102 protein-coding genes, 1 tRNA gene and 1 riboswitch (1 of these 104 running past the window's edge) are annotated in these 115343 nt (G+C 34.8%); of the genes, 19 read left to right on the forward strand and 84 right to left on the reverse strand.

The genetic code is table 11. The features are described from left to right. From JHK62_RS04315 to JHK62_RS04455, 29 genes are all read right to left on the reverse strand, one after another. Positions 1 to 4060 (reverse strand): GEVED domain-containing protein (locus tag JHK62_RS04315; RefSeq protein ID WP_199575475.1); only part of this gene is annotated, 4060 nt, incomplete at its 3' end. Positions 4061 to 4215: 155 nt separating this feature from the next. Continuing rightward, positions 4216 to 6618: a phenylalanine--tRNA ligase subunit beta gene (gene pheT / locus JHK62_RS04320; RefSeq protein ID WP_199575476.1), complete on the reverse strand. Its 2403-nt coding sequence runs from the start codon at positions 6616 to 6618 to the stop codon at positions 4216 to 4218. Between the two features lie 63 nt (positions 6619 to 6681). Next, complete coding sequence (gene pheS, locus JHK62_RS04325) at positions 6682 to 7725, reverse strand: phenylalanine--tRNA ligase subunit alpha (protein WP_199575757.1); 1044 nt, start codon at positions 7723 to 7725, stop codon at positions 6682 to 6684. Between the two features lie 290 nt (positions 7726 to 8015). Further along, a complete protein-coding gene (smc, locus tag JHK62_RS04330) occupies positions 8016 to 11555 on the reverse strand; it encodes a chromosome segregation protein SMC (RefSeq protein WP_199575477.1) in 3540 nt (1179 codons plus the stop codon). Beyond that, positions 11556 to 12251: a ribonuclease III gene (gene rnc, locus JHK62_RS04335; protein WP_199575478.1), complete on the reverse strand. Its 696-nt coding sequence runs from the start codon at positions 12249 to 12251 to the stop codon at positions 11556 to 11558. It lies immediately after the preceding gene. Positions 12252 to 12356: 105 nt separating this feature from the next. Continuing rightward, positions 12357 to 13163, reverse strand: coding sequence for an MBL fold metallo-hydrolase (locus JHK62_RS04340; RefSeq protein WP_199575479.1), 807 nt, complete (start codon positions 13161 to 13163; stop codon positions 12357 to 12359). After that, on the reverse strand, positions 13164 to 14513 hold the full coding sequence (vicK, locus tag JHK62_RS04345) for a cell wall metabolism sensor histidine kinase VicK (RefSeq protein WP_199575480.1): 1350 nt from the start codon (positions 14511 to 14513) through the stop codon (positions 13164 to 13166). It abuts the gene before it with no gap. After that, positions 14506 to 15216, reverse strand: coding sequence for a response regulator YycF (gene yycF / locus JHK62_RS04350; RefSeq protein ID WP_199575482.1), 711 nt, complete (start codon positions 15214 to 15216; stop codon positions 14506 to 14508). The genes vicK and yycF overlap by 8 nt, the downstream gene beginning before the upstream one ends. A 188-nt stretch (positions 15217 to 15404) precedes the next feature. Then, positions 15405 to 16274, reverse strand: a complete 870-nt coding sequence (locus JHK62_RS04355) for a DNA/RNA non-specific endonuclease (RefSeq protein WP_199575484.1) — start codon at positions 16272 to 16274, stop codon at positions 15405 to 15407. A 28-nt stretch (positions 16275 to 16302) separates the two neighbouring features. Then, a complete protein-coding gene (locus tag JHK62_RS04360; protein WP_199575486.1) occupies positions 16303 to 16491 on the reverse strand; it encodes a DNA-directed RNA polymerase subunit beta in 189 nt (62 codons plus the stop codon). Positions 16492 to 16493: 2 nt separating this feature from the next. Then, positions 16494 to 17765, reverse strand: coding sequence for a UDP-N-acetylglucosamine 1-carboxyvinyltransferase (murA, locus tag JHK62_RS04365; RefSeq protein ID WP_199575488.1), 1272 nt, complete (start codon positions 17763 to 17765; stop codon positions 16494 to 16496). Between the two features lie 55 nt (positions 17766 to 17820). After that, a complete protein-coding gene (locus tag JHK62_RS04370; RefSeq protein ID WP_246447895.1) occupies positions 17821 to 18048 on the reverse strand; it encodes a DUF1146 family protein in 228 nt (75 codons plus the stop codon). A gap of 124 nt (positions 18049 to 18172) precedes the next feature. Beyond that, a complete protein-coding gene (locus JHK62_RS04375; RefSeq protein WP_199575489.1) occupies positions 18173 to 18589 on the reverse strand; it encodes a F0F1 ATP synthase subunit epsilon in 417 nt (138 codons plus the stop codon). A gap of 9 nt (positions 18590 to 18598) precedes the next feature. Beyond that, entirely contained in the window at positions 18599 to 20008 is a 1410-nt protein-coding gene (gene atpD / locus JHK62_RS04380) for a F0F1 ATP synthase subunit beta (protein WP_199575490.1), read from the reverse strand. A gap of 19 nt (positions 20009 to 20027) precedes the next feature. After that, positions 20028 to 20906, reverse strand: coding sequence for a F0F1 ATP synthase subunit gamma (locus tag JHK62_RS04385; protein WP_199575491.1), 879 nt, complete (start codon positions 20904 to 20906; stop codon positions 20028 to 20030). 14 nt (positions 20907 to 20920) lie between these two features. Beyond that, positions 20921 to 22426 (reverse strand): F0F1 ATP synthase subunit alpha, encoded by a 1506-nt coding sequence (atpA, locus tag JHK62_RS04390; RefSeq protein WP_199575492.1) that lies wholly within the window; start codon positions 22424 to 22426, stop codon positions 20921 to 20923. A gap of 15 nt (positions 22427 to 22441) precedes the next feature. After that, positions 22442 to 22978, reverse strand: coding sequence for a F0F1 ATP synthase subunit delta (locus JHK62_RS04395; RefSeq protein ID WP_199575493.1), 537 nt, complete (start codon positions 22976 to 22978; stop codon positions 22442 to 22444). Further along, positions 22978 to 23484, reverse strand: coding sequence for a F0F1 ATP synthase subunit B (gene atpF, locus JHK62_RS04400; RefSeq protein WP_199575494.1), 507 nt, complete (start codon positions 23482 to 23484; stop codon positions 22978 to 22980). The genes JHK62_RS04395 and atpF overlap by 1 nt, the downstream gene beginning before the upstream one ends. A gap of 19 nt (positions 23485 to 23503) precedes the next feature. After that, a complete protein-coding gene (gene atpB / locus JHK62_RS04405; RefSeq protein ID WP_246447897.1) occupies positions 23504 to 24208 on the reverse strand; it encodes a F0F1 ATP synthase subunit A in 705 nt (234 codons plus the stop codon). Positions 24209 to 24247: 39 nt separating this feature from the next. Next, positions 24248 to 24448: an ATP synthase subunit c family protein gene (locus JHK62_RS04410; RefSeq protein WP_199575495.1), complete on the reverse strand. Its 201-nt coding sequence runs from the start codon at positions 24446 to 24448 to the stop codon at positions 24248 to 24250. Positions 24449 to 24590: 142 nt separating this feature from the next. Further along, entirely contained in the window at positions 24591 to 26990 is a 2400-nt protein-coding gene (locus JHK62_RS04415; protein ID WP_199575497.1) for a glycogen/starch/alpha-glucan phosphorylase, read from the reverse strand. A gap of 26 nt (positions 26991 to 27016) precedes the next feature. Next, positions 27017 to 28444: a glycogen synthase GlgA gene (gene glgA / locus JHK62_RS04420; RefSeq protein WP_199575499.1), complete on the reverse strand. Its 1428-nt coding sequence runs from the start codon at positions 28442 to 28444 to the stop codon at positions 27017 to 27019. Further along, a complete protein-coding gene (glgD, locus tag JHK62_RS04425; RefSeq protein ID WP_199575501.1) occupies positions 28441 to 29571 on the reverse strand; it encodes a glucose-1-phosphate adenylyltransferase subunit GlgD in 1131 nt (376 codons plus the stop codon). Before glgD ends, glgA begins: the two co-directional genes overlap by 4 nt. Continuing rightward, the gene (locus JHK62_RS04430) at positions 29561 to 30700 is read right to left on the reverse strand and encodes a glucose-1-phosphate adenylyltransferase (RefSeq protein WP_199575502.1); all 1140 of its coding nucleotides are present in this window, start codon (positions 30698 to 30700) and stop codon (positions 29561 to 29563) included. Before JHK62_RS04430 ends, glgD begins: the two co-directional genes overlap by 11 nt. A 25-nt stretch (positions 30701 to 30725) precedes the next feature. Further along, a complete protein-coding gene (glgB, locus tag JHK62_RS04435; protein ID WP_199575503.1) occupies positions 30726 to 32600 on the reverse strand; it encodes a 1,4-alpha-glucan branching protein GlgB in 1875 nt (624 codons plus the stop codon). Positions 32601 to 32677: 77 nt separating this feature from the next. Further along, positions 32678 to 34990 (reverse strand): type I pullulanase, encoded by a 2313-nt coding sequence (gene pulA, locus JHK62_RS04440; RefSeq protein ID WP_199575760.1) that lies wholly within the window; start codon positions 34988 to 34990, stop codon positions 32678 to 32680. A gap of 1 nt (position 34991) precedes the next feature. Beyond that, positions 34992 to 36032 (reverse strand): diacylglycerol kinase family lipid kinase, encoded by a 1041-nt coding sequence (locus tag JHK62_RS04445; protein ID WP_199575504.1) that lies wholly within the window; start codon positions 36030 to 36032, stop codon positions 34992 to 34994. Positions 36033 to 36043: 11 nt separating this feature from the next. Next, entirely contained in the window at positions 36044 to 37999 is a 1956-nt protein-coding gene (ligA, locus tag JHK62_RS04450) for an NAD-dependent DNA ligase LigA (protein WP_199575505.1), read from the reverse strand. Between the two features lie 48 nt (positions 38000 to 38047). Further along, complete coding sequence (locus tag JHK62_RS04455; protein WP_199575506.1) at positions 38048 to 38557, reverse strand: QueT transporter family protein; 510 nt, start codon at positions 38555 to 38557, stop codon at positions 38048 to 38050. After that, positions 38555 to 38652, reverse strand: a riboswitch (PreQ1 riboswitch). (Overlaps the previous gene by 3 nt.) Before the next feature lie 139 nt (positions 38653 to 38791). Between JHK62_RS04455 and JHK62_RS04460 the strand changes: the two genes are divergently transcribed. Further along, positions 38792 to 39220, forward strand: a complete 429-nt coding sequence (locus JHK62_RS04460) for a GtrA family protein (RefSeq protein WP_425507448.1) — start codon at positions 38792 to 38794, stop codon at positions 39218 to 39220. Between the two features lie 21 nt (positions 39221 to 39241). On the opposite strand, the gene JHK62_RS04465 is transcribed toward JHK62_RS04460, so the two are convergent. The 12 genes from JHK62_RS04465 to JHK62_RS04520 all read right to left on the reverse strand — a co-directional run bounded on the left by JHK62_RS04465 (position 39242) and on the right by JHK62_RS04520 (position 51761). Continuing rightward, on the reverse strand, positions 39242 to 39628 hold the full coding sequence (locus tag JHK62_RS04465; protein ID WP_199575509.1) for a DUF1722 domain-containing protein: 387 nt from the start codon (positions 39626 to 39628) through the stop codon (positions 39242 to 39244). Between the two features lie 29 nt (positions 39629 to 39657). Then, positions 39658 to 40254: a response regulator transcription factor gene (locus JHK62_RS04470; protein WP_199575511.1), complete on the reverse strand. Its 597-nt coding sequence runs from the start codon at positions 40252 to 40254 to the stop codon at positions 39658 to 39660. Further along, positions 40251 to 41339, reverse strand: a complete 1089-nt coding sequence (locus JHK62_RS04475) for a sensor histidine kinase (RefSeq protein ID WP_199575513.1) — start codon at positions 41337 to 41339, stop codon at positions 40251 to 40253. The genes JHK62_RS04470 and JHK62_RS04475 overlap by 4 nt, the downstream gene beginning before the upstream one ends. Then, the gene (locus tag JHK62_RS04480) at positions 41340 to 42080 is read right to left on the reverse strand and encodes an ABC transporter permease (protein WP_199575515.1); all 741 of its coding nucleotides are present in this window, start codon (positions 42078 to 42080) and stop codon (positions 41340 to 41342) included. Beyond that, entirely contained in the window at positions 42067 to 42966 is a 900-nt protein-coding gene (locus JHK62_RS04485; RefSeq protein WP_199575517.1) for an ABC transporter ATP-binding protein, read from the reverse strand. The genes JHK62_RS04480 and JHK62_RS04485 overlap by 14 nt, the downstream gene beginning before the upstream one ends. A gap of 109 nt (positions 42967 to 43075) precedes the next feature. After that, entirely contained in the window at positions 43076 to 43987 is a 912-nt protein-coding gene (locus JHK62_RS04490; protein WP_199575519.1) for a YhjD/YihY/BrkB family envelope integrity protein, read from the reverse strand. An 18-nt stretch (positions 43988 to 44005) separates the two neighbouring features. Continuing rightward, positions 44006 to 44866: a methionyl aminopeptidase gene (locus JHK62_RS04495; protein WP_199575520.1), complete on the reverse strand. Its 861-nt coding sequence runs from the start codon at positions 44864 to 44866 to the stop codon at positions 44006 to 44008. 14 nt (positions 44867 to 44880) lie between these two features. After that, a complete protein-coding gene (gene spxR / locus JHK62_RS04500) occupies positions 44881 to 46164 on the reverse strand; it encodes a CBS-HotDog domain-containing transcription factor SpxR (RefSeq protein ID WP_199575521.1) in 1284 nt (427 codons plus the stop codon). Next, positions 46157 to 46711: a GNAT family N-acetyltransferase gene (locus JHK62_RS04505; protein WP_199575522.1), complete on the reverse strand. Its 555-nt coding sequence runs from the start codon at positions 46709 to 46711 to the stop codon at positions 46157 to 46159. The genes spxR and JHK62_RS04505 overlap by 8 nt, the downstream gene beginning before the upstream one ends. A gap of 170 nt (positions 46712 to 46881) precedes the next feature. Continuing rightward, positions 46882 to 49140, reverse strand: a complete 2259-nt coding sequence (gene glgP, locus JHK62_RS04510; RefSeq protein ID WP_199575523.1) for a glycogen/starch/alpha-glucan family phosphorylase — start codon at positions 49138 to 49140, stop codon at positions 46882 to 46884. Further along, a complete protein-coding gene (malQ, locus tag JHK62_RS04515; RefSeq protein ID WP_199575524.1) occupies positions 49124 to 50641 on the reverse strand; it encodes a 4-alpha-glucanotransferase in 1518 nt (505 codons plus the stop codon). The genes glgP and malQ overlap by 17 nt, the downstream gene beginning before the upstream one ends. A gap of 100 nt (positions 50642 to 50741) precedes the next feature. Beyond that, positions 50742 to 51761, reverse strand: a complete 1020-nt coding sequence (locus tag JHK62_RS04520; RefSeq protein WP_199575526.1) for a LacI family DNA-binding transcriptional regulator — start codon at positions 51759 to 51761, stop codon at positions 50742 to 50744. A gap of 256 nt (positions 51762 to 52017) precedes the next feature. Here JHK62_RS04520 and JHK62_RS04525 point away from each other — a divergent pair, with 256 nt between their 5' ends. The 4 genes from JHK62_RS04525 (at position 52018) to JHK62_RS04540 (ending at position 56771) form a co-directional block, all read left to right on the forward strand. Next, positions 52018 to 53268 (forward strand): extracellular solute-binding protein, encoded by a 1251-nt coding sequence (locus tag JHK62_RS04525; protein ID WP_199575528.1) that lies wholly within the window; start codon positions 52018 to 52020, stop codon positions 53266 to 53268. Positions 53269 to 53403: 135 nt separating this feature from the next. Next, complete coding sequence (locus JHK62_RS04530) at positions 53404 to 54765, forward strand: carbohydrate ABC transporter permease (protein WP_199575530.1); 1362 nt, start codon at positions 53404 to 53406, stop codon at positions 54763 to 54765. Beyond that, the gene (locus tag JHK62_RS04535) at positions 54765 to 55601 is read left to right on the forward strand and encodes a sugar ABC transporter permease (protein WP_199575532.1); all 837 of its coding nucleotides are present in this window, start codon (positions 54765 to 54767) and stop codon (positions 55599 to 55601) included. Before JHK62_RS04530 ends, JHK62_RS04535 begins: the two co-directional genes overlap by 1 nt. 30 nt (positions 55602 to 55631) lie before the next feature. Beyond that, a complete protein-coding gene (locus JHK62_RS04540; protein ID WP_199575534.1) occupies positions 55632 to 56771 on the forward strand; it encodes an ABC transporter ATP-binding protein in 1140 nt (379 codons plus the stop codon). 46 nt (positions 56772 to 56817) lie between these two features. On the opposite strand, the gene JHK62_RS04545 is transcribed toward JHK62_RS04540, so the two are convergent. From JHK62_RS04545 to JHK62_RS04555, 3 genes are all read right to left on the reverse strand, one after another. After that, entirely contained in the window at positions 56818 to 58077 is a 1260-nt protein-coding gene (locus JHK62_RS04545) for a UDP-N-acetylglucosamine 1-carboxyvinyltransferase (protein WP_199575537.1), read from the reverse strand. A 114-nt stretch (positions 58078 to 58191) separates the two neighbouring features. Further along, a complete protein-coding gene (gene metK / locus JHK62_RS04550) occupies positions 58192 to 59382 on the reverse strand; it encodes a methionine adenosyltransferase (protein ID WP_199575538.1) in 1191 nt (396 codons plus the stop codon). 259 nt (positions 59383 to 59641) lie between these two features. Continuing rightward, the gene (locus JHK62_RS04555) at positions 59642 to 60133 is read right to left on the reverse strand and encodes a pneumococcal-type histidine triad protein (RefSeq protein ID WP_199575539.1); all 492 of its coding nucleotides are present in this window, start codon (positions 60131 to 60133) and stop codon (positions 59642 to 59644) included. 112 nt (positions 60134 to 60245) lie between these two features. Between JHK62_RS04555 and birA the strand changes: the two genes are divergently transcribed. Beyond that, positions 60246 to 61178, forward strand: a complete 933-nt coding sequence (birA, locus tag JHK62_RS04560) for a bifunctional biotin--[acetyl-CoA-carboxylase] ligase/biotin operon repressor BirA (protein ID WP_199575540.1) — start codon at positions 60246 to 60248, stop codon at positions 61176 to 61178. Here the strand turns inward: birA and JHK62_RS04565 are convergent. The 6 genes from JHK62_RS04565 to JHK62_RS04590 all read right to left on the reverse strand — a co-directional run bounded on the left by JHK62_RS04565 (position 61159) and on the right by JHK62_RS04590 (position 68994). Continuing rightward, the gene (locus JHK62_RS04565) at positions 61159 to 61353 is read right to left on the reverse strand and encodes a DUF3272 family protein (protein ID WP_199575541.1); all 195 of its coding nucleotides are present in this window, start codon (positions 61351 to 61353) and stop codon (positions 61159 to 61161) included. The two genes, birA and JHK62_RS04565, sit on opposite strands and share 20 nt — an antisense overlap. 195 nt (positions 61354 to 61548) lie before the next feature. Then, entirely contained in the window at positions 61549 to 62613 is a 1065-nt protein-coding gene (gene allD, locus JHK62_RS04570; RefSeq protein WP_199575542.1) for an ureidoglycolate dehydrogenase, read from the reverse strand. 45 nt (positions 62614 to 62658) lie between these two features. After that, positions 62659 to 63855 carry a dicarboxylate/amino acid:cation symporter gene (locus tag JHK62_RS04575; RefSeq protein ID WP_199575543.1) on the reverse strand — a complete coding sequence of 399 codons (1197 nt, stop codon included), beginning with the start codon at positions 63853 to 63855 and terminating at the stop codon, positions 62659 to 62661. 48 nt (positions 63856 to 63903) lie between these two features. Beyond that, the gene (locus JHK62_RS04580; protein WP_199575544.1) at positions 63904 to 65142 is read right to left on the reverse strand and encodes an MFS transporter; all 1239 of its coding nucleotides are present in this window, start codon (positions 65140 to 65142) and stop codon (positions 63904 to 63906) included. Then, a complete protein-coding gene (locus JHK62_RS04585; protein WP_199575545.1) occupies positions 65139 to 65771 on the reverse strand; it encodes an oxamate carbamoyltransferase subunit AllH family protein in 633 nt (210 codons plus the stop codon). The genes JHK62_RS04580 and JHK62_RS04585 overlap by 4 nt, the downstream gene beginning before the upstream one ends. A 208-nt stretch (positions 65772 to 65979) precedes the next feature. Further along, a complete protein-coding gene (locus JHK62_RS04590) occupies positions 65980 to 68994 on the reverse strand; it encodes a bifunctional FdrA/YlbE family protein (RefSeq protein ID WP_199575547.1) in 3015 nt (1004 codons plus the stop codon). A 142-nt stretch (positions 68995 to 69136) separates the two neighbouring features. On the opposite strand from JHK62_RS04590, the gene JHK62_RS04595 reads away from it, so the two are divergent. Continuing rightward, positions 69137 to 70687 (forward strand): PucR family transcriptional regulator, encoded by a 1551-nt coding sequence (locus tag JHK62_RS04595; RefSeq protein WP_199575549.1) that lies wholly within the window; start codon positions 69137 to 69139, stop codon positions 70685 to 70687. A gap of 43 nt (positions 70688 to 70730) precedes the next feature. Here JHK62_RS04595 and dnaX read toward each other — a convergent pair whose 3' ends face one another. From dnaX to udk, 3 genes are all read right to left on the reverse strand, one after another. Next, complete coding sequence (gene dnaX / locus JHK62_RS04600; protein WP_199575551.1) at positions 70731 to 72404, reverse strand: DNA polymerase III subunit gamma/tau; 1674 nt, start codon at positions 72402 to 72404, stop codon at positions 70731 to 70733. Further along, a complete protein-coding gene (locus tag JHK62_RS04605; RefSeq protein ID WP_199575552.1) occupies positions 72404 to 72895 on the reverse strand; it encodes a GAF domain-containing protein in 492 nt (163 codons plus the stop codon). The genes dnaX and JHK62_RS04605 overlap by 1 nt, the downstream gene beginning before the upstream one ends. Positions 72896 to 72959: 64 nt before the next feature. Continuing rightward, a complete protein-coding gene (gene udk, locus JHK62_RS04610; protein WP_199575553.1) occupies positions 72960 to 73592 on the reverse strand; it encodes a uridine kinase in 633 nt (210 codons plus the stop codon). A 133-nt stretch (positions 73593 to 73725) separates the two neighbouring features. Here udk and JHK62_RS04615 point away from each other — a divergent pair, with 133 nt between their 5' ends. Beyond that, a complete protein-coding gene (locus JHK62_RS04615; protein ID WP_199575554.1) occupies positions 73726 to 74820 on the forward strand; it encodes a DEAD/DEAH box helicase in 1095 nt (364 codons plus the stop codon). A gap of 48 nt (positions 74821 to 74868) precedes the next feature. Here JHK62_RS04615 and JHK62_RS04620 read toward each other — a convergent pair whose 3' ends face one another. The 3 genes from JHK62_RS04620 to JHK62_RS04630 form a co-directional block, all read right to left on the reverse strand. Further along, the gene (locus tag JHK62_RS04620) at positions 74869 to 76239 is read right to left on the reverse strand and encodes a polysaccharide deacetylase family protein (RefSeq protein ID WP_199575555.1); all 1371 of its coding nucleotides are present in this window, start codon (positions 76237 to 76239) and stop codon (positions 74869 to 74871) included. Positions 76240 to 76404: 165 nt separating this feature from the next. Further along, positions 76405 to 78138: a phosphoenolpyruvate--protein phosphotransferase gene (gene ptsP / locus JHK62_RS04625; protein WP_199575556.1), complete on the reverse strand. Its 1734-nt coding sequence runs from the start codon at positions 78136 to 78138 to the stop codon at positions 76405 to 76407. Between the two features lie 2 nt (positions 78139 to 78140). Then, positions 78141 to 78404 carry a phosphocarrier protein HPr gene (locus JHK62_RS04630; RefSeq protein ID WP_018370043.1) on the reverse strand — a complete coding sequence of 88 codons (264 nt, stop codon included), beginning with the start codon at positions 78402 to 78404 and terminating at the stop codon, positions 78141 to 78143. Between the two features lie 381 nt (positions 78405 to 78785). Here JHK62_RS04630 and nrdH point away from each other — a divergent pair, with 381 nt between their 5' ends. The 5 genes from nrdH to JHK62_RS04655 all read left to right on the forward strand — a co-directional run bounded on the left by nrdH (position 78786) and on the right by JHK62_RS04655 (position 84714). Then, positions 78786 to 79010, forward strand: coding sequence for a glutaredoxin-like protein NrdH (nrdH, locus tag JHK62_RS04635; protein WP_199575557.1), 225 nt, complete (start codon positions 78786 to 78788; stop codon positions 79008 to 79010). 3 nt (positions 79011 to 79013) lie between these two features. Continuing rightward, positions 79014 to 79376: a class Ib ribonucleoside-diphosphate reductase assembly flavoprotein NrdI gene (gene nrdI, locus JHK62_RS04640; RefSeq protein WP_199575558.1), complete on the forward strand. Its 363-nt coding sequence runs from the start codon at positions 79014 to 79016 to the stop codon at positions 79374 to 79376. Then, entirely contained in the window at positions 79366 to 81525 is a 2160-nt protein-coding gene (nrdE, locus tag JHK62_RS04645) for a class 1b ribonucleoside-diphosphate reductase subunit alpha (RefSeq protein ID WP_199575560.1), read from the forward strand. The genes nrdI and nrdE overlap by 11 nt, the downstream gene beginning before the upstream one ends. 11 nt (positions 81526 to 81536) lie before the next feature. Further along, the gene (gene nrdF / locus JHK62_RS04650; protein ID WP_199575562.1) at positions 81537 to 82499 is read left to right on the forward strand and encodes a class 1b ribonucleoside-diphosphate reductase subunit beta; all 963 of its coding nucleotides are present in this window, start codon (positions 81537 to 81539) and stop codon (positions 82497 to 82499) included. Positions 82500 to 82866: 367 nt separating this feature from the next. Then, positions 82867 to 84714, forward strand: coding sequence for a YSIRK-type signal peptide-containing protein (locus JHK62_RS04655; protein WP_199575564.1), 1848 nt, complete (start codon positions 82867 to 82869; stop codon positions 84712 to 84714). Positions 84715 to 84798: 84 nt separating this feature from the next. On the opposite strand, the gene JHK62_RS04660 is transcribed toward JHK62_RS04655, so the two are convergent. The 5 genes from JHK62_RS04660 to dnaG form a co-directional block, all read right to left on the reverse strand. After that, positions 84799 to 85545: a DUF3169 family protein gene (locus JHK62_RS04660; protein ID WP_199575566.1), complete on the reverse strand. Its 747-nt coding sequence runs from the start codon at positions 85543 to 85545 to the stop codon at positions 84799 to 84801. Continuing rightward, on the reverse strand, positions 85535 to 85750 hold the full coding sequence (locus JHK62_RS04665; RefSeq protein WP_199575567.1) for a helix-turn-helix transcriptional regulator: 216 nt from the start codon (positions 85748 to 85750) through the stop codon (positions 85535 to 85537). The genes JHK62_RS04660 and JHK62_RS04665 overlap by 11 nt, the downstream gene beginning before the upstream one ends. A gap of 133 nt (positions 85751 to 85883) precedes the next feature. Further along, complete coding sequence (locus JHK62_RS04670) at positions 85884 to 86219, reverse strand: metal-sulfur cluster assembly factor (protein WP_199575568.1); 336 nt, start codon at positions 86217 to 86219, stop codon at positions 85884 to 85886. Positions 86220 to 86230: 11 nt separating this feature from the next. Further along, entirely contained in the window at positions 86231 to 87340 is a 1110-nt protein-coding gene (gene rpoD / locus JHK62_RS04675; RefSeq protein WP_199575569.1) for an RNA polymerase sigma factor RpoD, read from the reverse strand. Between the two features lie 9 nt (positions 87341 to 87349). Continuing rightward, a complete protein-coding gene (gene dnaG, locus JHK62_RS04680; RefSeq protein ID WP_281389897.1) occupies positions 87350 to 89155 on the reverse strand; it encodes a DNA primase in 1806 nt (601 codons plus the stop codon). 127 nt (positions 89156 to 89282) lie between these two features. Here dnaG and mscL point away from each other — a divergent pair, with 127 nt between their 5' ends. Then, complete coding sequence (gene mscL, locus JHK62_RS04685) at positions 89283 to 89651, forward strand: large conductance mechanosensitive channel protein MscL (protein ID WP_199575571.1); 369 nt, start codon at positions 89283 to 89285, stop codon at positions 89649 to 89651. 123 nt (positions 89652 to 89774) lie between these two features. Here mscL and JHK62_RS04690 read toward each other — a convergent pair whose 3' ends face one another. Further along, positions 89775 to 91439, reverse strand: a complete 1665-nt coding sequence (locus JHK62_RS04690) for an RNase J family beta-CASP ribonuclease (RefSeq protein WP_199575573.1) — start codon at positions 91437 to 91439, stop codon at positions 89775 to 89777. 217 nt (positions 91440 to 91656) lie between these two features. Between JHK62_RS04690 and JHK62_RS04695 the strand changes: the two genes are divergently transcribed. Then, on the forward strand, positions 91657 to 93309 hold the full coding sequence (locus JHK62_RS04695) for an Rqc2 family fibronectin-binding protein (protein ID WP_199575574.1): 1653 nt from the start codon (positions 91657 to 91659) through the stop codon (positions 93307 to 93309). A 38-nt stretch (positions 93310 to 93347) separates the two neighbouring features. On the opposite strand, the gene JHK62_RS04700 is transcribed toward JHK62_RS04695, so the two are convergent. The 6 genes from JHK62_RS04700 to eno all read right to left on the reverse strand — a co-directional run bounded on the left by JHK62_RS04700 (position 93348) and on the right by eno (position 98769). Beyond that, complete coding sequence (locus tag JHK62_RS04700) at positions 93348 to 94580, reverse strand: tetratricopeptide repeat protein (protein WP_199575575.1); 1233 nt, start codon at positions 94578 to 94580, stop codon at positions 93348 to 93350. Continuing rightward, positions 94570 to 95739 carry an AI-2E family transporter gene (locus JHK62_RS04705; protein ID WP_199575576.1) on the reverse strand — a complete coding sequence of 390 codons (1170 nt, stop codon included), beginning with the start codon at positions 95737 to 95739 and terminating at the stop codon, positions 94570 to 94572. Before JHK62_RS04705 ends, JHK62_RS04700 begins: the two co-directional genes overlap by 11 nt. Positions 95740 to 95776: 37 nt before the next feature. Next, positions 95777 to 96244, reverse strand: a complete 468-nt coding sequence (locus JHK62_RS04710; RefSeq protein WP_199575577.1) for an NUDIX hydrolase — start codon at positions 96242 to 96244, stop codon at positions 95777 to 95779. After that, a complete protein-coding gene (locus tag JHK62_RS04715) occupies positions 96237 to 96707 on the reverse strand; it encodes an NUDIX hydrolase (RefSeq protein ID WP_199575578.1) in 471 nt (156 codons plus the stop codon). Before JHK62_RS04715 ends, JHK62_RS04710 begins: the two co-directional genes overlap by 8 nt. A gap of 111 nt (positions 96708 to 96818) precedes the next feature. Beyond that, positions 96819 to 97253 carry a nucleoside-diphosphate kinase gene (gene ndk, locus JHK62_RS04720; protein WP_199575580.1) on the reverse strand — a complete coding sequence of 145 codons (435 nt, stop codon included), beginning with the start codon at positions 97251 to 97253 and terminating at the stop codon, positions 96819 to 96821. Positions 97254 to 97461: 208 nt separating this feature from the next. Next, the gene (eno, locus tag JHK62_RS04725; protein WP_199567570.1) at positions 97462 to 98769 is read right to left on the reverse strand and encodes a surface-displayed alpha-enolase; all 1308 of its coding nucleotides are present in this window, start codon (positions 98767 to 98769) and stop codon (positions 97462 to 97464) included. A 244-nt stretch (positions 98770 to 99013) separates the two neighbouring features. Here eno and JHK62_RS04730 point away from each other — a divergent pair, with 244 nt between their 5' ends. Continuing rightward, a complete protein-coding gene (locus JHK62_RS04730) occupies positions 99014 to 99475 on the forward strand; it encodes a DUF1694 domain-containing protein (protein WP_199575582.1) in 462 nt (153 codons plus the stop codon). 42 nt (positions 99476 to 99517) lie between these two features. Here the strand turns inward: JHK62_RS04730 and JHK62_RS04735 are convergent, their stop codons facing one another. The 11 genes from JHK62_RS04735 to add all read right to left on the reverse strand — a co-directional run bounded on the left by JHK62_RS04735 (position 99518) and on the right by add (position 110494). Further along, positions 99518 to 100300 carry a TSUP family transporter gene (locus tag JHK62_RS04735; protein ID WP_199575583.1) on the reverse strand — a complete coding sequence of 261 codons (783 nt, stop codon included), beginning with the start codon at positions 100298 to 100300 and terminating at the stop codon, positions 99518 to 99520. Positions 100301 to 100697: 397 nt separating this feature from the next. After that, positions 100698 to 101342, reverse strand: a complete 645-nt coding sequence (gene serB, locus JHK62_RS04740; RefSeq protein WP_199575584.1) for a phosphoserine phosphatase SerB — start codon at positions 101340 to 101342, stop codon at positions 100698 to 100700. Between the two features lie 98 nt (positions 101343 to 101440). Next, positions 101441 to 103165: a septation ring formation regulator EzrA gene (ezrA, locus tag JHK62_RS04745; protein WP_199575585.1), complete on the reverse strand. Its 1725-nt coding sequence runs from the start codon at positions 103163 to 103165 to the stop codon at positions 101441 to 101443. 84 nt (positions 103166 to 103249) lie between these two features. Further along, positions 103250 to 105202, reverse strand: a complete 1953-nt coding sequence (gyrB, locus tag JHK62_RS04750) for a DNA topoisomerase (ATP-hydrolyzing) subunit B (RefSeq protein WP_199575586.1) — start codon at positions 105200 to 105202, stop codon at positions 103250 to 103252. Between the two features lie 224 nt (positions 105203 to 105426). After that, a complete protein-coding gene (locus JHK62_RS04755; protein ID WP_199575587.1) occupies positions 105427 to 106629 on the reverse strand; it encodes an FtsW/RodA/SpoVE family cell cycle protein in 1203 nt (400 codons plus the stop codon). A gap of 141 nt (positions 106630 to 106770) precedes the next feature. Next, positions 106771 to 106842: transfer RNA gene (locus JHK62_RS04760), tRNA-Arg, on the reverse strand. A gap of 43 nt (positions 106843 to 106885) precedes the next feature. Further along, positions 106886 to 107233 carry a 50S ribosomal protein L19 gene (gene rplS, locus JHK62_RS04765; protein WP_199575588.1) on the reverse strand — a complete coding sequence of 116 codons (348 nt, stop codon included), beginning with the start codon at positions 107231 to 107233 and terminating at the stop codon, positions 106886 to 106888. Positions 107234 to 107366: 133 nt separating this feature from the next. Further along, positions 107367 to 108572: a chloride channel protein gene (locus JHK62_RS04770; RefSeq protein WP_199575589.1), complete on the reverse strand. Its 1206-nt coding sequence runs from the start codon at positions 108570 to 108572 to the stop codon at positions 107367 to 107369. After that, positions 108562 to 108837 carry a chorismate mutase gene (locus tag JHK62_RS04775; RefSeq protein ID WP_199575591.1) on the reverse strand — a complete coding sequence of 92 codons (276 nt, stop codon included), beginning with the start codon at positions 108835 to 108837 and terminating at the stop codon, positions 108562 to 108564. The genes JHK62_RS04770 and JHK62_RS04775 overlap by 11 nt, the downstream gene beginning before the upstream one ends. 126 nt (positions 108838 to 108963) lie before the next feature. Then, positions 108964 to 109410, reverse strand: coding sequence for a flavodoxin (locus tag JHK62_RS04780; protein WP_199575593.1), 447 nt, complete (start codon positions 109408 to 109410; stop codon positions 108964 to 108966). A 61-nt stretch (positions 109411 to 109471) separates the two neighbouring features. Beyond that, a complete protein-coding gene (add, locus tag JHK62_RS04785) occupies positions 109472 to 110494 on the reverse strand; it encodes an adenosine deaminase (protein ID WP_199575595.1) in 1023 nt (340 codons plus the stop codon). Between the two features lie 105 nt (positions 110495 to 110599). Between add and JHK62_RS04790 the strand changes: the two genes are divergently transcribed. From JHK62_RS04790 to JHK62_RS04800, 3 genes are all read left to right on the forward strand, one after another. After that, complete coding sequence (locus JHK62_RS04790) at positions 110600 to 111049, forward strand: GNAT family N-acetyltransferase (protein ID WP_199575596.1); 450 nt, start codon at positions 110600 to 110602, stop codon at positions 111047 to 111049. Beyond that, positions 111046 to 111996: a DHH family phosphoesterase gene (locus JHK62_RS04795; RefSeq protein WP_199575597.1), complete on the forward strand. Its 951-nt coding sequence runs from the start codon at positions 111046 to 111048 to the stop codon at positions 111994 to 111996. Before JHK62_RS04790 ends, JHK62_RS04795 begins: the two co-directional genes overlap by 4 nt. Before the next feature lie 110 nt (positions 111997 to 112106). Next, positions 112107 to 112367: a type B 50S ribosomal protein L31 gene (locus JHK62_RS04800; protein ID WP_018370011.1), complete on the forward strand. Its 261-nt coding sequence runs from the start codon at positions 112107 to 112109 to the stop codon at positions 112365 to 112367. 79 nt (positions 112368 to 112446) lie between these two features. Here JHK62_RS04800 and JHK62_RS04805 read toward each other — a convergent pair whose 3' ends face one another. The 5 genes from JHK62_RS04805 to JHK62_RS04825 form a co-directional block, all read right to left on the reverse strand. Beyond that, positions 112447 to 112869, reverse strand: coding sequence for a GNAT family N-acetyltransferase (locus JHK62_RS04805; protein WP_213087404.1), 423 nt, complete (start codon positions 112867 to 112869; stop codon positions 112447 to 112449). 152 nt (positions 112870 to 113021) lie between these two features. Next, on the reverse strand, positions 113022 to 113297 hold the full coding sequence (locus JHK62_RS04810) for an HU family DNA-binding protein (protein WP_199575598.1): 276 nt from the start codon (positions 113295 to 113297) through the stop codon (positions 113022 to 113024). Between the two features lie 88 nt (positions 113298 to 113385). Further along, positions 113386 to 113991 carry a YpmS family protein gene (locus tag JHK62_RS04815; RefSeq protein ID WP_199575599.1) on the reverse strand — a complete coding sequence of 202 codons (606 nt, stop codon included), beginning with the start codon at positions 113989 to 113991 and terminating at the stop codon, positions 113386 to 113388. Then, positions 113969 to 114805, reverse strand: a complete 837-nt coding sequence (locus tag JHK62_RS04820) for an SGNH/GDSL hydrolase family protein (RefSeq protein ID WP_199575600.1) — start codon at positions 114803 to 114805, stop codon at positions 113969 to 113971. Before JHK62_RS04820 ends, JHK62_RS04815 begins: the two co-directional genes overlap by 23 nt. Then, positions 114798 to 115343: the 3' portion of a DegV family protein gene (locus tag JHK62_RS04825; RefSeq protein ID WP_199575601.1), read on the reverse strand. Its footprint extends 291 nt past the window's final position; only the last 546 of its 837 coding nucleotides appear in the window; the start codon falls outside the window, past its right edge; its stop codon occupies positions 114798 to 114800. Before JHK62_RS04825 ends, JHK62_RS04820 begins: the two co-directional genes overlap by 8 nt.

Consider the following 115343-nt stretch of genomic DNA (forward strand, 5'->3'; position numbering starts at 1 on the left):
GAGCTGTCACATCACCTTCGGTGAACAATGCTTTAGCATCTGTTGTCTGTGCTTGACCTTGTTTACCTGTCGTTTCAGCTGTTTGGGCTGTTGGTGTTACTTTCTCTACTGTAGGAGTGTACTTAGCTGTTACTGCTGTGCCATTCTTATCAACACGTTTAACAGTGACACCTGTACCTGTGCCTGTGAAGCTTGGTTCTGGGGTAAAGGTTACTGTACCATCTGGTGCAACAGTATAGGTTCCTTCTCCGTCGATAGTCTTAGTTTTACTTCCATCTTCAAATGTTGCTGCAACATTATCATCCATTGGGACTTGTGGGTCACCTGCTGTGAAGACTGGTTGACCACTTTGAACTTGACCTTGTTTTCCTGTAGAAGTGGCATCTGTTCCCGTTGGAACAACAGGTTTAACCGTTGGTGTGTATGTTCCTTCAACTGTCGTACCATTCTTATCACTAGCTTGAACGATGATAGCTGGTGCAACACCAACAAAGTCTTTCTCTGGTGTAAAGATAATCCTATTATTAGCCTTATCTATGCTATAAGTACCAACCTTCATACCTGCTGAAGTGAACACTTCAACCGGTTGATCAGTATATTGATCGTTCGTGTTTTTCAGCCTAATATTGTCAATTGTAATAACACCCTCAGGTATATTTGCACCTGGTATAAAGTTAAGTGTTTCACCATAATTTGAAGCATTTTCATCATCCTCAAAAACAATATTTGAACTTTGTTCTATTCCTTGAAGACCTGTTGTTTCTGATGAATGAGCTGTTGGAGTAACAGCTGTAACTGTTGGCGTATACTTAGCCGTTACTGCTGTACCGTTCTTGTCAACACGTTTAACCGTGACGCCTTCTGCTGTGCCTGTATAAGTAGGAACTGGAGTGAAAGTGACAGTGCCATTTTCTGATACTTCGTAAGTTCCAACACCATCAACTGTCTTAATGGTTTCACCATCTTCAAAAGTAGCTGGAACCGTATTATCCATTGGAACAAGATCATTACCTGGATTAAAGACTGGCTGACCTGTTTGAACTTGACCTTGAGGGCCTGTTGAGGTAACGTCCATTCCCGTTGGAACAACTGCGGTAACTGTTGGAGTATAGGTCGCTGTCACCACTCTACCATTCTTATCGGCAGCTTGTATAGATACACTAGGAGCTGCCCCTACAAAATCTTTTTCAGGAGTGAAAACGACGGCAGTTGCTGCTTTATCTAAAGTAAATGTACCTATTTTTTTACCAGATGCATCAAAGACAATAACAGGTTGATCCGTAGCTTGACCATTAGAATCCAATAAAGTGATTGATGTGCTATCAATCTGTGCTTTAGGAGTCTCTGCTCCTGGAACAAAATTAATTGTTTGACCAGGGTTAGCATCATTTTCATCAGTAGTCAAAATAATTGGTGATGTCTGTGCTTGGCCTTGTACTCCTGTAGTCTCAGAAGATCTAGATGATGGGATAACAGCTATGACAGTTGGTACATAAACACCATCCATAGTCGTAAATCCATTAATATTTTGATTAATATTATCTAAACCGTTCAATGAAGTATTTGATGTCCAACCAGTGGTTTGACCATTTTTGTCTGTGGCTCTTAAAACAACACCATCAGCAGTGCCTACAAAACTTGAAACAGGTGTAAACGTAACCGTACCATCTGAAGTAACTGTATAAGTTCCTTGCCCTGGTTTCGTAAAACTTGTTACCAGGCTTCCATCTGGGGCAACAATTTTAACAGCTTGAGTTGTATCAATAGTATTTGCCGTGTTGAAGTCAGTTTTTAGTTTCCCATAAGCTGTGAAATTCATGGTAGTACTTTGTGGCTCACCTTGATTTCCTGAAGTTTCTTTTCGTTCACCTTTTGGTGGATGAATAGTTTTTATTAGAAAATCTTCAACTTCACCAGAAGTTGCTAAGTCAACTGGGTATTGAATTTCTTCAGATTTCAAAGCAATTCTGACACGAGCTCCTAAAGCAGAAATTGAGGTGTCAATAATTTGGGGAGCATTTTGAAAAACAAGATCAACAGGACCATCAGAAGTGACTTCAATCATGGCAGATGACTCATTATCATCAAACTTACCATTATTATTAAAGTCAATCCATCCTTTCACAAAGGCTCTTTCATTACCATTTCTATTTGCTTTTATTGAAAGAGTATACTCATGATTTTCTGCTTGATGGATAACAAAGGGTTGACCACTTGCGGAAAGTTGAGTGTCTCCCTCATCAGCATCATCATTGTTATCATCTCTAAACCACTCACTACCAGAACCAGTTGGATCTGATTGATCGACATCATAGTCTGGTTTCTCAGTACCAAGAAACGGCGCTGGTTCCCCATTTAAATCCCTAATAGCATGAGCAACATAACCATAAGAGGCTGGAGCATCACCAATATCAGTTAGTAAAAATCCTATTTGAGTCGTTTGTCCTCCAATAGTATTCATATATATACCGACTTCTGTAGCTCCTGATGTTGCTACTACTGGTACACTATGAGAGTCTTTATTAGTTCTAACACCTCCAAAAACTTTTGAACCAAGCCCACCAGTGACTTGATCAGGATTTGCCCAATATTCTGGTATATATCCTCCATTTGCTATACTAGCTAAATCAGAAGCTGAGTTCACGGTATATCTTACATTGTTTTCATCTTGCTTAATCGTTGCAATTTCTTCCCAATTAGAACCATTTGTAGTAAATATATTGATTTCGTGCGATTTTGCTTCTTCACCATCAGCCATTAAGATAGTGACAGGTACTTCGTCACCTTTATATATCGCAGTGACCTTCAGTCGCATTCCAACATTAAATGCTCCTTGTTCAACACCAAAGTTGGTCAATCGGTCTTCAGTACTGAGACCTGCTAATCTGACATGTGACCATACCGGATCTTGTGGTTTTAATATAATATCAGTTGGTCTTCCACTCCACCAACCTCGTTTATCTGTCCGATATCTATTTACAGCATTTGGATTATAACCTTTAGCAGGATCACCTCCAGTACGCTCTTTATAGAAATCAGTTGCTTCAAAGGGTTTTAACTCTATTACCTCAGCTTTTACAGTAAAACCTGGAGAAATCTCTTTTTGAAATACGGTTCCAACTTTAAGAGCTTTTGTTCCATCGCTTAAAACTTTTACATTTTGAATATCATTATCATCAGTAAAATCTACCCATACAATTTGTTTGCTTAGTTTGGCTAAATCAAGATTTTTTTCTCTAGGGGTTTCAGTATCACCAAGTCTAAAACCTGTACCAGAAGGAATTTCTTTCCCTTCATTATGAGGACGAGGCAATGCAGAACTAACAGGTTTTTCACTTTTTTCAACAGAATAAGCTTTAGTTTGCTTTATTAAAATTTCTTTTATCTCATTTTCATTAACATCTGGTAAAGAATTTAGATTTTCTCTTTCGGTTAATTCTGAATGAAATGACTCTTCTTCAGGATTTAATAAAGAGGTTTCTGTCTCTGTAACAGAATTTTCTTGTGTGTCAGTATGATTATCTTTATTATCTTTATCTACTGGTGTTCCAGAAACCTTTTCAACCAATGAATTTTGTTTATCTTCAGTTTCTTCTGATTTTTTTGTTTCAGCTGATAAAATACTATTTTCATCATCTTGAACCTCTGGAACAGTTTCATTTGTAGGAGATGAAGGTAAGACTTCATTACTGTCAGAAGTGGTTTGAGCTTCTAGTGTTGAATTAATTGCTACATTCTCAGAAGGAACGACTTCCGGATCAACTGATTTTGCATCAACCAACTCTTCTGAATATTCTGAATATTCAACCACCTCTACAGAAATAGGTTCTGGTGATTCAATTATTTCTAAAGGAACTTCTTCAACCTTTTCAACCTCTACAGTATTAGACTGATTAGCAGACTGATCTATGACTACCTCAGTAGTTGAAATAGAGTCATCTGCTTCTACAGTGCCAGCAAATATAGCAAACACAGTACCAATCAGTACTGATGCTGCTCCAATTTTAAATTTCTTTATCGTAAAACGTTGTTTACTCTCTAAATTTTTTCTTTTTGACATGTCATCTCCTTTTTTTAAGACAAAAAGTTGTACTCACTCTCAAGTATAGGCTTTATTACTGTATTTGTCAATGTTTTCAACAACTTTGCTTCTATTCAATCTTATGTTTTATACAAAAAATAGTTAAGAAAAAAGAGAGGAATCTTCCCTCTCTTTTATCTTATTTCCGCATTCAAATCAATGGCAAGTGCTGTGATGATTTTCTCGATATAATTAGTCACTTCTTCATCAGTTAAACTATCCGTTTCTTTTTGGAATGTCAGGCTATAAGCCATTGATTTTTTGCCAGTTTCGATAGTGCTACCGCTATATACATCAAATAGTTTAATGTCTTTAAGATTTTTTACCTTGGCTTTCTCAATGACAGAAATAATATCATCATGTGTCACATTAACATCAACAAGTAAGGCTAAATCTCTTGAAACAGCAGGGTATTTGATAACATCTTTGAAGATGATTTGTGTTTGCCACAACTCTTCCACTTTTTGCAAGTCAATTTCAGCAACATAGGTTTCTGAAAGATCATAGTCTTTAGCTACTTGCGGATGAATCTGACCAACAAAACCAAGTACTTCTTCGTCTTTTAAAATAAGTGCTGTTCTTCCTGGATGCATATTCTCCATCTTTGTTGCTTGATAGTCAACAGAAATATTTAACTGACGAAACAGTGTTTCTAAAACACCTTTGGCATAAAAGAAATCAACTGGTGTCGCTTTTGTTTGAAAATCTTTATCAGCCACTAAACCTGTAATAGCAAAAGCAAGTTTACCAACTTCATTTGGTAGCGGTGCTGTCTCGTCTGTTGCTGGTTTAAAGATTTTTCCAATTTCATAGATGGCAATATTCTTAAGATTACGAGCTGTATTGTAAGCTATAATATCAAGCATTCCAGACAAGATATTTTGTCTTAAAACGGAGCGATCACTAGTCATTGGCCACATCAACTCTGTTAATTCTTGTGGTTCTTGGTTAAAAGCAATTGCTTTTTCAGGTGTTGTTAAAGCATAAGAAATCACTTCTGATAATCCTTGTGCTTCAATAATACTTCTTATTTTTCGACGTAGTTTTTGGGTTCTTGTCAATTCACCAATGGTGCCACCTGTACTAGGTAGAGTAGTTGGTAATTTGTCATAGCCATAAATACGAGCAATCTCTTCGACCAAGTCAGCTTCAATGGCAATGTCCCAACGACGTGGTGGTACAGAGACAGAAAAGCCACTAGCATCCCCACTGACTCCAAAACCAAGTTGAGCCATTATTTTCTCAATATCAGTATAAACAAGTTCAGTTCCAAGACGAGTATTAACGTAATCAAGATTAGTAGAAACCACTTTGTCTGCTAACTGTAATTGACCTACTGAAGCCATCCCTGATAAAACAGAACCTTCTGCTAATTCTGTTAACATGGCAGCTGCATAATCAAGGGCCTCTATCACAGTAGCATGATTGATGCCTTTTTCAAAACGTGATGACGATTCAGATCTAAGATTTAAACGGCTACTTGTTTTTCTAACAAGTTGTCCGTCAAAAACAGCGGCCTCAAGAACAACTGTCTGTGTGTTATCATCAATTTCAGTTGATTGTCCACCCATAACACCTGCCAAGGCAACAGGTTTATCAGCAACAGTAATTACCATGTCCTCAGCAGTTAAGCTTCTTTCTTCACCATCTAAAGTCGTGATCATTTCTTTTTCTTTGGCTAGTCTTGCAACAATAGTTTTTTCTTCAAATTTATCATAATCAAAAGCATGCATCGGTTGACCAAAATAGAGCAAAACATAGTTGGTAATATCAACCACATTATTAATAGGTCTAATGCCTTGATTCATTAAAACATTTTGCAACCATTGAGGACTAGGTTTAATCACAACATTTTCAACCACACGCGCTGCATAAAAAGGTATTTCTTTAGCTGCAACTTCAACAGATAAAACATCTGAAACATTCTTGGCAGTCTCCACTAATGATTTTTTTTCAAAATAAACAGGTTTATCATAAATAGCTGCAACTTCATGAGCCACTCCTCTCATTGATAAAGCATCCGCCCGATTTGGTGTGATTGCTAGCTCAATAATTTCATCATCAAGATCAAGGTATTTAAAAATAGAATCGCCAACTAAAGCATCATCAGGCAGTCGGTAAATATTATCCTGGTAGTCTTTAGGGATCACTGAATCTGGTACACCAATTTCACTCAAGGAACATAGCATACCAAATGACGAAACACCTCTAATTTTTCCTTTTTTAATCTTACGATTACCTACAATTCGAGCACCTGGAATAGCGACAATTGTTTTCATTGCTAAATCAACAACTTTTCCGCCACAAACCACCTGGATAGGTTCTTCTTCGCCTATATCAACTTGGCAGACTGTTAAGTGTGTGTCTGGAATCTTTTCTTTTTCGACAATTTGTCCAACAATTAATTTGGATAGGCCTTCATTTAGTTGTGAAACGCCCTCCACCTCAATTCCAGTAGTTGACATTTTTTCTGATAATTCTGAACTGGGTACATCAATTGCAACGAGTTTTTTTAACCATTTATAACTAACTAACATATTTTTCCTTTCACTTACTGTTTATTCATTAATTTAAATGAAATGAGGTTCTAAAACGACTCATTAGTTGAATTGTTCATTAAAGCGAACATCTCCTTGATAGAAACCTCTGATATCATTGATACCATAACGCAACATTGCAATACGTTCTTGTCCAAGTCCAAAAGCAAAGCCAGAATATTTTTGAGCATCAACGCCACTCATCTCAAGAACATTAGGATGAACCATACCAGCTCCTAATATTTCAATCCAACCGGTCTGTTTACAAACATTACAACCAGTTCCCCCACACTTGAAACAAGAAACATCAACTTCAACAGAAGGTTCAGTAAATGGGAAATAAGAAGGGCGCAAACGAATGTTACGGTCAGCACCAAACATTTTTTGGCTAATGAGCTGAAGAGTCCCTTTTAAGTCACTCATTGAAATATTTTCACCAACTACTAAACCTTCAATTTGATGGAATTGATGACTATGCGTCGCATCATCTGTATCGCGTCTGAAAACACGCCCTGGTGAAATCATTTTGAGAGCACCTTTTGAAAAGTCATGTTTGTCTAGGGTTCTTGCCTGTACAGGACTGGTATGTGTTCTCAATAAAATTTCTTCTGTAATATAAAAGGTATCTTGCATATCTCTTGCTGGGTGGTTTTTAGGTAAATTCATTCTTTCGAAGTTATAATAGTCTGTTTCCACTTCAAATCCGTCAACAACCTGAAAGCCCATGCCTAGAAAAATATCTTCAATTTCTTCGTTGATTTGAGTTAAAACATGACGATTCCCTTGTTTAAGTTGCTTACCTGGAAGGGTCACATCAATTTTTTCTGAAGCTAGTTGTGCTTCGATTTTTGCATTTGACATTTTAATCATCATGTCTTCAAAAGCTTTGGTTAGAGTATCTCTCACCTCATTTGCTTCTTTACCGATAACTGGTCGCATATCATTTGATAAGTCTTTTAGACCTTTTAGGATTTCAGTTAGTTTCCCTTTCTTCCCTAAAACTGAAACACGAAGGTCTTGAAGCTCTTTTGAACCATCTAAGGCCATCTCTTTTAGAGACTCTAGTGTTTCTTTTTTTAATGCTTGTAGTTGCTCTTGTAGTGTCATCATAATCCTTTCTTAATCAATAAAAAAGTGCCAATACTCCATTTATTCGGAGCGTTGACACGCGGTACCATCCGTTTTCATCTAGTTAGACTAGACCTTAATTGACTATCCTTTTTTGAGTGAATTCGCTAAATTAAGACTTTGTGAGCTTTCAGTCACGACCCACATTCCCTGATAAGTTTTCCTTTAGTTACTAGTCTCATAGATAAGTATTTAATTAACGTTATTGTAACAAATTTCATACCAGTTAGCAAGATTTTTCCTGATTAATTGTTAAACAAGTATGACTTTTATTGTACTAGTTGTTCAGCATCTTTTAATTTAACGGAAACGATTTTGGAAACGCCTGATTCTTGCATGGTCACTCCATAAATACTATCAGCAGCAGCCATAGTTCCTTTTCTGTGGGTAACAACAATAAACTGACTCGATTTATCAAAGCGATTTAAATAATCACCAAAACGTTTAACATTAGCTTCGTCAAGTGCTGCTTCAACCTCATCAAGGATAACAAATGGAATTGTTTTAACTCTAATAATAGCAAATAAGAGAGCTAAAGCAGATAAGGCTTTTTCACCACCACTCATCAGATTGAGCGATTGAATCTTTTTACCTGGCGGTTGAACAGATATTTCAACGCCTGAGGTCAACAAATCACCATCAGTCAATTGCAAATCAGCTGTCCCTCCACCAAACATTTGTTTAAAGGTTTGCTTAAAGCTATCTCTAACAGCCTCAAAGGTCGTTTTGAATCTAACTTTCACCTCATCATCCATATCATGAATCGTTGATAATAAAAGTTCTTTGGCGCTAGTCAAGTCAGCTCTTTGACTATTTAAGAAATCAAGACGCTCTTTGACCTCATCATACTGCTCAACAGCATCCAAATTGACTGGACCAAGTTTTTTAATAGCATTAAGATACTCTCTTAATTGTTCTTTTGCTTTTGGCATCTCATCAATCTCATTAGCCACTTCTTGTGCCATAGAAAAACTCATTTGATAGTCTTCTGATAACAGTGTCGCAAATTGACGAAGTTTATTACTGATTTGTTCAATTTGTGATTCTAGTTGTGTTTGTGTTCTGATAAAGCCTTCATTTTGTTGGCTAATTTTTTGAATTTGTTCAGACAAATCATCTAAAGCCCCCTCACTATCTTCCCACTCATATTGTAAACGAACAGCGTGTGACTGATAATCTTCTTTTTCTTTTTTGGCATTATCTAGCTGCAACTTAAGAGTTGGCAATTCATCTTCATTTATGGCACTAAGATGATCATCAAGTAAAGTTTTATTTTTTTCATAATCGTCTTCTAACTGAACGAGTTCTTCTTGTAGTCTACTAAGATTGGTTTGCTCAAATTTCAATTCATTCATCAAGTCTCGTTCAACCAGTCGTTCTTTTGATAACTCTTTCGTTAATGTCTCAACCGTTTGAATAATACTATCTTTGTCCTTCTTAATTTTTTCAATCTCAATGGTAACAGATGACTTTTCTTTAGTGATAGCTTCAAGTTTATTTTCAATTGTCGTTTTTTGGTCTACTAAAGTTTCAAGCCTTTCATTCTTTTGACCATTTTCTAGATGAGCAATAAGAGTTTTTCTATCTTTTAGTTCTTCACTTAAACGGGTTAATTCAATTGAAAGTTTTTGCTCTTCTAATCGAGCCATTTCTCCTTGATTTTTAGTGTTTTCAATAGCCTGTCTAAGTTCACTTATTTCTTGTTTAAGTGTTTCAACTTGTTTTTCGTCAGACACAACAGTTGCCTTTAACTGATTGATTTCAGACTTCAACCCATCCAACTCAGGCTTAATAAATAAACTATTGTTTTGACGGTTAGCACCTCCTGAAAAAGATCCTCCAGGGCGAATTTCTGTGCCGTCTAAAGTGACTAGACGCACCTGGTAGTTTACCAATCGAGCCGCTTCATTAGCTTTATTAGTGTCTTCAAAAATAACAGTTGTTCCCAGTAAATAGTTAAAGATGTTCGCTAAATTACCATCAAATGATACTAAGTCACTTGCAACACCTAAATAGCCGTTTGCTTTTTGCAATTGTCGTTGATTGTGAGCAGATAATTGTCTTGCCTTAATCGTTGTCAAAGGTAAAAAAGTTGCCCGTCCTTGACGTGTTTTTTTAAGAAATTGAATAGCACGTTTAGCAGCCATTTCATCGGCAACAATGACATGTTGACTACTAGCACCCAAAGCAATCTCAATAGCCGTTTGATATTTTTTATCAAAGGAAATTTTCTCACTAACGGCACCAATAATATCTTTAATCTCAGTGGCATTTTGAAGAACTGATTTAACCCCGCTATAAAATTGACTGTGATTTTTTAAAATGGTTTCTAAGCTATTTTTTCGTGCCTCTTTATTCTTCAGACGATCTAGTCGATCAAACAGTTCTGTTTGGCTAGTTTGATATAGATTATCTAATTCATTTAATTGATTCACTTGTGATTGGTGTGCTTTTAAAAGTCTTTCCACTAATTCTTTAGCATCGTTATGAGAAGTTTGAACCGTCGAAAGTGTCTTTTTCAATTGGTCTAACGCATTGACCAAATGCTCTTTTTCTTTTTCTTTATCTTTTAAAGATTCTTCTTGGTTTTCAATCGCAGCCAAAACAGAGGTAAGTTGATTAGATAGATCAGCTTCTTGGTGCATTAAAGCAACAAAATCTTCTCGAAAACCTTCAATAATGTCATCTGGATGAGTTGAAAAACGTTCTAACTCTTTTTCAAGATTATTAATTTTTAATTTTAGCGACTGACTATTTTCTTCTAATGTTGTCAAATAGTCCTTTTTAGCCAAGATTGACTGCTTTAATGTCAGTTGCTGCTTGGCAATCTTATCCAAAGTCTCTTTCGTGAGGGCTTGTTTTTCCTCTTTTTGATGAGATTCTAGGGTGATAATGGCAATTTTTCGCTCTAATTCACTAATAAGTCGCGTTAATTCCATCAAATCCGTTTGAACCTTATCTTTTTCTTCAGATAACTGATGACGTTTTAATTTTAAGGTTTGATTTTCTTTTTCTAAAGCATCCTTTTTAGCATAATAATGCTTTAAATTGTCAGTTGCTTCTTTTAAGCTAGTTTTTTTATCACTTAAGTCTTGCTTATAAGAAATAATATCAGCCACTAAAATATCCAATTGTAACGATTTTCTTTTATCTTCTAAAGTTAAGTATTCTTTGGCTGCTTTGGCTTGTTTTAGTAAAGGTTTAATCTGATTGTCTAATTCATAAATAATGTCATCTAGTCGGTCTAAATTACTTTGTGTTTGATTGAGTTTTGACTCAGTTTCTTTTTTTCTCGTTTTATATTTTAAAACACCAGCAACTTCTTCAAAAATCGCTCGTCTTTCTTCTGGTTTACTGTTAAAAATCGTTTCAACACGACCTTGTGAAATAATCGAAAAAGAATCTCTTCCAAGTCCCGTATCCATAAATAAGCTATGAATATCTTTCAATCGAACCTTTTTACCATCAATCAAATAATCACTATCACCATTTCGATAAACATGGCGTTCAACTTTTATCTCCTTGTTAGCATTTGCAATAAAACCATCACTATTGTCTAATGTCACTGTGACTTGAGCATAGTTAAGAGCCTTGCGACTTTCAGTGCCAGCAAAAATAACATCGGGCATTTTCCCACCACGAAGATTTTTGGCACTGGATTCTCCCAAAGCCCACCTTAAACTCTCTGTAATATTACTTTTTCCTGAACCATTAGGACCAACAACGGCTGTTATCCCTTGATTAAAATCAATTTTTGTTTTATCTGCAAAAGACTTAAAACCATACATTTCAATTTGCTTTAAGTACATTTATGACCTCTTTTTAAAAGCTTCAAGCGCATTTTTAGCTGCATCTTGTTCTGCTAGTTTTTTAGATTTTCCTACTCCAGAGCTTACCTCTTTGTTATCAACCAAAACAACGACCTCAAAAATTTTAGCATGGGCTGGTCCTGATTCTTTTACAACACGGTAATCAATTAAAACATCACCTTGTGACTGGAGTAATTCTTGAAAGTTCGTTTTATAATCCAATACACGTTCAAATTTGCCCTCTTCAACTAGAGGAATCATGACTTTATCTAAAAATGATTCTACAGCTTCAACACCAGAATCCAGTAATAAAGCTCCTAAAAAGGCTTCGAATAAATCACCTAAAATGGTGTCTCGATTTCGTCCCCCAGACTTTTCTTCACCTTTTCCTAGTCTAATATATTTATCAAACTCACAAAACCTAGAAAAGCCAGCTAAACTTTCTTCCCGAACAATCATTGAACGCATTTTTGAAAGATCTCCTTCAGCTTTTTTAGGATATTTTTTAAAAAGGTATTGGGAAATAACCATTTGAAGAACGGCGTCTCCTAAAAATTCCAAACGCTCGTTATGTGAAATCTTTAGGAGGCGATGTTCATTAGCATAACTCGTATGAGTGAATGCTGTCTTTAATATTTTTTTATTGTGAAAAACAATCCCAAAATCATTTTTTAACTTTTTGTCTAATCCTCTCATTGTCTCTCCTTTCAATTCAATTCTTGTTATTATTATAACAAAAAAAACTCAGAATAACTATTCTGAGTTGAAACATCGCTATAATAGATTAATTTAGTTAAATTACTATAATTTTAGTAGTGGTGAGGCAGAGTCGGGAGAAGTATCATAAATTTTAAATTCCTGGCCAACGCCATAGTCTGCTTTCATCAGTTCTGTTTCCATTGTTAATCTGGCTAATTCTTTTAAATTATTTTCTTTACTGAGATGTCCTAGATGAATCTTTTTAGTTTTATTGCCCAGAGTTCTAATCATTGTTTCAGCACTATCATCATTTGATAAGTGTCCTTCATCAGATAAAATACGTTGCTTTAAACGCCAAGGGTACTTGCCAGATCGCAAGATATCAACATCATGATTTGACTCAATTAAATAACCATCAGCATTTTTTATAAGACCTGCCAGTCGATCACTAACATAGCCAGTGTCAGTTAGTAAGACAAAACTTTTATTATCTTTCATAACACGGTAAAACTGAGGGTCTATAGCATCGTGACTGACACCGAAACTTTCAATGTCTAAATCACCAAAAATTTTTGTTGTGCCACGTTCAAAAATATGTTTTTGACCGCTATCTAACTTACCAATTAACTTGTCCATAACAGACCAAGTTTTTTCATTGGCATAAACATCTAAATTGAATTTTCTGGCTAAAACACCTACCCCTTGAATATGATCACTGTGTTCATGCGTCACTAAAATAGCATCCAAATCTTCTGCTTTTCTGTCTATTTCTGATAATAACTGGCTGATTTTCTTTCCTGATAAACCAGCGTCAATCAGTAGCTTTTTTTTGGGTGTTTCAATATAAAAAGAATTCCCAGTAGAGCCTGAAGCTAACACACTGTATTTAAATCCTAAATCTTCTTCCATTTATCCGACTGTATCCTCCCATTCATCAACGGAAATAGCATCTTTTTCATACGGTAAAACAATTGTAAACGTTGAGCCTTGACCGTAATCACTCTTAGCCCAAATAAACCCATGGTGTTGCTTGATGATTTCTTTTGCAATTGCCAATCCTAAACCTGTGCCACCTTGCTGTCTACTTCTAGCCTTATCAACACGGTAAAAACGGTCAAAAATAAGCGGTAAATCTTTTTTGGGAATACCTAGACCCTCATCTGAAATAGAGATAATGAGTTGAGTATCGGTTGTTCTCATATTGACCTTAATTTTACCACCGTCTGGAGAATATTTGATGGCATTATTAAGAATATTATCAATTACCTGTGTCATTTTATCAGTATCAATTTCAATCCAAATAGATTGAAGTGGATAGTCTCTCACGATGGTATATTTTTTTTCTGACGTCTCACGATTTAATTTGATCTGATCAAAACGATTCAAAATAAAAGTCATAAATGAGGTGAAATTGGTTAACTCAACATTAAGTTGAATCGCTTGATTATCAATTCTAGATAAGTTTAAGAGATCATTAATCATTCGCATCATACGATTGGTTTCATCTAGAGAAACCCTAATAAAATTAGGGGCAATTTCATCTTTTAGGGCACCTTCATCAAGGGCTTCTAAATAAGACTTAACCGATGTTAATGGTGTTCTCAACTCATGACTAACGTTAGATACAAATAAACGACGCTCGCGTTCTTCTTTTTCTTGTTCCGTTGTATCATGTAATACAGCAACCAAACCAGATATAAAGCCACTTTCTCGTCTATTTAGGGCAAATCTAATTCTAAGAGTAATAAATTCACCAACATCATTACGACGGTTAAGGACGACTTCTGGTGTTTTTGAGACCAAATCATGATAGGTGTACTCATTATCAGCATCAAAAATATCTAAAATATTAAGCTCAAGGGCCTCTTCTCTTGTTAGGTTCAATTGTTTTTGTGCGGTATCATTAATCATGATAATTTTACCACCACGATCAGTTGCAAGCACCCCATCACTCATATAAGCAAGGATACTTGATAGCCGATTAGTTTCTTGAGACAACTTATCATGAGTCAAGTGAAAAACTCTTGATAAATCGTTAATATTTTCAGCTAATTCAACAAGGTCCTGACTTGATTTGACATCAAGAATTTCTGAATAGTCGCCAGCCATCAAGGAATAGATTTTTTCAGTCATTTGTTTAATGGTCTTAGCTTGACGATAATCCTTTAAAGCTGAATAAACAAAATAAATCGCCGCAATCGTTAGTAAGACTAAAAGTGATAACTCAAAAAGTGTTAAATCATCCGATAAATTATTCATAATTTTTCATATAATAACCAACACCACGACGGGTCAGAATATATTCTGGACGACTTGGTTGGTCTTCAATTTTCTCACGAAGTCTACGAATAGTGACATCGACAGTTCTAACATCGCCAAAGTAATCATAACCCCAAACGGTTTCTAATAAGTGCTCACGTGTCATCACTTGTCCCATATGAGTGGCTAAATGATGAAGCAACTCAAATTCACGATGGGTTAAATCAATTTCAGACCCATGTTTTTGAGCAACAAAGGCATCCGGAAGGATTTCTAAATCACCTACGACAATAGTTGGTTTCAACCCTTTTTTATTATCTTCTGAGGCAGCTGTTTCAATATTTTCAGTTCGACGTAAATGCGCTTTAATACGTGCAAGTAATTCTCTATTTGAAAATGGTTTTGTGACATAGTCATCTGCGCCTATTTCCAAGCCAATGACTTTGTCAAACTCACTATCTTTTGCTGAAAGCATGATAATAGGAAGATGACTTGTTTTTCTAACTTCTTTTGCAACCTCTAAGCCATCAAGTTCCGGTAACATTAAATCTAAAATCAATAAATCCGGATTTTCTTCATGGAATTTTTCTAAGGCTTCTTTGCCGTCAAAAGCAGTTACAACATCGTAACCTTCTTTGGATAAATTAAATTTAATAATGTCCGAAATTGGCTTTTCATCATCGACAACAAGTATTTTTTTCATAATGGCCTCTCTCTCGTTTTTCACGGATTTTTTTGGTATCCATTTTATGCTACTACTCTTTAAAAGTAGTTATTGACAATTATTTCCTAAATTATAACAAATTTATAAAAAAATAGAAACTTTCAGTATCTAAACACCCCCATAAAAGCTATAAAAACAATAAAAACTTTCTCTAAAAAGAGAAAGTATCACTCTGTTAATGTCATTTGACCAGTTTCGTAATTAATCGTTAATCCTTTTTGAACATTAGGAATAAAAACATTAAATTCTATAGAACCATCTGAAGATTTGGCTTCAATCTGTCTTCCTCTTGCTACAATATCATTTTTGTCATAGATTAAGGTCACTCGGTAACGGATAATTTTATTATTATCTAATCCTTTACGAACAATTGTTTCATAATAATTTTGACCGGTAGAAAACTCACTATTTGCTTGATTAGACCAAGCTGTCTGAGTAGCAATATTTAAAGGATTACTAGCCGATGGATCAAATCCTCTTAAATTCCCAATTAAAGAATAGGCAACAAGATGGCCTCTATCAACGGCATGATCAAAATCACCCGATAAGTCATAAAGTTGATGCCAACCAGGTGGTGTCCAAGACGTAGAACCGTTTCCTGTTTCTTCTCTATTTTTGTATTGTCGTGTATTTTTAGTTAATAAGGCATTGGCTACTGTTGGAACAACTTCTCCACTTACTTCTTTGGTTTTAATATCAATATAAGGAGCACTTGAAACTTTAGGATTTAAGTTGGTTTGATTATGGTTAACAATAAATGCTCCGGCTTGATTCCATTCAAGTTTCTGACCGATTTGTTTGATGACTGTAGTGGTTAAAACAGATCTGGCTAATGTTTCATCAGGAGTGCTATCTTGAAGAGGAGATTGTTTTGAGTCTTGTCTTCCTTCATCTTCACTAAAGATGTGAACCAACTGTTTGATAGGATGGTTATTTGAAATAGCATCATTTGAAGCAATATATGATAGCCCTAAGATGATAATAACAGAAAGCAAAGAGATAATTGCTTTTTGTTCTTTCTTTGATTTTCTAGCCATAATTTCCTTTCTGTGGAAATAGTATTAACTAGTTTCCAGTAAATTTACTAACAATTGCCTTCCAGTGATCTATTGATAAAATGGATAGAGGATCTTCTCCCCCGCCAAAAAAACTGTAACCTATCATTAAGCCAACTGCTAAAAAACAAAGACTTAAAATAGCAAGTAATGCGACTAAGCCAAATTTCTTAGCAACATTAAGAAATCTTTCTTTCATAGTTATTCTCCACTAACTCTTTTAATGTGAGCACCAAGTTTAGCTAATTTTTCATGAAATTGATAATAGCCACGATCAAGATGGATTAATTTACCGACCGTTGTAGTCCCTTCTACTGCCATTCCCGCTAAAATAAGTGCTGCACTAGCTCTTAAATCAGTTGACATAACAGGCGCTCCTTGGAGTTTTCTGCCACCATGAATGATGGCAGTATCACGTAAAATCTCAATGGTTAGTCCCATACGACGCATCTCTTCTAAATGTTGAAAACGATTCTCAAATACCGTTTCAATCATAGTAGATTCGCCTTTTACCATGGCCATTAAAGCAGTGAATTGTGCTTGCATATCAGTAGGAAAACCTGGGTGAGGCATTGTTTTAACTGTCACTGGTTTTAATTTCTCAAGATCAGCTTTGACACGAATACCACCTTCTTCTTCGGTCACCTCAACGCCCATTTCTTTTAGTTTAGAGATTAAGGGGCGATTATGCTCCCAAATGGCATCCTTTACTAGAACATCACCACTAGTGATGGCAGCCGCAACCATAAACGTTCCCGCTTCAATGCGGTCTTGAACCACACCATGTTCTGCACCATGTAAACTGTCTACGCCAATAATAGTAATAGTTTCTGTACCAGCTCCCTTAACATTAGCTCCCATTTTATTTAAAAGAAGAGATAAATCTACAATTTCAGGTTCTCTTGCAGCATTTTCAATTACAGTTTTACCTTCAGCTAATGTTGCTGCCATCATCAAATTCTGTGTCGCACCGACACTTGGAAAATCCATATAAAAATGGGCACCCTTTAGACGTTTTGCCGTTGCGGTGATATCACCACCTTCTTGATGAATCTCAGCCCCCATTGCCTCTAAGCCTTTTAAATGTAAATCAATAGGACGACTACCAATTGTACAGCCACCTGGCATCGAAACCTTTGCATAACCATTTCTAGCTAAAATTGGGCCTAAAACAACAATTGAAGCCCTCATTTTATTAATAAATTCATAAGGTGCTGTCGCTAAAATATCACCAGTTGCATCGACTAAAATCTCCTTTTTAGCTTCATCAAAATCAACTGAAATATTAAGACCTCGAACAACGTGATTCATTGTATAGACATCAGATAAAATGGGAACATTCTTTAATAATGTTTTCCCCTTTGAAGGTAAAATAGTAGCTGCTAAGAGAGGAAGAACGGCATTTTTTGCACCCTCAATAGTTACCTCCCCTTTTAAACTAGTATTTCCGCCTTCAATAATAATTTTATCCATAATAAGTCTCCATTCTATAGCTAAAATAATGCTAATCTCTAATCATTTTTTGATGTTAAAAGAACAAAAATAGTCTTTCTGATATTTCTATTATTGTCATAATAAAGTTACTAACCATAAAACCAATGGTAATACTGAGAAATAATATTAGTAACTTAATTTTGCCAACATTCAAGGTTGGTTGTTTTACGATTTTTCCCCAGTCAAATAGGGTGATGAGCAATTGATAAGTCATTCCTATCAATATTAGGTGAGTTGTAAAACGAAGTATTAAATCAATCATTTCCATCCTTCTATTATAACAAAAAAAAGCAGAGATGACAGTAAATTGTTTATCCGCTTTGTTTTCAGATTTTTTCCCATTTTTAAAACTAAAAAGACTTGGTATTCCCAAGTCTTTTTGAATGTTATTTATTTCCGACTGTAATACGGTTAATGGCTCTTTCTAGAGCGACTTTAGCTCGCTTCATTTCATCAACCTTTTGTTCTTTTTGTGCTTCTTCAAGGGCCTGCTCAGCTCGCATTTTAGCACGTTCAGCACGACTAACGTCAATATCTCTTTTACGTTCTGCCGAGTCTGCAACAATCGTAATCAGATTGTTTTTGATTTCTAAAATTCCACCATTAACGGCAACCCAGTCAACGTGAGAAACATCATCAACACGCCTTATTTTAACTTCATGAACCTCTAACGGTGCAATCATGTTGATATGTTTAGGTAAAATCCCAATTTCACCTGCTTTAGTATGTGCTAAAACAAAAGCAGCATGGTGATTATACTTGAGACCGTCTGGTGTCACAATTTGTACCGTCATATGTTGCATTTAATTACCTCACTCAAAGCCCATTTTCTTGGCTTTCTCAATCACATCTTCAATGCGTCCAACGCTTCTAAAAGCATCTTCAGGTAACTCATCATATTTACCTGCTAAAATTTCCTTAAAGCCACGAACAGTTTCTGAAACAGGGACATAAGATCCTGGCTGTCCAGTGAATTGTTCAGCAACATTAAAGTTTTGTGATAGGAAAAATTGGATACGACGCGCTCTACCAACTAATGTTTTTTCTTTATCAGATAGTTCATCCATACCCAAAATAGCAATAATGTCTTGTAATTCACGGTAACGCTGAAGAACTCTTTGAACTTCTGTTGCCACTTCATAGTGCTCACGACCAACAATTTCTGGAGATAGGGCACGAGAACTTGAAGCTAGAGGATCAACAGCTGGGTAGATACCCATTTGGGTTAATTTACGTTCTAGGTTAGTTGTTGAATCTAGGTGAGCAAAGGCTGTTGCAGGTGCAGGGTCAGTATAGTCATCGGCTGGAACATAAATAGCTTGAATAGAAGTAACAGACCCTTTTTTAGTTGAAGTGATACGCTCTTGTAATTGTCCCATCTCAGTAGCCAGCGTAGGTTGATAACCAACCGCTGAAGGCATACGGCCTAAAAGGGCTGAAACCTCAGAACCTGCCTGAGTGAAACGGAAAATATTATCAATAAATAATAGAACGTCTTGACCTTCAACATCACGGAAGTATTCAGCAATTGTAAGACCAGTTAGGGCAACACGCATCCTAGCTCCTGGTGGCTCATTCATTTGTCCAAATACCATGGCTGTTTTTTCGATAACACCTGATTCTTTCATTTCCCAGTAAAGGTCATTTCCTTCACGCGTTCTTTCTCCAACACCTGTGAAAACAGAAATACCACCGTGTTCTTGGGCAATATTATGAATCAATTCTTGGATAAGAACAGTTTTACCAACTCCGGCACCACCAAAAAGACCAACTTTCCCCCCTTTAAGGTAAGGAGCTAAAAGGTCAATGACTTTAATTCCTGTTTCCAAAATTTCAGTAGATGTTGCCAATTCATCAAAAGAAGGTGCTTTTTTATGAATAGGTTGGCGTAGTGCTTGCTCTGAAAATGGTTGCTCTAGGTCAATCGTTTCTCCTAAAACATTAAATACACGTCCAAGTGTTTCTTTACCGACAGGGACACTAATCGGACGACCAGTATCAAAGACCTCTAGCCCTCGTTTTAAACCATCAGTTGATTCCATGGCAATGGTACGAATCATCCCATCACCTAGCTCAAGAGCTACTTCTAAAACGATTTTTTGTTTTTTGTCGCCATCTTTATAAACAACTAGTGCATTATTTATCTCAGGTAATTGATCTCCAGTTGCAAATACAACATCAACTACTGGACCAATAACTTGAGCAATTTTGCCTAAGCTCATGTATTTCTCCTTTTTCATATTATTCAAGTGCATTAGCACCAGCTACAATCTCTGTAATTTCTTGTGTTATCGCTGCTTGTCTAGCGCGATTATATTGAATTGTTAAATCATTGATGACATTTTTAGCATTGTCAGTTGCCGTTTGCATAGCTGTCATCCCTGCGGCATGTTCAGCTGTTTTGGCATCAACGATGGCGCCATAAATCAGACTTTCAGTGTATTGAGGCAACAATTGTTCCAAAATCACTTCACGATTTGGCTCTAATTCAAAACTGCTAACATCTCCTTCAGTTGCTTCTTTGGCATCCAAATCAGATATAGGAAGCATTTGCTCAACACGAACTTGACTTGTCAAACTATTAACATGATGATTATAGCAAACATATACTTCATCGAACAATTCGTTCTTATACATTTCAACAGTCTTTGAAAGAATTTGTCCTACTTGTTCAAAGCTTGGTTGATCTTGTAATCCTCTCAACTCAAACAAAACATTTATTTTTCTAGCTTTGAAAAAATCAGACCCTACACCACCAATTGAAATGATGGCATAATCATCTCCGTTTGGATGATATTCATCAATGATGTCCATCATTGCTTTTAAAATTTTAGAATTGTAACCACCAACTAAACCTTTATCAGAAGTAATGACCACATAGGCTGTTTTTTTGACTTCTCTAGCAACCAGCATGGTATTGGTCGTGTCCCCTGATAATTCTGATTTTAGTAAATCAGTCGTAATTTGACGAATTTTTGAGGCATAAATTTGAAAATGTTTGGCAGCTTGCTCTGACTGAACTAGTTTTGCCGATGATACCATTCGCATGGCGCTGGTAATTTTACTTGTTTTTTCTGTTGAAATAATTTTTGATTTTATTTCACTAAGAGAGCCTACCATGTAATAACCTCCCTTTATTTATATTGTGATTGATCTTTATAAGCTTGAATAGCTTCATCAAGGATAGTTTCCTCTGGGAGATCTTTTGTTGTTCTAATAATCTCAAAGATATTTTCATAATTTGAATCAAAATAGTCATAAAGACCTTGTTCAAAATTAAGAATATTATTAACTGGAACATCATCTAAGAAACCATGTGTCAAGGCATAGAGAATGACAACTTGTTTTTCTACAGGGAGAGGTTTATGTAACGGTTGTTTTAAAACTTCTACTGTACGACGGCCACGGTTTAACTTGGCTTGTGTTGCTGCATCTAAATCTGAACCAAATTGTGTAAAGGCTTCTAACTCTCTATAAGATGCTAAGTCAAGACGTAGTGTTCCTGCTACTTTTTTCATAGCCTTAATCTGAGCACTACCACCAACACGAGAAACTGATGAACCAGCATCAATAGCCGGACGGATACCAGAGTTAAATAAACTTTCTTGAAGGAAAATCTGACCGTCAGTAATTGAAATTACGTTGGTCGCAATATAAGCTGAGATATCACCTGCTTGAGTTTCAATAAATGGAAGAGCTGTAATTGAGCCTCCTCCTAATTCATCTGAAACTTTTGCTGATCTTTCTAATAAACGGCTATGAAGGTAGAAAACATCCCCTGGATAAGCTTCACGTCCTGGAGGACGTCTTAGTAAAAGAGATAATTCACGGTAAGCAACAGCTTGTTTTGACAAATCATCATAAACAACAAGAACATGTTTTCCGTTATACATAAACTCTTCAGCCATAGCGACACCCGCATAAGGAGCGATAAATAAAAGTGGCGAAGGTTGTGAAGCAGACGCTGTGACAACAATAGTGTAATCAAGAGCACCATATTGTCTCAAGGTTTCTACTTGTGTTCTAACAGTTGACTCTTTTTGCCCAATAGCGACATAGATACATATCATATCTTGGCCTTTTTGGTTCAAAATGGTATCTATTGCGACTGCTGTTTTACCTGTCTGGCGATCACCAATGATTAATTCTCTTTGCCCACGACCAATAGGGACTAAAGCATCAATAGCTTTCAGTCCTGTTTGTAAAGGTTCTGAAACCGATTTACGTTCCATAACACCTGGAGCTGGCGCTTCTACTGGACGTGTTTTATCCGTTTTAATATCCCCTAATCCATCAACAGGCATTCCTAAAGGATTAACAACTCTACCAATGAGTTCCTCTCCAACAGGAACTTCCATAATTTTTCCGGTTCTTTTAACGAGATTGCCTTCACGAATTGAGCTAAAATCTCCAAGAATGATAATACCAATATCATTTGACTCCAAATTTTGAGCCATACCAAAAACACCATTTTCAAACTCTAGGAGTTCTCCACTCATGGCATTATCTAGTCCTCGTGCTCTTGCGATACCATCACCAATATAGGTAACGACACCTGTCTCACTGACATCAAAATCTGGCTGAAAATTTTCGATTTGCTTTTTAATTAAAGCGCTAATCTCTTGTGCATTAATTGCCAAAAGCCACACCACTTTCTATTTTAATTTCATTTTTAATGTTTGTAATTGATGACGAATACTAGTATCAATGACCTTGTTATTTGCAGAAATAATAAAGCCACCAATTAACTCTTCATCGATTTCTTCGATTAAACGACGAGGCGTTAAATCAAACTTTTGAGCAACAATTGCTAAAAGACGTTCTTTTTGTGTTTCGGTTAAAGAAACAGCAGAGGTTACCTTAATATCAAAGGTATTGGTCTCATGTGATAAACGGTCAAGAACAGTTTCAAAAATCGGAACGAGAAGAGCCATTCTTTCATTTTGAATAATGACTTCTAGAAAATTATTTAGATATTCCGATTGGGAATTTTGAAATAATCTAACAAGTTTTACCTTATTAGAAACATCTATACTAAGATCTGCAAAATACTGGTCTAAATGATTATCACGGCAAATACTTAAGATGTCTGAAATATCCTCTTCAATCACAGCGATAGAATTTTTTTCAATCGCTACCTCAACGAGACTTTTGGCATATTGCTCAATCAGACGATAAGTTCTTTTGTCCATTAAGCTTCTCCTAACTTATCAAGATAATCATTAACTAATTGACTCTTTGAGGTTGCATCTAATTGTTCATTGAGAATTTTTTCTGCCAGCAAAATCGTTAGGTTCGTTACTTCACCTTTGACACTTGAAAGAGCTTCTTCTTTTTCTCTTGCAATATCTTGATGCGCCTTATCTTTTATTAGATGAGCTGATTCTTTTGCTTCTGAAATAATTTTGTTGCCTTGTTCATTACTAATTTCTTTAGCATTATCAATAATCTTATTGGCTTCTGTTTTTGCTTCATTTAAAGCCTCTTCACGCTTGTTGGCTAATTTTTCAGCTCTGACTTTAGCGTGTTCAGCACTATCAATATCATTAGAGATTCTTTTTTCACGCTCATCAAAGATAGCTAAGAGTTTTCCCCAAGCAAACTTCTTGATAAGGACTAATAAAATAAGAAAACTACCCGTAACAATGATGAAGTTTCCAATTAAAATATTAATTCCTACTGTTGATAAAATATACATAATCTACTTTCCTTTCTTACTAACTATTTACTTTTTTTCCGAGATAAATAGAAGTAAGTAGTATAAAGACATAAGCCTGCAAACATGAAATGAAGGCTGAAAAACCTACCCATACAACATTCATCGCAAAAGCAAATGGTGCAAGGAAAATGCTTTGATTAGCCATTTGCAATAATAATGATAATAAAATCTCTCCTGAGAAAATATTACCATATAGACGTAGTGATAAAGACACAATGTTAGTTACTTCTTCAAGTAAGTTCATCGGTGTCATAGCTATTGGTGTGATAAAACCTTTAATATAGTGTTTCACACCTCTTATCTTAATGGCTTGGTATTGAATGACAAGTGACATTAAAATAGATAAGGCAAAGTCAAAAGCCATATTAGAGGTCGGAGAACCCCACCAATTATAACCATTTGGTGTTTGAATTTTTGTCATTAAGCCTAAATTGTTGGCAAAAAGCAAAAAAGTAAACACGACAAAGAAAAATGGTGTGAATTTTTTACCAAGTTTCTCACCAAGTTCTCCTTTAATAACACCAAAAACAAAATCATAAACGTACTCAAGAACATTTTGTTTTCCTTTAGGTTTTAGCGTCATGTTTCGGCTTGCCCAAAAAACTAAAGAAAAGACGAGAACAACAATTAAAGCAGACATGATAAGTATGGTCAAATCAAAAGCAACTGGCCCGATATTAATGATTGGCATTTCTGATTCCAACTAAGTCCACCTTCTTTCTACAAATTGCATAGTCATCTATTATTTAAGGAATAATGACATCCCTAAAGTAACAAAGAATGTTCCTTCAATAAAACCAATACCAAGGAAAATGATTGGTCTTAATTTATCAAATAATTCTGGTTGACGAGAAACAGCTCTCATAAAATTTGAAACCAAGTAACCTTCTGCAAGACTTACTCCAAAACAGGCAATCCCTAAAGCTAAAATACCTAATGTCATTTGAAAATACTCCTTATGTTTAAAAATTTTTTACCAATCTAGTGTAGTCCTATTTTTTAAGTTTGTCAAATATAACTTTAAAAGAAAGGGTAGAGATAAAAGTTTTTTGCCACCTCTAAAAAGAGGTGACAAAACCTTTATTTTAGCATTTTTTAATTTGCCACAATTCCTCAGCATACTGTGAAATCGTGTCATCTGATGTAAATTTATGTGACTTAGCAATATTCATCAGGCTCATTTGAGACCAGATTTTCTTGTCACGGTATAAGTCATCAATTTTTTCTTGTGCTTTTACATAAGACATAAAGTCTTCTAGTAAGAAATATTCATCATTATGAGTGATGAGTGACTCAAAGATTTCCATTCCCTCGCTTGAAACATCAGCAATAGTACCATTTACAAACGTATCAACGACCCGTTTGATGATAGGTTGATTTTCATAAATACCACGAGAATAATAATCATGCTTACGATAGTGATCATAGACATCGTCTTTGGTCATGCCAAAAATAACGATATTGTCATCGCCCACTTCATCTTTGATTTCAATGTTGGCGCCATCTAAGGTTGCTAGAGTGATTGAGCCAGTCATCATGAATTTCATATTTGACGTTCCTGATGCTTCTTTTGAAGCCAGAGAAATTTGTTCAGAAACATCTGCTGCTGGAATAATCAACTCAGCTAGACTAACATTATAGTTTTCTAAAAAAACAACCTTCAATTTGTCTCCTAAATCAGTATCATTATTGACAAGATTTGCCACTTCATTGATTAACTTAATAACTGATTTGGCAAAATGATAACCAGGAGCTGCTTTTGCTCCAAAAATAAAGACTCTTGGAACCATATCTTTATTAGGATTATCTTTTAAATCCCAGTAAAGTTTAATAATGTGCATCAAATTAAGAAGTTGGCGTTTGTATGCATGAAGCCTTTTGACTTGAACGTCAAAAATAGCATCTGTTGACACACTAATTCCTGTGGTGTTATAGATATAAGTCGCTAGACGTTCTTTGGCTTCTTGTTTCACACAGTAAAAATCATTTAAAATAGTCTCATCATTAACATAATTTTTTAATTCTTCAAGCTGATGAATATCTTTTCGCCAGTCGCAACCAATTACTTTATCAATTTGTTGAGATAATTCTGGGGCAGCAATTTGTGTCCAACGTCTTTGAACAATACCATTTGTTTTATTATTGAATTTTTCCGGATAAATGCTGTAAAAATCACTGAGAGTGTCTTCTTTTAAGAGTTTTGTATGAAGTTTTGCCACACCATTAACTGAATAGCCACCAATAATGGCTAAATGAGCCATATGAATCTGTCCATCTTTGACAATCCTTGTTCTCTCAATAATATTTGCGTCCACCCCTTCAGTAGCCATTTGGGCAACATAACGATTATCGATTTCTAGGATGATTTGATAAACTCTTGGTAATACTTTCTTAAAGAGTCCTTCATCCCATTTTTCCAATGCCTCAGATAAAATCGTGTGGTTGGTGTAACTCATTGTTTTAACAGTAGTTTCCCAAGCCTCTTGCCACTCTAAACCATAAACATCAATTAATAATCGCATAAATTCAGCAGGGGCGACTGCTGGGTGAGTGTCATTGATATGAACAGATACTTTTTCATGGATTTGTTCTAAAGGTCTTCCTTGTTTTAAATAATACTTAATAATCGTTTGAAGACCAGCACTAGTCATAAAGTACTCTTGAGTGAGCCTTAATTCTTTTCCTTCATAACTTGTGTCATCTGGATATAAAACAGCTGTAATGTCTTGCACTTTGCGACGATCTTCTAAGGTTTTATACTGTAATTCATCTTCCTCAGGAATTTCTACATCCCAAAGTCTAAGGTTATTGACAATACCATTTTGATAACCCAGTTGAGGAACATCGTAAGGAACAGCTCTAAGGGTTTGTGAATTTTCGTAAATCGGTACTAATTTCCCTTTTTCATTCATCTGGAGGTGAACGTTACCATACAATTTAACATCAACAATATCATGGTCTTTACGAACTTCCCAGACATTTCCTACTGATCCAAACCAAGCGTCAGGCAATTCGACTTGATGACCATTAACAATTCTTTGCTTAAATAAACCATATTGATAGCGTAAACCATTCCCAAATCCAGGGTAACTCGTGGTTGCAAGTGAATCCATAAAGGCAGCTGCTAAACGGCCTAACCCACCATTTCCAAGAGCCATATCATGTTCAGCGTTTTTAACAGCTTCAAAATCAATTCCTAGGTCTGAAAAACCATCTTTAACTAACTCTAGAATACCCAAATTTAAGAGATTTGTTTCAAGCATTCGGCCTGGCAGAAATTCGATAGAAAAATAGAAGGCTATTTTCTCTTGTTCATCTGAAAGTCTTTTATTTCTTTCTAACCACTGAGGCGTGTAATATTTTCTTATGACTTTAGCCAAGGAAGTAAAAAGCTCTACTGGTGTCGCTACAGGAATTTTGATAAGATGCTCTTCATGCAAAGCGTCCTTAAAATCTCTGATAAATTGTTCTTTTGTTACTGACATGATTGTCCTTTCTTTCATCGCTAATGTTAAAGCTTTTGATATAGCGCATCATAGGCTTTACTTGCTGTGTCCCATGAAAAATCTTGTTCCATGGCGTTTTGCTGTAATTTCCTCCAGTCTTCTTTATTATTATAATATAGCTCAATAGCGCCTTCAACTGCTTTTGTTAACCAATAACCAGAAAAATGATTAAATGAAAAACCAGTACCTGTCTTATCGTAGGCATTATAAGGCATGACAGTATCTTTTAAACCACCAACTTCATGAACGATTGGAAGAGTCCCATATCTCATGGCCATCATTTGAGAGAGACCACAAGGTTCAAAGGCACTTGGCATTAAAAAGAGGTCACTTCCGGCATAAATTTTTTGGGCAAATGCCAAATCAAACGTAATATTAGCAGATAATTTATCTGGGTATTTTGATGCAAACCAGCTAAAAGCATTTTCAAAACCAGTATAACCCGTTCCTAATAAGACAATTTGAAGATCATACTGAAGAATATTGTGTAATTCTCTAACAACTAAATCAAACCCTTTTTGATCAGTCAAACGAGAAACGATACCAATCAAAGGAACATCATCTCTGATAGGAAGTCCTGCTTGCTCTTGTAAATCTGATTTGTTTAAGGCCTTATTTTCAATTGTTTCCTTTGAAAAATGAGCTACTAAGTGTTCATCTGTAGCTGGATTAAACAATTCTGTGTCTATCCCATTAACAATTCCAGTTAATTTAGCAGCTTCCATTCGCATCACTGTTTCTAAACCCTTACCAAAAGCTGACGTCATGATTTCTGCGGCATAACTTGGTGAAACAGTTGTGACAGAATTAGCATAGAGAACTCCTGCTTTCATCCAGTTTAAGCAATCGTTCCATCGTAACGTTCCATCCTCATAGCGTTCTAAACCGACACCGAATAAATCCCAAAGCATTCCAGGTTCAAATTGTCCTTGAAATTCAATATTATGAATGGTAAAGACTGTTTTGATGTCTTGATAAGCTTCAATCCAGTGATATTTTTCTTTTAGAAGATAAGGAATCATGGCTGTATGGTAATCGTGGACATGAAGAACATCTGGGATAAAATCAATTTTTTCCATTAACTCAATAGCGGCTAGTTGAAAGAAGGCAAAGCGTTCACCATCATCCCACTCCCCATAAACAGTTCCTCTAAAGAAATAGTCTCTATTATCGATAAAATAGAAGGTGACATCATTTTGAATCAATTTTTTGACACCAACATACTGATGACGCCAACCAACATCAGTGAAATAATATAAAACATCCTCTACTTGGTCACCAAATTGATAATCGACAGAATCATAATAAGGTAAAACAACACTAACGTCATGGCCTTTTTTGACCAAAGACTTTGGCAGTGCACCAATAACATCACCTAATCCACCTGTTTTGACAAAGGGGCTGGCTTCAGCTGCGACAAACATAATTTTCATTTGATAATATCTCCATTTATCTCTTGTCCCTTAGCAATGACCACTGGGTCATCTTTTGTACCTTTAATCGTCACACCTTTTGGAATAGTATTACCTTTATCGATAATCGCATACTCAACAACAGCCCCTTCTTCAATAGTTACTTTTGGAAAAACGATAGAATGACTGACCTTAGCATCTTCTTTGATAGAGCAATTTCTTGAAATAATTGAATGCTCAACATAACCCTTAATAATACTTCCTGAGGCAAATTGTGAGTTTAGCACAGTTGATTTTTTATCAAAGAAGGTTGCCTCTTCATTTTTAATCTTGGTGTAGACCTTTTGATTACTATAAAGTAGTGAATAGAATTTTTGTGACTCTAACATATCCATATTAGCATCATAATAAGATTTCACAGAATTAATGTTTGATAAGTAACCGGTGTACTCAAACGCAAGACCTTTTTCTGTAACGATTAAATCTCTAAGTAAGTATCTAATTTTTCTAAGATTACCAGTTTTTAGCTCTTCTTCCATTTTTTCAATAAGCCATGGAGTGTTAACAACATAGATATCTGCTGACATAGAAACCGTCTCTTGGCCAGCCTTTTCTTTTTTTCCAATCACATTATCCATCTCATCAATTTCTAAGATATCGTTAACAGGAGAAACCATTTCTTTAGGCAATCTTTTATAAACAACCGTTATTTGGCGTTTGTTGACATTATGTAAATGAATCACTTGTTCAAGATTGATATTACACAAGATGTCACAGGTCATATAGACTGTTTGATCACTTCCTGAACGCTTTAAATAGGTCAAAATTTGATTGTAATAATCTTCATCAGTGTACTCATCAGTGTTTTCAGTATTATAGAACCCTAAAAAATAATGACTAAGGAGAGTACTTAATCCCCACTCCCGTCCACTTCTTATGTGGTCAAATACTGAACGAATGTTTTGTCCTCTAAAAATACCGTAGACACTTCTGATACCAGCATTTGCTAAACTTGACAATTGAAAATCAATCAAACGGTATTTCCCATCAAATGGTAAGTTCGCTAGAGGACGATTAGCTGTTAACTCAGCCATGTCGTGATAACCAACAGTATTTCCTAATATGGCAGAATATTTATCAATCTTCATTTGGAACCCCCACTTTTTCATTATAACCAACAACTTGAACTTCATTTGTGCCATCAATGACGACATTATCACTAATAACAGCCCCTTCACCGATAATAGATCTTATGATTTTAGCATTTTCACCAATTTTTGCACCACTCATGATGAAGCTATCTTTAATCAAGGCACCTTCTTTGACTTGAACATTAGTAGATAAAATAGAATTTTCAACTTCACCAGCTACAAAGCAACCATCAACCACTAAAGAGTCTTTGACACGCGCCTTATCTGTGATGAAATTAGGAGGTGCGATATGACTTTTAGAATATATTTTCCAATTTCTATCACGGCTATTGAGTTCATTATCAATAGCAATATATTCCATATTAGCTTCCCAAAGTGATTCAATTGTGCCAACATCTTTCCAATAACCATTAAAGTTATAGGTGTAAACACGTTCTCCTGATTCTAAATAAGCAGGAATAACATTGTTTCCGAAGTCAGACATATCAACATCATTTTTTTCAGCATTAATCAACATTTCACGAAGACGAGGCCAATCAAAAATATAAATCCCCATAGAAGCCTTTGTTGATTTTGGGTGTTCGGGTTTCTCTTCAAACTCGACAATACGGTCATTAGAATCAGTATTCATAATACCAAAACGATGTGCTTCTTTTAGAGAAACATCTATAACAGCAACTGTTAAGCTTGCAAGATTATCTTTGTGGGCTTGAAGCATGTCATCATAATCCATTTTATAGATGTGATCTCCTGATAAGATAAGCACGTAATCAGGATTAACACTATCTATGTAATCAATGTTTTGATAAATGGCATGGCTAGTACCTTGAAACCAACGATTGCCTTCTGTTGCAGAATAAGGTTGTAAAATAGTAGCACCTGAATCGATACCATCTAATCCCCATGAAGAGCCATTTCCAATATGACTGTTTAAGGCTAGGGGTTGGTATTGTGTAATGACACCAACATTGTGGATGCCTGAATTGGCACAATTTGAAAGGGCAAAATCAATAATGCGATAACGTCCTCCAAATTGCACAGCTGGTTTAGCAATGGTTTGAGTTAATTTCCCTAAGCGAGTGCCTTGCCCACCGGCAAGGATTAAGGCTAACATTTCATTTTTCATCTACTTTTCCTTTCCTTTTTAGGATTTAAGAACGTCTTTTAATCTTCCAAATACTTGCACCAAGCGCTGGAAGTGTGAAACTGATGGTCTGCTCATAATGTTTCCACAGTCTTGGTTGTGTCTTAGCGTTTTGATTGGTTGTTTTCCAAACACCTCCAAATTCTTCTAATTCAGTGTTTAAAATCTCTTCATAGAGACCAGAAATAGGAACACCTATTGTGAAATTCTTTCTTTCTACTGGTGTCATGTTAAAGACACACACCAATAAATCCCCCTTACTATTTTTCCTAATAAAGGATAAAACTGTTTCAGAACTATTATCTGCATCAATAATATCAAGACCATCATAACTATCATCTATTTGCCATAGTACTTTGTTGTCCTTGTAGAATTGATTAAGAAAACGAGTAAAGTCTTGCATTTTTTTATTCAAAGGATCCTCTAGATTAGACCACACTAGCTGTTCATTATATTTCCATTCTAGAAATTGACCAAACTCACTTCCCATAAAAAGAAGTTTTTTTCCTGGGTGACAGATTTGATAGGTGTAGAGATTCCTTAAACCGGCAAATTGATTGTAACGATCTCCCCACATTTTATGCATCATACTTTTTTTACCGTGAACCACCTCATCATGAGAAAATGGTAGGATAAAATTTTCACTAAAAACATACATAAAACTAAAGGTAACAAGATTAAATTCAAACTGACGGTAGATGGGGTCTTTTTCGTAAAATCGCAAAATATCATTCATCCAGCCCATATTCCACTTATAGTCAAACCCTAACCCACCTTCTGAAATAGGAAGTGTTATAGGCGTAAAGGCTGTTGATTCTTCGGCAATCATCATCACGTCAGGATGATAATGTTTCACTACATTATTTAGTTTTTGTAAGAAAGCATAACCTTCTAAATTGCGATTGCCCCCATCCTTATTAGGAGACCAAGGGCCTTCATCATAATCAAGGTAGAGCATATTACTAACCGCATCTACTCGAATACCATCAACATGATAATGTTCTATCCAAAAAAGAGCACTTGAAATGAGAAAAGAGTGAACTTGATTTTTTCCCAAATCAAAGTTTAAGGCTCCCCAGCGATAATTGTGAGCACGATCATAATCATCATATTCATAGGTCGCTGTCCCGTCAAAGTAGGCTAGAGCATCATCATTGATAATGAAATGACCAGGAACCCAGTCAAGAATAACACCAATATTATTGAGATGACAAGCTTCAACAAAATCCTGAAATTCTTCAGGTGTCCCATAGGTTTGTTCGAAAGCAAAGTAACCCATTAATTGATAACCCCAACTCATATCTAAAGGATGAGACATTAAAGGGAGAAATTCAACATGTGTGTAATTCATCTCAACAAGATAAGGAATCAATTCTTCTTTTAATTGAGAAAATCGGTAAGGTTGTCCAGACTCACCTTTCTTCCACGAACTAGCATGAACTTCATAAATATTCACTGGGCGATTTTTAAATCCAAAACGTTTTCGTCTCCCTAGCCAAAGACCGTCCTTCCATTTTTTTTCAGATAGCGTTTTAACAATGGCCCCTGTGGCTGGTCGTTTCTCCAATTGAAAAGCGTACGGATCCGTTTTTTCAACTATTTCACCACCTTGTCTTGTCACAAGATATTTGTAGATATCATTTTCTTTAGCCTGGTTTGTAAAGATTTCCCAAATGCCTGAATCACTTTTTTCCATTGCAAGAGGGTTTTCATGCCAATTGGTAAAATCCCCAATAAGAGCGACATTTTCAGCATTAGGTGCCCAAACGCGAAAAACATAGCCTTCTTGATTGCGACGAGTTTCAGGATGAACACCTAGAAACTCTTGGGAATGAAAATTTTCACCTTTTCCAAAAAACCAGATTCTATCTTTTATTGTCATTTTTTCTTCCTCTACTATTTGTGACAAGTCTTTTGTATAAACCTTATTAAAACAAAAATAACCTGATAAATATCAGGTTATTCGGTGATATCAAAGACCGTAGCTGTTAAGTTTTCAACCCTATTTTTAGGATTATGATAACGCTTACTATTTGATATCATTATATCATATTTATTATACTTTGTCATATCAATTTGCAAATCACTTCCACTAAGATTGAAAACAATCTTATAGGTTTTTTCACCCTTGACAATAAAACTAATCACACCTGATTGGTAGTTGGCCTCTTCAACAAAAACATGTTCACGAATGTCTTTAAAGCTGGAATAGCTAAAATGATTCGTTTTTGTTTTTAGAGCGATTAATGCTTTAATAAACTCAACTGTTGGTTTATAAAGAGTCACATTATGCCAATTCACTTGATTAACATTATCGGGAGCATTGTAGGAGTTCATTGCTCGCTCTTTATCTTCATTGGTAAGGGTATTGTTTTCACCAGTAGGAAAAAGTTTGGTTCGTAGGAACTCTTGCCCCAACTGCATGAAACTCATTCCCTGCATCAAAAGATTCATTGCTGTGGCTAATTCGACACGTTTGATATGGGTCTTGTGATCATCTTCAGGATGTAATTCAAGAAGTAGGTCATTTAAGTTGTAGTTATCATGAGCTTCAACATAATTTAGCACCTGATGTGGTGCAATGTATTGAACAAGCTCATCACTACCAAGGATACTTTTAGCCACAACATCTTCCGTCGGCTCACCAGAAACAAATCCTCTTTTTAGATGGCCATATACTTCTGCGCCTTTAATAGCATTTCTTTGATCATCGTTGAAAAAACCAATGCCAGGCATTTGGGCAGCATTTTGTTTTTTAGCTTTGTGTTCTGGTAAAAGACCAACTCCCATATCCCAACCCTCACCATACATCATGATTCTTGGGTCGATATCATTAAGCTTATTTCTGATATGATTCATTGTTGCCACATCGTGTAATCCCATTAAATCAAATCGAAAGCCATCAATGTTATATTCGTTTACCCAATAAAGAATTGAGTCGACCATATACTTTCGAAACATTTCTTTTTCACTGGCAGTTTCATTACCACAACCGGAACCGTTTTGAAAAGTCCCGTTAGCATTCATCCGATAATAATAATCTGGGACTGCTATTTGAAGTGCCGAATCTTTTGAAGAATAGGTGTGATTATAAACCACATCCATAACCACTGAAATGCCAGCTTCATGATAGGCTTGAATGAGTTCTTTTAACTCCAAAATACGACTTACTGGATTATGAGGATTTGAAGAAAAACTAGCTTCCGGGACATTATAATTTTCAGGATCATAACCCCAGTTATAGGCATATTCACCGTCAGAATCAAATTGTTGATGATGGTCAAAAATAGGCTGAAGCTGAATATGTGTAACCCCTAAGTTTTTTATATAATCAAAGGTTGTCATATCACCATAGCTATTTTTTGTTCCCTCTTCAAAAGCACCACGAAACTTCCCTCTGTTTTCATAGCGAACACCTGACGTTGGTGATTTGGAAAAATCGCGAATATGCATTTCATAGATAACTGCCTTATTAGGATTATCAAGTCGCCAAGTTGCGTCATTAAGATGCTTAACAGCAAAATTTTCTGGCGTCCTTACTTCTTTTGAGACAACCACTGATCGTCTACCGTTAGCTGTTGTTGCAATCGAGTAAGGGTCTCTCGTTTCTTTAAAAGTTCTTTTGCGATAGTAAATACGATAGCGATAAGCTTGAAAATTAAGATCGCCTGCAACTGTTAAAAACCAGACTCCGTGGGTGTTTGCTTGATGATCATCAGGTGATTCAACATCACCCCTAGTCATTGAAATGACCCTAGACACACTTGCTTTATGGTCAGAAGTTTCATAAAGTATTAACTCAACTTTCTCAGCTGTAGGGGCCCACAAACGAAACTTTGTCTCTTCCTGACTATACTTAAAACCTAACCAACCATCAAAGCCCCACTTTTTATCAAACGAATGACTATTAAGGGCCATATCAAAGCTACGAGGTGAACGTCTACCATAAAAATGACTAGCAACTGCTGCTTGTCTAGAGTAATAGACAGTATCATCACCATCAACAATCCACACTTCTGTTTTATTCTCACCAAAATGACGGTTAATCTGATAATCTGGAGTTTTTTGGCTCCAACCATGACTTTTGAATAAAAGGTAGGCCTCTGAAACAAAGAAAGGTGACTGATAATTCAAATGAGCCACTGCTCCAAAGCTGTCAAAGCGTAAAAAATGAACTTCTTTTCCTAGTTCATTTTCACTCCATTGCCAAATATTTCTATCATAATAATTACCACATTTACTATGGTAATGCACAATTACTATATTATCTATGTTAGTCATTTTCTCCTTTATCCTCATCCATTAGTTGATTTAAGTCATCAACTTCATGTGCAAATTTTTGCGCAATCGCTTCTAACACTAGTTCATCTTGTTCAAAGCTAATTGCTTCATCTGCTAAATCATCTATATTAGTATAAAAGGTAATGTGGTTTTTTAAATTTTCTAATTTAATCGGTGCATCGCCGCCATACTCACCATCTAAATTAATCATCATTTGTTGATCTGTTTGCGGTTCAATCATTATTTTACTAGTTTTTATATAGTCAATGTGTTTGTGGCCAATGTGTTTGCCACCCATTAACATCAAACGTAAAAGATGAACTATTTCAAAAAGATTAGCCGTTTTAACAAGAATTAATGTAAATTTGCCATCATCAAGTTTGGCATCAGGTGCTATCTGCTCAAAACCTCCAACAGAATTAGTTAAGGCAGCAAAAATCATTGATACATTTCCTTCAAATATCCCTTTATCATGAAAAACTTTAACAGGAATATTACTTAATCTTGGTAAAAGTTCCACCCCTTTTGCTAGATAAGCAAGGTAGCCAAACATGGTTTTTAATTGGCTTGGAACACTGTAAGTCAATTCAGTTAAGCTACCCGCAGCAGCTATATTGATAAAATAAGTATCATTAAAAGCCTTACCAATATCCATTTTTAAGGTCCGTTTTTTCCCAATTAATTTTGCTGCCTCAATTGGATCACCTCTTGGAATTCTCAAAGCTCTTGCAAAATCATTAGTTGTTCCTGTTGGAATAATAGCCATTTTGGGCCTTTTATCCAAGGGCGCTATGCCATTAACAACTTCATTAATAGTGCCATCACCACCAGCTGCAACAATTAGATCAAAACCAGAGATAGCTGCTCGTTTGGCTTCGTTCTTGGCAGAATCTGGTTCTGGACTTGTTTGAAAAGCACTTGTTTCGTAACCAAACCCTTCTAAAATTGTCAGAATTTCAGCAACATTTTTCTTGATAATTTCTTGGCCTGAAATGGGATTATAGATTAATCGCGCTCTTTTTTGTTTTTTCATATTAACCTCATTTATAGTGATTGTAACCATGATTCATCTTTAATCGTTATTCCTAAAGATTGCGCCTTGGTTAACTTACTACCAGCATCTTCACCGGCTAAAACAATATCTGTTTTTTTAGAAACACTACTAGTCACATTAGCGCCCAACTGCAATAATTTGTCTTTAGCTTCGTTTCTAGTCATGGTTTGTAATTTTCCTGTTAACACAACAATTTTGCCGGAAAGGACTTGTTCTGAATCATTAGAAGACGAATAATTTGTATTAATTTGATATTTGGTGAGTTCAGCTAATAAGGTTTGACTACCAGTTGTTTCAAAGAATGTTTTAACAGAGACAGCAATGGTGTCCCCCAGACCATCAATGCTTGAAATCTCATCAGTTTTAGCTTTAGCTAAGTTTTCTATGCTGTTAAATTTTTCAAGCAACAAACGACTGGCCTTACTTCCTACATGACGGATACCAAGCCCAAATAACAATTTATCAGCCGCATTAGTTTTAGAAGCTTTTATAGCATCATAGAGTTTTTTGGCTGATTTTTCTTTAATGCCTTCAAGCGTCATTAATTGTTCGACTGACAGATTATAAATGTCTAAAACATCCGACACAAGATTAGCTTTAAATAATTTTTCAACAATCGATGGCCCTAAACCTTTGATATTCATGGCATCACGACTTGCAAAGTGTTCAAGTCTTGCCATTAACTGACTTTGACATAGGGGATTAATACAACGAAGCGCAACTTCCTCATCAAAATGAATCAAAGGGCTAGAACAAGATGGACAAATACTAGGGATTGGTAATTTTTCCTCTTGTTGACGTTTTTCAGGAACAACTCGTAAAACTGCTGGAATAATATCACCGGCCTTATAAACAATAACCGTATCACCAATTCTAATATCTTTTTCAGCAATGTAATCAACGTTATGAAGTGTGGCACGGCTAACTGTTGTGCCTGCTAACTGAACTGGGGTTAAATTAGCAGTGGGTGTTACAACTCCTGTTCTACCAACTGTCCAATCCACAGAAATAATAGTAGCTTCTTTTTCTTCAGCAGGAAACTTATAAGCAATCGCCCAACGAGGTGCTTTAATAGTATAGCCAAGTGCTTCTTGAATGTCTAATTCGTTGACTTTAATCACGACACCATCAATATCATAAGGTAAGGTATTTCTTTTGTCAGCAATCTCACTAATAAACTCCCAAATAGTAGTCATGGAAGAGCTTTTGATAAAGGTTTTATTCACCGAAAAACCCAACTGCACAAGGTGAGAGAGGATTTCTTCTTGACTTCCTTTAGTTGATGGGCCTGCTTCTTGATATAAAAAAGTGGCTAGCTTACGTTTAGCGACAACACTTGTATCTAATTGACGAAGTGTCCCTGCAGCTGCATTTCTCGGATTAGCGAATTCTTGTAAGCCATTTTCTTGGCGTTCTTGATTGATTTGATCAAAAGAAGCTCTAGGTAAGTAAGCTTCTCCACGCACAGTGATACTTTCCTTACTATTAATGGTTAGAGGAATGTCTTTAATGCGTTTCAAATTTTCTGTAATATTTTCCCCAATTTGCCCATCTCCTCTTGTTGCCCCCACTTCTAAAACGCCGTCAGTATAGGTAAGAGAAATTGATAAACCATCAATCTTTAGCTCAGCCACATAAGTCGCATCTGGGAATTTCTCTTTAATACGCTCATCAAATGAAAACAACTCTTCACGAGAAAAAGCATCCTGCAGAGAAAATAAAGGATAACGATGTTCGTATTTTTCAAAAGACTCTAATAAGACCCCACCAACTCTATGGGTGGGGCTATCTGGTAAAACTAATTCTGGGTATTTTTGCTCTAAGTCAACTAACTGACGATAAAGCTTATCATACTCAGCATCTGAAATGCTAGGTGAGTCATTAGTATAGTATTCTTTTGCATAGTGATTTAGTTGATCAACTAATTGTTTGATTTGATTTTTCATAATATTATTTTATCATATTCAGATAAAAAACGCTCTCGATGAGAGCGTTTATTTGTTAATGTCAATGGTTTTAGATAATTTTTCAATAATAACAGCACCCACTAGTAAAGAAAGCAATTCGCCAATACCAGTTGTAAACCAAGTAATCCAAAATGGTGCCCCAAATAAATAGTGAAGTTCTAAGGCAATTGTTATCATACTAGCGGCAAAAAAGAATGAAAAGTAGAGAAAGCCTTTAGATAACAAGCCATTTAATAAGTAGTCATTCTGGTATTTTTGAAACAACTTGATACCAAGCGTTACAAAGATTAAGGTTGATAGGCCTCCGACAAAAACATCTATCACACCAAAGCTATAAAGATTTGAAATCATACAGCCAATTGTCACTGCAATAATATATTTCCTGTTATAAAACCCAAGAAAGTTTAACATTTCTGAGACACGAAATTGATAGGCCCCGAAACTAATAGCATTTAGTGGTGGCATTATTGTTAAAACAATATAAACAGCTGCTACTACTGAAATATGTAGGTAATCTTTAGTTGTTAATGGTTTCATTTTCTTCTCCTTTAGTGGCTTAACCACGTGTAATATGCTTGGTGAAAGGGAAATAAGCACCAAGGGTTGTTAAACAACCTCACTATTGTAACACTTTTTAAAATAAAAAGAAAGGCTGTTATATTGATTGTTTACATGAAATAATCACTTTATGAGAGATTATTGACTAAAATAATATTGAAAATCACTATCTTTTGGTAAAATAGTGGTATGATATCAAAATTAATGACTTTTATTAAAAAACTCTGGGCAATGGAGTTGATTAAATATTTATTTTTCGGTGTACTAACCACACTCGTTTATTTTGTCAGCCGAACGGCTTTGTTTCTCCAACTGAATCAAGCTCTTGTTTCTGCCTTAATAGCCAATATTGTTGCCATTTTATTTGCTTTTTTTGTCAATGATCGCTTTGTGTTTTTACAGGATAAAACAGGTCGTCTGAAACGCTTAATTCAATTCTTTTTCGCCAGAGTATCTACTCTTGTTTTAGATGCCCTATTGGCGCTTGTTTTTGTTGATCGCTTTCCAAATCTCATTGGACAATTCGTCAATTATGATTTAAAAATGGTCAATCTCATCGAAACTATTCTCTCTCAAATTGCCATATTAGTCATCAACTATCTTTTAAGTAAATATTTGATTTTTAAAAACAAAAAACACTAAATCTGATTGGGTTTAGTGTTTTTAGAAACCTTCTTCAAAAAATTTTGAGTCAAGAAGATAATGTTTTTGATATTTAACAGCCAGTTCCTTTATTAATTGTGCTAATTCTTTTTGATAGAAAAATGCATTTACAATATAGGTTTTATAGGCATCTTTTTCAATACTTGAGGCTTCTTTTTTAAAATAACCCCACATGTGCTGAAAGGCTGTGGTCAGTGTTTCTTTGGTTGGTTCTAACATTTTTGCCTCTTCAATGTAAGACCAAAATAAGTCTTCCTTATCTGTATCCCACTCATTTCCCTTAAATAAGAGACGGATCTGATTATAATAAAACTGAGAATGGCCCATCACCCAATATTTATGATAGGCCCACTCTTTTTGTACTTTTTTTAAATGATCTTGTTCCATTAAACTATCCTTCATTTTATTTTATTATTCTAAAGCCAGCCATTTTCACGCGCTATTTGTACTGCCTTGGTGCGATTATGAGCTGATAACTTATTAAAAATACTGGTTAAATAATTTCTAACTGTCCCGTTTGAAAGAAATAATAACTGGGCAATTTCCTCGTTGGAACATCCTTTAGCGACTAATTCTAAAATATCTAATTCTCTTTTACTTAAAGGATTCGTCGTAAAAGCCATTCCTTCCACTAATTCAGGGGAGTACTCTTTTTTTCCTGCTAAAACAGTGTGAATAGTTCCCATTAGTTCAGATGCTGAGCGGTCTTTTAAAACAAAGGCGTCGACCTGAGCTTCTAAAGCTCTTTTAAAGTAACCTGTTCGTTTAAAAGTTGTTAGAATAATCACTTTTAAATCACTATGACTTCTCACCCATTCTAAAACATCAAGTCCCGTTTTATAAGGCATTTCAATATCTAAAATAGCGACGTCTACACTTTCTTTCGACAAAATATCAATAGCTTCTTGACCATCAGAAGCTTGCAAAATGACATCAACGTCATCTTCCATTAATAATAATTGGCAAAGAGCATCCCTTAACATGGCTTGATCTTCTGCAACTAATAATTTCATGAGTGTAATCCTTCTTTAAGAGTAATTTGAATACGAGTAGGTTGTTTTAATGAGGTTATTTTTAGACTTCCGTCCACTAGACTTAGCCTATCTTTAATGGATGATAGCTCGTCTCCTTTTAAGGTTGAAAAACCAACACCATCATCTTCAACAACTAGCGTGATGTCTTTTTCTCTGTACAAGCTGATACGGCTATTCTTAGCATGGCTATGTTTGATAATATTGTTGGTAAGCTCCCTAATAAGCATCGTTAGTGTTGATTGAATCACAGGTGATAAATTGTCTAAATTTAGTTGATTATCAATCGTTAAAGTGATATTAGCAAGCTCAAAAAGCGTTTCAATGGTTTCAAGTTCCTCAGTAACTGTTCTAAATTTGAGATTATTAATAATACTTCTGACCTCACTCATCGAGTCCTTACTCATCTGGTGCAGTTCTGTTAATTCTTTTTCGACAAGCGTGGTCTGACCTTTTTCTAATTGTTTGAGCGCTAATTCTGATTTAATCGTCATCATTGCAAATACATGACCTAAAGTATCATGGAGATCACGTCCAATACGATTTCGTTCATTTTCAGCCATCAGAACATTAATATAAGCATTTTTTTGCTCAATTTCAGCCTTTTGTTTTTCTTCATTTTGAATTCTCAAGCTGATAAAATAAAAACTTAACATGAAAATACTAACAAAGATGGTAAATAAAGTTTCTTCGATATTTTGACCAAACCATAATTGATAGGAGTTTAGAAAACTGATAGCCAGTAAAAAACTAATGGGCCGATAATGTTTAAATGAATCATGGAAACGATAAACCAGTAAATTGGTTGTGTAGAAAAAATACCAGATAATGCCAATATTAAACGTAAGGCACATAAAAAGAATATAGCCCAACATATAAAACCAAGCCAATAAATGGTATTTCCCCAAGCCTTTTATCACTAAATAGAGGTAAGCTAAAATAAATAACAGGATTAAAACAAGGTGCCACAATGGCAAAGAACCATTAATAATAGCTACTATTGGGAAAATGAGAAAACTTAAAGAAGCATAGTAAAACAAATGGTAACTATTTTTAATCTGTTTCAATTAATTAACCTCAACTTTTTTCTTTATAATAAAACTTATCATCAGTATTACTATAGCATAAAAAACTAAAATAATGAGCGAATTGATGGAAAATTTATCTGCAAAATAACTAATCAGCATATTGTTATAGTGATAGGTTGGTGTAAATTTAGAAATACTTTGTAACCAACTTGGAAAGGAATCTACTGGCATCCACAAGCCACCTAAAATGGCTAGGCTCATATATAAAATATTACCAAAAACACTTAAGGTTTCAGAGGATTTGATAAAACTCAAAAGGATACCTAAAGGCATAAAGCAAATGGCACCAAAAAATAATAATAGGCCTGAATTTAACCAATCATTAATCGGCATTGACACATCTTGTACAAAACGTCCACTAAGAAAAACGAAAATAATAGCAAGTAAAAAGCTGACTAAAATTCTGATAACTTTTGCCATGAAATATTGCCAGATGGAAACTGGTGAGTGACTCAAATGTTTGATGTAATAACTTTTACGATCTTCTTGAATGGAAAAAGGAAAAGTAAAGAGTGCAAAACTAATACTCGAAAAAGCGGTCATTGACATCATGGTTTGTCTAATCACAAGAGGTTGAATGTTTTTTGGCAATTCCCCTAGCAAAATGCTTGAAAAAAGGAGGAAAAAGGCTATCGGCATCCCTATCCCTAAAATAAAACTAGAAAAAGTTCTTTTAGCCTGTAAGTACTCTTTTTTTAATAGTGCTTTAAATATGGTCATGGTAAGTATCCTTTCTACTATCAAATATACTATCTAGCAATGTTCTATTGGTCATTTCAATAGCCTCAATGGGACAATTGGCCTCAACAAGGGATTGCCAAATGGCATTTGGTTTTTTTGTCATAAATGAGATAGTATCGTTTTTCAGCTCAAGATTACTGATAATGGTTTGATCTATGTCATCTAAATATTTTTTAGGAAGAACAAAGTGCTTGCTTTTTTCTTCGCTTCTTAACAAATAAGGTGTTGTGTCTTTAAGTAATTTGCCTTCATGCAAAACCAAGATGCGATCTGCTGTGTGCTCTACTTCTTCAATATAATGAGAAGAGTAAATAATTGTTTTTCCTGAAGTTTTTAAGTGATTGATAATTTCCCAAAAACGTTTCCTGGTTGATGTATCCATTGCGGTAGTTGGTTCGTCAAGAAAAATAATATCGGGTTGACCAATCAAGGTTAACACAAAGTCCAATAGTCGTCTTTGACCTCCAGAAAGTTTACTGGCAAACTGCTTCTTTTGTTTTGGATTAAAAGCAAGTAAATCGTCTATTTCTTTTTCGTTTAAAGGGTTAGGATAGAGAGCTCTTTGAAAATCAATTAACTCTTGGACAGTCATCTTATCCTGAATCAGATTATCTTGAAAGAGCACGCCAACTCTTTTTTTCAGTCTATGATCATTAGCGCCGTATCCCAAAACCTCTATAGTCCCAGAAGTAACTTGATAATCTCCTAAAAGACAAGTCATTAAAACTGTTTTTCCTGCTCCATTGGGACCAATTAGAGCTAAGCAATCGCCTTCAAAAATTTCAAACGAGAGATCGTCCAAGATTGTTTTTTCTTTAAATTGTTTCTTCAAATGATTAACTGATATGGCTGGTTGTTTATTCATAATCAACATCCTTTCTATGACACTATCTTAACAGTTAATGCCTTTTAAAATAAGTTAAAAAAAGCATGATCTCATATGACATTTGTCATAAAAAAAAGACTCCTTAGAGTCAATTTTTGTTTTTTGAAAAAAGTGATTCAAAGAAAGAGAGGATTGTCCCTCGCCTTGCTTCAAAAGTCTTCACGTGTTGCTTTTGATAGATAGCATTGATAATGCCTCCAATAATAAGAATCTTGGAAAAAAAGATAAACCAAAACATAATGGCAAAAAGGGTCACAGACCCTAAAATCCGAAGATTTTCCATGTTTTGAATGGTATTTCCAATGTAATTTCCTACAAGATTAGTAAAGAAGACAAAGACAAGACTAGTAAATACTGTTCCTGGAATAACATAGCGAATTTTTTGAATTCTAACATTTGGTAAAATGAAGTATAAAAATGCTAAGGTAATAAAAGACAAGAGTCCAGTTATCGGTTGAATTAGACTATCTAATAACTGATACAATTTTTGACTAAATTCTAGTCGTTGGTACAGTAAAGCCAAAAGGCTACTACCAAAGGTTGAAATGATAACAGCAATAATAAGAAAAACAATTAAGACTAGGCTAGAAAAAACTCCAACCAATCGACTAATGACAAAATCGCGATGATCTTGCATGTCATAAGCTTTATTCATTGCTTTTTGGAGAAAGACCAAACCTTTTGAAATAGTCCAAAGAGCTGCTACAATTGATAACCAAACAAGCCCAGAAGACGGCTGTTGAAAAATACCTTGAATAACGGTTGCAACACTCTCATATAATTGTGCTGGTAGATAATCCTTTAGAAACTCTAACAATGCTGAAGTATCAATATTAAAATAGGGGAAAATATTTGCTAATAAGATAAGAAAAGGAAAGACTGTTAGCATCATATAATAGGCAACAGCAATGCTAGATAAGTCCATATCAGAATTTTTATAATGCGCTAAAAATGACTGGATAACTGCATTGTTTTGCCATTTACTCATTAATTTTTTCACATTTCCTCCTAGACTTACTTAGTAAGTTCCCTCTTCTCCTTGACTGGTTAGAATTTTTGGACCATCTTTAGTGATCACAAATTGATGTTCGTATTGACAAGACAAGCCACCATCTATTGTTTTATGGGCCCATCCAGTTTTAAGGTCCGTATCAATTTCCCAGGTTCCTGTGTTAATCATAGGCTCAACGGTTAGGACCATGCCTTCTTTTAAACGAAGTCCGCGACCAGCAACTCCATAGTTTGGTATCATAGGTTCTTCATGCATAGTTGGCCCTACACCATGACCAACCAAATCTCTGACAACACCGTAACCAAAACTTTCGGCATATTCTTGAACGGCAGCCCCAATATCACCAACACGATTTCCGATAACGGCTTTTTCAATGCCTCTATACATGGCTTCTTTAGTAACGGCCATTAGTTGCTTGATTTCTTCTGACACTTCACCTACCGCATAGGCCCAACAAGAATCTGCCAATCCACCTCGATAAGTGTCAGTGTGCTTTTTCATCTCTGGAATATTGTTAAAATCTAATTTAGAGACATCAAGAACTGATTTATCAAGTGGTTCACTAAGAACCATATCAACTTTTAATAAATCACCTGCTTTTAAAATATAGTGTCTTGGAAAGGCATGAGCTACTTCATCATTTAAAGCACAACAAGTCGCATAAGGATAGTCCATTATTTGACCATCTACTCCAATTTGAAGGGGAAGGACATTACTTTCTTTACAACGTCTTCTAACATATTCTTCCACTTCCCACATATCAACACCAGGTTTGATAATTTTACGTAAACCAATATGAATGCTGGCTAAAAAATCACCTGCTCTATCCATAGCTTCAACTTCTCTTTTAGACTTTAATGTAATCATTGTTTTTCTCTTTTCTAATTCATTTTTGTACTAACAACTGCTTTAGCAACAATCCGATTTTGTAGTTGGATTTCAAAATCTAGCGTACTGCCTCGGCGGCCTTCAGCAATAATTCTTGGATAAATTTTTAAATTATCTTCGACTTGAACAGCTTGAAGGAAATAAACCATCACCTGTTCAATAATAATATTTCTACTTTTTTTCTCTTTAAGAAGGCGTAAGGTGATCTCTTTAATAATTTCAACCAATACACCATGAGATAAATTTCCAGAGACGTCAATCATAACCGGTTCAACCATAAAACTGTAAAAATTCCCATCCGTTTTAAGATTAGACAGAATTTGTTCGCTATAGGTGTATAGTTGCCCTTGTTTGTCATCTTGGATGCTTTCCATGACTTTACGTCTTGTCACAACGCCAAGAAGGGTGTTATCATCAGAAACCACCGGTAACATGTCATAATCTTCAAAAATCATTTGTTGACTAATAGGCGCTAAACTGACATCAGGTTTAGTGAGAACAGGATTTTTAGTCATCACTTTTTCAACAACTGTTGTCCCTTTTTTACCTGTGATATCACGCATGCTAACAACACCAACCACAATACCTTTATCATTTATAACTGGAAAACGCAGATAATTATGTTTTTTGACAAGATTAATATAATCTTTAATCGTATCTGTCAACTGTAAAAAACCATAGTCGCTTTTAAAGTGATAAATCTGATCAACCGTTTTAACATTAGTCTTTATTCTAGCGTTAGATAGAGCTTTATTAATCTTAGTTGCAACAGTAAAGGTATCAAAAGAGGTTACCATAACAGGTATCCCAAGTTGGTTTGAAGTATTAATGACTTCCTCAGAAACTTGAAAGCCACCCGTGACTAAGATAGCATTATTGTTTTCCAGTGCTAATAACTGGATGTTTTTACGATCCCCGACAATTAACAAACCACCTTTGACAAGATATTTCATAATATTTTTTCTTGTCATTGCACCGATAGAAAATTTACTAAACTCATGTCCAAGACCAGAATGACCCGCTAAAACTTCAGAATCACTGATTCTTGCAATTTCTGCATAAGTTAATTTATTTAGTGATTGTTTGGGCTTAGCACCAATCCGAACGGTGCCACTTCTAGGCTTGGTTTCTACTAAGCCTCTATTTTCAGCTTCCTTAATGGCACGATAAGCGGTCCCGTCACTCACTTTTAAACGATTAGAAATACTTCTAACACTAACTTTTCTTCCAATTGGAAGATTCTCTAAATAGTTTAAGATATCAAGATGTTTACTCATAATAATAACCACTTTTTCTTAATTCAAAAAGGAGATATTCTCTCGTTTTATGCGTATATCGGTCACTCCCTCTATACCTTTTAACCTTTTTAAACCCTGCTTTTTGAGCAACCTTTTGACTGGCACTATTTTCTAAGTGGGTGACAATTAACAATCGTTTTAAGCGAAGGTCATTTATAGCAAGAGCAACTATGGTTTTCAGAGCTTGAGTGGCAAATCCTTGTGACCAAAAATCTTTATGAATAAAATAAGAGATTTCAACCTCACTACGATAAAAATCTAGTTTTTCAAAACGGATGGCACCAATTAAGGTCTGACTCTTTTTTTCTTCAATTGCCCAGTTGCCAAGAGGAGTTTTCATAAAGGAGTGAACCATTAGATAATCGCTTTCCTCTTTCGTTTTAATACTAGGTGAATCAAATGAGAGATTACCACTTGCTCTAGCAATGGCAAAAAAAGCCTGACTGTCACTAAAACGAAAAGGTCTTAACAGTAGTTGACTAGTTTCTATATGAGAATATCGTCCTAATGTTGTCCAAATATCCATAAGGTTATCATACAGTTTTTTTGCATACTAGTCAATGAAGAAATGTAGCCACTGTAAGGAGTTCCTTGTTTTTATGACATCTTTCAAAAAAAATTAAAACAGCCTAATAGAAAATTCCCATCACTGAGAAGCGATGGGAATTAAGAAAATGAAATGAGAACTATTATCTATTAGCTATGCCAGATATCATCGTTATATTGTTTGATAGTTCTATCAGATGAGAAGAAACCAGCTTTAGCAATATTATGAATCACTTTTTTAGACCATAAGTCTTGGTTCTCATAGTCTGAGAAGACTCTTTCTTTCATCACAATATATTCTTTCAAATCAATTAAGGTCATAAACCAATCTTTACTAATTAATTCATGGTGAAGTCTTTCAAGGCGTTCTTTGTTCCCATAAGGCATTAATTGATCGCTAACAATAAAATCAACCGCTTCTTTAATCACCTCATCTTGATAGTACTCATTCGCATGATAGCCAGAGGTAGCGTAGAGATCAATAATTGTGTCACTATCTTTACCGAAAGTATAAATGTTATCCATTCCGGCTAATTCAGCAATTTCAACATTTGCTCCATCCATTGTTCCAAGGGTTAAGGCACCATTTAGCATGAATTTCATATTACCAGTACCAGACGCTTCCTTAGAAGCTAGTGAAATTTGTTCAGAAATATCAGAAGCTGGAATCAATTTTTCGGCAACAGTTACATTATAGTTTTCTACTAAATGCACATTGAGGTATTGATTCACTTCAGGATCGTTATTAATCAGTTCAGACAAGCTGAGGATTAAATGAATGATATCTTGAGCAATGGTATAGGCTGGAGCAGCTTTACCACCAAAGATAATTGTAATCTTACGTTTTGGTAGATTGCCTTTTTTAATGTCTAAATATTTATGAATAACATATAAAGCATTCATTTGTTGGCGTTTGTACTCATGGAATCGCTTGATTTGAGTATCGATAATTGAGTTTTCGTCTAATTCAATATTCTTATTGTCTTTAAGATAACGCTTAAGAGCCAATTTGTTGTTGAATTTAATGTCAGCCAACTTCTTGTGAACACTACTGTCATCAGCAAATTCTAATAACTTTTCAAGTTGAGTAGCGTCTTCTAAATAACCATCTCCAATCAATTCTTTGAGATAATCAGCTAATTCTTGGTTAGCAAATTCTAACCAACGTCTAAAGGTGATACCATTTGTTTTATTGTTGAATTTTTCAGGATACAATTCATAAAAATCTTTCAACTCACTGTTTTTCAAGATTTCTGTGTGAAGTGCTGCCACCCCATTAACACTGTTTGAGTAGTGAATATCCATATGTGCCATATGAACACGACCTGATTCATCAATAATATGAACAGAAGGGTTTGAGTAGTCTCTTTTAACAAGTTCATCTAACTGGCGAATAATAGCAACAAGATGTGGCACAACTTCTTCTAAGTATTCAAGAGGCCATTTTTCCAAGGCTTCTGCAAGAATGGTATGGTTGGTATAGCCTGTCATTGCTTTTACAATTGAAACTGCTTCTTCAAACGAAATGTCATGTTTTTCAGTTAACAAACGAATCAACTCAGGAATCACTAGTGATGGATGCGTATCATTAATTTGAACATAAGCATAGTCAGCCAAATCATGAAGGTTGCTTCCTCTTTCAATCGCTTCATCGATTAATAGTTGAGCGGCATTAGAAACCATGAAATATTGTTGATAGATACGAAGCAATTCACCTGTTTTATCTGAATCATCTGGATAAAGAAAGAGAGTTAAATTATTTTTAATATCGCTTTTATCAAAAGAAATACCTTCTTTAATCAAACCATAATCAACTGACTCAATATCAAACAAATTAAGATAATTTTTTGTCTCTTTTTGATAACCTAAAACATCAATACGATCCAATTTTGATTTGAGAGTAAAGTTTTTAAAAGGAACATCGTAACTAATATCGGTCGGTTGTAACCAACTATCATTTTCAATCCAAAAATTAGGTTCAGCTTCTTGTTGGTTGTCTCTAAACACTTGTCTAAATAGCCCACAGTGATAGTTTAATCCCACACCCTCACCATTTAAAGCGAGTGTTGACATAGAATCGACAAAACATGATGCTAATCTTCCTAGACCACCATTTCCTAAAGATGGCTCTGGTTCAACATCTTCAATCTGACTAATTGATTTACCAGCTTGTGCTAATTCTTCCTTGATTTCTTTATAGATACCTAAATTAATCAAGTTGTTAGACAATAATTTCCCAATAAGAAATTCCGCTGAGATGTAATAAACTTTACGTTTTGCTTTATTTTTCTCTTTTTTTGCCGCTTTTTCTTTGACATAGTCAAGTAATTGAACATAAATCTCTTCGTTTGTTAACTCTTGTAGCGGCTTGTTTGTTTTTTCTAAAACATAGTTAGTTAAATAAGTCATTTTTTTCATTTCCCCTTTGATATAATGTAGTTATTTTAATTAAAAAGTCTTTCTTATCTTGTGTTAACTCTTCTTTTTTCATACGCCATTGCCAATTGCCTCCAACAGTTGACGGCATATTCATTCGTGAATCGGCATCTTTGTCTAAAATATCTTGCATGGTGGCAATGACGGTGTTACTAGACGTTGCAAAAAGAACACGAAGCATGGCTTGGCTAACTGGTTCAATCGGTTTACGATTACTATAAGCATCAAAATAATCTTTTTGTTCAGGACTAAGATTATCATACCAACCATTGATCACTTCGTTATCATGTGTTCCAGAATAAGCAACACTATTTGGAATACAACGATGAGGACTATCAATGCTTTTACCCTCAATGTCATAAAAACCAAATTCAAGAACCTTCATTCCTGGAAAATTAGCAGCCTGCAACAATTGTCTTGCTTTCTCATCAATATTTCCTAAGTCTTCAGCGATTATAGGTAACTCACCAAGGGCCTCTTTAACGGCATTGAATAAGTCGATTCCAGGACCAGGCTGCCAGCTACCGTAGCGTGCAATTGCAGCTTTACCATCAATTTCCCAATAATCAGAAAATCCTTTAAAATGGTCAATTCTTAAATAATCGTATAGTTTGAAACTCTCTCTAATACGCTCAATCCACCAAGCATAACCTGTTTTAGCATGATTTTCCCAATCGTAAATAGGATTTCCCCAAAGTTGACCGTCAGCACTAAAATCATCAGCAGGTACACCAGCCACAAATAAAGGATTTCTCTCATCATCTAATTTAAAGAGTTCTGGCATGGTCCACACTTCAACGCTGTCAGCAGAGACATAAATCGGCATATCTCCAATAATAGCAATATTTCTTTGATTGGCATACGCTTTTAATTTTTGCCACTGTGAAAAGAAAAAGTACTGGCAAACTTTATGGTAATGAATTTCTTTAGCTAATAGTTGGCGGTAATGAGTCAATGTTTCTTCATCACGAGAAATGGCTTTTTGATCATCCCACAAAGGAAGAGCCTTATTATCGAAATGCTCTTTAAGAGCCATAAACTCAGCATAGTTGGTTAACCAAGAATGATTATCAGACTCAAAGGCCGCATAATCTTGCTTAAATTCTTCAATAGATAAAAAATTGTCAACAGCCTTTTCAAGAATTGGACGTCTAGTATCAAACAAAAGCTCATAGTCTACTTCTTCATCATTTCTTGAAAAAACAACATTGGCATAATCTGTTTCTTCTAAAATACCTTCTTGTGCTAAAAAATCAAAATCAATAAGATGAGTATTTCCAGCCATGGCTGAAAAAGATTGATAAGGTGAATCGCCAAAACTAGTTGTTGTCAAAGGAAGAATTTGCCAATAGGTTTGTTTTGTTTCAACTAAAAAATCAATAAAGTCATATGCTTCTTTACCAAAAGTCCCTATTCCAAACTTTCCTGGTAATGATGTTATGTGCATTAAAACACCACTTGCTCGTTTGTCCATAGCTTATACCTCGATTTTATTTTTTGCTAATGAAATTATAACGCAAACGGTTGCATAGGTCAAGCTTTTTCAAAAAAAAATAAGAAAGAGAAACTCTTTCTTATAATTTATAGAGATCACGCACACTTTCTCTTTCCTTTAAAAGGAAAGGAACTGTCTCTTTTTGATAACTTTTTTTCTTGTGATGAAGTTTGTCTAATAATCCTAACAGACTTGATTTGCCCAACTGCTTTATGTTGATATCGAAAGTCGTGAGATAAGGATGGATAATTTTGGAATAAACGGAATTGTTAAAGGAAATTATTGAAATATGTTCTGGTACTTTTATATTGTAGAAAGATAAAAATTGGATAACCCTAACAGATAACATATCATCAATTACAATTAAAGCTGTGATATTTTCATTTTTTATTTTTTTAATCACATTATCTAACGATAAAGGATCATGTCTATCAAATAAAGTACTACCATAATTTTTAATTTTTAAAATTTTTGTTCCCAAAGTATAACCAAGAAAACGTTCTGAGTTCACTGTTGCTTGTTCATCATCAGTGATAAATAAAATATTTTTATGACCTTTTTCATAAAGATAGTCAACAGCAGTCTTTGCCATTAATTGGTTATCATTGTCAATATAAGTAATTGCTTCTTCTTGCGATTCTTGTGAACCAACAACAACAAAAGGAATGTTATGTTGACTAAGGTAAAGACTAACTGGGTCATTTTTTTTCGAATATAGAACAATAAAGCCATCTACTCTTTTTTGACGATACATAATTTTAGCTTGATCTCTTAAGCTTTCTGGTGAATCACCTGTAGCAATGGAAACTGTAAAGTCTTTCTTTTTAGCTTCATCGTTAATCGTAGTTAAAATTTCCATGAAAAAAGGTTGACTAATACGATCTGAGCTTGTTAACGGTGGTAAAATAACGCCAACGCATTGCGTTAAACCACTTGCTAACATTTGGGCAGCAAAATTAGGAACATAGCCTAAATCATCCATTGCTTTTCTAACTTTTTCTTTAGTCTTTAAGGATATGGAATGACTATTTTTTAATGCTCGACTAACTGTTGATGGATTAACACCAGCTTTCTTGGCAACGTCTTTTATGGTAACCATCAGTTGCCACCTCCCTTGAAATATAATATATTAAACTTATTTTCTATTCTACAATAGATTTTCATTTTAAACAAGCCAGTTTAAATGATGGGTATTATATTACTTCTATAATAAAATTAATGAATTATCATTTCTTTTTTCTTATTTTGAAAAAAATTTTTAAAAAAATAGGTCAAAACACTTGACATTTTCTGCAAACGGTTGCATAATAGTAATGTAATTAAATATATTTCATGTTTCAGGGAGGAAACAAGCTATGAAAAAATGGCAAAAATTATTGATTAGTGGTGCAAGTTTAACACTTGCTAGTACTTTATTAGTCGCTTGCGGATCTAATGATAAAAAATCAGAAACTGCATCATCATCTGATGACAAAACAATTAAATTATGGGTCCCAACCGATTCAAAAGACTCTTATAAAGATATTGTTGCTCAATTTGAAAAAGATTCTGGTTATAAAGTTCAAGTTGTTGAATCAGAAGACCCTAAAGCACAAGAAAAAATTAAAAAAGATGCAAGTACTGCTGCTGATGTCTTCTCACTTCCACACGATCAACTTGGTCAATTAGTTGAATCAGGTGTTATTCAAGAAATTCCTGAAGAGTATTCAAAAGAAATTGCTGATACTGCTACAGAACAAGCAATTGCTGGTGCGCAATACAATGGTAAAACTTATGCATTCCCATTTGGTATTGAATCACAAGTACTTTTCTACAACAAAGAAAAATTATCTGAAGAAGATGTTAAATCATATGAAACAATCACTTCAAAAGCAACCTTTGGTGAAACCTTCAAACAAATGAACGCTTATGCAACTGGTCCATTATTTATGTCAGTTGGTGATACTTTATTTGGTGAAAATGGTGAGGATGTTGCCGGAACTAACTGGGGAAATGAAGCTGGTGTTTCAGTTCTTAAATGGATTGCAGACCAAAACAATAACTCTGGATTTGTTAACTTAGATTCAAGTAACGTGATGTCATCATTTGGTGAGGGAACAGTTGCTGCTATTGAAACTGGTCCTTGGAACTACCAAGCAGCTCAAGAAGCGATTGGTGCTGATAATTTAGGAATTGCTGTTTACCCAATGATTAACATTGGTGGACAAGACGTTCAACAAAAAGCGTTCCTAGGTGTTAAACTTTATGCTGTAAACCAAGCACCTGCTAAAGGTGATGCTAAGCGTATTGCTGCAAGTTACCAATTGGCTTCATACTTAACTAATGCTGAAAGCCAAGCTAACCAATTTGAAACTCGTACTATTATCCCAGCAAATAAAGAAGTTCAAGCTTCTGAAGTTGTTCAAAATCATGATTTAGCACAAGCCGTAATTAAAATGGGATCTTCAACTGATTACACTGTTGTTATGCCTAAGTTGAGTCAAATGGGTACCTTCTGGACTGAAAGTGCTGCTATCCTTAGTGATACATACAATGGAAAAATCCCAGAAAGTGACTACTTATCAAAACTTCAACAATTTGATAAAGATCTTGCTGCTACAGAATAATTCATGACACGTAACAAGTGAGGAGAAAACTTCTCCCCACTTGTTTTATTTAGTAAGAACCTCTGCTAATTAAGCTTTTCATTTGTCAAGTTTAACTAGCAGAGTTTCTGATTATTATTATAAAGGAGTCTTTCTATGGCTAAAGCTATCACATATGAGAATGTCTCTGTCCCGAAAGCTTTTAAAGAAGGTGGCATTGATATTAAACTCTCTTTTTTGATTATGGGATTTGCCAACCTTGCTAATAAACAATTTATTAAAGGATTACTATTTTTACTAAGTGAAATTTTGTTTTTCATTGCCTTTTTTGTTCAAATTATTCCTGCCTTGGCTGGTTTGATTACTTTGGGAACACAAACACAAGGAATGACAACTCAAGAAGTCGATGGTATTACCCTACAGGTGGCTGTTGATGGTGACAATTCTATGCTAATGCTAATTTTTGGATTAGCATCACTTATCTTTTGTCTCTTTTTTGCCTATATTTATTGGTCTAATTTAAAAAGTGCAAGAAATATCTATCTTTTGAAAAAAAATGGTCAAAAAATACCATCGTTTAAAGAAGACTTTAAAACTCTTGCCAATGGTCGTTTCCACATGACTCTGATGGCTGTCCCATTAATTGGTGTCCTTCTTTTTACAATTTTACCACTCATTTATATGATTACCATCGCCTTTACCAATTTTGACCACAGTCACTTACCACCAAAATCACTCTTTGATTGGGTTGGCTTTACTAATTTTGGTAATGTCTTTAGTGGTCGTATGGCAGGTACCTTCTTCCCTGTTCTGTCTTGGACACTGATTTGGGCTGTTTTTGCTACTGCAACTAACTTTTTCTTTGGAGTTGTTTTGGCACTATTAATTAGTACCAAAGGACTTAAATTAAAGAAAATGTGGCGTACTATCTTTGTTATTACAATTGCTGTCCCACAATTTATTTCTCTTTTAATTATGAGAAACTTGTTAAATGATGTTGGTCCTTTAAATTCTTTATTGCAAAATTTAGGATTGATTCGTGAAGGCTTACCTTTCTTATCTGATCCAATTTGGGCTAAATTTTCAATTATTTTTGTTAACATGTGGGTAGGAATTCCCTTTACCATGTTAATTGCAACTGGTATTATCATGAATCTACCTAGTGAACAAATTGAGGCGGCAGAAATTGATGGTGCAAGTAAGTTCCAAGTCTTTAAATCAATTACATTCCCTCAGATTGTTTTGATTATGACGCCAACACTCATTCAACAATTTGTTGGTAACATTAATAACTTCAATGTCATTTACTTGCTTACTGGTGGTGGACCTACAAATTCTCAGTTCTACCAAGCTGGAAGCACTGACCTTCTGGTGACTTGGCTTTATAAATTAACGGTCACTGCTGCCGATTATAACTTGGCTTCAGTTGTAGGGATTTTAATCTTTACAATCTCTGCTATCTTTAGTTTATTAGCCTATACTAGAACCGCATCTTATAAGGAAGGAGTAGCAAAATAATGAAATCTAAAAAACAATTCCGTCTAACGATGGTCTACTTGACACTTATTATTTTATCAATTATTTGGCTCTTCCCTATTGTATGGGTTGTTCTTACTAGTTTTCGTGGTGAAGGCACTGCTTATGTCACCTACTTTATCCCTAAAACATTTACTCTAGACAATTATATTAAGCTATTTACAAATAGCTCCTTCCCATTTGGACGTTGGTTTTTAAATACTTTATTTGTCGCTTCAGCCACTTGTGTTCTTTCAACATTTATCACAGTGGCGATGGCTTACTCGCTTAGTCGTATCAAATTTAAGTTCAGAAATCACTTTTTAAAACTCGCCTTGGTGCTTAATATGTTCCCAGGATTCATGAGTATGATCGCTGTTTACTACATTTTGAAAGCCCTTGGTTTAACTCAAACACTAACATCATTAATTCTTGTATATTCTGCTGGTGCAGCACTCACATTTTACATTGCTAAAGGATTCTTTGACACCATTCCTTATTCTCTAGATGAGTCAGCAATGATAGATGGAGCAACAAGAATGGACATTTTCTTTAAGATAACACTTCCACTTTCAAAACCGATTATTGTCTACACTGCTCTATTAGCATTTATGGGACCGTGGATTGATTTTATCTTTGCACAAGTTATCTTAGGAGATGCCACTAGTAAGTATACCGTTGCTATTGGTTTATTCTCAATGTTGCAACCAGACACCATTAATGAATGGTTCATGGCCTTTACCGCTGGTTCTGTTCTCATTGCCATTCCAATAACCCTTCTCTTCATGTTTATGCAAAAATACTATGTTGAAGGTATTACTGGTGGTTCTGTTAAATAAGAAGCTAAATAATAGTGAGGAAAAATTGTTATGACAACAGTAAAATTAAATAATATCTATAAAAAATATCCTAATAGTAAACACTATTCTGTTGAGAACTTCAATCTCGACATTAAAGATAAAGAATTTATCGTCTTTGTTGGACCATCAGGATGTGGGAAATCAACAACTCTTCGCATGATTGCTGGTTTAGAAGACATTACAAAAGGGGAACTTTACATTGATGAGGAACTCATGAATGATGCTGCCCCTAAAGATCGTGACATTGCCATGGTTTTCCAAAACTATGCCTTATACCCTCATATGACAGTTTATGAAAATATGGCTTTTGGACTTAAACTTCGTAAGTACAAAAAAGACGATATTGATAAACGTGTTCGTGAGGCTGCAGAGGCTATCGGTTTAACTGAATTTCTTGATCGAAAACCAGCTGATCTCTCAGGTGGGCAACGTCAACGTGTCGCTATGGGACGAGCTATTGTTAGGGACGCTAAAGTGTTCTTAATGGATGAACCTCTTTCTAACCTAGATGCTAAGTTACGTGTTTCTATGCGTGCTGAAATTGCAAAAATTCACAGACGTATTGGAGCAACTACCATTTATGTTACCCATGACCAAACTGAAGCAATGACACTTGCTGATCGTATTGTCATCATGAGTGCTACTAAAAACCCTGATGGTACTGGAACAATTGGTCGAGTAGAACAAATCGGTTCTCCTCAAGAACTTTATAGCTACCCTGCAAATCAGTTTGTGGCTGGCTTTATTGGCAGTCCTTCAATGAATTTCTTTAATGTTCAAATTGAAGGTGAAGAAATTGTAGATTCTGAAGGCCTTCGAGTGGCTATTCCAGAGGGACAAAGAAAAGCCCTAGAAGCAAAAGGCTACCTCAATAAACCACTTATTTTTGGTATTCGTCCTGAAGACATTTCAAGCAATCAAATTGTTCATGAAACTTATCCAAATGCTAATGTAACCGCTGAAGTTTTAGTGTCAGAACTACTTGGTAGTGAGACCATGCTCTATGTAAAATTAGGACAAACAGAGTTTGCAGCACGTGTTGATGCAAGAGATTTCCATCAGCCAGGAGAAAGTGTTGATCTTACGTTCAATGTGGCTAAAGGTCATTTCTTTGATATGGAAACTAAAGAACGGATTCATCTTAATTAAAAAAAAGCTATTTAGGTTTTTCCTAAATAGCTTTTTTACATCAACATTAATTATCAACAAGAGTTATATCTGCACCTAGATGGTCTAGTTTTTCAACAATATGAGAATAACCACGAAGAATAAATTCGACATTGGTAATTTCAGTTTGTCCTTTAGCTAATAAGCCTGCTATAATAAGTGCGGCACCAGCTCTTAAATCAGTTGCTTTTACCTTGGCACCAGATAATGATGACGGACCATTGTAAACGATTTTCCCACCAACAACGGAGATATCAGCATTCATTCTCGCTAATTCTGGAATATGGTTAACCCGTTTTTCATAAATGGTATCAATGATAATACCTCTACCTTGTGCACAAAGTAATAAAGGAGTTATTGGTTGTTGTAAATCAGTGGCAAATCCAGGGTAAGGCGAGGTTTTAATGGTAACAGCTTTCAAATGGGTTTGTTTTTCTACAAAGATACTATCCTCTTCGACAGTCATTTTAACACCCATCTCTTCTAGCTTTGAAATAAACCCTTCCAAATGCTCGTAAAGAACGTTGTTAATTCTAATACCTTCACCTACAGCGGCTGCTAAAGCAATGTAAGTCCCAGCTTCAATACGATCTGGAATGACTTGATGACGTGTGCTTCCCAAATGCGATACACCCTCTATGGTGATAACGTCTGTCCCAGCACCTCGGATATGAGCTCCCATATTATTAAGAAAAGTCGCTACATCAATAATTTCAGGCTCTCTTGCGGCATTTTCAATAATGGTTTTGCCTTTTGCTTTTGTCGCTGCAAGTATCGTATTAATAGTTGCACCAACACTGACAGTATCCATATAAATATGAGCTCCTAAAAGAGGTTCTCCTTTAGTGGTTAACTTCATATAATTTCCTTCAAATGAAGATTTTGCCCCCATTGAATCGAAAGCTTTTAAATGTAAATCGATTGGACGAGGTCCAAGGTCACAGCCACCAGGTAAGCCAACAACTGCTTCACCAAAACGCCCTAAAAGGCTACCATAAAAATAATAGGAAGCTCTCAAACTATTAATTTTACCATAAGGCATGAGATTATTTTGTATCCCTCTTGAATCGATTTCTAAAGAATCGTCTTCTCTTTTAACCTTAGCACCCATTGCGATTAAGATCTCAATAAGACTATCAACATCACTAATGTCAGGGACACCATCAAGTCTTACAATATCATCTGATAAGATGGCTGCTGGAATTAAAGCAACAACACTGTTTTTAGCACCAGATACTGTTACTTCTCCTTTTAATTTTTTTCCACCTTTAATTATAATTTTTTTCATTTACAAATATCTTTCTTATACTAGACTTCAACCTTTTCATTTTACCATAAAACAAGTGGTTTTGACAAATTCCCAAGCCTTAGATAGAAAAAGAAGGGAAAACCCCTTCTTTTTTTATCGATTAAGACTATCCTTTAAAGCATCTACTTTATCTAATTTTTCCCATGGTAAATCAAGATCAGTACGTCCCATATGACCATAAGCTGCTGTTTGTCTATAAATTGGACGTTTTAAATCAAGCATTTTAATTATACCCGCTGGACGTAGGTCAAAAATCTCACGCACTGCTTTTTCCAGTTTTGACTCTGAAATTGAACTAGTCCCAAAAGTATCAATACGAATAGAGACAGGTTGAGCAACACCAATAGCATAAGCTAACTGAACCTCAACTTTTCTTGCAAAGCCTGCTGCTACTATGTTTTTGGCGATATATCTTGCAGCATAACTAGCTGAACGGTCAACCTTCGTTGCATCTTTTCCTGAAAAAGCACCTCCACCATGGCGAGAATAGCCACCATAAGTGTCAACGATAATCTTACGTCCCGTTAATCCTGAATCTCCTTGTGGACCTCCAATAACAAAACGTCCGGTTGGATTGATAAAAAATTTAGTTTCTGAATCCAAATACTCTTTTGGAATAACAGATTTTATCACTCGTTCAATCATATCCTGTTTAATTTGTTCTTGACTGACTTCAGGATTATGTTGTGTTGAAATAACAACAGTATCAACACGAACAGGTCTATCACTTTCATTATATTCAACGGTTACCTGACTTTTTGCGTCTGGACGTAAGTAAGGTAATGATTTGTTTTTTCTAAGCTCTGCTAATTTTCTAACTAACTGATGAGATAGAGAAATGGGTAACGGCATCAATTCAGGTGTTTCATCAACAGCAAAACCAAACATCAAGCCTTGGTCTCCTGCTCCTATGAGGCTAAGATCATCTTCATCCCCTTCACGATTTTCTAGTGCCTTGTTGACACCTTGTGCGATATCTGGTGATTGTTCAACTAGTGAAGGATGAACACCCACAGTTTCAGCAGAAAAGCCATAGTCGGTATTTGTGTAACCAATATCAGCAATGGTATCTCTTACTACTCGGTTAATATCAACATAAGCAGTCGTTGAGATTTCACCAAAAACGTGAACTGAACCAGTATAAACAACCGTTTCAGCAGCCACATGAGCTTCTGGATCCTGCTCTAAAATGGCATCTAAAATAGCATCCGAAATTTGATCAGCAATTTTATCTGGATGACCTTCTGATACAGATTCAGAAGTAAATAATTTTCGTTCTGACATATTTTTATGTCCCCCTTTTAATTAATAGTGTTAAAAAGTTACAAAGTACTAGCTTAGCTATCTTTTCGGGACTTATTAACTTTACCATTATATCATTTTTTTGATAGATTTTATATGATAAAAGCTGACTATGATAAAAAACAGTTCACAAAGCATTTCAAAAAAATTTTTTTTACGATGAACAAGAAAAAACACCCCTTTGTTAGATTTTGTATCTAACTTTTAGGGTGCTGTTCAAAGTGAGAGTGTTTTAAAATTCTTATTCATGATCCTCATCATGATCATCATGGTCTTCATGATCTTCGTCTTCTTCATCACTTTCAGTCAAAGCCATAGCTTCTTCTTTAGTGAGGATAGTGTCAGTGTTTTCTCTATCATTTGGATAGTAATAGAATTTATCGTTGACCTTAATAATAGAGCCTTCATCAACAGTATAAACAACATCTTTTTCATCGAAGACATAGTCATCAGCAGGTAACGTACTGTCTAAGAATTTTGCATTTCCTGGTATTTTTCCTTCTTCAAAATGATCATGATCACCGTGAACATGAGCAAAACCATCTGACATAATTTCAGAAACAACCACTAATCCATCATGATCATCATCATCGTCATGATCAACCACTTCTTGAGTGGTTACTTTGTCGTCATCTTTTTTATCATCATTTGTAGTTGCTTGACAAGCAGCTAACATAAAATAGCCAACAAGAATAAGTCCAAGAATTTTGACTATAGTAAGATTTTTTTTCATCTTTTTTGCCTCCTTTTTATTAACCAGTTAAGTATATCATGAACCAACTCTTTTTTCAAGTCATAATATCATTTAAAATGATTTTTCAAGCTATTTGTATTATACTAGAAGCATGAAAACACACGAAAAAATTTTTTGTCATCTCTATGAATCGGAAGACTTTGTTACTGGGGAAGAATTGGGCGCTCTTTGCCAACTTTCTAGAACGGCTATTTGGAAGAGTATTCAAAAATTAGAACAATTTGATATTCAGATTCAATCTCAAAAAAAACGAGGTTATCGATTACTGTCTGGGGACTTACTAATTCCAGAAATGATTGAACAACAAACCGGGATTCCAGTGTCATTGAATAATAACAGTTTATCAACGCAATTAGATGCCAAAATCGCAATACAAGAGGGTAAAAATGCTCCAAGACTGTACCTGGCAACCAATCAAAAGGAAGCTAAAGGACGATTTGGACGACAATTTCATGCTTTTCCTGGTGGTATTTATATGTCTCTACATATCCAACCACACGTTGCTACTGATAAACCACCAGCCTATACCATGATGATTGCAAGTGCTATTGTTAAGGCTATTTCTCGTTTAACTGGGATTGAGACTCAGATTAAATGGGTTAATGATATTTATCTTGGGCAAAAAAAAATAGCGGGTATTTTGACCGAAGCTATTAGCTCAGTTGAAACAGGATTAATCACCGACGTTATTATTGGTGTTGGCATCAATTTTAATATCAAAGAATTACCAGAAGAACTTGATAAAAAGGCAGCCTCTTTATTTACGAAAGAACCTAATATCACAAGGAACCAGCTCATTTCAGAAATTTTAAACTTGTTTTTTAAAATTCCAGAAGCTGATCACATCAAAGTTTATAAGGATAAATCTTTTATCCTCGACAAACACATTACTTTTACGAAAGATGGTAAACCCTATCAAGGAACTGCAATTGATATTACAAATAATGGTGCTTTAATTGTTCAACTAGATAATGGAAAAACAAAAACCCTCCTAGGAGGAGAGGTTATTCTTTCTTCTTGGTAGATGAATTAAAATAGCGTGTCCATTTACTGATGATGTAAGCTTTTCTAAGATTTTGTAAAAGGAAAATGGCCCAGAAACCCACTAACCAGTACCACTGTCTAAAAAAAGCATCTGCTAGAAAATAAGTTTCTAGACTACACATTATTGCAAGGATAAAAAATTGTTTTAATGTCATAAAAAATATTCTATCAAAAAAACTGCTAAAAAGCAGTTTTTTATTATGTAAAGATAAAAACTCCAAATAAAATGGCCAATTAAAGTTTTGAGAAAACAGTAGTTATCCTCATTTAACAATAATATTTTAATAAATTATTTAAAATCTTCCCCACTCTACTTGAAATGGGGAAGATAAAAATATCATACACGACTTTTATTTGGCAAAAGGATCTTTATCACCATACTTATCAAAATGAAGGGTATCAGATTTAAGGTAGTCGATAATCCACTTTGGAATATTAACTCCATTTTCTTTATTCTTTTGATAGGTCAAAATATTTGGCTCTCCTGGATAATATACTTGTTCAAACCCTTTAGCTGGTTTCACCTCATGTAATTCATTGATACTTTGTTCAACATAATTTTTAAAAACATCAAGATTAATGAACCGTGAAGGATCAATAACAATGAAGAGGTGGCCTAAGTCTCTACCTTTTGTCATGTCTGCATACATAGATGAAACATGTTTGCCAAATGGTAAGCCAAGCATCACACCACTTAGCATGTCAACCATCATCATTAAACCATAGCCTTTTGCTCCAGATAAAGGAAGTAAGCCTGCCACAGCCATTGGATCAGTTGTTGGTACACCATGACTGTCTACTGCCCAAGTTTCAGGAATAGCTTTTCCTTTGGATCTGGCATCCAAAATTTTACCCCATGCTTGAACAGTTGTAGCCATATCAAAGACCACAGGTCGACCATTTTTTCTTGGTGCACCAAATCCAATAGGATTGGTACCATAGTATACTTCTGAACCACCAAAAGGCACTACCATAGGATCTGATTGACAAATAGAGATCGCTACTAAATTTTCATTAGCTAATTTTTCTAGGTAGTAAGACATTGTTCCTGTATGACTGACTTTTGAAAGACCAACAATAGCGACACCTGTTTCTTTTGCCATTTCAATTATTGGTTCTAGTGCTAGGTTAGCAACATAATGACCTTGCGCATTATCACCATGATAAATACCTGTACTAGCCCCTGTTTTTTCAAATTTCAAGTGGGGGTTCTTTGTTACCCCTCCTTTATCTATCCGCTCTGCATAATAATCGACACGCACTGCGCCATGAGAGTGAATGCCTGATAAATCTGCAAAAACAAGGTGATTAGCCACTTCTTTTGCTTGTTCTTTAGGCAATCCTGCCACATGTAATTTTTGATAAATGAGCTCGTGTAGTTCAGTGTCTTTTATTCTAATCAATTGTTCATCCACTTTAGAACCCTCCTATATAATAATCACTTATTGTTGAAAATCAATTCAATTTTGTTTTTTTCCTACCGACTGTGCTACTAACATAGCTGTAAAGACATCAGAATCGACATTTAAAATGGTTCTTATCATTCCGACAAAGTAATCAACACCAGCAAATAAAGCGACTGCCTCTATTGGAATACCCATTTGAGGGAAGATGATTGCTAATGATACAATACTTGAACCCGGTGCTACAGAATTAGCAAGAGAAACCAAGGAAGCTAATATCCCAAGATAAATAAGTTTGTCTAATCCTAAGTTAAATGAATACATTTGGGCAACTGTCACTACAGTGATCGCCATGTGCATGGCAGCCCCATTACTATTTAACGAAACTCCAAGAGGTAAAACTAGATTGGTGATATAATCATCAACTTTTAAATATTTCTTGGCTCCATCTATTGCCGTTGACAAAGTAATAGCAGATGAACCCGTTGTTAAAGCCACAACAGACATTTCTTTAATCCCTTTTACGAGAAAGGAGACTGAGCGTTTACAATATATTTTTACTACAGTAATCCAAATCCCCAAAAATAGGAAAGTAGCAAAAGCATAGACAATCAAGTATTTTAAAAGAGGTAAAATCACTGATAAACCAGCTTCACTAACAGTATCGGCAACTAGACTAAAAATACCGATTGGAGCAATACTCATCACCATGCGGATGACAATCATCACAATATCATTGATTTCATCTAAAATCTTTAAGATAACATTATTAGCATGGTTTTGCACATAGATATTGATAGCAGTCCCAAAAACTAGAGAAAAAACAATGATCTGGATAATTGAACCACTAGATAATGATGCAAAAATATTTGATGGGAAAAATTCAGTAAATGTTTCCGATAAATTCAATTCTTGCGCAGCAATCGCCTCATTGGACGCTAAAGATATTGAGACGCCTTGACCAGGTTTAAAAAGTGAACCAAAGAGAATCCCCCAAAATGCAGCAATTAAAGTGGACACTGCAAAGATAGCAATGGTTAGACCACCAATTTTAGAAATATCCTTTTTTTCAATGCTACCTAAGGCATAGACAATCTGTCCAAATATTAGAATAGGAATTGACATTTGCATCAATTTCAGAAATATTTGACCAAAAATACTGAAATAGGCTGTCAAATCAGGAAACCAAAGTCCAAATGCAATCCCTACAATAACAGCTAGCACAACTTGGGAAATAAAAGATATTTTTTTCATTGCTAGCATCCTTTCACCTTTTAATTTTCAACAAATTATTAACCAATATTAAGCTTTTTCTGTGTCTTGAGCCATCATTCCAAACAATACCAAGGCAACTATCAACATTATTGCTGCTAGGTAAAAACCAATTTGCATAGAGCCAGCATTATCTGAAATAAATCCTGTAACATAAGGCGCTAGAATAGACCCTGACATTCCTATAAAGTTATAAGCACTGAGGGTTGTTGATAATCTCCCTTTAGGTGCATGGGTATTAACGTATGAAATTAGAATTGGGTCAAGAGCTAATTTACCAGTTAATCCATAAAGAATTAAGACAGCGATAAGTAAGGTTTGATTTTCTACAAAAGCAATAAGAGATACTGAAAGAGCAGCTAATGGGACTAAGAAATAGGCTAATTTTTTAGTGCTACCAATTTTATCTTTCATTCTTGCAAAGAATAGCGCACCAGGAATAGAAGCCCAAGGCACAAGTGAAGAGATAAAACCAACACTAGATCCTTCAAAACCACGTTCACTAATTAAAAATTGTGGTAACCAAGTGATAATAACAAAGTTAGCGTAGATACTACCAAATAGTAAAATGAAGGCAAAGACAAGATTTTTGTTACCAAAGATTTGTTTAAAGACATTACCATTGTTAGCAACTTCTTGTTCAACAGTTTCTGGTTCAATGTCTTCGTTTTCTTGAACAACTCTTTCTTTTAACATGGTATAGAACAAAATACCAACAATGGCGGTTGGCACAGCCATAATAAAGAATGGTTGACTCCAATCTTGTCCACCTTCTAAAACAAGGGCACTAGATAACAGGTAACCACCAGAGGTACCAAAAGCCATCCCACTATTAATAATGGCATTTCCTAGTGTCACTTTGTCTTTTGGAATAGACTCAGAAGATAAAGCATACTGAGGACCGTAGTAAGCACCTTGAGCTATCCCTGCGACAGCACGAATAAGTAGAAACATTGCAAAGGTACTAGCTAACCCACTAAGAAATGTTGAAATAGCTAGACCTAAGAAACCAATAGTAATGACTAACTTTCTTCCATATTTATCACCAATTGCCCCAAATGGAATTTGAGCAACGGCATAAGTAAGGAAGAAAATACTATTTGCAAGACCTAATTCAGTGTTTGAGAGATTAAATTCTTCACCGACAACCCCCATAATAGGGTTAAATATAGTACGGGTAGCATACATCAATATCCAACCGGCAAAGAATAATCCAACAACCCTTATCCAGTAAGTATTATTGACTTTCTCTATTTTCTGATTGTTCATTTCAAACTCCTCGAATGCATCTGTAATACAAATGAAATTCCTAGAAATAATCCTAAAAGCATATCACTTCCAGAAGTATGACCAATTTTTTGTATGTTAGACACACATCTTTCCAATATATTTTTTTCACAGTGATGATTATTTTTTAACCAAAGATATAGTTCATAAAGCGGTGTGCTCACAACCTGATTGAGACACGCCTTTAAGTAAGAAGTACTAACCAATGTTGTTTTGTCTATATACTTCTCAATAAAGGGAGCTATTTTTTTTCTTTGATCATCATGACAGATGATCATCATAAAAAGATAAGTGACTAAAATATCATCTCCACTAGGTGTTAAACCTTGTCCTCTTCCAATCAATTGTTTGACAGCTATATCAAGTTCTGATGAGGTTGCGTTAACATTTGTTAGGGTTGAAAGAGCTTTTTGTGCACCATCTCCTAAGCCATTTTTGACAGCTAGATGGCTTTTATGCTCTAAATGATTCTTTAAGGCATTTAACTTTTTTTCAAACTGTTTCGTAAAGTCTATTTTTTCTATCCTTAATTCAATAGCGACTTCTTGATAAGCTGTTTGATATATTCCATTAAAACTATATATTATCAACCTATCACTTGTTATTTTCACCAAATTACCTACTTGAAGATAAGGTGTCAACAGTTGGTAGTCAAGTTTTGATACTCTCATACCAAAACTTGACATGAAGTCAGCATGACTACTAACATGAACCAACTGGTTATTTATCATTAGGTTAAATGATGATTGAAAGACGCTATGTATTTGACCCATTTGGCCTAATTTTTTTAAGGGATAGATATAATGACTAATCTCTACCTTAATCAACAGCTATGCCTCTTGCTTTAGCATAAGCTTCAAGTGCCTTTTCAAAGCATCCAAGAGGAGCGCGGACAGTCCCTGCACCAACTTGTCCTACACCAGCTTTTTTATGAGCAATACCTGTATTGATTAATGGTGTGATACCAGTTTCGACAACTTTACGAATATCAATTCCAAGAAGTGACCCTTGGAAATCCCATGTTGGAATTGACCAGTTTGGATTATGAGTGACCGTTATTTTTTCCATTTCATTTGAAATATCTAGAGCATCTTGGAAACCACCTGCACCGACAAAACGAGTTACCCCAGGTGCTGAAATCATTGCCATGGCACCAACACCAACAGTTTCAGTGATGGCACTATCACCAATATCTGGGTTGCCATCTTCTTCTGTAAATCCTGTAAAGTACAAGCCGATAGGCGTATTAACAGGTGCTGTATACCAATCATCAACAGTTTCAGCAATTCTAATACCAAAGTCAACACCATTTCTAGTCATTGTCGTCACGATAGTGCCTTTGCTGCCTGAACGTGCACTATCAACAATGACCTTACCAGTAGCCATCATGATATTTAAGAAGAATTGATCTGTGTCTGATAAGAATTTGATGACATCATACTTGGTTGATTGATCAACGTCTTCTAACGATGTAATTAATGGCGACATTTCTTTTAAGAAGTTAAGTGAAGCTGCGATATTACGTTGGTGGAATTCATCACCCATAGTAATAGCACGCGCAATTAAAACGTTCAAATTGATGCCTTCTTTAGACACTTTTAAGGCTTTTGAAATAATTGGGCCAAGCACATCACGCATCCAAATGAGACGATCAACAACTTCTTGAGAGTAAGCCCCAAATCTAAGTACTTTTCCGATACCTTCATTTAAAGTACAGTAACCACGGACGCCATCGACCTTGTTTTCAACAATTAAAACAGGCATATTAGCTGAAGTGATCCCTCCCATTGGACCAACTGCTTTCACGTGATGACATGGGATAAAGCGGACATCTCCCGAACTCAATAGTTGAACAGCCTCTTCTTCTGTACTAGCCCATTCTTCAAATAAGGCTGCTCCAATACAAGACCCTTTCATTGGTCCAGTCATAAGATCCCAGGTAATAGGTGGGCCAGCGTGTAATAATGTTTTATGATTGGTATCATTTAATTCAGGAATAACTGTTTTAGCTGGCTTAACGTCAATTAAGAAAGGCTGAGCTTCTTTCATTTTAGAAATGACTTTGTTGTTTTCTTCATCAATTTCATCAGCCATATCTTCTAGAGCTGATAAAATTTTAATCATTTTCTTGTTACCACCAGCTCTTGGACGCCAATTGAACTGCTCTGACACCCCACCATAATTTTCAACAGATTTGTTAAAGCTTTGAAGACCGATATTGATGACATGAGGTTTAGTTGTAATTAATGTCATTACCGCTTCACTAGGTTGTGGTAATTCTATATAATCACCGTCATAAGGTTTTAATGCTTTAACTGTTTCTTTAAAATCATATCCTTTTAATTTTAATGCCAAACGGACAGCTTTTGCATTAGTATCTTCAATCAGAACGCCAGCTTCTTCTAAACGTTTAACAGTATCTTGATAACCTTGAGGGTCTTGACTTGTTCCAACGACGGTCGCAACAAAATGTAGTTGACGATTATCTGCTTTTGCTTTTTCAAGTTCCTCACTAATCGCTGGTAATAAGGCAGAGGCCATATCATCATGGGCACCATAGCCTAAAACAAAGTCGAGTAAGATAACCCCTGTATCTCTATCTTGAGCAAATTCATGAATCTTATGAATACGTGTGTCTGGGTCAATCATTGGATGTGGTTTACCTTGTGTATAGATATCATCACCTAAGTCGATAATATCATACCCTTGTGCTCTTAAGACAAACCCTTCACTCTTAGAAGAACTAGTTAAACCTAATGTTTCTTTAATCATCATTGCAGCTTCTGACGCTAATGTCCCACCTGAGTAGAGTCCTTTAACCACTTTATCAGCTGGTAAACTTGTCAAATCATGATGTTTTAAATCATCTAGATAATTGGCTTTAATTTTATTACCTTTTGCTAAATCAACAGCAATTTTTGCAGTTTCCTCCAAGGTATGAGCTAGGTGCACCTTACCGATATGGCTATCAGGGTTTTCCCCTAAGAAAATGGCTACGACAGGTTTTTTCACACTTTGAAGGAGACGAACAACATCATCACGTACTTCTTTAGCTGGTGGTTTAGAAATAACACATAAAACATCTGTTTCCTTATGGTTTTCTAAAGCAATAATGGCATCTTTAACTGTAATGGCACCAACTTCTGAGCTTAAATCTCTTCCGCCAGTTCCTATAGCGTGAACAACACCACCTCCTAGACGATCAATAATGGTACTCACTTCTTGAATACCGGTTCCTGAAGCACCAACAATACCAATATTTCCTGGTTTTACAACATTTGTAAAGGCAATTGGGATACTTGAAATGATTCCTGTTCCACAGTCAGGTCCCATCATCAACAAGCCTTTTTCGTGCGCTAATTTTTTTAATCTCACTTCATCTTCAATTGGAATGTTATCGGTAAATGAGAAAACATGTAGGTTGTGACGTAGGGCTGTTTCAATCTCTGGTGCACCATATTCACCAGGAATACTAAAGACCGCTAGATTAGCATCAGGCAAATGCTCTAGCGCTTCATCCCAACTAGTCGAAACAGTTGTTTTGCTATCTTTAGTCTTGACTGATAAGTCATCTAAGAAGGTCGTCACCTGCTCTAAAACAACCTCAAGAATATCATCTCGCTCACTATTAACCACAATCATCAAGTCATTAGGAGACGCTTCTTTAGCCTCATCAGTTAGTAAACCGGTGTTGGCTAGGATGTCTTTATTGGCATCAGTCCCCATCATTACTTGACTCATGATGACGTCATCAAGACCATTAACTTTATCTGTTAATAACATCAAGTTAATCGAATCCTGATAGTTATTCTTCAAAATTTCTGTAAACAACATTTTTTCACCCTCCTTATGTTGCTATTAATCTTTCATAAACTATTATACAGAGTTTTGTTTGCGCTTTCATTTGCCATTATTCTAATTTTTTGCTATAATTTTTATCCGAAATGGACAAATGATCTCTAAAAAGGAGCTAGTTATGCAAATAAAAGAATTACTGCAATTAAATCCTTTCAAAGACTGTTCTGTTAGAACCGGATACATTGGCTTAGATAATGACATCGAATCTGCTATGGTTCTTGAAGCAATCGATATTGAAAAATGGGGTAGAAAGAACCAGTTAATTTTAACGTCATTTTTTGCTTTGAAAGATTTGAATCAAGAAACCCTTGAAAAATTTTTTGCAACCATTCATGAAATTGGCATTAGCGGTATTATTTTAAAATTAAATCGCTTAATTGAATCAACTCCTGAAAACATGATTAATTTGTGTTATCGTTATCAAATGCCACTCATTGAAATAAAAGGAGATGTTAACTATGAAAGAGTTCTAACTGCTATTTATGAACCCTTATTAAATAGGCAAACAGCACTGTTAAGGACTTATTACGATGCCAACAAAGTTTTCTCAGCTCTAAAAAACGCCTCAGCGACCTATAAAGAAATTATTGATCGATTGGTCCATATGATTTCAAAAAGTTGTCAACTAACCATTCCTAGAGAAAATATTGTTATCAAGAATGGACATGCTATCGTTACTGATTGGGACTGTATTCAAACCGAAACTTTATCAACCGAATTCACTGATAATACCTATCATATTTCAACCCTAAAACATCCTGACAAAGAGTACCTTATCTACAAAATTACAGTTCGATATACCTCTCAGTCTCTTATTCCTTTTACGATAGATATTTATCAAACTGAACCTGAGTTTGAACATAGCCATATTATGATTGTTGAAAATGCTATGGAGGCGATTCAGCATAAACTCCAGATTGATTTATCCATCAAACACGAATATTTTAATATATACAATAACATTGCTGCTTCTATTTTCTTTGGCACAACACCTAATGACAAAGAAAAAAATGATTTACTAGAGGAAACCAATCTTCTTAGTCATCCTTTTTATCAAGCAGTGGGTATCGGAAAACATATTCCTCATGATAATGAAACATTGCGATTACTAAGAAAAACATTAGAAGATCTCTTTCCAAATAATCTCTATTATGAAAATCGAAAGTATATCATTATTCTTTTTAATATCCCAAAAGAAAATGATGAATTAACAATTGAGAAGCTCTCACAAAAAATTCCAACTCTTTCTCAATTCAATGTTGTTATTAGTAGTTTCAGCGATAAAGAAAATATCCATAATCTATTTAATGAGTGTTTAGACATGATTTACTTCAATAGAGAATATCATATCTTCAATCTCATGACGATTACTGATTTAGGGATTTTTAGACATTTTTTAGACGCTAAAAATGATTTTTTCAACACTAATCTGGCTAAAAACTTAAGAAAACTAAAAGAAGAAAAACCTGAATTATTTGATACTTTCTTGAATTTTATTCTTTGCAAAGAAAATTACCAATTAACTGCTCAACAAATGTTTCTACATCCAAAAACAGTAAGGTATCGCATCAGCAACATTCAAAAAATCCTTGATTTTGATATACAAAATCCGATTCAAAATTTAAACTATTCGATGGCAACAATCATTATTAATTTTAACTCAAAATAAAAAAACTGCTTTTTAGCAGTTTTTTTTTTACTTTAAAAGTTATTTATTCGTCAACTTTTTCTATCTTATCAGCTAAGAAAGAGAAGTTTTCTGGAATTAATTCTTTCTTATCACTATTTGAAGAGTCTTTTTCATCAGAAGTATTATTTTTGAGCTTGGTTGCAAATTCCGTTCTAATAACTTCAAAATCACGTTTTGAAATGGCTAGGATATTAGGTGAAAAACCAGCGACTTTACTCATAATATTACCAAAAACAGTATTTAAATCAGAACGTCTCATCGCTTGCTCTGCATTAAAAGCTGCTTCAAATGCCAAAATGGCATTCTCACTATTAGCAAGAACGGGTTCTGAGCCAAGCAATAGTGCCCGGTCTTGTGGCGAAATACTATCTAAAATTTCATTCCAAGCAGACTTTAAAGCCTCTAAGTATTCTCTTGATTTTTGGCTATCTTGAATGGTCTCTTCCATAATAGTTAATACTTTGGTTTTGTCTATTTTTACGGCAACAGTTCTAGTTGTTTTAAACGTTTTAGCTGGAGTTGGATTGGAAGCTGTTTGAGATAATGAACTTAGCTGACTTTTCAAAGAAGCAACTTCTTCTTTCAATGCTTGTAATTCATCCAAAAGAGTAGTATCAGTTGCTTTAGTTAATTCCTTAAATTCTGACAGACGTACCGTCATGGTTTCAGCATAGATTTTAGGGTGCCCCCCTGTTTTAATCTCTGACAAACTTGCCGTTACAATACTAATTAATTCAAGAATATCATCTTGAGACAAGTTTTGATTGTCTTTAAAGTAAGAACTATCATAGGTACTTGTTCCCCCATTTTTAACAATCAATAATTCTCTCAAATAATTGAGTAAATCAACAGCAAAACGGCTCATATTTTTACCACTTGAAAAAATAGTGTTCAAATTATCCAGCGCTTCTAAAGTTTGCTGGTTTATCACATGATGCACATAAGTGTCTAGGGCAGACAGGGCGATACTACCTGTAATATCTTCAACCACACTAATTGAAATATGATTGTCACTACTTAGACTTCTTGCCTGATCTAGAATTGACAAGGCATCACGCATCCCACCTTCTGCTCGATGAGAAATGATGGTTAAGGCTTCATCATCATAAGTCATTTGTTCTTGTTCCAAAACAAATTTTAAATGATTTTTAATAGCCATCAAACTAATTGCTCTAAACTCAAAACGCTGCACGCGTGATAAAATCGTTGCTGGAATTTTATGTAATTCAGTTGTTGCTAAAATAAACACAACATTTTCTGTTGGTTCTTCAAGAGTCTTCAATAAGGCATTAAAAGCCCCTGTAGATAACATGTGTACTTCATCGATGATATAAACCTTATAGGTTGCTCTGCTTGGTGCATAAGTTGATTTATCTCTGATGTCACGGATATCATCCACACCATTATTTGATGCAGCATCAATTTCAATCACATCTTCAAGTTGTCCAGCAGTGATATCTGTACAGATATCACAATGATTGCAAGGCTCTCCATTCACTTGATTGGGACAATTAATAGCTTTGGCAAATATTTTAGCAGCACTTGTTTTTCCGGTCCCACGAGGCCCAGAAAAAAGATAAGCATGACTAATCTTGCCCGTTGCTACTGCTTGTTTAAGGGTTTTTGAAATAATCTCTTGGCCAACCATTTCAGAAAATGTTTGACTACGATATTTACGATAAAGGGCTTGATACATTACTTTTCCACTCCAAACATGTCAAAATTAAACGTTGTTTTCTCAAGCAAGATAGTGATAAATTTTTCTAGATACTCTTGGTCAATCCCATCATAATCAGCAACTAAAGAAGAATCTAAATCCAAAACACCAATCAGTTGATTGTTTTTCACCATTGGTAACACAATTTCACTTTTAGCGGCTGCATCGCACGAAATATAATTAGCATGTTTTGTGACATCATCAACAATAAGTGTTTCTCTTTTTTTTGCAGATTCCCCACAAACACCCTTTCCTAGGGCAATACGAACACAAGACACGCCACCTTGAAAAGGACCCAAGACAAGCTCTTTGTCATTATACAAATAAAAGCCAGAAAAAACAGTATTGGGTAGAGTCTGATTAATTAAAGCACTAGCATTAGACAGATTGGCTAATGCATTATTTTCATTTTCAAAAAGAGCTTTGGCTTGCTCTAACATTATTTGGTAATGCGATTTTTTTTCAGTCATTAGTTCTTATTACTTTCTTTATTTGATGACTGTCAACCCTAGCTTTATGGCATGATTGACTATCTTAAGATAAATTTTTTCCAAGAATGCTGGCAATCTTGGTGTTAATTAAATCAAGGGCTACAAGGTTTGAAACACCTTCAGGAATAACAATATCAGCATAGCGCTTTGTTGGTTCAATAAATTGATGATACATCGGTTTAACAACAGAAGTGTATTGATCGATAATACTATTTAAGCTACGCCCACGTTCTTCCATATCTCTTTTAATCCGTCTAATAATTCTGATATCATCATCCGTATCGACAAATAGCTTAATATCCATCAAGTCACGAAGTCTTTTATCTTCGAGGACTAAAATCCCCTCAACAATAAACACTTCCTGAGGCTCTTGACGGTAGGTTTTCTCACTTCTTGTATGCTTTGTATAATCATAGATAGGAATATCGACTGGTCGACCAGAAATCAATTCATTCATATGTTCAATCATTAAATCCGTGTCAAAGGCTAAGGGGTGGTCATAGTTGGTGGTAATTCTCTCCTCAAAAGTGAGATGACTTTGATCTTTGTAGTAAGAATCATGTTCAATCATAGCAATATCAGAATTTTCGAATTTTGATAGAATTGCACGAGAGACACTTGTCTTTCCACTTCCTGATCCACCAGTAACGCCTATAATGATTGGTTTTTTACACATTAAATAAATTCTCCTAACTCTGTCTTTCTATCTATTTTACACTAAAAAATGGTATAATGAAAGAAAATGACAATAAAAACACCCCATCTTTCTTATCAAAAAGAAGATAATCTATAGAAAAATAAGGTAACACATGATTGAACAACTTCCAATTGTATGGCAAGAAAAATTAAAGGAACTTGCTTTTGAAACGTTAACACCTATTCAAGAAGCTATTTTTGAACCAATAAAAAATGGTAAAAATACTTTAGCAATAAGCCCCACTGGTACTGGAAAAACATTAGCCTATTTACTCCCAACCTTACTAAAAATCACCCCTAAAAAAGGACAACAACTGCTCATTTTAGCTCCCAACACCGAACTGGCTGGGCAGTTGTTTGAAGTTGCTAAAAACTGGGCGGAACCCTTAAAGTTAACTGTACAACTCTTTATTTCTGGAACTAGTCAAAAAAGACAAATAGAACGCCTTAAAAAAGGACCAGAGGTTTTGATTGGTACACCTGGTCGTATTTTTGAATTAGTGAAACACAAAAAAATTAAAATGATGGCTATTGATACAATCGTTTTAGATGAATTTGACGATCTTCTAAGTGACTCTCAATACCATTTTGTTAATCGCCTGACACATCATGTCCCTAAAACACATCAAATGATTTATGTTAGTGCCACAAATAGTGTTGATAAAACTGTCCTTGAAGAAGACACTGAAATTATTGATCTGTCTAATCAACTTCTAACAACCATTAAGCACTATTATTTATATGTCGACAAGAGAGACCGACTTGAAACCTTAAGAAAACTAGCTAATATTCCTGATTTTAGAGGTCTTGTCTTTTTTAACCGGCTATCTGATTTAGGAGCTAGTGAAGAAAAATTACAATTTAAACATATTAGAGCCATTTCTCTTGCTAGTGATGTGAATACTAGATTTCGCAAAGTCATTCTTGAAAAATTTAAAGCCAATGAGATTTCCCTTCTTCTTGGAACAGACCTTCTAGCAAGGGGGCTTGATATTGAAGATTTAGCATACGTGATTAATTACGACCTGCCCAGCAGTAAAGAAAGTTATATTCACCGCTCAGGTAGAACCGGACGCATGGGTAAATCAGGAATTGTCATTACTTTAATCACCCATAAAGAAGAATTAAAGCAATTAAAAAAATGGGCAACTATTTCAGAGGTGAAACTAAAAAACCAGCAATTACAATTTAAGGGAGAAAACTTTTAACTATTAAAAACTCTTGGTGTCTAAATAGAAACCAAGAGTTTTTAATTATTAATAGCCATATAATTCACTAATCGTCACAAATTCATAGCCTTGTGAGATAAGATAATCAATCACAGTTGGTAGAGCATCAACAGACGTTTGATGGATATCATGCATTAAAACAACACCACCACTTCCTAAAGTCGCTTTCAGATTGGTCATAATTGATGGTGTATTTCGCTCCGCCCAATCTCTAGTATCGACTGTCCAAAAGACAAGTGGTAAACCAACGTCTTGGGCAACCTGCGGATTAGAATCGCCATAGGGAGGTCGAACTGTCTTTGGCGTTACTCCTGTTGCATTAGCAATAGCATCATTTGTGGACTTGATTTGCCACTTGATTTGCTCAGAGGTTAAACTGGTTAGAGCTGGATGATCCCAAGAATGGTTACCAAGTTCATGACCTGAAGCGACCATTCGCTGTAATATAGCTTCATTTCCAGCAACATGTGATCCGAGAATATAAAAGGTCGCCTTAATATGATATTTAGCTAAAATGTCAAGTACTTGTGGTGTTGTTTGAGCGCTTGGTCCATCGTCAAAGGTTAGAGCAACCACTTTCCTACCTTGATTAGCTATTTTTTTTCGGTTTTCTTCAGCCTGCTTCGCTTTTTCTGCAGCAATCCTTGCTTCTTCAGCTTCTTTTTTCTTAACTTGGTATTCCTGATAATGGGTTAATTCTTCACCAGAAAGATAAGTCTCATCAATATTATCATAAAAAACTGAAAATGGGATTTCTGCATCATCACCTAATTTAATAAGTCCTGGCTCAAAAGAAAAATAATTACTAGCTTTTCCAGTTTTCTTAAATTCAGCAACCACATCTAACTGCTTAATCTTGGCTAATATTATTTCTTGATTGTCAATTTTATTTTCTGTTAAATAGTTTGTAATTGCAGTTACTAGTTGACTTTCGTCACCTTTCACCAAGTCCTTTAAATAAAAAATCTGTCCATTTTCATGAATATAATATTCTCTCAAAGGATTTTCATTTAATTTCTCAATAGTAAACCATTTTGATTGATAAGTTGTTTTATAAATAGTTAATTTTTTGATTCCTTGTAAAGGAGATTCTTCTGCTTTAACATTAAGAAAAACAAGTTGATTTTTTTGACGAGGGTCTATTTTTTCATCTTCTTTATTCCAGTATTCAAGTTCGGTCTCAACAGCCTTAGACTCTATTTGAGGTAACATAAAAAAGGTAGTCTTGTCCTTACTTTTTTTGACAGTAATATCCGTTGATTCAAAAAGTGCTTTCGCTTTTTTCTTTTCAGATTGGATGATTTGTTTTTCTTGTGTTTCCATGTACCATTGTCTTATAAAAATAGCTCCAACAACAACACTTAAAATCACACAAACTGCTAAAATATATTTTTTCATAACTCACACGTCTCTTTACTACATCTAAAATCTTATTTATAAATAACATATTTTATTATACATGAGATAAATCATCTTTTCAATGAAAAAACAATTTAGTAACGATTAAGTAGGTAAACGTCATTCGGTAAATAAACAAAAAAGCAGAGTTCCCTCTGCCTTTTATTAATCAACATTTAGATATTCTTTTTGTAATTCAAGTACTTCTTCTGCTGTAGCACATTCTGTTAAAGCACGTTCTGCGTACTCTTTCATTTTTGCAGTGTCTAAACGTTTCATTAAACTTCTAGTTCTTAGGATAGAAGTGGCACTCATTGAGAATTCATCAAGTCCCATTCCCATAAGTAATGGCACAGCTCTTTGATCACCAGCCATCTCACCACACATACCAGTCCATTTACCTTCTGCGTGAGACGCTTTAATCACGTTATTGATTAGACGTAATAAAGAAGGGTTATATGGTTGATACAAGTAAGAAACCTGTTCGTTCATACGGTCAGCTGCCATTGTGTATTGGATAAGATCGTTAGTTCCAATAGAGAAGAAATCAACTTCTTTAGCAAATTGATCTGCAAGCATTGCAGCTGCAGGAATTTCAATCATAATACCTACTTGAATATCATCAGCAACAGAAATACCTTCTGCTTGTAATTTCGCTTTTTCTTCTTCATAAATAGCTTTTGCTTTACGGAATTCTGTTAAAAGAGCAACCATAGGGAACATGATGCGTAAATGACCATGAACTGACGCACGAAGCAATGCACGAAGCTGTGTGCGGAACATTTGATCGCCTGTTTCAGAAATTGAAATACGAAGGGCTCTGAAACCTAAGAATGGATTCATTTCATCTGGAAGGTCGAAATAAGGAAGTTCTTTGTCACCACCAATATCCATGGTACGAACAACAACTGGTTTACCATTCATTCCTTCAAGAACTGACTTATAAGCCTCATACTGTTCTTCTTCAGTTGGGAAATCTTGAGAATCCATATATAGGAATTCTGTACGGTATAAACCAACAGCTTCCGCACCATTATCATTAACACCTTCAATGTCTTTAGGTGTTCCGATATTAGCTGCCAATTCAAAGTGTTTACCGTCAGCAGTAACCGTTTCAGCATCTTTCAATAATGCCCATTCCGCTTTAAGGTCAGCGTATTCTTTTCCAGCTTTTTTAAAGGAAGCAATCTCTTCATCACTAGGATTGATAATAACTTCCCCTGTAATACCATTAACTGCAATGATATCATCGTTTTTAACTAATTCAGTAATATTGTTAGTTCCTAACACAGCAGCAATTTCTAAGGTACGTGCCATAATAGCTGAGTGACTTGTACGGCCACCAATGTTAGTAACAAATGCTTTAACATATTTGGCGTCTAACTGAGCGGTATCAGAAGGTGTTAAATCATGAGCAATCACAATAGATTCTTCATCAATTGTTGCTGGATTTGGTAATTTAACGCCTAACAAATGCGCTAATACACGTTTAGAAACGTCGCGAATATCTGCAGCACGTTCTTGCATGTATGGATTATCATCCATGTTTTCAAATAAAGTCACAAACATATCAGTGACTTCTTTTAAACCACTTTCAGCATTTACTTGTTTTGCACGAATGGTTTCTTTTATTTGACCAATCATTTCTGGGTCAGAAAGAACCATTAAGTGAGCATCAAACACGGCTGCTGCTTCTTCACCAAGACTATCTACTGCTTTTTCACGGATAATAGAAAGCTCGTCTTGTGATGCTGTTAAAGCAGCATCTAAACGAGCTTCTTCTGAATTTGTATCTTCAACAGTTACAGTTTCAAATGACAAATCCGGTTGAGTCAGTAAATATGCCTTAGCAACAGCAACACCATCAGACGCTGCAATTCCTTTTAGCATTTTTGTCATAATTAAGCCAATCCTTCTTTTGTCATAGTTTCAACGATAGCAGCAAGTGCTTCGTCAGCATCAGCACCTTCAGTTGTAATCGTTACATCTGCCCCTTGGCCAACACCAAGACTCATAACACCCATAATTGATTTAAGGTTAACTGCTTTACCTTTATAATCTAAAGTAATGTCAGATGCAAATTTACTAGCTGTTTGAACTAATAAAGTTGCTGGGCGTGCATGAATACCTGTTTCTGCAACAATGTGAAAATCTTTTGAAGCCATATGATGGTTCTCCTTTATGTATTATCTTTTTAGTTGCCCTTGGCAACCCTTACATTTTTTTATTATAGCACATCACCTATATCTTTTCAAGAATAAAATAATAAGCTGAAATTTTTCATATGCTTTTTCTTTCGTTTTCATTAATAATCTTTTCTTTATTACCTAGATTAGTACAGCTAAGATAAAAACATTTTTGATATTTTCTTTCAATAATATCTACTTGTTATCAAAAAAGAATAGCTTGAAAACACCATATATAGTGACAGTTTGAAACAATAGGCACTATATTTAGTGATTTTTTGGTTTTTAGTTCTTGCCTTTTTCACCCATTTAAGGTATCCTATAAAAGTATTTAATTTTTAAAAAATGAGGAGATGAAAAATGGCAAAAATTACTATTTTTTCAAAAAATAATTGTATTCAATGTAAGATGACTAAAAAATTTCTAATTGAAAACCAAGCTGATTTTGAAGAGATCAATCTTGATGAAAATCCTGATAAAATTGATTATGTCAAAAATTTAGGGTTTAGTGCTGCCCCTGTTATTGAAGCAGGTGATGTTGCTTTCTCAGGTTTCCAACCAAGTCGTTTAAAAGAAATAATCTAAACAATGATAACAATAGTTTTTTATTCTCTAACTGGCCAAACCAGAAGATTTATGAAAAAATTATCCTATGATAACACACTTGAGCTAAAACGAAATAAAGAAAATCCTGATATCGATAATGATTTCATCTTGATTGTTCCTACATATGAAGATGGGCTTGATTTTATCGATGACTTTCTTGATAGAAACCGTCAGTATTTTAGAGGTGTTATTGGTTCTGGTAATCGTAATTTTGGGCCAGAATTTTGTCACGTCGCAAGACGTTTATCGAAAACTTACCATGTTCCTGTTCTCTACGAGTATGAATTTAATGGTACAGATGAAGATGTAGAAAAAGTTAAAGGAATTATAAAAAATGAGTCTTAAAAACCTTGGCGAAGTCTCTTACTTTCGCTTGAATAATGCTATTAACAGACCAGTTAATGGTAAAATCCCACTTAATAAAGATAAGGAAGCCCTAAAGGCTTTCTTTGAAGAAAATGTGATACCAAATACCATGACCTTTTCTTCTATTGCTGAAAAAATCGACTATCTGATTGATAACGACTACCTTGAGGAAGCTTTTCTTAAAAAATATGACTTATCATTTATTGAAGAGTTAGTTGCTCTTATTAAAGCACAAGATTTCCATTTTAAGTCTTTTATGGCGGCTTATAAATTCTATCAACAGTACGCGCTAAAAACTAATGATGGAGAGCATTACCTTGAAAGCATGGAAGACCGTGTGCTTTATAATGCGCTTTATTTTGCAGATGGCAATGAAGAATTAGCCAAATCAATGGCACTTGAGATGATTAACCAACGTTACCAACCTGCTACTCCTAGCTTTTTAAACGCTGGACGGAGTCGTCGTGGTGAACTCGTCTCTTGTTTCTTAATCCAAGCAACTGATGATATGAACTCAATTGGTCGCTCCATTAACTCAGCGTTGCAATTATCACGTATTGGTGGAGGCGTTGGGATCTCACTAAGTAATCTTCGTGAGGCTGGTGCTCCTATTAAAGGATATGAAGGGGCAGCAAGTGGTGTGGTGCCTGTAATGAAGTTATTTGAAGATAGCTTTTCCTACTCTAATCAATTAGGTCAACGTCAAGGAGCTGGTGTCGTTTATCTTGATGTCTTTCATCCAGATATCCTAGCATTTCTATCGACTAAAAAAGAAAATGCGGATGAAAAAATTCGTGTCAAAACCTTATCACTTGGTGTCACAGTCCCTGATAAGTTTTATGAATTAGTACGAAAAAATGAGGACATGTACCTCTTTAGTCCTTATTCCATTGAAAAAGAATATGGTGTACCGTTCAACTATATTAACATTACTGAGAAATATGAGGAACTAGTCAGCAATCCTAATATTACTAAAACAAAAATCAAGGCACGTGATCTAGAAACTGAGATTTCTAAACTACAACAAGAATCAGGTTACCCTTATATCGTTAATATTGATACTGCTAATAATAGTAGTGCTATTGATGGACGTATTATTATGAGTAACCTTTGTTCAGAAATTTTACAGGTTCAAGAACCAAGTACCATTAATGATTCACAAGAATTCCTTAAAATGGGAACAGATATTTCTTGTAACCTTGGATCAACCAATATTGTTAATATGATGGCATCACCAGATTTTGGAAAATCTATTAGAACAATGACTCGTGCCTTAACATTTGTTACTGATAATTCAAGTATCGAAGCTGTTCCTACCATTAAAAACGGTAATAATAAAGCACATACAATCGGTCTTGGTGCCATGGGATTACATAGTTATTTGGCTAAAAATCATATTCAATACGGTAGTCCAGAATCAATTGAATTTACCGATATTTACTTCATGTTGATGAATTATTGGACGCTTGTTGAATCTAATAATCTCGCTCGCGAAAGAAAAACAAGCTTCTTCAACTTTGAAAACTCAAAATATGCTGACGGATCTTACTTTGAAAAATACTTGACCGGTGAGTTTCAACCAAAATCAGAATTAGTGAAGGCATTATTTAAAGATCACTTTATTCCTAGTGCAAAAGATTGGCAAGCACTCAGTGACGCCATCCAAAAAGATGGTCTCTATCATCAAAATCGTTTGGCTGTTGCTCCAAATGGTTCAATTAGTTACATTAATGATGTCTCAGCAAGTATTCATCCTATTACACAACGTATTGAAGAACGTCAAGAAAAGAAAATTGGTAAAATTTACTATCCTGCATCAGGTTTAGCAACTGACACCATTCCTTACTATACGTCTGCTTACGACATGGATATGAGAAAAGTGATTGATGTCTATGCTGCTGCTACTCAACATATTGATCAAGGTCTATCATTAACTCTGTTTATGCGTAGTGATATTCCTTTGGGACTCTATGAGTGGAAAACAGAAAGAAAACAAACCACTCGTGATTTGTCAATTCTTCGAAATTATGCCTTCCATAAAGGTATCAAGTCAATCTACTACATCCGTACATTTACTGATGATGGGGAAGAAGTTGGCTCAAATCAATGTGAAAGCTGTGTCATCTAGGAGAGGAAAATATGACTTATTATAACGCGATAAACTGGAATGAAATTGAAGATGCCGTTGATAAATCAACCTGGGAAAAGTTAACAGAGCAATTTTGGCTTGATACTCGTATTCCCTTGTCAAATGACCTTGATGATTGGCGTAAACTCTCAGATGTTGAAAAAGATTTGGTTGGTAAGGTTTTTGGTGGCCTAACACTGCTTGATACAGTTCAATCTGAAAGTGGAATGTATCAACTAAAAAAAGACGTAAGGACACCTCACGAGGAAGCTGTTTTCAACAATATTGAATTTATGGAGTCTGTCCATGCCAAATCTTATTCTTCTATTTTTTCAACCCTAAACACAAAATCAGAGATAGAAGACATTTTTAAATGGGTTTCTGAAAATCCTTATCTGCAAAAAAAAGCTGAAATGATTAATGAAATCTATGTTAAAGGTGACCCATTAGAGAAGAAAATTGCTAGTGTTTTTCTAGAAACCTTTCTCTTTTATTCAGGTTTCTTTACACCCCTTTACTATCTTGGGAACAATAAGCTGGCTAATGTGGCAGAAATCATTAAGCTGATTATTCGTGATGAATCTGTTCACGGTACCTATATTGGTTACAAATTCCAACTAGGGTTTAACGAACTATCCGATGCTGAGCAAGATAAACTACGAGACTGGATGTATGAACTGCTTTATCGTCTCTACGAAAATGAAGAGAAATACACTAAGTACCTGTATGATCCACTCGGATGGACAGATGAGGTAATGGTCTTTCTTAGATATAACGCCAACAAAGCCCTGATGAATCTTGGCCAAGATCCACTATTTCCAGATACTGCAGATGATGTTAATCCTATCATCATGAATGGTATCTCAACAGGTACAAGTAACCATGACTTCTTTAGTCAAGTCGGAAATGGTTATCTCCTTGGAACCGTTGAAGCAATGACTGATGATGACTATCTCATCGGACTTGATAAATAACAACATATAGAGGTCGGTACAAAATGTATCAACCTCTTTTTTAAAGGGTAATTTCCTAAAAACTGTTGAACGAAAAGGAAACTAGTCTTATACATTTTTCGATATAACATCCAATAAAAGTTGACAAGAAAACACCTTATTTAAAGTGACTGATTTTCATATTTAAAACATCTTAAAGTCATGCTTTTTTGACATAATATATAATACGTTAATAACTCTAGAGAATGCTTTGTATTGCTATTTTCATGAAAATCATCTGAAAAAATTCTAGTTTTTTCGTATCATTTTCTATTTACAAAGATTCAAAAGGTTGCTATAATATTTCGGTACATTTTTAAAATTAATTTTTACAAGGAGTTTTGAATAAATGAAACCAGAAAAAAAGACAAAATATTATCTACGTAAATTAGCGATAGGTGTTGTTTCTATTTCTGTAGCTTTTTTATTTTTAGGAAACCAAGCAAGTTTAGTTTTAGCAGAAGAAACCAATAATAACCTTTCAACTGAAATCATCGCACCAGATGTTTTAGAAAATAGTCTTGATAGACATATCAATACACTTAGAGAATTAGAGTCTTTAGAAATGACAGCTAGAGAAGCAGGCTATACAGATATAGCTATTGCTGTTCGAAATGCACTCAATGAAGCACGTAATACTTTTCCTGTTAAAAGTAATAGTTCAGTGGAAAATTTACTAGTGGATTTCCCAACTTATGGTATCAGTTTTGAAGATTTAACCAGATTAAACACTTCATTAACGACCGTCTTTTTAAATAACGATAAAATTCTTAAAGAAAGAGAAAGCGACAAAAAAGCACCACAACCTAAAAAAGATATACAAACTATTAAAAATGAGCTTAATGCCAAATTAGCTGATGAATTATCTTCTGTTAACTCCCAAAGTAAAATGGGTAAATACGCTTATCTTTCTGGTGAAGACAGAATTGCTTTTGAAGCAAAACTAAGACCTCTTTACAATGCTGTTGATAATGCTAGTGAAGCTGAACTTAACGATATCAGCAACAAAACAGATGCGATTATTCAAGAAATAGTCACAAAAAATGACCAAATAAAAAACCAACAAGAAACTCAAGCGCTTAAAAATGAGCTTAATGTCAAATTGGCTGACGAATTATCTTCTGTTAATTCTCAAAGTAAAATGGGTAAATACGCTTATCTTTCTGGTGATGATAGAGTTTTCTTTGAAGCAAAACTAAGACCTCTTTATAATGCTGTTGATAATGCTAATAGAGAGGAATTAATCTCTATTAAAAATCAAACTGAAGCTATTATTCAAGAAATTATCGCAAAAAACGAAGAAATTAAAAACCAACAAGAAATCCAAGCGCTTAAAAATGAGCTTAATGCTAAACTAGCTGACGAATTATCTTCTGTTAACTCTCAAAGTAAAATGGGCAAATACGCTTATCTCTCAGGTGATGACAGAATTGCTTTTGAAGCAAAATTAAGACCTCTTTATAATGCTGTTGATAATGCTAATAAAGATGAATTAATCTCTATTAAAAATCAAACTGAAGCTATTATTCAAGAAATAGTTGCAAAAAACGACGAAAGAAAATCTAAGAAGCAATCTATCCCTTGGACTGAGTTAACGCCGGCTCAACCTATCAAGCCTGAAAAACAATCTATCCCTTGGACTGAGCTAACGCCGGCTCAACCTATCAAGCCTGAAAAACAATCTATCCCTTGGACTGAGCTAACGCCAGCTCAACCTATCAAACCTGAAAAGCAATCTATCCCTTGGACTGAATTAACGCCGGCTCAACCTATCAAGCCTGAAAAACAATCTATCCCTTGGACGGAGTTAACGCCGGCTCAACCTATCAAGCCTGAAAAACAATCTATCCCTTGGACCGAGTTAACGCCGGCTCAGCCTATCAAGCCTGAAAAACAATCTATCCCTTGGACCGAGTTAACGCCGGCTCAGCCTATCAAACCTAAAAAACAAGAAAAACCAAAGTCTGAAACTGAACCTAGCACTCAAAACATAAATCAGCAAACAGATAATGCTTCCACCAATAGTAAAACTAGTGGTGAAAACAAATCACAACCACAATCTCAAGCAATCAAAAAACAAGAAAAACCTGAACTTCCAAAAACAGGTGATCAAATGACAAGCAACTACTTTGGTCTAATCCTATTAGCTTTTGCTACTGGATTGTTGGGATTCCTAAAAAAAGAAAACCAAAATTAATATTTTGGGCTAATCATTAATAAAAAGTGAAGGTTAAAATTAGCCTTCACTTTTTGCTTGTTTTTATTCTTATTGGAAAGATTATTATTTATAATAATCTCTAACAGACTTAAATTGCATCAAGATAATATATAAGTGAATAATGGTGACAATGATAAGTCCTAAAAAGGGAATAGATCTTGTTAATACACTATAGATAAATAACATGATTTCTATGGTTGGTAAGACATATCCTGAAAGACTCATAACAATTGTAAAACTAGACTTGTATTCATTTAATAATTCTGCTTCATCTTGTTGAAGAATATTATTTGACAATTCTTTCACAGTAGGAAAAAGAGGTATGTCTATCTGACGCACGTCCGAATAGAATTTCATTAGCCTACCTTGTAAAAAAATAACAACAAAAGTCATGGCGATATCAAATAGGAACAATAGAACAGTTGCAAATTTAAAGTCTGCCAAATGATTTGCAGATAAAACAATGCAAAAGAAACATAAAATAGAGGATAAACTATTAAATATCAAACTATAATCATGCTTTTTATTAATACTAACATAGAGTTCTTCTGAAGAATCATCTTTTTGATAAGCTTGATATAATTTTTTGGCATCTCTAAATAAGAAAATGGCAGTAAAAAATAAAATGACATAGATAAGCCTAACAGCAAAAGATGTCAGTGAAATAATATTATTAATCTCTAATTTAATAAAAGACAATTTATTAAAACCAAGCCCACTAGCAAAACCAATAATCCCACCAGTAATGCCACCTAGCAATAATAAACTAACAAGATTTCCATAGTTATCTTTGTTTTTTCTATTTTTCATCTTCTTCTCCTTCTAAGCGAAAAACATTATCTACCGGCTCTTTAAATATTTGAGCAATTTTCAAAGCAATTAAAATGGAGGGTAGATATTCGCCTCGTTCAATTAAACTTATCGTTTGCCTGGACACTTTTGCCAATTGTGCTAATTGGCTTTGATTTAAGCCATCTCTAGCCCGTAATTCCTTTAAGCGATTTTTGACAATCATTTAATCACCTCTTTTTCATCATTATTGTAACATATCATAACAAAAACGACAACTATCGTTGTCATTTTTGTTACTATCATTGTCATTTTTATAATGTAAAAACTCTATGATTTTTTATCATAGAGTTTCTTTTTTATTTTACGCCTAATGCTATTCTAGCATAACGACTCATTTTATCAACAGACCAAGCCGGGTACCAGACCAGCTTCACATCAATCTTTGTCACCTCAGGGACAGTTTTCATGACATCATGAATCTGATCAGTCAATAAATCAGCCAAGGGACAACCCATAGTTGTCAAAGTCATATCAATTTCTGTTTCACCATTGTCATCAAATCTGATTTCATAGACAAGACCAAGATTGACAATATCAATACCTAGTTCAGGGTCAATGACTTGTTCAAGAGCCTTTAAAATCTTACCCTTGATGACATCTACTTCTTCAAGAGAATAGTTTTTTTCAGACATAAGCACCTCTTTTAATCTTCAATAAAATCACGTAATTGTTTACTACGACTAGGATGACGCAGTTTTCTCAGAGCTTTTGCTTCAATTTGACGAATACGTTCACGAGTGACATTGAAAACCTTACCAACATCTTCTAAAGTTCTCATTTTGCCATCATCTAATCCAAAACGTAAGCGAAGAACATTTTCTTCACGGTCAGTTAGTGTATCTAACACTTCATTTAGTTGCTCACGTAAGACAACACGTGTGGTATAATCAATAGGATTTTCAATGACCTCATCCTCGATAAAGTCACCAAGATGACTATCATCTTCTTCTCCAATTGGTGTTTCTAAAGAAACTGGCTCCTGTGCTATTTTCAAAATTTCGCGAACTTTATCTGGTGTCATCTCCATACGTTCCCCAATCTGTTCAGGGGTAGGATCTTGACCAAGTTCCTGTAATAGATTACGCTGTTCACGAACTAATTTATTAATTGTTTCAACCATATGAACAGGAATACGAATAGTACGTGCTTGGTCAGCAATGGCACGAGTAATAGCCTGTCTAATCCACCAAGTGGCATAGGTTGAAAATTTGAAGCCTTTTGAGTAGTCAAACTTATCAACAGCTTTCATCAAGCCCATATTGCCTTCTTGAATTAAATCAAGAAACTGCATACCACGACCGACATAACGTTTGGCAATTGAAACCACTAAACGTAGATTGGCTTCTGCTAATCTTTGTTTGGCTAATGCATCTCCTTGGTCAACTAAAACAGCTAGTTCTTTTTCTTCTTCGGTTGTTAAAAGTGGCACAACACCAATTTCTTTTAAATACATCCGAACCGGATCGTTTACCTTGGCAGAGTTACTGCCAAGCAGTTCTTCATCGGTTAATTCTTCTGGTTTAACTTCTTCAACTGCATAGGTATTTGAAGGATTTCCTTCCTTATCGGTAATTGAAATACCGCCATCTGTCAGACGTTCTAATAAGTTCTCAATTTGGTCAGCATCTAACGTAAAAGGAATGACCAGTTTTTCTGTTATTTCATCATCAACAGCCGTTCCCGCTTTTTTATGATTACGAATAAAGTCTGCGACTTGCACATTATACGTTGATATTTCTTTTTTACTTACCATAATTCTCCTTTATTCCATGTGACGCTTTTGTTCAATTAAAGCTTCAAGCGCTGATAGGGCGCTTTCAACATCCCCTTGATTACTTGATTCCCGGATATACTGACTTTGCTTTTTCAAGTCTTGCTCTTTTAAATAGAAGTTTCTCCGTTCTTCAATATCTTCAATTTCATGTTCAGCTATCTCATCAGGTAAATTTTCTTCTAAAACCTGATAATAAGCTTGTCTCTGGCTATCCGTTACTTGAGCCAAATCTAAAGTCGTTAATTCTCCTTTATCTTTTAAAATACTATATAAAAATTGTAACTCTCTTGTTTCAAATCTAAAATCATCTCTGTTTCTAAAAGAATTTAATAAGTGTTCATGATGAAGTAACCGATGAAACAACTGATTTTCAGCTTTTAGCAATCCCGTAGTATGACCTACTTTTTGAATCTCTTGATTCACAGATGAAACACGCAAACTAGTATTTGATTTCTCTGAACGTTTGCTTAGCCGATAATTATTGACAACCTGCTCAACTTGAAGATAATCAAAATCTGGTAATTTTTCAGCCAATTTATAGATATAAGTATTTTGAGCCGTCAGTGACTTTTCTTTAGCAATTAGTTGAGCCATTTGATCAACATAAGAAATCTCAGCTTGAAGATTATCACTATTTGTTGGCATATAAAATTGCATTAAAAATTCAATGCTACTAATTCTTGACTGTTCTAAAAGTCTTACCAACTCCTGTTCAGAGTACTTCTGAACAAATTCATCTGGATCCAACTGCTGTGGCATTTTCACAATTTCAACGGTTAAATCACTCAGTAAATCTAAGGCTTTTGTAATTGCTTCTTGTCCAGCAGAGTCACCATCATAAGTTAAAATAACTTTTTTGGCAAATTTCTTTAGATGCCTAACATGGTCAACTGTTAAAGCAGTCCCCATGGAAGCAACAGCATTTTTTATTCCAGAACGATAAGCCGCAATAACATCCATAAAGCCTTCCATGACGTAGACTTCATTAGTTTTTTTTATGACAGCTTTAGCTTTATCTAAATGAAACAATTCATAAGATTTATTAAAAAATGGAGTTGTTCTTGTGTTTTTATATTTAGCTTGATTTTGACTGAACTCATCATTTGTCCAAATACGACCAGAAAAGCCAATATAATTACCCGAATCATCCGTCAAGGGAAACATAATCCGATTTCTAAAAGCATCATACAATTGATTGCTCTCACTGATATTAAATAATCCTGATGAGGTCAGCTCTTTCTCCTCATACTTAGAAGAAATGCTCTGAAAAAGATAATTGTTCTCATCTGGAGCCAAACCAAGATTAAAATAAGCTATCAATTCATCTGTTAAGCCACGATCATAAAGATATTCTTTGGCCTTTTGACCAACCGTCGTTGTCATTAATACAGCATGATAAAACTTAGCAGCATCTTTATTAAGCTCAAAAATAAGATGATGAGGGTGTTTTTTTTGCGTTTGCTCCCCCAATGACTGACTACTAATTGTAAAACCAGCTCTTTCTCCTAAAATTTTGACACTCTCTAAAAATGAAATCTGATGATACTCTTCAAGAAATTTAAAAACATCACCAGACTTTCCACAGCCAAAACAGTGATAGAATTGCTTATCTTCAATAACATTAAACGATGGGGTCTTTTCTTGATGAAAAGGACACAAACCAAGGTAATGACGACCAGATTTTGTGAGTTCAACAACCTCACCAATAATATCAACAATATTAACGCTATTTTTGATGTCAGAAATCATTGCTTTATCTATTGCCAAATCATCACCTCTACACAAAAATCCCATTGTAATTTTACATTTCATTATAGCACAGTCGTTTATAATTGTAAATTTTAAAAACTTATTTACTTGCTTTTCGTAAAAAAATAAGTTATAATTCACAAGAATCAAATGTGAAAGGAGCACAAAACATATGATTAAAGACCTTAAAAACTTTCTGTTTAAAGGAAATGTCCTTGATTTAGCTGTCGCTGTCATTATTGGAGGTGCTTTTGGTGCTGTCATTACTTCTTTAGTTGAAGATGTGATTACACCAATTATTGGTATGATTGTTGGTCAACCCGACTTTTCAAGTATCAAAATTGGCTCTATTGCTATTGGTAACTTTATCAATGCAGTTGTGAGTTTCTTGATTGTTGGCACAGTTCTCTTCTTTATTGTTAAAGCTGCTGAACGTGCAATGGCTGTAGGTAAAACTGATGAAGTTGTTGAAGAAGAACCTGCTGGACCTACTCAAGAAGAACTACTTATTGAAATTCGTGATTTATTAGCAAAAAAATAAGATTTTCTAAAATAAATTTTGAATCTGAAATGAAAGACAAACACTAAAGTTAGTGTTTGTCTTTTTTATTTTCAAATTATTAATTTTAATCTTGAATTAATCCATTGGTTTTAGTAATAAGCTTTACGAACGAACTTCCATAACAACCGGTAAAACTGCTGGACGACGTTTGGTTTGTTCAAAGAGGAACTTACTAACAGCGTCGCGAATGGAAGATTTTAATTCGCCCCATTCAAATGTATCTTTGGCTAAATAATTCTCCACGGTTGTATTTACCAACTCAGCACTGTCAATCAAAATATCTCTACTCTTCTTAACATAGACAAAGCCGCGTGTGTTGACTTTTGCTTTAGACACAATTTTTTTCTCACGTTTATTAACGGTAATAACGACAATGAAAATACCATCTTCAGATAACACTTTACGGTCTCTCATGACAATATTACCTACATCACCAATCGCATTCCCATCTAGTAGGACATCATTAGCAGGAACAGTTCCTTCTTTTAAGAAACGATCCTTTTGTAGAACCATGACATCACCACGTTTCATAATATAGATATTCTCAGGGAACATACCTATTTCTTGAGCTAACCCAGCATGTGCTGCCAACTCACGATATTCTCCTTGAATTGGGAAAAGATACTTGGGTCTCATTAGATTAATCAATAACTGTAGGTCTCTACCGTTGGCATGACCTGAAACTCGTAAGTTTTTCGTGATGGATTGGACAACACCACCAGCTTTATAAATCATGTTTTCAACACGCGCCACAATTGCTTCACTAGCTATGCTTGGTGTTGTGATAATATAGACAAGATCCCCATCTTTAATTTGGACATAACGATGACGACCTGTCGACATTTTTCTAAGTCCATTAATGGGTTCACCCATACGACCCGTTTCAAGAATAATCAACTCACTATCATCAAATCTATCCATTTCTTTAGGTTTGATTAATAATTTTTTATCAGATAGGGATAATTTTTTCAAATCTATGGCTGTTCTAACAATGTTTTCAGCATCAAACCCTGTCAAAACAACACGACGACCGTGCTTTTCAGCAGCATCAAAAACTTGTTGAATTCTAACAAGGTTACTTGCTACCGCTGCAACAATAATACGACCTTCCCAATCAGCAATGACATTATTAATTTCATCGCCAACTTCTGCTTCACTAGCAATTTGGAAATTACTTTCTGCATTGGCAGAATCTGAAAGAAGAGCCAAGACACCTTCACTACCAATTTCTGCTAATCTGGCAAAGTCAGTTTGATATAGTTCACTTGCTGCTTGGTCAAATTTAAAGTCACCAGTATAAACAATGTTACCTTCTGAAGTCCCAATCACAATTCCTAGACTCTCAGGAATAGAGTGTGTTGTTCTAAAGAAGGAAATAGTGTTTTTACCAAATTCAATTTCAGTATCACTATCAACAATATGGAAATTTTTAAATTTTTTAGTGGCATCATTTGCTTTAACAACTAATTTAGCTAGGGCAATTGTTAATTCAGACCCAAATACAGGCGCTTTCACTTCTTCTAGTAAGTAAGGCAAAGCCCCAATAGCATCGGCATGCCCATGAGTCAAAAAGATGCCCTTCACTCTATTTTTGTTTTCAAAAACATAGTCTAAATTAGGGATAACCACATCCACACCCAACTGTTCGTTTTCAGGATACTTCAATCCTGCATCTAAAATATAAATGGCTTTACCAACTTCTACTATATAGAAGTTTTTACCATTTTCTCGTACACCGCCAAGGGCAATGATTTTTATGTTTGTCACTCTTTTCTCCTTAATATTTTTTTAATACTAACGGTCCTTGCTTTTATACAAGTCGAATTACAGCGATTGCAACAAAGTTGCATACCCCTTTAGTATACAACTTTTCAACCTTTTTTTCAATGAAAGGCAATTAAGATTTGCTTTTAAAAATAGCATTCATACGATTTATAAAGGAACTATGGTATAATAAAATCACTAAATTGAAAGTGAGAATGCTATGTCTTTTGATGGCTTTTTTTTACACCATATGATTAAAGAGTTAAGGGAGGAACTTCTTTTTGGCCGGGTTCAAAAAATTAATCAACCCTTTGAAAATGAATTGATTTTATCGATTCGTCAACACCGCCAAAATTATCGATTACTTCTATCTGCCCATCCCGTATTTGGACGCCTTCACATCACACAAGTAGCATTTAATAATCCTCAAACACCAAATACCACTACCATGATTATGCGAAAATATCTGCAAGGGGCTGTGATTGAAGACATCAAACAATTAGATAATGATCGTGTTGTTGAAATGACCTTTTCTAACAAAAATGAGATAGGGGATAACATTAAAGTCACCTTAATGATTGAGATTATGGGAAAACATTCCAACATTATCTTAATTGATAAAAACGAGGCTAAAATCATTGAATCAATCAAACATGTTGGCTTTTCACAAAATAGCTACCGAACTATTCTACCAGGTAGCACTTATGTTTTGCCTCCAAAAACTGAGAACATCAATCCTTTTGATATCTCTGATGAAAAATTATTTGAAGTTTTACAAACCAATGACTTGAGTCCTCGTCATCTGCAAGTTCTGTTTCAAGGTCTTGGTAGAGACACTGCAAGTGAACTCAGTCAACGATTGACCAAGGAAAAATTCAAAGCCTTTCGTTCTTTTTTTGAACAAACAACCAATCCCAGTCTGACTGACAAATCCTTTTCAGCCATTTTATTCTCAGACTCAAATGAGACATTTACAAGCCTCTCAGAGCTGCTAGATGTTTATTACAAAGACAAAGCACAAAGAGATAGAATTAACCAACAAGCCAACGATTTAATCCATCGCGTTAAAACAGAAATACAAAAGAATCTTAAAAAACTAAAAAAACAAGAAAAAGAACTTGAAGACACAGAAAACGCTGAGGAGTTTCGTCAAAAAGGTGAGCTGTTAACAACCTTTTTAACAAGTGTCCCAAATAATCAGGACCAAGTTGTGCTTGATAATTACTATACAGGAAAAAAGATTAAGATTTCACTCGATAAAGCGTTAAGTCCCAACCAAAACGCACAACGTTATTTTAAGAAATACCAAAAATTAAAAGAAGCTGTTAAGCACCTCAGTCACCTATTAATAGACACCAAAGAAACGATTGCTTATTTAGAAAGTGTCGAAACAGCTCTTGGTCAAGCAACCATTTCTGAAATTGCTGATATTCGAGAAGAATTAATTGAAACAGGCTTTATCAAGCAAAAAAGACGTGATAAACAGCATAAAAGACAAAAGCCTGAACAGTATCTAGCTAGTGATGGTAAGACAATCATTCTAGTCGGAAAAAACAATCTCCAAAATGATGAGCTATCCTTTAAAATTGCCCAAAAGAATGATCTCTGGTTTCATGCCAAAGATATCCCTGGTAGTCATGTGATTATTCGCAATAATCCTAATCCCAGTGATGAGGTAAAAACCGATGCCGCAGAACTAGCAGCCTACTTCTCTAAAGCTCGATTATCAAATCTTGTTCAAGTAGATATGATTGACGCTAAAAAATTAAATAAACCAACCGGTTCAAAACCAGGATTTGTCACTTATACTGGACAAAAGACCTTACGTGTTACACCTAACGAAGAAAAAATTAATAAGATGAGAAAATCCTAACAAATCAAAAAACACTTGATGACTCAAGTGTTTTCTTTTTAGTCCCATTCTTCTAATAGATGAACAATTTCCAAGTCATCTGGAACCAGTTTAAGATAGTTTTCACCAATAGCTCTCATCTTCTTAGTATCACCGTATTCTCTTAGTACATAAAAATAATCTTTAAGAAATTCTGGATTATCTTTTAAATCCTTTGACAATTCCTCATAAGCTTTCAAGCTTTCTTCTTCATTTTCAAGAGCTTGATAAGCTTTAGCAATATTCCATCTGGTTAAAACATTGTCGATAGACTCTTTTGCTAAAGCAATAATTTCCTCATAACGTTCTTCTTCCAGATAAAGGGTTGTTAAGCGTAAAAAGACTTCTTCTTTGTCTTCTACAAGTTGTTGCGCTGATAATAAATAGGTTTCAGCTGCTTTAGAATCATGAGTCTCATAAGATAATTGAGATGCCAATAAAAGTAGCTGGCTATCAAATTCATTTTTAGCTAACCCTTGCTGAGCAACCTTTAGAGCTTCTTCAATCTGGTCTTCTTTATGAAGTGACAAGGCATAAACATATTCATACCCAGAAAAATCTCCAGAAAGATTCTCTAGTTGTTTAAAATAAATATTAGCTTTTTGATATTCTTGTTGTTGGTATAAAATAGTTGCTAATTCAAAAAGAGTCTCTTCACTGTAATCCAGCTCTAAAGATTTTTCTAAAAATTCAATGGCTGCCTCAAATTTGCCTAAACTAGCATAGGCCTTTCCAATGCGTTGGTAGGTTGAAACGCCAGTTAGTTCAAATAATTCTTGGTGGTCTAATTTAGCATATTCAGTTATAGCTTCTTTATAATGCTCAAGTGATAATTCAATTTCAGCCAAACCAAAAACAACAAGTGGGTCATGACTTAGTTGGGTTGCTTCAACTAATTTTTCACGAGCAACATCTGTCAAGCCTTCCATATCATATAAATCAGCCATCACTAAAAGAGCTGGCAGATAATACTCACTTTCCTTTGAAATCTCATCAAGATATAAAAAGGCAGTTTCAATATCTCCTTCTTCAGCAACAATTTGAGCAAGATTAATGGCTACTTCAGGGTAATGTTTTTTTAGTTTTAAATAAATAGCTTTTGCCTGAGGGAAAAAACCAATACTCTCTAGGTATTCTGCTAAAGACAGCAATAACGCCTCATCATCATGAAGAAGAGCTTGATTAAAATAATAATCTGCATCTTCTATATTCTTATTTTCAATTGCCTTTAGCATTTTTTCACTATTTGTCATCTGTCTTCTCTCTTTTATCGTCTTCATATAGTCCACTAACTGACTTGTACCATTCAAATAATTCTATAATCACAACTTTTAGTGATGCATAAACTGGAATTCCAAGTAAAACACCCCAAAGACCAAACATTGAACCTGTGGTCAATAAAATAAATAAGATGGTGATTGGGTGAATATTTAATTTACTACCCAAAACAAGTGGTGTCACAAAACGGCCTTCAATGGTTTGTTCGATTGTAAAAACAATGATAACCTTTACAAGCATGATTGGCCCATCTACCATGGCTAGAATAACAACCGGAACCATGGCTAGAAAACTACCTAAATAAGGAATCATATTTAAGAAACCAGCCATTATTCCTAAAGTAATGGCATAAGGTAGTTGAACGATATTAAACATGATTGAAAACATTAAACCAACAACAATGGCAACCGTCACTTGTCCTTGAACATAGCCTGATAACTGTTTATTAACATCCGTCAAAATACGTGCCATTGGTTTTCTAATTTTTGTTGGTAAATATGACACGATAGCCCCTTTGATTTGATCACTATCTCTTAAAAGATAAAATAGGATAAAGGGAGAAATTAAAAGAGCTAACATGACTTTCGTCAAAGCCGAAGCAAATCGACTTGCCCAATCAACAGCCTGGCTAGAGAAGCTTTGAACAAAATCAATAGCCGTCTGGCTAAAATTATCAATCATTTCTGATAACTGGGGACGCATGGCTTCTAGTCGATCATCTTTTAATAACTCTGTCAATTGCCCTTCTAATTGTGTTATATAATCAGGTAAGTTCTTAATAAAAGAGGATATTTGTGTTTGAATGGTTGGAACAATACTAGCAATTCCTAAAACCAAGAGGCCCAAAACCATGATAAAAACAATGGTAATGGAAGCAATTTTATTAAGTCCTTTTTTTTCTAAAAAAGAAACAATTGGCTCTAAAAGATAGTACAATAACCCTGAAATCACAATTGGTAACATGATAATAGAAATAATTGTAATAACAGGTTTAAAAATAAAACTAATTTTTGTTAAAACAAAAATATTTAAAAAGACTAGTAGCATTGATAATAAAACCACATTGGCTTTATTATCTATAAACCATTTAAAAAACCAGCTGAAACTAAATTTTTTGTCTCTGAAATTATTCATAGTATCCTCTTTAAAATTTTATAATAAATACATTGTCTTAGTGCTTATCCCTTAAATAAATAAAATGTTGTAAGGTGCCTTTTGGCTGTAATAAAGCCTTTTTCAAAAATCCTGGGTTAAGATTGTACCTTGCTAAATCATTTAACGATAACCATTTAACAGGTAAGTGCCCATCTTCAAAAATCTGACGAGGTGCCTTATCAAGCAGAGTAACAGCATAATGGAACTCAATATTATGAAATTCTTTATCAGATAAAGAAAATTCATTTTCAACTACAAACAATAAGTTTGAAACTCGACAAGCAACACCCAATTCTTCCATTACTTCACGTTGTACTGCCTCTTTTGTAGACTCACCAACTTCAATGGCACCCCCTGGTAGATAATAAGCCTCTTTTTCTTCATTATAATAAGTCAATAGCAGATTATTCTCAATAATTATGGCTGAACTTCTAACACCAAAGACAGTTTGATGACGTTGATGTCTAAAATCGTTGTTAGTCATAAAAAGTGACCTCTTTATCTACTAATTGTTTATCAACATAGGAAAATTTAGCTGAAAAGAAAGGATAATCCTCTAAAATCCACTTCAACATCTCGTAATCACCTTCCCAGGTTGGTTTATTTAAAACGTCTTCATAAGCTACCCACTCTAAAGTACCCTCAGGTGATTCTTTTAGTAGGTTTCCTTCGAATCCTGTTACCTTAAAAACATAGGTATACCAATCCTCTTTAGGAGTAAAGTTTGGAAAAGTAATTACCCCTTTAAAAGCCATTTTAGTGACAGTCAGTCCTGTTTCTTCAAAAATTTCACGTTTGGCACACTCTTCAGGGCTTTCTCCTTGTTCAATTTTACCACCAACACTAATCCACTTGCCTTCATGAACATCATTTTCTTTTTTATTTCTATGAAGTAATAATAACTCCTTACCATTATCAATATAGCAGATCGTTGCTAATTTCACCATTTTTTCTCCTAAACCTTTTTATTCATTATACCAAAGTTTCAATAGTTATGGGCACTCTAAACTTTTATTAAAATAAAAAAATGTTAGGTAGTTACCCAACATTTTCTTTAGCTATTTTTTCTTTTCACTTGATTGACTAAACCAAATGGCAATTTCTCTTTTGGCTGCTTCGGTCGAATCAGACCCATGAACGATATTAAAAATCCCACCTTCTTCTCCTGGAGCTTGAGCAAAATCACCCCGAATGGTTCCAGGCAATGCATCTTTAGGATTGGTAACCCCCATCATTGTTCGCCACGAAGAAACTACTCGATTGCCTGAAATAACACCAATAACAATTGGACCACTTGTCATATAGTCTTTTAATTCTGGGAAAAATGGTTTTTTAATAAGGGCTTCATAGTGTTGTTCTAATAGTTCTTGAGTCGCCATCCGCATATCTAATTTTTCAATAATAAAACCACGACGCTCAATTCTTTTAATGACTTCTCCCACTAATCCTCTTTTTACACCATCAGGTTTAATAATAAATAAGGTTTTTTCCATTGACAAGCCTCCATATTTCTTTTTTCTCATTATATCATGAAAGCTCTTTCAATAACAACTGTTATCTTCCCTGTAATTAGATTAAAATTGAAATGCTAGTTAACACCTTTAAATCAATTTAAAAATCTAGCCCCTTTTTTGTTCTTTTTTAACAAAAATAAAGCCCCTTAGTTAAACTAGGGGGCTTAAAACCTTATTAAATCAAGGTTTATTTTTTCAAGTTATAGAATGATTTCAAACCACGGTACTCAGCTACTTCACCAAGTTGATCTTCAATACGAAGTAATTGGTTGTATTTAGCAATACGGTCAGTACGTGATAATGAACCTGTTTTGATTTGTCCAGCATTTGTTGCTACGGCAATATCAGCTATTGTTGAATCTTCTGTTTCACCAGAACGGTGTGAAACAACTGCAGTATAACCAGCTTCTTTAGCCATTTCGATAGCTTCAAAAGTTTCAGTTAAAGTACCGATTTGGTTAACTTTAATAAGAATTGAGTTAGCTGCATTTTCAGCAATACCACGAGCAAGGTAGTCAGTATTAGTAACAAAGAAGTCATCTCCGACTAATTGTACACGTCCACCAAGACGAGAAGTAAGAGCTTTCCAACCATCCCAGTCATTTTCATCCATACCATCTTCAATAGTGATGATTGGGTATTTGTTAACTAATTCTTCAAGGTAATCAACTTGTTCTGCTGCAGTACGAACTGCTGCGCCTTCACCTTCGAATTTAGTGTAGTCATACACTTTACGTTCTTTATCATAGAATTCAGATGATGCTACGTCAAAACCAATCATAATACCATTTTCACCAGCTTCATAGCCAGCAGCTTCAATGGCTTTAAGGATTGTTTCAACACCATCTTCAGTGCCTTCAAACTTAGGTGCAAAGCCACCTTCATCACCAACAGCAGTTACAAGACCACGTTCTTTAAGGATTTTCTTAAGGGCATGGAAAACTTCAGCACCCCAACGAAGACCTTCTTTGAAAGTAGGTGCTCCAACAGGAACAATCATAAATTCTTGGAAAGCAATTGGTGCATCTGAGTGAGAACCACCGTTAATGATATTCATCATTGGCGTTGGAAGAACTTTAGCATTAAAACCACCAAGGTAGTTGTAAAGAGGAATTTCTAGGTAATCAGCTGCTGCACGCGCTACGGCAATAGAAACACCTAAAATAGCGTTAGCTCCTAATTTACCTTTATTTGGAGTACCGTCAAGAGCAATCATCGCACGGTCAATAGCTTGTTGATCACGAACATCATAACCGATAAGAGCTTCTGCGATAACGTTGTTTACGTTGTCAACAGCTTTTTGAGTTCCAAGTCCTAGATAACGAGACTTGTCACCGTCACGAAGTTCAACTGCTTCATGCTCACCAGTTGAAGCACCTGAAGGAACCATACCGCGTCCGAAAGCACCTGATTCAGTATAAACCTCTACTTCAAGTGTTGGGTTCCCGCGTGAGTCTAAGACTTCGCGAGCGTAAACATCTGTAATAATTGACATATAATACTCTCCTTATGAGTTTAATTTTTTACATGTTAATAATACCACAATCTCATAACATAAGCAAGATTTTACCCTATAAAAACAAAACCCATTCTCTTTAAAAATGACTTTTAGTAGACTAACACAAACTCTTTTAAATTGATTTTTAATCACTAACAAGTGTTATTTCAATGAAACAACGGCTTTCTCTTTTTTTAAAAAATAGTGTATAATTGATAATAAGAACTAAGAGAGGTATACTATGGCAGATTTACATGAAAAAGTTTTAAAGGGGGCTTTAGGTGAAAAACGTTTAAATCCTGATGAACAACGTTATTATCTCGGAACGTTTTCTGAACGGGTCATTTTAACGATTCTCATCAAAAACACTGAAAAGGATGACATTAAACATTTTTTCCCTCAAGCTATAGAAGAGTTAAATGACCAATATGAGGAAGATTTATTTGTTAAAATTTCTCCACAAATAGCTCTCAATCTCCAAATGCACTATTTAAAAATAGCCCAAGAACAAAGGATTAATGCTACCATTGTTGATGAGAAAACATCAAATTCTCCATTTGGCATTGTGGTTCATACACAATCGCCCGAATATGTTGAGAAAACTGATATTTACGATGTGTTCCCTCAACTACTCTCCAAAAAAGAAGACACAAAACAAACTCCTCAAAAAAAATCTCTTTTAAGGAGACTTTTTAAAAAATAAAAATCTCTTCTGACAATTAAGTCAAGAGAGATTTTTATTTGTTTATAACATATTAACAATAACATTATATGCTGACAGTAGGATGAGAAATATAATTAAAAGTGAATACAGTTGTTCAATTTTTTTAATAGGTAAGGATTGATTAAGTCTAGTACCGATTAATCCCCCAATAAAAGCAGTGATAATCAAAAAAGGAATGATCTTTAAATCATAAGCAATAAAGCTACCTCCCAGAACCGAAATCCCTAATTTTGATAATTGTGAAAAGAAGATAGTGGCTAAGGAATAAAAAGCGGCTTCTCTAATTGGAAAAGAAAAGCAAAACATTAGCATTGAAACATTTAAAGGACCACCGCCTATTCCTAAGAAAACTGAAATCATTCCCAAAAACAGACCAATTAAAACACTACCAATTTTACTTGTTATTTGTAAATTTTTTATTTTATCTTTGGAGAGGGTGTAATAAAAGATAACCAACAATGTTACTAGTAAAACACTGGCTTGTACTGCTTTCACTTGTTGGTTTGACCAAATTTCAAAAGCATATTGGAAAAGATATTCTCCTAAAAAACCTCCAATAACCGAGCCAAAAGAGATAGAGTAGACTATGGTTTTGTTGAAGGCTGTCCCACGACGAAGTTGTTTATAAAGAGAAACAATACACATTGAAAAGACAGCTACTGATGAGAAAAAACCAATTTCATCTACGCTATGAAAACCTACAACATCAAATAATGGCTTAATAATAATGCCACCGCCAAGTCCAGTAGTGGCTCCTACTGTAGTGGCAAATAAAACAATAAGAATATAAATTAAAATAATCACGAGTGACTCCTTTTTAATTTTTGCTACTTACTAGTTTAAAAAAAAATTGATAAAATAGCAACAAGAAGGAAATGTTTTATGTACAAATAAGCTAGTAGCTTAGTAAAAGAACCAAAACCACTTCAATGACTCTATCATCTGGCTGATGACTTATTAATGAGACTGAAATAGTCATATTATACTGATGAAATGGCAACCCAAAAGAAAGCTCTCCTAATTATTATTAATCATATTGTAAAGAGATGTTTTACAAAGAAAAACACTTCAAATGGTAATCGTCAGAGAATGTTAGGAGAGAACTAGTATTGTTTTTAACGAGAAGCAATTATTACAATTAAACAGACATTTTAGCCTTTATCTTGAAAAGCTAGAGACTAATATCTCTAGCTCCTTTATTTTATAGATATTGATCTATCAGTGAAATAACTTGGTAAAGGTCAGCTTCATTAATCTGATAATCAGCTTGTTCTCTTACAATAGGTTTGGCACAAAAAGCAATTCCTAGACCTGCTCGTTTTAACATTAGCAAATCATTCGCACCATCACCTACTGCAACCGTCTTTGACACCGCAAGCTGATTTTCGCTTGCCCATTCTTCTAACATTGCTTTTTTTACTTCTTTGGTGACAATATCTCCCATCACTTGACCAGTTAGAAAGCCTTCTTTTACTTCTAAACGATTGGCTCTAACATAGTCGATCTTTAATTTTTCAGCTAACCTATCGACAATTTCATGAAAGCCACCTGAAACAAGTCCAATTTTGTAGCCACGACTATGAAGCTCTGATACTAATTCTTCAGCACCTTTTGTATAGTGAAGCTTCTTTAGCACCTCATCAAAAATACTCTCTGGCAACCCCTCTAATAAAGAGACTCTTTCATTTAGGGATTGCTTAAAATCCAATTCACCCCTCATTGCTTTTTCAGTAATCTTGGCAATGGCTTCTCCTTTACCAATAGCTAATCCTAACTGATCAATCACCTCTTCTTGAATGAGAGTTGAATCAACATCCATCACCAATAATCCTTTTATTTCTGACATATTTTCTCCATTTTATTTTGTTTTAAAAAAGCACTTTGCCTTAAGAAATTCCTATATCATAAGGAAGTTAAGGCAAGTGCTTTTAGTAATGTCTGCTGTTAAAAGCCAACTTTTTCTCTTGTTTTTTCATAAGAGGTAACAAAGCGCTCAGTCACACCAGGTTCCACTGTTTCAAGCGCATAGGAAATTTCTTCAAAGGAAGCTTGATAATCAAAATGACCTTCAAATAACTCCAAAGCTCTCTCAAAACTTTCTTGAACAGATGGTTCAAAACTACGATAACGATTTGAATATTGTAATAATTGTTCTGTTAAGGTAGCATTTTCAATGACTTGATAAGTTGTTTCTTCAAGTGTTGCTAATGCTCCAGTGGCCGCATCTGTTAGTTTTAAAACAATATTAATATCTACCCTACCACGACTAAGCTCATCTCTCAATGCTTCTAGCTGAGAACTTGTTGTAAAGAAAGTACTCAAGAAATGTTGAGGAATACCAGGTAAGTTTTTCTTCTCCATATAACGTTTAATAATATGAAGTTTATTGATGTAATTGTCCAAGGTTTGACGAGACGTCTCTTCGAGTGTCTCAATGTCTTTAAAGGATTCTAAAATAGCAAACTGTTCTTGCTCAATCTCTAAGAGATTTTCATGTATTTTTGCAAGTGATGCTTTTAGGACTGAGAAAGGTTCTTTTCTTTCTTCAATCGATTCAACGATAGTCGCCATTTCAGATTCCATTGTCGACAATTGTTCTTGGAACCCTTTTAGTTTATCACTGTTTTTCTCATTTAAAAGATAACGATGAGACAAACGTTGGTATTCATCAATTAATTTTTGGTTATTTTCTTTATTGTGTTTAATAAAGTTCGGAATAATGGTTTTTTCTTTTGTGACATCTTTAAAGGCTGCAATTTCTTTTTCAAATAAAGCGTATAAGGAATCAATGTTTTCTTGAATATCTTGATTACTACTTTCTGCTTTATCTAAATCTAAGGATGATAAGTCTTCGATCGTCTTAGCAATAGCTTCTCTAATTTCTTGGAAACGCACTTCAATATCATCTTCAACAAAATGATAGTCCTCTTCCAAAAGACGACCATAGCCAGTTTCTAAATCATCTAACTGATCTGGAAAATCATCTTCTAATTTGGTCACAATAGCAGGAATCTTTTCTGTGATTTGCCCTAAAGCAATCGTGTGTTCTTCGGCACGTTCTAAAATGTTAGCTGCCTCAACTGGATCTCCTGAAGAATTTAAAGTAACAAATTGAGAAAATTCACCTTGAATATTCTTTAATTGCTTACCAATTTCAGTCATTGTTGGACCGTAATTATCAGCATTTTCAGCTATATCATTTTGAAGTGTTTCATACATATCAAGAGCATGAGTCACGCGTGAACTGTTTTTTCCTTCTTGTTCTTTAAGAACTTCTAGCGCTTCTCTAATACCTTTAATATCTTCTTCTACTAAATTTAACTGACTCTCAATACTATTAATTTCACTTTTGGCTTTAAAGAAATTAAAGGTGGCATTTAGATTTTCAGCTTCAAAAATATGGTTTTCAATATCGCTAAACGAATTAAGTGATAAATCAACCCATTTTTGGTTCCATTCACGAAAAGCGGTTTGACTTTGACCAATCAAATGAAGATTCTTAACTTCTTCAATTTCATCATTGACAGGTAAATCAAAAAGCTCTTGCTTACGTTCTTCTAATTTTGCAATCAAGCCATCATTACGTCTTCTTATAATCGCCCCTATAAGATAAGCAATGATAACTAATAAAACAATTCCTACTATTAATAAGACGATTCCACTGGTCATCTTAATCTCCTTAACTTGTCATTTTTTACTAATATGGTCTATAACATTACGATTATACCATACTTCTATGTGGTTTTCAAAAGCTTATATATCTAAAGTACTATAAACAGCATTTTCTTCAATAAATTCACGTCTAGGCTCAACTTTGTCACCCATTAACATTTCAAAAACACGGTCAGCTTCAGCGGCATCTTCAATAGAAACCTGTGCCATTAGACGTCTTTCGGGGTCCATAGTTGTCTCCCAAAGTTGATGATCATCCATCTCACCTAGACCTTTATAACGTTGCACAGATGGTTTAGAACGACCCTCACTATACTTTTGCATAGCTTCTTTTAATTCTTCTTCTTGATTTGGACCTGGTTGAATATATTGCTTAATGTCACTACCAACCTTAATACCATAAATTGGTGGTTGAGCGATGTAAACAAAACCAGCTTCTAATACTGGACGCATAAAGCGATAAATCAGAGTTAATAATAAGGTTCTGATGTGAGCACCATCAACATCGGCATCTGTCATGATGACCAACTTGTGGTAACGTGCTTTCTCAACATCAAAATCATTACCAAAGCCTGTTCCCATGGCTGTAAAAATAGTTCTGATTTCTTCATTGGATAGAATCTTATCCATTGTTGCTTTTTCCACATTGAGAATTTTACCTCTAATAGGTAGAATAGCTTGAAATTCGCGATTTCGTCCTGATTTAGCCGATCCTCCTGCTGAGTCCCCCTCCACAATAAATAATTCATTTTGAGCGGCATCGTTAGAGGAACAGTCAGCCAATTTACCTGGTAAATTTGAGATTTCAAGACCAGATTTTTTGCGTGTAACTTCTCTTGCTCTCTTAGCAGCTATACGGGCTTTACTTGCTAAAATCCCTTTTTCAACAATTTTCTTAGCCGTTTGAGGATTTTCTAATAAGAAACGGTTGAATGCCTCACTAAAGAGTCGATTAGTAATTTTAACAACTTCACTATTGCCTAATTTGGTTTTGGTTTGTCCTTCAAATTGAGGATTAGGATGCTTAATAGAAATAACAGCAGTTAAGCCTTCACGAACATCATCACCTGTAAGATTATCATCATTATCTTTCAAGATTTTATTTTTCTTAGCATAATCATTGATAACACGTGTTAAGGCTGTTCTAAACCCTTGTTCATGCGTTCCACCTTCATGGGTATGGATATTATTGGCAAAGCTCATGACATTTTCATGATAGCCTGTAGTATATTGCATGGCTACTTCAACAGCAATACCATCCATTTCACCATCGGTATAGATTGGTGTGTCAAAAATAACTTGCTTATCGGTGTTGATGAATTCTACATAGCTAGCAATCCCACCCTCATAATGAAACTCTAACTCTTGAGAGTGGTTCTCACGTTTATCTGTAATTGATATTCTTAACCCACGGTTTAAAAAGGCTAGTTCTTGAATCCGTTTTGCTAATTTATTAAAATCAAACTCTAAGGTTTCTGTAAAAATCTCACCGTCAGGTGTAAAATGAACAGTTGTTCCTGACAAATCTGTCTCACCAATGATTTTTAAATCATCAACAACATGTCCTCTTTTGTACTCTTGATAGTAGATATTTCCATTTTTATAAACTTTAACATCTAGCTGGCTAGATAAGGCATTAACAACTGATGACCCTACCCCGTGAAGACCACCGGATACTTTATAGCCACCACCACCAAATTTCCCTCCAGCATGAAGAACCGTAAAGACCGTCTCAACTGCAGGACGACCCGTTTTTTCTTGGATACCAACGGGAATACCACGTCCATCATCTGAAACCGTAATAGAATTATCTGGTTCAATAAATACTTTAATATGACTTGCAAATCCAGCCAAGGCTTCGTCAATAGAATTATCGACAATTTCCCAAACCAAGTGGTGTAAACCTTCTTTTGAAGTGGAACCTATATACATCCCTGGGCGCATACGGACTGCTTCTAATCCTTCTAAAACTTGAATTTGACTAGCATCATATTCATTTGCTAAATCCTTTTTCTTTTTGTTATCTTTTACCATTCACCCTAACCTTATCATTATTTTTTATTTAATAGTCTTCCATCAAGATAGATACTTATCAACAGTTTTAACTATTAAATCATTATTAGTGGATTATTATTGCGTATTCTAAACTGAATTAACATCAATAATAAAGTCACTACATACGCTCTTTATTATAACATATTTTAACGTTTTTTACACTATTTTGAATAGAGAAAAAAGCTCTATTACTAGAACTTTTCTCAGTTTATCGACTCTTGTTCTTCAATAAAACTTTCCTTATTTTTTTGATTCTGATAAGACATAGATAAAATTAATCCGACCCCTAGTAAATTGGAAATTAAAGAACTTCCTCCTTGTGATATAAAAGGTAACGGAATACCTGTCAACGGTAGAACACCAATAGTTGCTCCAATATTTTCAAAAATATGGAATAAAATCATCATGATAAAGCCAGTGGAAATGTAAGTATAAAAAAGATTGTTTGATTCAAAAGTTACCCGAATCATCCGATAAATTAAAAATAAATAAAGTGCTAAGAGTAGACTAGAACCGATAAAGCCAAAATTTTCGGCAATAACAGTAAAAATCATATCACTTTCTCGGACAGGAACAGATAAATCAACAACATTAAGGCCTTTACCCGTAAAGCCACCACTACCAATAGAAATCATTCCTTGAGTTTGTTGGTAGGCAATCGAGTCAGCAAAGTCAAAGGGATTCAACCAAGCAGAAATCCGGTTGATTTGATAGGTATCCATACCCAGTTGGTAAAAGAAAGATTTACCCATTGGTGAAAGAAACATGGCTAAAAAACCCACTGCTCCAGAAATAATGAGTGTTGTCACAAAAACAATCAATTGCCAAGAAATACCTGATAATAAAATTAGTCCGGACAAGATAGCAATAAAGACTAAGGCTGTTCCTAAGTCCTTTTGCAGGGCCAACAAAACTAAGACAGGAAGGGTTAATAAACCATAAACTAAAAGCAACTTCAAGTCATCTTTAAAAAAGCGATTAACAATATTTTGCTGTAATTTAACAGTTGCTTGCGATAACACCAAAATATATGAAATTTTCATAAATTCTGATGGTTGAAATAATGTTGTATTTCCTATCGTAATCCAGTTTTTTGCCCCTGTTAGAGCAACCAATTGTGGACTATAAAAAAACAAGGGTAAAATCATTAAACCAAGCCCTAATATATAAAGAAATGGCGTTATTTTCCATAAAAACTCTGTGCTAAACAGCATAACGACAAAACTAAGAGCAAATCCAGTGATAATCCATAAAACTTGTTGAGCTAATACAGTTGTTAGGTTTTGAGGATAATCATGGTTGATGGCTATATAAACCGCTAATAAACCAATAATAAGTAAAATAAAGACTGGTAAAATCAACAAATAATCAATTCTATTATCAATAGCCTTTTTAATCTTTTCCATGACGACCTCTCTTATTTTTTGTCTTTTTATTATACCACGATTTTTTAATCATGCTTATTTTTTAGTGACAAAATAATAGACTTCTTTGCTTATAGAAAAAATAAAAAACCTTTAAAATAAAATTTAAAGGTTGCTTTTTGATGTCCCCTGTAGGAATCGAACCTACAACGACTTCTTAGGAGGAAGTTGTTATATCCATTTAACTAAGGGAACGGATAAAAAAATCTGCCCATGCGAGCAGATTTTTGAAATTGTCTTAACGACGAATTTCTTTGATACGTGCAGCTTTACCTTGTAAAGCACGTAAGTAGTAAAGTTTCGCACGACGAACTTTACCGTAACGAACAACTTCAATTTTATCAACACGTGGTGTGTGAAGTGGGAAAGTACGTTCTACACCAATACCGCTTGATAATTTACGAACAGTATACATTTCTGAAATACCTTGACCTTTACGAGAGATAACAACTCCTTCAAAGATCTGAATACGTTCACGATTTCCTTCGACAACTTTCGCATGGACACGTACAGTGTCTCCTGGACGAAATGATGGGATATCAGTACGAAGTTGACTTTCTGTCAAACTTTGAATTAATGGATTCATTTTATTTTCTCCTTATCTTACTAATCTTAAGAGCAGTGTCCTAGCGGATTAGTCGTTTTTTGTGTGTCCATTACACACGTAGTCTATTCTATCAAATTAAACTAATAATGTAAAGAATAATTTTAATGCTTAACTAATATTTTTGTTCGCCGTAAATACTATTTTTCTTCCCAAAGCTTAAACTAAAAACCATAACGATAAAGAAATAAGGAAGATTGGTCATTCCAAACACCTCAGCACCAATTAGGATAGGGGCTAAGAAAGTACTTGTGGCACTCCCAAATACACTGGCATAACCAAGAGCAGCTACTAAAGAGATGGGCAAGCCAAAGATTGGAGCTAAAACAACACCTAAACTTGAACCGATAGCAAACAAAGGAGTGACTTCTCCTCCTTGAAAACCAATTGCCAGTGTTAGTATAGTTAAGACTAATTTTAAAAGCCAATCATAGCTTAAAATAGTCTCGCCAGAAAAACTAGCGGCAATGAGATTTGTCCCAAGGCCTGAATAACGTCCCATATCTAATAAAAGAAAAACTACTGCTAATATGGATCCAATAAGAGCTATACGAAGATAAGCATTAGGTAATTTTTCAGCTAGCCAACTTTTTAAATTTTTTAAACCTAAGGCAAAAACATTTCCTGCCAAACCAAAAAGTAGTCCTAATACAGCTAATTTGATAAATAAAATGGGAGTTATCGCTAAAGAGACATTAATTGGCACTGCAAAATGTTCTAATCCTAAAAACTGAGAGGTGGCACTAGCCGTATAAGAAGCCACCAAAACAGGTACCAAAGCAGACAATCTCATTCGACCAATGAACAGCACCTCAATAGCAAATAAGGTGGCAGCAAGGGGCGTTTGAAACAGACCAGCAAAACCAGCTGCCATACCAGTAATCAAAAATAAACGACGATTAGCATCATCAAAAGTATTTGTAAAAAAATTTGAGACGGTAGCACCAATTTGAACTGCCACTCCTTCACGACCAGCACTCCCACCAAATAGATGAGTTAACCAGGTTGTAAGGATAATCAAGGGAATTAGACGCTTAGGAATGCTTTGTTCTTTTCCATGTCCCACTCGAAAGACTAAACCCATGCCACCATTAGCTCTTCCACCATAGTGTTGATACAAATATAAAATAACCAAACCAGCAAGTCCTAAAAATGGAATAAAAAATAAAGGGTATTCTGTTCTAATCTCACCTATCAAAAGCAGAACTCTACCAAAGACCATATCAAAGGCACCAGTGATTAAACCTATCACTAGACCCAGTACGATAAAGAGTAAATTTTTTTTGATAAACATTAGGACTGTTTTTTGATTAATTGTCATCTCTTAATCTCTTTTCTTGAAAAGTTTTTGAATGCGTCATGATGTCTTTAAAAGTCGCAACAATTGATTCTTGATACATAGGGTTCTTAACTTCTTGAGCGACTTTTTTTAAAATGGTCTCTTCTCTATTTTGATCTAAAATAGGCATTTTATGAGTTTTTTTATAGGAAACAACTTGACTAACCAGTGCCATTCGCTTTTCTAAAAGACTAATAAGTGTTTTATCAATAAGATCAATTTCTTGACGACTTTTATCTAATGTCATAACAACTCCTGTTCTAAAAGTTTATTTCATTATAAAGGATTATAAGTCACTTGACAAGCTAGCTAAAGGCTTCATTTATATTCTCATTAGACAAAGTAAAAGACCTACCAATGGTAAGCCTTTGTTTTAATCAGTAAGCATATTAGATAATTTTTCAGCAAAAGCTTCTAGATGTTCAATGTCCTCTTCTTCAGCAGCCAAGTCAACTTTGACACTATCAGCACCTTTGGTCGCTCCTGTCATAGCAAAAGCATCCTCAAAGTCATCAACTGATTGGCAGAAATTATCATAAAACGTATCACCTGAACCTACAACACCATAGATTTTTCCAGAAAGGTCTAGTTCTTTTAAATCATCGTAGAAATCCATGATTTCATCTGGCAGTTCACCCTCACCGTATGTGTAGGTTGCAACAATAACAATATCGCCATCTTCAAAGTCACTAGCATCAACAGTGGTACACTCATTAACATCTACAGTATGTCCAAGATCTTCTAGTTTTTTAGCAACAATATCAGCAATCTCTTCTGTGTTTCCTGTCATACTAGCATAAACAATTTGTGCAAAAGCCATAGTTTCCTCCTCGTAATAATGGTTTTATTATATCATAATTTGTGATTAGAAAACAATGGCATTATGAAAGGTAAACTTCATAATTCTCTTTTAAAAGCTTTAATAGATGAGCCTTTTCTTTATTTGTGGTAAAACTAGCTAGAATCGCATGTTGATTGAAGTGATAAAAGTCAGAAATAGTTGTATTAAAATACTGATGATACAAGGCATACTCTTTAGTTAAATTAGTATTAGAAACAGTTCGATTATCTGTATTAATGGTCATTTTAAGACCAGCTTCATAAAATAATTGATATGGAAATTCTGCAATATTTCTTGCAGCCTTTGTTTGCAGATTACTAGTTAAACACATTTCTGCTGTAGCATCTGATGCTATAAAGGCCTTGATTAATTCAGGTTGTTGATACAAAGCTGTGACATGACCAAAACGTTTGATACCAAGATCTATACCATAGCTGATATTGTTAGGACAATGGCACTCTCCTGCATGAAACGTTAAAGGAAGACCCAAGTCTTGTGTGGTTTTAATAATATCCTTTAACTCAGAGGTTGGAAAGTCAGCTTCATTTCCAGCAAAATCAAAACCAACTAGACCTTTTGTTGATAGCCTAACCACTTCTTTAAAAATATCTTCTGTGAGTGTTTTCGAACTTTGTTTCAAACCACACACTAATAGACGTGCTATCACATCATAATCTTTCATTGCTCTATTTAGTCCATCAAGAACTGCATCAACAGTTTCAAGAGCAGAGAGAGTTTGATCCATTGATAATTCCGGTGCAAACCGCACTTCAATATAGATAACATTTTCTTTTGCTGCTTGTTTCACCACATCATACGCCGCAAGAGAAAGCGCCTCTTTGGTTTGTAATAATGGTCTGATAAAATCAAAGGTTTTCAAATAATCTATAAGGTTATTAGAGTCTTTGGTAACCGTCACTAATCTTCTTAAAGCATCATCAGAACTTGGTATAGCAATACTTGCCATTGCTGCCAACTGTCTTATTGCTTCCAGAGATAAGGATCCATCAAGGTGACAATGGAGTTCTACTTTTTTTAAATGATGCCATTTATTATTAGTCATATCATGCTTCTTTCAGTTGTGATGTTGCTTTATATCATAACATATTTCTCTTGATTTTCCAGTTTTTCTGTGATATATTTTGAATATTATTGGGAGGAGTTATCTATGTGGTATTATAAACGTTTTGACCAACTAACCTCTGAAGAATTATTCATCATTTTGAAAGAACGCGTTCGAGTGTTTGTTGTTGAACAAAACTGTGCTTACCAAGAGGTAGATGATGAAGATTTAACTGCTATTCATCTCTTTCACATGGAAGATAAAAAACTTACGGCTTATTGTCGTCTTATTCCTTTAGACCATCAGGTGAAACTAGGACGTGTATTAGTTCCTCTTTTATATCGTCAAAAAGGATTAGGCAAAGAACTGGTATTAGAAGCTATTCGTTTTTGGCAAAAAAACTACCCAGAATACCCTCTCTTTGCTCAGGCTCAAGCTTACCTAAAAGATTTTTACCATGAGTTTGGCTTTCAAGCTATTTCTAAAGAGTATCTTGAAGACGACATCCCTCACATTGATATGATATTAACAAAAACAGATAAGGATAATTTATGACAACCTATAAAACCATTTTAGAAACGATTAAAAAATATGAGACCATTATTATTCATCGTCATATGAAACCTGATCCTGATGCTATTGGTAGTCAGGTTGGATTGAAACGATTACTTCAGCACAATTTCCCAGAAAAAAAAGTACTAGCCACTGGTTTTAATGAACCTACATTAGAATGGTTAGCAAAAATGGATACTGTTTTAGATGACGATTATAAAAATGCTTTGGTTATCGTGACTGACACAGCAAATACGCCTCGTATTGATGATAAACGTTACAGTAAGGGTAATTTTCTAATTAAAATGGACCATCATCCTAATGATGACCCATATGGCAACCTTTATCTTGTTGATACTAATGCATCAAGTGCCAGTGAAATCATTGCTGATTTTGCTTATCAAATGCAGCTAGAATTAACCTCAGACGCTGCTCGTCTCCTTTATGCGGGTATTGTAGGAGACACTGGGCGTTTTCTTTATCCCGCAACCAGTAGTAAAACTTTAAAGATTGCTAGCCAACTACGCCAATTTGATTTTGATTTTTCGGAAGTGTCTAGGCAAATGGATTCCTTCCCTTACAAAATTGCTAAACTTCAAGGATTTGTCTATGACCATTTGGAAATTGATGAAAATGGCGTCGCTCGTGTTTTTCTTACCAAAGAGATCATGGATAAATTCCAAGTCAGTGATGCAGAAACTGCAGCCATTGTCTCTGCACCAGGTAAAATTGACTCAATTGTGACTTGGGCAATCTTTGTTGAACAAGCCGATGGTCATTACCGCGTCCGTTTAAGAAGCAAGACCGTTGTTATTAATGGTATTGCCAAAAATCATGATGGTGGGGGGCATCCTCTTGCTAGTGGTGCTAATTCTTATTCCGATGAAGAAAATGACGCTATCTACCAAGAATTAAGAGACGCAGTCAAACAAGAAAAAAACAGTAACTAACCAGTAAAAAAATAGAGAAAAAGGTTGTCAAATCATTAAAATTTTGATAAACTAATAGAGTTATTAAACTATGACTCAAAAAGGGTTATGGCAGAAAGGAAAATGACATAATGAAAAAAGATATCCATCCAGATTACCGTCCAGTAGTATTTCTTGATACTTCAACTGGTTACCAATTCCTTAGTGGTTCAACAAAACCAACTAAAGAAACTGTTGAATTTGAAGGTGAAACTTACCCACTAATTCGTGTGGAAATTTCATCAGATTCACACCCATTCTATACAGGACGTCAAAAATTCACACAAGCAGACGGACGTGTGGACCGTTTCAACAAAAAATACGGTCTCAAAGACGCAAACGCTGCACAATAAGCAAGATAATGATAAAAAAGCATATCCATTGGATATGCTTTTTTTGTTATATCATTGACAAACTCTCCTAAAATCTAGTTTAATCAATCGGTTGACTTCTAAAATAATGATTAATGGGGTAACCATTAAGATCTTTAGAAAATCCTAATGATTGGTAAAAAGCATTAGAGATGTCATCATTTTTGTCAGTGATTAACATAAATTGACGAATCGTAGGGTATTTCAAAGATAAGCGTCTCATCAATTCTCTACCAATTCCTTTTCTATGGTGTGAGGGTTTGACAATGATATCTTGAACGTAAAGGATAAATTCCCCATCACCAATACACCTCGCCAAACCAACCAATTGATTCTTTTCAAAAGCGCCTAGAACATAAAGAGATTGCTCAAAAGCACGAGAAAGTTTATTTTTGTCGCTTAAATATTCTGACCATTGATTTTCACGATAAATCTGATATACCTCATCAATTCGTTCTGAGTGAAATGTTTTATATTCAATCATAGTCCCCTCCACAATTGATTTTTCTTTTTTTAATTTGATTAAACTATAATAAGATAATCCCTACTTTATTACCCCTTTTCTGCCCCTTTTCCATAAAAAAAACCAATCACACAAGCGTAAACACTTGATATGATTGGCTTTTTAATGTTCTATTATTTAACAGCGTCTTTAAGAGCTTTACCAGCTTTGAAAGCAGGTACTTTTGAAGCTGCGATTTGGATTTCTTTACCAGTTTGTGGGTTGCGACCTTTACGAGCTGCACGTTCACGAACTTCAAAGTTACCAAAACCAATTAATTGAACTTTTTCACCTTTTGAAAGGTAATCTGAAACTGCTCCAAAAACAGCGTCTACTGCTACTGCAGAATCCTTTTTAGTTAATTTAGTAGCTTCTGCCACTTTTGCAATCAAATCTTGCTTGTTAGCCATTTAACAATTCCTCCAATATATTTATGAGCTTATCGCTCTAACAAGTATTATCATACCTAAAAAATATTATTTGGTCAAGTATTTAATGTTATTTTATTGATTTTTGATAGATATCAAAACTAATCGTATCATTAATTAAATCTAGCGTTGTTGCTTTCAAATAAATCTTGTTGTCTATCGTCATAGATTGAATGTTCACATTAATAGTAGCTTCATCAGGTAAGATTTCAACAAAGTCTGGAATCTTATAGGTATTCTTAATGTATTTTAAGACATCTTTTTCTGGTAGTGGGAGTGTTCCTGCAGAAATAGACGTGATTTTTAACTGAATAGCACCACTTGATAATTTATAGGGTTCAAAATACACATAAAGAGGGACATCATAACCTAAGATTTTATAGGTGCCTTCAAATAAAATAGATTGAGAACTAATATAAATGTTGTAGGTTAAGTCTGAGGTTTGATACTCTTTAAGGTAGGCAGCTAACGTTTTGTTTAGCTGCTCTTTAGTGGTTGAAATTTGACCAACTTTAAAATCATCAGTTGTTTGGTTAGAAACTGCTATTTTTTGTGGTTCTCTATCCTTTAAAACTCTGGAAGCGATGACACCAATAAAACTAAGATTTAAAGCCAGAAGGATTAAAAAGGCATACTTCCAATAATTTCTTAATTTACCATTTGTCTCTTGTTTCATTAATTTTCTCCATCATTGCATTGGCTATAATTTGATACCCTATGTTGTTAGGGTGAAAATGATCTTCTTCAAATAAGGTATTGTTAATCACAGTAGTTGCCGTCTCATCTGTTTCAACAATTCCTTCTTGACCATCATAACCTTTGTATAGTAGATCATTAATTGGAACAAAATAAACATTGTCATATTCTAAAGTAACATCAGCAGTTGCCTTGTTCCAACGATCAATAATTTCCTGCATTTCAACAATTTCTGGGAAATTAAGATAAAAAGGATTATAAATACCAAGAATATAAATGGGTAAATCATCATTTTCTTGTCTTGATAAGTCAATGATTTGACGTAATCGTTCTTGATAATCTGCTTGAGGTTGATCAAATGAAGAAATCTCAAGATGACTTAAATTCTTTCTTATCACAGCCATGACATCATTGCCACCTACCGTGAGGGTCATAAGATCTGCTTTTTTAATAGCCGGTAATATAGTATCGTCTTTAGTCATTCTTTTCAATATTTGTCGACTAGTATTACCAGCAACACCAAAATTATTGGAAGTGACATGATAGTTATCAGCTGATTCTAACTGATCAGATAACAAAGAAACAAAACCACCTTGGTTTGTGGAATCGCCTGTTCCCTGTGTCAAAGAGTCTCCTAAGGCAACATAACGTAGTTTTGCTGTCTCACTCTCTAAAAAATCATTTTTAGTTAGCTGAGCATCTGATTGAGGGATAAAAATGAAAAATAAACTTGAAAAGACTACTAGTAAACTGATAAAAAAGAGACTATCTCTTATTACTATTTTTTTATTCATAACGGATCATGATGGCAAATGCGCCTTCTCCTGTATGCGTTTGGATGATAGAACCAGTCTCTAAAATAACAATATTTTCGGTGACTAATCCTTGTAATTGCTCTTTCAATTGGTTTGCAAATTCAGGAGTCCCCGCATAAGAAATTGTGATTTCAGCCACTGTTTTACTTTCAATGTCATGTTTTAATTGTTCCACCCATTTAAAGAAGGTTTTTGTGCCTCTTCCTTTAATTACCGGGTGTAGTTCATGGTTTTGTAGTGCCATAACAATTTTAATATTAAACAAGGAGCTAATCATGCCAGCAACTCTGTTCACACGACCACCTTTGATAAGGTTTTCAAGTGTCGATAAACCAATAAATAATTCTGTTTTATTTTTAACTTCTTCTATTCTAGCTAGAACATCTTCACGGCTTGCACCTTCTTGAATGAGTTTTGCGGCTTCAACAACTTGATATTTCATTGCTTGATCAGTAAAAGAAGAATCTAAAACAATGATATCTCCGCCAGCAAGAGCCGCTCCTTGACGAGCTGCTTC

The organism is Streptococcus pacificus, assembly GCF_016481305.1.
In the GTDB taxonomy this organism is placed as follows: domain Bacteria; phylum Bacillota; class Bacilli; order Lactobacillales; family Streptococcaceae; genus Streptococcus; species Streptococcus pacificus.

Excerpts from the sequence above, each read along its gene's own strand:
- eno (WP_199567570.1), bottom strand. The coding sequence starts at position 98,769 with ATGTCAATTATTACAGATGTTTACGCTCGCGAAGTCTTAGACTCACGC.
- JHK62_RS04705 (WP_199575576.1), bottom strand. The coding sequence starts at position 95,739 with ATGAATAATTTCAGAGACAAAAAATTTAGTTTCAGCTGGTTTTTTAAA.
- JHK62_RS04355 (WP_199575484.1), bottom strand. The coding sequence starts at position 16,274 with ATGGCTAGAAAATCAAAGAAAGAACAAAAAGCAATTATCTCTTTGCTT.
- serB (WP_199575584.1), bottom strand. The coding sequence starts at position 101,342 with ATGTCAGAAATAAAAGGATTATTGGTGATGGATGTTGATTCAACTCTC.
- JHK62_RS04605 (WP_199575552.1), bottom strand. The coding sequence starts at position 72,895 with ATGACTGAAAAAAAATCGCATTACCAAATAATGTTAGAGCAAGCCAAA.
- JHK62_RS04555 (WP_199575539.1), bottom strand. The coding sequence starts at position 60,133 with ATGAAAAAAAATCTTACTATAGTCAAAATTCTTGGACTTATTCTTGTT.
- JHK62_RS04360 (WP_199575486.1), bottom strand. The coding sequence starts at position 16,491 with ATGAAAGAAAGATTTCTTAATGTTGCTAAGAAATTTGGCTTAGTCGCA.
- JHK62_RS04620 (WP_199575555.1), bottom strand. The coding sequence starts at position 76,239 with ATGAAAAAATATATTTTAGCAGTTTGTGTGATTTTAAGTGTTGTTGTT.
- JHK62_RS04820 (WP_199575600.1), bottom strand. The coding sequence starts at position 114,805 with ATGAATAAAAAAATAGTAATAAGAGATAGTCTCTTTTTTATCAGTTTA.
- JHK62_RS04815 (WP_199575599.1), bottom strand. The coding sequence starts at position 113,991 with ATGAAACAAGAGACAAATGGTAAATTAAGAAATTATTGGAAGTATGCC.
- atpF (WP_199575494.1), bottom strand. The coding sequence starts at position 23,484 with ATGTATATTTTATCAACAGTAGGAATTAATATTTTAATTGGAAACTTC.
- JHK62_RS04525 (WP_199575528.1), top strand. The coding sequence starts at position 52,018 with ATGAAAAAATGGCAAAAATTATTGATTAGTGGTGCAAGTTTAACACTT.
- JHK62_RS04695 (WP_199575574.1), top strand. The coding sequence starts at position 91,657 with ATGTCTTTTGATGGCTTTTTTTTACACCATATGATTAAAGAGTTAAGG.
- pheS (WP_199575757.1), bottom strand. The coding sequence starts at position 7,725 with ATGACACTACAAGAGCAACTACAAGCATTAAAAAAAGAAACACTAGAG.
- JHK62_RS04590 (WP_199575547.1), bottom strand. The coding sequence starts at position 68,994 with ATGTTGTTTACAGAAATTTTGAAGAATAACTATCAGGATTCGATTAAC.
- rnc (WP_199575478.1), bottom strand. The coding sequence starts at position 12,251 with ATGAGAGGATTAGACAAAAAGTTAAAAAATGATTTTGGGATTGTTTTT.
- JHK62_RS04370 (WP_246447895.1), bottom strand. The coding sequence starts at position 18,048 with ATGATTGATTTAATACTTCGTTTTACAACTCACCTAATATTGATAGGA.
- birA (WP_199575540.1), top strand. The coding sequence starts at position 60,246 with ATGAAAACACACGAAAAAATTTTTTGTCATCTCTATGAATCGGAAGAC.
- JHK62_RS04455 (WP_199575506.1), bottom strand. The coding sequence starts at position 38,557 with ATGAAACCATTAACAACTAAAGATTACCTACATATTTCAGTAGTAGCA.
- JHK62_RS04810 (WP_199575598.1), bottom strand. The coding sequence starts at position 113,297 with ATGGCTAACAAGCAAGATTTGATTGCAAAAGTGGCAGAAGCTACTAAA.
- JHK62_RS04540 (WP_199575534.1), top strand. The coding sequence starts at position 55,632 with ATGACAACAGTAAAATTAAATAATATCTATAAAAAATATCCTAATAGT.
- ndk (WP_199575580.1), bottom strand. The coding sequence starts at position 97,253 with ATGGAAAAAACCTTATTTATTATTAAACCTGATGGTGTAAAAAGAGGA.
- malQ (WP_199575524.1), bottom strand. The coding sequence starts at position 50,641 with ATGGACAAACGAGCAAGTGGTGTTTTAATGCACATAACATCATTACCA.
- nrdE (WP_199575560.1), top strand. The coding sequence starts at position 79,366 with ATGAGTCTTAAAAACCTTGGCGAAGTCTCTTACTTTCGCTTGAATAAT.
- pheT (WP_199575476.1), bottom strand. The coding sequence starts at position 6,618 with ATGTTAGTTAGTTATAAATGGTTAAAAAAACTCGTTGCAATTGATGTA.
- JHK62_RS04800 (WP_018370011.1), top strand. The coding sequence starts at position 112,107 with ATGAAAAAAGATATCCATCCAGATTACCGTCCAGTAGTATTTCTTGAT.
- glgP (WP_199575523.1), bottom strand. The coding sequence starts at position 49,140 with ATGACTTATTTAACTAACTATGTTTTAGAAAAAACAAACAAGCCGCTA.
- glgB (WP_199575503.1), bottom strand. The coding sequence starts at position 32,600 with ATGACAATAAAAGATAGAATCTGGTTTTTTGGAAAAGGTGAAAATTTT.
- JHK62_RS04465 (WP_199575509.1), bottom strand. The coding sequence starts at position 39,628 with ATGGAACAAGATCATTTAAAAAAAGTACAAAAAGAGTGGGCCTATCAT.
- rplS (WP_199575588.1), bottom strand. The coding sequence starts at position 107,233 with ATGAATCCATTAATTCAAAGTTTGACAGAAAGTCAACTTCGTACTGAT.
- JHK62_RS04395 (WP_199575493.1), bottom strand. The coding sequence starts at position 22,978 with ATGGACAAAAGAACTTATCGTCTGATTGAGCAATATGCCAAAAGTCTC.
- JHK62_RS04485 (WP_199575517.1), bottom strand. The coding sequence starts at position 42,966 with ATGAATAAACAACCAGCCATATCAGTTAATCATTTGAAGAAACAATTT.
- ligA (WP_199575505.1), bottom strand. The coding sequence starts at position 37,999 with ATGAAAAATCAAATCAAACAATTAGTTGATCAACTAAATCACTATGCA.
- JHK62_RS04670 (WP_199575568.1), bottom strand. The coding sequence starts at position 86,219 with ATGTCTGAAAAAAACTATTCTCTTGAAGAAGTAGATGTCATCAAGGGT.
- JHK62_RS04710 (WP_199575577.1), bottom strand. The coding sequence starts at position 96,244 with ATGACTAACAACGATTTTAGACATCAACGTCATCAAACTGTCTTTGGT.
- JHK62_RS04615 (WP_199575554.1), top strand. The coding sequence starts at position 73,726 with ATGATTGAACAACTTCCAATTGTATGGCAAGAAAAATTAAAGGAACTT.
- smc (WP_199575477.1), bottom strand. The coding sequence starts at position 11,555 with ATGTACTTAAAGCAAATTGAAATGTATGGTTTTAAGTCTTTTGCAGAT.
- nrdF (WP_199575562.1), top strand. The coding sequence starts at position 81,537 with ATGACTTATTATAACGCGATAAACTGGAATGAAATTGAAGATGCCGTT.
- rpoD (WP_199575569.1), bottom strand. The coding sequence starts at position 87,340 with ATGGTAAGTAAAAAAGAAATATCAACGTATAATGTGCAAGTCGCAGAC.
- JHK62_RS04780 (WP_199575593.1), bottom strand. The coding sequence starts at position 109,410 with ATGGCTTTTGCACAAATTGTTTATGCTAGTATGACAGGAAACACAGAA.
- dnaG (WP_281389897.1), bottom strand. The coding sequence starts at position 89,155 with ATGGGATTTTTGTGTAGAGGTGATGATTTGGCAATAGATAAAGCAATG.
- JHK62_RS04730 (WP_199575582.1), top strand. The coding sequence starts at position 99,014 with ATGGCAGATTTACATGAAAAAGTTTTAAAGGGGGCTTTAGGTGAAAAA.
- atpD (WP_199575490.1), bottom strand. The coding sequence starts at position 20,008 with ATGAGCTTAGGCAAAATTGCTCAAGTTATTGGTCCAGTAGTTGATGTT.
- JHK62_RS04715 (WP_199575578.1), bottom strand. The coding sequence starts at position 96,707 with ATGGTGAAATTAGCAACGATCTGCTATATTGATAATGGTAAGGAGTTA.
- JHK62_RS04805 (WP_213087404.1), bottom strand. The coding sequence starts at position 112,869 with ATGATTGAATATAAAACATTTCACTCAGAACGAATTGATGAGGTATAT.
- JHK62_RS04535 (WP_199575532.1), top strand. The coding sequence starts at position 54,765 with ATGAAATCTAAAAAACAATTCCGTCTAACGATGGTCTACTTGACACTT.
- JHK62_RS04755 (WP_199575587.1), bottom strand. The coding sequence starts at position 106,629 with ATGGAAAAGATTAAAAAGGCTATTGATAATAGAATTGATTATTTGTTG.
- JHK62_RS04565 (WP_199575541.1), bottom strand. The coding sequence starts at position 61,353 with ATGACATTAAAACAATTTTTTATCCTTGCAATAATGTGTAGTCTAGAA.
- JHK62_RS04505 (WP_199575522.1), bottom strand. The coding sequence starts at position 46,711 with ATGGATATTTGGACAACATTAGGACGATATTCTCATATAGAAACTAGT.
- JHK62_RS04660 (WP_199575566.1), bottom strand. The coding sequence starts at position 85,545 with ATGAAAAATAGAAAAAACAAAGATAACTATGGAAATCTTGTTAGTTTA.
- JHK62_RS04580 (WP_199575544.1), bottom strand. The coding sequence starts at position 65,142 with ATGAACAATCAGAAAATAGAGAAAGTCAATAATACTTACTGGATAAGG.
- JHK62_RS04410 (WP_199575495.1), bottom strand. The coding sequence starts at position 24,448 with ATGACATTAGGTATTTTAGCTTTAGGGATTGCCTGTTTTGGAGTAAGT.
- glgA (WP_199575499.1), bottom strand. The coding sequence starts at position 28,444 with ATGAAAATTATGTTTGTCGCAGCTGAAGCCAGCCCCTTTGTCAAAACA.
- JHK62_RS04545 (WP_199575537.1), bottom strand. The coding sequence starts at position 58,077 with ATGAAAAAAATTATAATTAAAGGTGGAAAAAAATTAAAAGGAGAAGTA.
- nrdI (WP_199575558.1), top strand. The coding sequence starts at position 79,014 with ATGATAACAATAGTTTTTTATTCTCTAACTGGCCAAACCAGAAGATTT.
- JHK62_RS04470 (WP_199575511.1), bottom strand. The coding sequence starts at position 40,254 with ATGAAATTATTAGTTGCAGAAGATCAAGCCATGTTAAGGGATGCTCTT.
- mscL (WP_199575571.1), top strand. The coding sequence starts at position 89,283 with ATGATTAAAGACCTTAAAAACTTTCTGTTTAAAGGAAATGTCCTTGAT.
- udk (WP_199575553.1), bottom strand. The coding sequence starts at position 73,592 with ATGTGTAAAAAACCAATCATTATAGGCGTTACTGGTGGATCAGGAAGT.
- JHK62_RS04665 (WP_199575567.1), bottom strand. The coding sequence starts at position 85,750 with ATGATTGTCAAAAATCGCTTAAAGGAATTACGGGCTAGAGATGGCTTA.
- JHK62_RS04655 (WP_199575564.1), top strand. The coding sequence starts at position 82,867 with ATGAAACCAGAAAAAAAGACAAAATATTATCTACGTAAATTAGCGATA.
- add (WP_199575595.1), bottom strand. The coding sequence starts at position 110,494 with ATGACTAATAATAAATGGCATCATTTAAAAAAAGTAGAACTCCATTGT.
- JHK62_RS04775 (WP_199575591.1), bottom strand. The coding sequence starts at position 108,837 with ATGACATTAGATAAAAGTCGTCAAGAAATTGATCTTATTGATAAAACA.
- JHK62_RS04495 (WP_199575520.1), bottom strand. The coding sequence starts at position 44,866 with ATGATTACATTAAAGTCTAAAAGAGAAGTTGAAGCTATGGATAGAGCA.
- JHK62_RS04795 (WP_199575597.1), top strand. The coding sequence starts at position 111,046 with ATGACAACCTATAAAACCATTTTAGAAACGATTAAAAAATATGAGACC.
- JHK62_RS04445 (WP_199575504.1), bottom strand. The coding sequence starts at position 36,032 with ATGAAAAAACAAAAAAGAGCGCGATTAATCTATAATCCCATTTCAGGC.
- JHK62_RS04700 (WP_199575575.1), bottom strand. The coding sequence starts at position 94,580 with ATGACAAATAGTGAAAAAATGCTAAAGGCAATTGAAAATAAGAATATA.
- murA (WP_199575488.1), bottom strand. The coding sequence starts at position 17,765 with ATGGATAAAATTATTATTGAAGGCGGAAATACTAGTTTAAAAGGGGAG.
- nrdH (WP_199575557.1), top strand. The coding sequence starts at position 78,786 with ATGGCAAAAATTACTATTTTTTCAAAAAATAATTGTATTCAATGTAAG.
- yycF (WP_199575482.1), bottom strand. The coding sequence starts at position 15,216 with ATGAAAAAAATACTTGTTGTCGATGATGAAAAGCCAATTTCGGACATT.
- dnaX (WP_199575551.1), bottom strand. The coding sequence starts at position 72,404 with ATGTATCAAGCCCTTTATCGTAAATATCGTAGTCAAACATTTTCTGAA.
- JHK62_RS04530 (WP_199575530.1), top strand. The coding sequence starts at position 53,404 with ATGGCTAAAGCTATCACATATGAGAATGTCTCTGTCCCGAAAGCTTTT.
- JHK62_RS04385 (WP_199575491.1), bottom strand. The coding sequence starts at position 20,906 with ATGGTAGGCTCTCTTAGTGAAATAAAATCAAAAATTATTTCAACAGAA.
- metK (WP_199575538.1), bottom strand. The coding sequence starts at position 59,382 with ATGTCAGAACGAAAATTATTTACTTCTGAATCTGTATCAGAAGGTCAT.
- JHK62_RS04375 (WP_199575489.1), bottom strand. The coding sequence starts at position 18,589 with ATGCAACATATGACGGTACAAATTGTGACACCAGACGGTCTCAAGTAT.
- JHK62_RS04790 (WP_199575596.1), top strand. The coding sequence starts at position 110,600 with ATGTGGTATTATAAACGTTTTGACCAACTAACCTCTGAAGAATTATTC.
- vicK (WP_199575480.1), bottom strand. The coding sequence starts at position 14,513 with ATGAATAATTTATCGGATGATTTAACACTTTTTGAGTTATCACTTTTA.
- JHK62_RS04415 (WP_199575497.1), bottom strand. The coding sequence starts at position 26,990 with ATGTCAGTAACAAAAGAACAATTTATCAGAGATTTTAAGGACGCTTTG.
- ptsP (WP_199575556.1), bottom strand. The coding sequence starts at position 78,138 with ATGACAAAAATGCTAAAAGGAATTGCAGCGTCTGATGGTGTTGCTGTT.
- JHK62_RS04340 (WP_199575479.1), bottom strand. The coding sequence starts at position 13,163 with ATGGAAGAAGATTTAGGATTTAAATACAGTGTGTTAGCTTCAGGCTCT.
- spxR (WP_199575521.1), bottom strand. The coding sequence starts at position 46,164 with ATGAGTAAACATCTTGATATCTTAAACTATTTAGAGAATCTTCCAATT.
- ezrA (WP_199575585.1), bottom strand. The coding sequence starts at position 103,165 with ATGACCAGTGGAATCGTCTTATTAATAGTAGGAATTGTTTTATTAGTT.
- JHK62_RS04575 (WP_199575543.1), bottom strand. The coding sequence starts at position 63,855 with ATGAAAAAAATATCTTTTATTTCCCAAGTTGTGCTAGCTGTTATTGTA.
- JHK62_RS04480 (WP_199575515.1), bottom strand. The coding sequence starts at position 42,080 with ATGACCATATTTAAAGCACTATTAAAAAAAGAGTACTTACAGGCTAAA.
- JHK62_RS04595 (WP_199575549.1), top strand. The coding sequence starts at position 69,137 with ATGCAAATAAAAGAATTACTGCAATTAAATCCTTTCAAAGACTGTTCT.
- gyrB (WP_199575586.1), bottom strand. The coding sequence starts at position 105,202 with ATGGTAAAAGATAACAAAAAGAAAAAGGATTTAGCAAATGAATATGAT.
- JHK62_RS04770 (WP_199575589.1), bottom strand. The coding sequence starts at position 108,572 with ATGACAATTAATCAAAAAACAGTCCTAATGTTTATCAAAAAAAATTTA.
- JHK62_RS04520 (WP_199575526.1), bottom strand. The coding sequence starts at position 51,761 with ATGGTTACCATAAAAGACGTTGCCAAGAAAGCTGGTGTTAATCCATCA.
- JHK62_RS04430 (WP_199575502.1), bottom strand. The coding sequence starts at position 30,700 with ATGAAAAATGAAATGTTAGCCTTAATCCTTGCCGGTGGGCAAGGCACT.
- glgD (WP_199575501.1), bottom strand. The coding sequence starts at position 29,571 with ATGAAGATTGATAAATATTCTGCCATATTAGGAAATACTGTTGGTTAT.
- JHK62_RS04630 (WP_018370043.1), bottom strand. The coding sequence starts at position 78,404 with ATGGCTTCAAAAGATTTTCACATTGTTGCAGAAACAGGTATTCATGCA.